Genomic DNA, 111,550 nt, shown 5'->3' with positions numbered 1-111,550 from the left:
TGACCAATATATCGATACGAAACAAAATTAAGCCGGACACGTTTACAGCTTCAAGATGCCAATCTTCGCCATCTGCGATGCTTTTTGCATAATTTTTTAATAGATTGCTGGCGCGAAGTACGGCCTCGACTTTGGCAGACTTTAAATCAGCTAGCTCAGTGCCTTCATTGTCTATTGAAGCGGAGCCATCATAAGCATTAAAAAAGTATCGCGGCACGTTTTCTCCCATTCATTCTGGGAGCGGTCCGTGACCTATTTTGTATCAACTCCTACACTCACAACATGCGCGTCTGAGAATTGTTCACTTGCATACAGTCCAATTCGGCTGGAGAGGCGGAACGCCGCAGACGATCGCAAGTGTCAACGATTTAATCGCCAATAAATGAGGCTTAACGCACAGCGCTTCGACATCTTCGGATCCATCCAGTTTTCGTTGTGTGAAGAGAGACAGGCGTACGCGTCTTATGGCCTGCTGTGCTGCCCTGCGGCTCTCGCTGATCGCCTATGCGGATGTCCCGGCCCTGACGCGCCCTACCTTCCTGATCTCGCAACGGAAGGAACGGCAGGAATGTCTTATTGGATCGAGTTCTATGAGCAGGGAAACAAGATCGGTGAGACGCCAGCGCCGGGCTCAGAGGATGAAGCCCGGGAGCATGCGAAACAGGGGCTCGTCACGCACAAGGCCGATTTTGCCCGCATAGTAGACGTAGATGCTGACGGTGCCGAAGTCTGGTCCGTTCATGCCGATACGGCCGAAGCTCGTATTCCCAAGCCCTGATCCCGACGCCGAAACCGCGTCTGCTGGGACGGGCGCCCCGCCCCAGTAGCCGCTGCAACTCGCTAGACGATCACAGCCAGGATCAGGTCGATCGCAATCGCGCCGGCCACTGCCATCCCGAGAAGGGTTGTGCTGCTAACCTGATCGACCTTGTCGATGGTGTTGCCGACCAGATGCTCGGGATTATTCGCGGCGCCGCCGCGCTGGGTCTGGTTAGGGTTTGACGTTATGGGGGCGTTCATGGGTCGGCTCCTGTGCAAGTGCAGAGGCGGCCCATTGGCGAACCTGAGCACCAGGGTGTCCTAGCCAAGGCCCTGAGACCGGACCCTGTTCCACCCAGCAGCGACGCAGGTTGCCCTCACCAACCGCGATCCCGCACCTGCCGGTCATCACTCCGCCGGCGCTTCATCCTTGCTGAGCGCAGCCATCAATTCATCGCCCGTCATCCAATGAACCCCAGCTGGCGAGTGTATGGCATGGGCAACCAGACCCATTCCGACCTTCGTCCGGGCAGCTTCGAGCGCCTTCTCAGAGCTTTCATGCTCCTCGTGGTTCCACTGGCCGCTCGCCTGGTTGGTGTTGTCGCCCCATTGCAAAATCCACATCGCGTGCTTCTCCGCTGAGGATTAATTCCGCGATCCCCCCGGCCGGTTCCGCGTACGGTATCGGACGGTGATGAGCGGTCAAACAGAGCGACCTTCGGCGCCTACCAGTTGCCCTTCAGGCTTGAAACCGATGCGTCCGAGCGAATAGCGCGGCCAGAATCGCGAGGCCGGCTGTGAGGCCAGCGGGCAAGATCAAGGCGAAGATACCAATTGAGCCGTAGACAGCGGCTCCCCCAATAGCTCCGATCAGTAGGGCCAACCAAACCGCGGCATCGCCAACCCACCCCAGAGGCGGCCCGGTCTTCGTAAAGGCAGCGGCGATCTTCTGGCCGAGGCTGAACAGCGCTCCAGTGACGAAGGTCGTTCCTGCTCGGAAGCCTTGCACCGAGCCGAGAACCGCGTTCTGCGCACCCATGGCGAGAGCCAGGAAGAATGACACAAGACCCAGATCAGGCAGTTGCAGCCCCAGGGCGAACGCTCCGAAGACCAGGATGGCCTCGTAGGTCAGAACGATCGTCGTCTTCCAGGGCGCGGGCGTGACGATCGACAAGCCACTGGCGATCGTCGAGCCGAGCAGGAACGTGGCGATCAAGACGGCCGGCCTTACGATACCGTCCACCGCACCGTGAGAGATGGACACCCCCATCTGCGTGGTGTTGCCGCTCATGAACGATGTGTAGAGCCCGGTCAGCTGGATGAATCCTATCGCGTCGACGTAGCCGGCCAGCCCGGTGAGCAGCAGGCCGAAGGTAAGTTGCGACGGTCGGTTCATGTTGCGGGCCTTAGCGGTAGCACAGGGGATCAGCTTCTCTCTACCACCTCGCTATCGCCGATCTCACAAGCCCTCATGCTTAGGACCCGCGGCCCATCCTAACCGTCGGGAACCCTGGGGCCTCCAACCCTATACGGGTGGTCGGGGCCCCCAATGTTCCTAGCGGTGAACTCTGAAAACCCGTGAACGGTGAACAGTGAACGCGCAGAGTGAACGCCCGCAGGCGGCCATGAACCAAGCCGAGTTCGCCCGGCACCGGGGCGTCTCGAAGGCGATCGTCACGAAGTGGAAGGGGCTCGGCCTCCTCAAGCTCACCGACGCCGGCCTCGTCGATGTCGACGCCACGGAATGGGAGCTCGACCAGCGCCCGGCCAAATACCGCGGAGGGGTCTCACACCGTCCGATCCGCGCCACCGTGCGGGACGAACCGGATCCGTGCGAGAAGCCGGAGCGTCCGAAACCGGCGCCGGCGTCCCGCGCCCCGGAGATCACTGCCGCCACCGACGATTCGCTCGACTTCGACCCAGACGATCCGAACCTCGACCTTCAAGAGGCGGTTCGGCGGAAGGAGAACTTTCTCGGCCTCCAGCGGAAGTAGGACTACGAGGTCAAGCAGGGCAGCCTGGTCAACCGGGAAGCCGCCGAGAAGCTCTTCTTCGATCTGGCCCGCGATTACCGCGATGCCTGGGAAGCGTGGCCATCCCGCATCGCAACGATCATGGCCGACCGATTGGGGGTCGATGCGCGCACACTCACCACGGTCCTGACCGCGCATGTCCTTGAACACCTCGAACAGCTCGGAAAGCCGGAAGCGACCCTACCTCAACCTTGAGAGCCTGCGCCGTAACTGGCGCGCCGGCGCGAAAGCGGCTCCTCAGGTCAATGTGGTTGAGTGGGCGGAGGAGTTTCGCAAGCTCAGCAAGGAATCGTCGAACGGCGGCAAGTTCATCACCTCGCGGGTCGAGGTGGCGCGCAGCCCGATGCTCTCGGCGACCGAGCCCGGCGTCAGCAAGATCACGCTGATGGCGTGTACCCAGCTGCTCAAGACCACCGTCATCGAGAATATCCTCGGCCGGTTCATCCACGTCGATCCGTGCCCCATCCTGGTCGTCCAGCCGAAGGACGACGCAGCCGAGACCTTCTCGAAGGACCGGCTGGCCCCCATGATCCGCGACTCGAAGGCGTTGCGCGAGTTGTTCGGAGACGCGAAGGCGAAGGACGCCGGCGCCACACTGACCCACAAGCAGTTTCCGGGCGATCACATCACGCTCGTTGGGTCGAACAGCCCGACCAACCTCGCGATGCGGCCGATCCGGCTGCTCTGCTGTGATGAGATCGACAAATATCCGCTGTCGGCCGGTGGCGAGGGTCCGCCCATCGACCTCGCCGAGGAACGCCAGGCTAAGCCGATGACAGCTTACGTTTGCGCGTCCTCATCATGGGCAGCGGTGCGGCCGGCACGGCTGCCTGCCAAGTAGTAGCCGATCTCGGCAAGGTGCCGATGATCATTGAGGAGCACCACGTCAGGGGCGGGCTGTTCTCCGGCGGCCTCGGCATCCCCGATTATGTCGGCGTCAGCGCCAACAGCGACACCCTTTGGGGCCGCGGCCGGGAGTTGTTCAAAAATACCATCACGAAGATTAAGGCGGACGGCTACATCGAGGGCACCAAGCCCACGGGACAGACGCCGGAAACTGCTGGCTACGGCAACCAGTACGGCGACCTCCCCGAGCGCTACACCCCAAGCAGCGCCGTCTACGCGCGCGACCTCGCCATCGGCAATGCCAAAACCCTCGTCGACATCGAGGTTGTCGGGGTAACCAATGATGGCGGGCAGGGCAAGGTCGTCACGCTTAGCAACGGCGACACGATCACCTGCCGGCAGATGATCAGCGCCAGCTACAGCGCCGAACTCGGCATGGCCGCAGGCGTTCCCTACGGCATCGGCCGGTCCGAGTCGCGCTTCACTTATGGCGAGCGGCAGGCCGGCTCGATGGTAACCGGCGGCAACCTGAAGGCCGACCGCATCCGCAACGCCAAGGGGGACATCTGGCGCGGCTTTCAGGGATACCCGCACCATCTGCCTGGGCAGGCGGACGAGGGCATCCAGGGATACGACTACCGCATGACGTGGTGCATCGACGATCCGAACGGGTTGCCAATCCAGCCGCCGGAGGGATACCTCGAAGAGGACTTCGCCGACTACATCCAGCGGGCGCAGGCCTACAGCAAATATCAGAACATGATCTCGGTCCAATTCATCGGCCCGAACATCCTGACCACGAACGGGAAAGATCAATACGGCCTGCCTCGCATCTATGGGCGGGCGAAGACGAAGGCTGAGCGGCTCCGGTTCAAGAAAGACCACTACTACGTGATGTGCGGGCACTTCTACACCGCCATCAACTCGTCGAAGGTGCCCTCCGCGTTCCGAACCGACATGCAGCGCGTGAAGCTGCCCTGGCGGGATAACGTCGACGAGTTCGCCTTCCAGCGCGGCTGATCGAGCATGATCTACGCTCGCGAAACCGTTCGCATGATGAGCCGGCGCATCCTGCTCTCACCCGAGATGGATATCGGCTACGCCAACGTGCGGAACAGCGTTTCGCGCGGCGGCTGCCATGCGGACAGCCACCTCGTGAACTGGTTGGTCAACCGTGGCGGCGGCTCGCGGCAGGACGGCGACATCGACATCGACAAGACCTATTTCGGCCTGCCGTGGGAGATCTTCCTCCCGCCGGCCGGCATCATCTCGAACCTCGTCGAGGTCGACAACCCGGCCATCACGCGGACGGTGTTCTGTTCATACCGGATGGAAACCACGATGAGCGGCCCCGCGCAGGCTGCGGCGGTGGCCTGTTGCCTCGCGATCGATGCCGGCATTCCCGTGAGCATGCTGCCGGTGTCGACCCTGCTCGCCAAGCTCGATCAGATGGGTGCGAAACGATGAGTGACGGATGGTTCCCCCCGTACAACACCGGCTCGGGCAGCTCCGGCGGCTCGACAGGCGGCAGCCTGTCCGTCGGCAGCGTCGGCCCGATGGTCCATCTCGGCGACGGCATCGTGGTCGCCCGGCCGCCCATCGCTGCCGGCATCGTTCGCATCGACGATCCGGACAACATCCAGGGCTCCCAGCGCTACCGGACCCTGCAGGTCGGCAGCATCCTCCTGACCGAGTACTACAAGTTCAACTGCGCCGTGGGCGACGAGATCGAGTCTGAACCGCTATGCGAGGAGGGCACGGACACCTTCATGTTCACCAAACTCGTGCTCTGGGGGGCAACGGAGGTGCCAGCCGCGCTGCGTCTCGACATCTACACGGAGACTGGAGGGAACGGTGTCGAGCTGCTTTCGCCGAATACGCCCCTGACGGACATCCTGAAGGATGACGGCGTAGACGAGGGCGCCAAGATCATCTAGATCCCACCGCAGGTTCGCAGGACGGGCTTCATCTACGCCAAGCCCTTCGTCGTTCAGAACCTGCGGATCAACATCAGTCTGTTCGGCCGGGTGCTGAGCCAATCCGAGCGGTACTGACGGGGCGGCACGCGCTCGAACTGGCCCCACGCCCGGCACGGTCGCAGGCCGTAGGGTTATGCCTTGAACCGATCGCGCAGGGCTTCGTTCGCCCGTGCCTGCCACCCCGGCCCGGTCGCCCGCATGGCGTCGATCACGTCGGCATCCACGCGCAGCGTCACCTGGCGCTTGGGGTTCTCAACCCGAGGACGGCCACGGCGACGGCGGGCCAGTTCCAGGCCGTTGCCGGGCGCTCCGCGCGCAATCATCTCGTCGGTGATCTCCGGCAGTTCGTCATACTCCTCCGGCTGAATCACATGCGCATCCATCTGGACCAGATCGGTCTGGCCGATCCCCTCAGCGGAGGAGGGGAGCGTATTTCTTTTGCTCTCGGTCATTGGCCTTCCTCATCGAAAAAACGTGCTGGTCGTCGCCGCGCGGGGTCCAACCGATGACGACCATCCGACCGGCCAGCAGGCCAATCGTGATGATGCGGGTCTCGCCGTAGTCGGCGCGGTTGTCCTCGAAGCTGAAGCAAGGGCCGGCGAACACAGCGGCGGCGGCAGCGAAATCCATGGCCCGCTCGGCCAGGGCCTTGTCTCGCTTCGCGGGGTGGAACGTGATCGCCATGCATTTTTCGTAGCTCTATTAAATGCGGCCGTCAACGATTAAATAGAGTTACATTTAATAATCCGAGCCGGCCGGTCGCCGCGCAGGGTCAGTTACCAGCCATTTGCCGGGTGGCACCGCCCCAAACACAACTGCGTCCAGTCCCGGTGCGTCGACGCCAATCAAAGACCCCGCACGGCGACGGTTCGCGAGATCGCACCATATGATATCCGCGACGCATGATAGCCTCTGCCGACGAATTTATCCGTCTTCGCAATAGCGAGATCCCCGAAGAGTATGAACGGGCGGCGTCAGAGCCCGCGCCACACGAGGTCTGGCTAGAGCTCGTTGCCAACCATCCCGAGATGCGCTTTTGGGTTGCTTACAATAAATCAGTCCCGATTAGCATTCTCGAAATTTTGGCAGATGACGCTGATGAAAGAGTTCGCTTTATGGTAGCGTCAAAGAGAAAGCTTAGTCCAGAGCTATTTCTAAAAATGTCATCTGACGTTGACTGTGGTGTTCGTGCGCGGATAGCATGCAATAAAAAGACACCGAGATTTATAATTGAACGATTATGTCTTGACAATGTTGAGCTCGTTGCAGAGGCAGCAAGAGGCCGTCTGATCGAGTTTCCAGACGGGACCAAGCAAATGAATTAAACCTGCTTTTCACAACAAGATTTCTGGTTTTATAAAAAACAATAGTATTTTGTCAGGCTAGCGACAACTTCTTGTATGATTTTCTCGCCGACTTCTTAAAGAAATGTCTCAGCATACGCTTTCATGCGACCATGAGCATCCCAAAAGCGCCGGCCGATAGATGAGCCAAGGAAAGTGACTATTTCAGTCAATTCTTCCTCGGTATAGTTGCGATCAACTAGTCGCTCGTATTGCTTCTGGTGAACATGCTTGTGTCTTTCATAATTTTCCATAAATATATCCCTGCGTTCTAATGGAGATATGGCGCTAATAAGCGCCGTTTTTCTTCGTCTACTTTAAGCCCGCTCCATGCTGGCGCACTAAAATTGAGGGATTAAATTACGGTATCACCAGTATCAATGTATAGTTGAAGCCCTATCGATTTCATATACTGCTTTATTAACTCAAATTTTGAGCTGGAAATTTCTTCTTCATCGAACATCTCTGAATTTTCCATTGATATGTTCCCGGCTAGATCTGCGGCTTGGTTCAACTAACTATCCCTCAATCTTCACAAAAATCCGGAGAATACAATGGCCGCGTCCGCCATCATGACGCCGCTTGGCCTTGCCGCGCTTAAATCGCGGGAAGGCGTGCGGCTGAAAGCCTACCTCGACAGCGTCGGCGTGCCGACGATCGGCTATGGCCACATCAAGGGTGTGAAACTCGGCCAGATCATCACGCAGGCGCAGGCCGATGCGTTCTTCCTCGAGGATCTGGCCTCGCACGCCCTGCCGATCCTGTCCTGCATCAAGGTGCCTGTCGCGGATCACGAGCGAGATGCACTGATCTCCATCGCCTCCAACATCGGCGTGGGCGGTTTCAAGGGATCGACGTTCCTGCGCCTGCTCAATGCTGGTGACCGGAAGGGCTGCGCCACCGCGATCATGTCGTGGACGAAGAACAAAGAGATGATCTCGCGCCGTACTGCAGAGCGCGACCAGTTCCTAACGCCCTACACCAAGGCGGCGCCGAAGGCTCGGAGCACGGATGCAAAGCCCGTCAGCGCGCCGCTTTCAACGCTGGTGCCGCTGGACATGCCGCCGTCCGACGGCCTCGGCATTCCTAACTATGTCGGACTGACGCCACCACCAGCACCGGCCCCGGCGCCCGCGCCGATCACCAAGCCGCTGCTCGAGCCCACGGCGGTGGCCCAGCCGAACATGCTGGCCCGCTTCCTGACCTGGCTGGATGACCGCTTCGGCTCGAAAGCCTGAAACCCTACGCTTTCCCGTAGCTCCACCCGAGCCAGCCGGGCCCGCCGCGCGCCCTCCCACATCGTGAGATCATCATGACCCGCAAGCTTCTGCTCGCGGCGCTGGCGTTCGCCTGTGTCGCCGTCTCCCTCATCCTGCCGCTCGCGGCCTTCGCGCAGGGCGCCACGCCCTCGACCACCGTCCTCCCGATCCAGTGGGGCGACATGGCCAACGCCCTGTTCAAGGTCGCGGTGGAGGCCCTGTATCCGGTCGTGCTGGCTGCCGTGGCCTACGCCGCCGGGAAGCTGCCCTGGTGGGTCTCCATGTGGCTAACAACGCAGCGGATCGACCGGGCGCTTCAGACTGGCGCCGACTATGCCCTGAACGCCGTCGCGGGCGCCACGGCCGGAAAGGCGCTCAATGTCGATGTCGGCTTCACCGTCCTGAAGGTCGCACTGGAACGCATCCTCGGCTCGACCCCGGAGTGGCTCATCAAGGAGATGGGCGGGCCGAAGGGCATCTCCGAGCGCCTGTTCCGCGTCTTTAAGTTCGATGAGACCGTGTCGGATAAGAACACCCTGACGCCGCTGGTCAACGCGCTGTCGACGCTGTCGTTCGTGAAGTAGGTGGGCAGATGCCGTACCGCCGCGCCTTCCTCCCGATGCACCCGGCCGGGCCGTACAGCACCTATCGGCTGTTCGAGTGGTGCATGGCCTCGATGATGGTGCTCATCGCCTTCACGCTCGCCATGCCTGGCGACACGATGGAGCGTAACGCCCTGCGCCCCATTGCCGAGATGGGCGCCAGCGAAGCCAACATGGCGATGGTCTTCGGTTGCGTCGGGGTCATCAGGGTGATGGCCCTGTTCCTCAACGGTTTCATCAACAACCAGGTCGTGGGTCCGAAGGGGGCCTACTTCCGAGCCTTCGGCGCGGCGGTGAGCTGCTTCATCATGGGGCAGTTCACGTTCGCGCTGATCTACAACGCCTTCACCGTCGCCCATTCCCCCAGCCTCAACATTCCCGTCTTCGGCACGCTCGCATGGTTCGAGGCGCTGTCGGTCTACATTGCCGTCCTGGACGGTGTCTCGCGCAAGAGCCGGCTTGGTGCGGCTCTCGACAAGCTCGAAAGGGTCGCCGGCTGATGGGGTGGCTGGAATTTCTGGGAAACACCATCGCCCGCCAAGAGGTGATGCAGATCTTCGTCGGCGGGTGCACGATGATCCGATCGGCTGGATGGTGACACGGGCTAGGGGCGATAAGGAGCACCTGCCGGCGCCGGCCCCCGCGACGCTGGCCGACGTTCCGCCCCCATTCCTGCAGGGGAGGCGTGAGGTCATCGATGTCATGAAGGAGCTTCGTGACCTCGCTCGCCGGCAGACCGAGGACACCGGCCGCATTGCAGAATGCGTGCGGATCATTCGGGAGGAGGCGAAGGCGCAGACGGGCCTGCTGGCCGCGATCGAGCGTGAGCAGGCCATCGAGAACCGGACGCATGGGCGCGACGCGCACGCCTGACGTGGCATGCCATATGCAACCGTACAGAAGAGCTGTCCTCCCATATGCTATTCTGAACGACTTGCCCGCCCGGCTCACGCCGCGGCGGGTTTTCTTTTGCGGGCCTTGGGATGCCGGTTATCGCGTGGTACCGGTCTATTCCTGGAACCTCGTCCATCAGTGCTTGCAGCCGATGACGCGGGGTGAAACGGTGGTCAGGTGCAATGTCGAAGGAGCGCCGTTTTTCAAGACATGCCGCGATAAATGAAACTTGTTGAACTATCAGACAAGTGAGTAAAATTTATTTATTCTCGAATAAATATAGAGATTAAACCGGCGATAATCATTCGTAAAGAATCAGTCAGGCAGCATATGAATATAATACTAAACCTGCTGACGGATTGACTACGGCAAAACCACCTAGAAAAACTCCAGTATAAAAATTAAGATTTTTAAAAACTGCGCCATTTCTAATTATCTACGAATTACTAAAAATGCATTGTCCAATTTCCTATGTTTAACGTTAGCAGGATTTTCCGCGATTGCTTGGATGCCGCACACGCGCGGTAAAAGCGCATGCTTACATAAGTTATTATTCGCTTAAAACCTTGTTGTGATGCTAAATAGGCACAATCAGCAGGTTGCAAGGTATTGTCAATACATGCAAGTTACAGCCCTTGTTCGATGTCGCGCTGCAGCATTACGCTAAGCGCACCGGCTTGCGACAGCGCGGAATGCCACAATGGAACAAAATATAGCTAAATTTTTTAAGCCTATAGCATTAGCAGCAATTTGCTTCGTTTCTTTGATTTACTTGACAAAATCTGTACCCATTGCTGTTGCGGTCAGTCTTGTTCCTTTATTATTGGGCTGGCTAGGTATTATGCAATCGTTTGCGTATGGCGTCGCCACCATCATATTCCTCGCCGCAGTCGCGTGGGCAGCAACTCCATCAGATATTAAAAATATAATCAAGACGCATAGTGACCGGGCGATGGCTGAAGTAAGTGCTGAGGTAAAATCAAAGCAATAATGGAAGATGCGATAGGGTTTTAGCGGCGCGCGATAGGGTTACACGATATTCGGCCTCTGCGATTGCACGACGGCAAGCCACGGAGTGCCCAACAAATGGGCGTGACGCTCACGCTACCCCAATCGGCTGAGCTGACAGCCCCCCGCACGCCGCGCAAGCTGGGTGTTCTAAATGCACGAAATGACCCCGCCCGATGAGAACCGGAGCGGGGTTTTTTGGCCGCGGGAACACGTTTCGACGGAACGGATTGACACGTCTCCCTAAAGATTAAGGACGTGCCATGATGCGCCTACCAATCCTCGCGAGCGCTTCAGCACTCGCAATGATGATGATCCTACCGGCTATGGCGCAGGGGGTGTTCCCACCCAACGGCGAGCGCGGCGTCGTCATTCAGAACCAACCGAACACCACCGGCAACAGCCGCGACACGGTCATATCTTATGGAGCGACTGGCGCAGACACGGTAACTACAAACTCTGCAGCCGGTGGAAACGCTAGTCGCCCAGAGCAGGCGTTTCCGAATGGAAGCGCGGGTGGCGGAACAGGCGGGCGATAGACATTTCAATCTCGGGTATACTCAGCAGCTTGCCCATCTCAGTCCCGCCCGGCTCACGCCGCGGCGGGTTTTTTGTTGAAGCCAAGCTTCAGCGGCCTACATGCATCCGTCCTACCCACAAGGAAGGATACCCGATGAAAGACCTGCGCTCCATCGCGCTCGCCGCTGCGCTCGTTTGTGCCGGCCTGACTTCAACTGTTCAGGCCGCGCCCTTAGCCGCCAACGCCACCTCGTTGGAGCAGCCCGCAGCAGCTGAAATGGTTCAGTACGGCTACCGGTCCGGCTATGGCCATTCCCGCCAGCATAATTATCGGAAGCACATTCGTCGGCAGATGCTCCACGATCGTCGCTATGGCGCACACCTGCGCCGCCAGGATCAAAACCACCGTCGCGCTCGCCGCTACGGATACTGAGCCAACTGCATCCGCCTAGGCATCCCCTAACGCTATCAACCCGCCCGGCTCACGCCGTGGCGGGTTTTCTTTCGCAGGTGCCCTTTGGTGCGACACAGCCTCGACGAAACTGAAGGAGGGGTCGAGACGTATCTCACGCGGGCGCGATTTCGCGGCCTGATGTGAGACTTCTGATGAACAAACTAATTCTTACCGCCATCGCTACGCTGATTGCCGCCCCCGCCTTTGCCCAGGAAACTCCTCCCCGTCAGCCGGGAACCAGCGGCACGGTGATCCAAAACGAGTCTAACACAACTGGCAATGGCCAGGACGTTGTGATCTCGCGTGGTGCCACCGGAGCAGATACCGTTACATCGAATTCGGCCGCTGGCGGCAATGCCAGCCGTCCCGAGCAGGCCATTCCCAACAGCAGTGCCGGTGGTAGCAGCCGCTGAGTCGTCACGACTGAGCAACTTGCAAACCCGCCCCGGCTCATGCCGCGGCGGGTTTTTTCGTTTGGGCCTCAATCACGCATGCGCAGTCGGCAGTTCCGTGACCTGTGTCGTGTAGCGGGGACTACGCATCTCGAACTTCGTCGACCACGTGCGCTTCTTCTCCAGGCCGGCTCGAGCAGGCACGACGGCACTACGTCCGAAGCGGCGATTGCACTCGTCCATCGCCGCCATTAGCGGAGCACTGCGCTCGCGATCGAGTTGGCCGTTCAGGGCTCGCTGTGTCTCCTCGAGCAGCTTCAGGTCGGTGGTAATGACGCCTGCCTTGCTGTAGCGCCACGGTCGGTCGCCCGGCGACTCGCGCCAGGTGCGCGCGACGCCCTCGCGCGCCGCCTTGATCAGCGCCAGCGTGTCATTCGTCGCCTCGGGTAGCGTGACCGTCGTCGAGACCGAGCGCATCGGGTCGCCGCGGTCATGCTCCGATGTATGGTAGAAGACTGAGACGTGGGACGTGCCAAGGCCACCCCGGCGCAGCTTCTCGCCGAGCCGGGTCGCATGCGTGGCCACCGCTTGCTCCAATGTCGCCCGGTCCTCGATCCGGCTGGAGAACGAGCGCGTCACGGCGCAGCCCTTCCGCTGCGCCGGCATCAGCTCGAGCGGCAGGCAGGCGACGCCGCGCAGTTCGTGGATGATGCGCTCGCCCACCACCGTCATCGCCTTGCGGACCGGACGCGGATCGAGGTCGCGCAGATCCGCTATGGAATCGACGCCCATAGCTTCTAACTTGGCAAGCGAAGCGCGGCCGATGCCCCATACCTCACCCACATGCATGCGACAGAGCCAGGCCGCCCGCTCATTCTCGTCCGACAGGTCGCAGACGCCATCGAGATCCGGGATCGTCTTGGCGATGTGGTTGGCGAGCTTGGCCAGCGTCTTCGTCGGCCCGATCCCGACGCAGGTCGGAATGCCGGTCCAGGCCCGAACCGTCGCGCGTAGGTCGCGGGCGAGCTCGACGCGCCGATCCTCGCGCACGTCCGATAGGTCGAGGAAGCTCTCGTCGATGGAGTAGATCTCCACCATTGGCGAGAAGTCGCGATAGACGGCGTTCGCCCGAGCGCTCATGTCGCCATAGAGGGTGTAGTTCGACGAGAACGCCCGTACGCCCTCCCGCTTGCACAGGTCGCGGATCTTGAACCAGGGCTCGCCCATCTTGATCCCGAGCGCCTTGGCCTCGGTAGTGCGGGCCACCGCACAGCCATCGTTATTGGACAGCACGATCACCGGGACGCGGGCGAGCTTCGGATCGAACACCCGCTCGCACGAGCAATAGAAGCTGTTGCCGTCGATCAACGCGATGGCACGGCTCATCGGACGAGGCCCGCCCGGGCAATGTGCCAGCGGATCGAGAACCGAACCACGCCCCAGATCTCGGCCTCGCCGGCCTCCTCGACAGCGAAGGCCGGCAGGTCCGGGTTCTCGAACGAGAGACGCGCGACGTTGCCATCGACGAGGAACCGCTTGATCGACATCTGTCCATCGATCGCCGCGACGACGACGCTGCCGTGCGAGGGCTTCAGGCTTCGGTCGACCACGGCAAGGTCGCGATCGAAGATACCGGCGGCCTGCATCGAATCGCCTGAGATGATCCAGGCGAAGGTGGCCGGCGGGTTCGGTGCGAGCCAGCGCGGCAGTTCGAGCGAGCCTTCGAGGAAATCGTCAGCAGGCGAGGGGAAGCCGGCACAGAGCGCCGGCCCCATGATGGGGATGTGGACAACGTCGGTACCATCCGGCGTCAGCTCGTCGATTCGATAGACGCCCATGGCCCTCTCCGTTAGAACGAAAAGAGAACAAACAGGCCAGCGGTTCCAGGTCAATCTTAACCGCAGGCGGCCTGTGCAAGCCTGTGGAGAGTTGTGGATGGCGCGTCGATCCTAGGCCAGTTCGGTGAGATCCCGGACGACTTCGCCGAGAGCCTCAAGACCGCCTGAAACGACAAGGCCGGGTCGGATCACTCCGTGCCGGGCTTTGCTGGGATGGGGGCGCTATCGTTCTGTCTGCAATCGCCTTCGTCAGAAGCTGCCACTCAGCGGCTGCGGCGCATCGCTTCCAGCTTCAGGAACCTTACGGGTGGGCTGCAGCATGTCGTCGAGCATAATCACAAGGTTCGACAGTTCGAGCTTCCCATCCTCCGACACACCGCCCTCACTCAACCTGCGCTGGATCGTACTCCTGACGTTCGACAAAGCCTCGTGGTAGCCCTCGGCGCGTTCGGTGCTCATGCTTATCTCGCTAGCGGTGATTGCGACGAGATAGGGCACGCCCCCAGATCGCCTACCTTTTCACCGCCCAGATCGGCACGGCCCCCTTCGGTCGGCCCGGCACATCCCGGAAGTACCGCGTCCGCTCGAACCGGATGAAGTCTGCCTCGACCTTCGACACCAAGTCGCCGCTAAAGACCATGGCCCCGCAGAAATCGGAGCGGATCACGCCGAGGTCGGGATGCACGCCGAAGAGCTGCAGCGTCGTCCAGCCCAGACGGCCGGCCTCGTCAGCGTACTTGTCGAGAAAGTCGAGGGTGGCGGTATGAACACCCTGCCAGCCGGCGGGCGTCAGTCCAGGGCACGGGACAACGTTCGGCTTCATGTCGAGGAATGCTTCGCGCCACGCCTGCGGGCTACCGGGCTCGATCTTGAAGGCTGGGGATGCTGACATGAGGCCCGACGGCTGTGATGGGCCGGACGGGATAGGGGAGGTGAGGCAGGTGCGCTATGCCCGGAGCGTCACAGGCAGCGGCTCAACGGCATCACCCGATAAGCCCAAATATGAACCCAAGAGCGATGGTCACCGCCATCGCGATGACGATTGCAACACCGAGTCCAGGATCGGGTCCGACATCCCTAAACCGCATGCCACGCGTCCCCTTGTCTCTTCCGTACTTCGGCCGTCGAGCAATGCCTTCGGTAAGGGGATCACGTCCCCGTTAAAGTACAAGCGCCTTTGCCCATCAGCGTAGACGCGAACGATTTTTAAGGGCGTGCGTTTACGGCCATGCTTGCGCCACCGCCGTTTCGAATGCCGCACTCACAGCCTGCCACTGCCGCCAGTCAATTCGAGGCTGCAGACGTGACGTTCGGGCTGAAGCTCGCCGGCGCCAAGGATCATCCTGCAGTTCGTGCATTAGGGCTAGCTAGCGAAATTGGAAGTTGGAAGTCGCTGCTAGCTCTGTCTGCTGGCACTTTGGCTTTGGGGATGCTGAAGCGCGACCGCCGCTTGGCTGAGGCAGGCCGACACATGCTCCAAGCCGGTATTGTGGCGAGCGTCGTGAAAACGAGCTTGAAGCGTACGGTGCATCGGACACGCCCAAACGTCCTAATGGACGAGGGGGTCTACGCGCGAGGGTGGCCCGGAACTAGCAATGGGCCGTGGCAATCCTTCCCCTCCGGGCACTCCGCGCTGAGTACTGCCGTCGCCTGCGCCGCCGTTCGTTCCTATCCAGATGTGAGAAGTGCCGCATATGTCGCCGCGGCTGGTGTCGTCGCAGCTCAGGTCCTGCGTGGGGCGCATTTCCCCGCGGACGTGCTCACGGGCGCCCTCATTGGTGTTGCTGCAGAGTCGGCGGTCAACAGGCTCACGGGCCACCACCGGAAGGCAGGTTCCTGATCGAAAGTCCGGGGACACGCGGCTCTCGCCCTCTTCCTCACCCACTTCTCAGCTAGTGCCGAAACGACGCGGTACAAACGCTAACCGTATCCTCTAGGCGCGCCTTAGCCTGCATAAGCTACAGCATTTTTTACAGCATGACGTAGTGAGCCCCCCACTTTCTCCTCTGAGGAGAGCTCCAATTCGTCCCATCCATCATCGGCGCAACCAAGAAACGGATATCGCTGGGTGTCACGGTGTCCGCATTAATAAGCAGCTCGGTTTCGACGAAGCGGCTTCTACCGCCCTTGCCCGGATCAGTGATCGTGCTTGCAATCGGGTCCATGCACATGAGCATGGCCGTGATCGGCAAGGTCCTTTGCGTGTCCGTGATCGTGCGCATGCGAATGATCGTGACCGTGGTCATGAGAGTGACCATGGCCATGGTCATGGCCGCACTGACTGTGGTCGTGGGCCTCGCGCTCGGGCTTGAAGGCCCGGGAAACCGGCGTCGCGGCGCAGCCCTGCCCACGGATCAGCTCGGCGTTGGCCGAGGTCGCCGGAACATAAAGGACGTCGGCACCGATCTCCGCCGGGACGTGGTTGCCGCCGAGCTGCCAGGCCAGCCGCAACAGGCGAGCCGGATTCTCCGCCCGTACTTCGAGCAGGGTTTCCGACGCCGCGCGAACCGTCACCAGGCGTCCATCCTCGAGACGAAACGCATCGCCGTCCTCGATGGAGGCAGCCTTCGCCAGCGCCAGAGTGAAGCTCAAACCTGCCGCCCCGGTGAGGATCGCGGCCGCTTCCTGGCGTCCCGCATGGTCGAGGGTCACGGTGTCCGCCACGGAATCGGGGCGAATGGCGGCTTTGCGGACGATGGCGGTGGCACGCAGCATGGCTTCCTCGAAACGGTCCTGGATTTCGTCCGGGCGTCCGGCGAGGGGCGCCCGAGGTGTCTGGCGTGCATCAGTAGAGGGTTTTCTGCCGGAACGGAAAGCGTGGCTGGAACCGTTTCCTCACCTTGTGCATTCCACGAACGGAATGGCTAAGCTACGTTGCGCAAGGTCACCACGGCGATAAGCCGGGCCACAAAACGCACAAGGGAGTCTCGGGACCATGAAGAAGCTCATTGCCGCTACCCTCGCCGGGGCTCTCGCCCTCTCCCTCGGCGCCTGCAATACGCCGCAGGATCGTGCTCTCGGTGGCGCCGGCCTCGGCGCTCTGGCCGGAGCAGCCATCGGCGGCGCTGCCACCGGTCGTGCGGGCGGCGCCCTGGCCGGTGCCGCCATCGGTGGAGCCAGCGGCGCGATCATCGGTGCCGGCACGGCTCCGCGCTGCCCCTACGGCACCTACCGCGACGCATACGGCGACGTTTACTGCCGCTGACATCGTTCTCCCGTTTGGGAGGAGTGAAGGGCCGGGGTGCATGCCTCGGCCCTTTTTCATGTGTCGGAGACAAGACGAACAGGTAGAAATTGCCGTATGCGGGGCTGACCCGGCGGATGGCCGGTCGACGATGCCCTGCGATGCCGATGCTGCCTCAAGACCTTTTCAATCCCCTTTTCGCAAACGCTGCTTTCGCTGACGATGGTGGCGCGGCGTGAGCGTCGGTATCTGGGGCAAGCTCGGGGGGGCGGGGATCGGCCTCGCCATCGGTGGGCCGATCGGCGGGTTGGTAGGCGGGGTCGCCGGTCACTTCCTGGTGGATCGGGAGGGGGCATTGTTCGGCGCGACACCGAAGGACGTGGTCTTTACCACCGGCCTCGTGGCTCTCGCCGCCAAGATGGCGAAATCCGACGGGGTGGTAACGCCCTCCGAGATCGAAGCCTTCGCCAAGGTGGTCCAGGTAAGCGAACGGGAGAGGCCCGGGGTCCAGCGCCTGTTCGACCTCGCCAAGGGCACCTCGGCAGGGTTCGAAGCCTATGCGCGACAGATGGCGACGGCGTTTCGCGACGAGCCGGCTCTGCTGGAGGACGTCCTCGACGGCCTGTTCCATATCGCCAAGGCCGATGGCGCGATTCACGAGGCGGAAGAACGCTACCTGCGTGCCGTCGCCGAAACCTTCGGGTTCGACGATGTCGCCTTCCGGCGCATCGCAGCCCGCCACGTGCGGCTCGCCGACGATCCCTACCTCGTCCTTGATCTCGACCACGGGGCGACCGATGCGGAAATAAAAGCCCGGCATCGGGCGCTGGTGATGGAGAACCACCCCGACCGGGCGATCGCCCGCGGCGTTCCGCCCGAGGCGGTGACGATCGCCACCGCGCGGCTCGCCGCGATCAACGCCGCCTACGACCGGATCGCCGCCGAGCGACGTCTGCGCTGACGCGCACGGGAGAGCAGCCGCATGAAGCCCACGCCAGAAAGTCCGGTGGCGACCAGCGTGATGCCGTCGCCTAATCACGGCGAGCGAAAAGGCGGTCCGCCGACCATGCTTCTCCTTCATTATACGGGAATGGAGAATGCGGCCGCCGCCCTGCAGCGCCTGGCGAATCCCATTTCCGAGGTCTCGACGCATTATGTCGTTCTGGAGGACGGACGGGTGATCCAGATGGTGCCGGAATCGCGTCGCGCTTGGCATGCCGGCGCCGGCGCATGGGGCCGCACCGCCTCCGGAAAGGAGCGAGACATCAACTCGCGCTCCATCGGGGTCGAGATCGTCAATGGCGGGCATGTCGGCGGCTTGCCGCCTTACCCGTCCGTACAGATCGACGCGGTGATCGCGCTCTCGCGGGACATCATCGCGCGCTGGGGCATCGCGCCGTGGCAGGTGCTGGCACATTCCGACGTGGCGCCGGACCGCAAGGAGGATCCCGGCGAGCATTTCCCCTGGGACCGACTGGCGGCAGCCGGGGTCGGACATCACGTCCCGGCTGCACCCATTCGCGATGGGCGCTTCTTCGCGGAGGGGGATGCCGGCCAGCCGATCGAGGCGCTCCAGGCGATGTTCGCGCTCTATGGCTACGACATTCCGGTCACCGGGATCTTCGACCCGCGAACGAGGGCCGTGGTCACCGCCTTCCAGCGCAGGTTCAGGCAGGAACGCGTGGACGGGGTCGCCGACGCGTCAACGATCACGACGTTGCGAGACCTACTGGCTGGATTGCCGTCACGCTGAGCGACGCCGTCATGCGGAGTTGCACAGCTAGGATGCGGAACCAGGAATGACGGGTCCATCCGCTCAGGCGCGTTGCGACACGCCCTCGGTACTTTCGTGCGTGGCAACGTCCCGCGTGCGCCACAGGCTGTAGGCGACGCCTCCGGCGAGGAGCACCAGAGTCACCGCCAGCGAAACCCACGGCGGTACGTGGACGAGGTCGAACGTGTCGGCGACCACAATCTTGGTGCCGATGAAGATGAGGATGAAAGCGAGGGCCGTCTTCAGGTAGGCGAAACGGTCGACCATCGCGGCGAGGGCGAAATACAACGCGCGCAGGCCGAGGATCGCAAAGATGTTCGAGGTGTAGACGACGAAGGTGTCCGTGGTGATGGCAAAGATCGCCGGGACGCTATCGACGGCGAAGATCACGTCGGCACCGTTCACGAGAATCAGACCGAGGGCGAGAGGAGTGAACCAAAGCACCGACTTCCCGGTCTTGGGATCCGGCTTACGGACGGCAAAGCGCTGGCCATGCATCTCGGGCGTGATGCGCATCACCTTGCGCAGCATCCGCACCATGGCGTTGTCCTGGATGTCGGCGGCCTCCTCTTCCTTTCCAAACAGCATCTTCAACCCGGCGAAGATCAGGAAGGCGGCAAAGATCGACAGCACCCAGGCCGCCTGATGCACGAGAGCGGCGCCGAGTCCGATCATCAGCCCGCGCAGGAGAACTGCGGCGAGGATGCCCCAGACCAGAACCCTGTGCTGAGCGGCGCGGGGAATGCCGAGGGAGGTGAGAATGACGGCGATGACGAAGACGTTGTCCATGGACAACGACTTCTCGACCACGAGGCCGGCGACATATTCTTGGGCCGGCTGAGCACCGAAATACCACCAGATCCAACCGCCGAAGGCGAGGCCGAGGCTGAAATAGAACGCCGTGAGGAGAAGGCTCTCCTTGACGCCGATCTCGTGGTCCTTGTCCCGGTGCAACAGGCCGAGATCGAAGGCGAGAAGACCCGCGACCAGGGCGTGGAAGCCGAGCCACATCCAGACAGGCTTGCCAAGCCATTCGATGAAGAGAAAGTCGACCATTTGGGACCGTCGATGCTTTGCAAGACGCAGGAAAGCATCGGCTCCGACATCACGGAAGGCGTGGACGCGCATCCGCCAGAGGGGCCCGCAGCCGATTGCCGTCAGTTGGGAACCGCCGGGGCTGGAATCAAGGGATGTCACCGCCACGTCACGATACCGTCCTTCCGACAGGAGGTTCTGGCAGGTGAATGATGTGGCTTGCCAGCCGCAGAACGGGGCAAACCATCCGCCAGCCTCGTCGCTTCCTTGTTTTGGTGAGCTACGACGCCCCACAATGGTGTCTGGTTGCTCCGGTGCGGAACCGGGCGGGCAAGGATGCAGCGCGTGATGATCGGGCGGCAGACCGAACGCATTGTGGGGGCGGCGAGCGCGGTGTTAGTCCTCGTCGGCGCGGCGCGGGCGGAGGCGGTACGTTCCATGGTGCCCGAATGCAGGAGCGGGCCGACCCGACAGGAGGCGCTTGCCGGGCTCGGGGTACGCGGCGAGTTGGTACTGGCATCGGGTGACCGCGCCGTCCTCGACGGGATCCGCTGGCCGGCAGAGGACGATGGGGAGGCGCGTGCCTGGATGCTCAACCATCGGGACAGAGCTCTGACCCTCGTGCCACGCGGCGAGATCGACCGTTGGGGGCGCGTGCATGTAGATGCGGCCGTCTCCGGCGAAGCCATCGATCTGGCCGGCGGTCTGATCGAAGCGGGGCTCGCTTATGCGGATGCGGGGGAGCGCGATACGCTCTGCCGGCCCGCGCTGCTGACCCTGGAATCTGGAGCCCGCTCGGCGACGCGCGGGCTGTGGCAGGCGGGTGTCCGCGACGGCCGGGACGGTGCCGCGTTGCGTGAGGCGACGGGGCATTTCATCGTGGCGCAGGGCCGCGTCGTGAATGTCGGCGAGCGCCCGGCGCGGACCTATCTCGACTTCGCCAGACGAGGCGAGGACGGCTTGACGGTCACGGTGTCGAAGCGCACTTGGCGGCGGTTGCGCGAACGTGGTCTGAGTGCGGCCACGCTGCGGGGACGCATCGTCCGGGTTCGCGGAATCGTGGAAGCGTGGCGCGGCCCCACCCTCGATATCGCGAGCGCAGACATGATCGAAGTTCTGGATGAGGAGCGGACGCTTCGGCGCTGAACGGCATGAGCGGGGGGCAGACACGACATCGCGGATATGGAGCGGTCCGAGGCGGGCTGCTGGTCTCGACGCTCATCCTGACAGGTTGCAGCTCCGACCAGAGCGGCATGGTCTTGCAGCCGGCGGCGATCAAGGTTCCCGTCGAAGCGCCCCGGACCACCGGCCGGGAGCGGACCGCGTCCGATGCCGACCATGCCAAGCTCGTGGCTTCGTTCGGAGGGGAGTACCGCTTGCCAGCAGCTCTACGCCTGCTCACCGAGGTGACCGACCGTTTGGTGAAGGCCACCGACCGTCCGGAAGAGACCTACGCGGTCACGCTGCTCGATTCGCCGGTCATCAATGCCTTCGCGCTGCCGAATGGCCGTCTTTACGTAACGCGGGGCTTGCTCGCTCTCGCCAGCGATACGTCGGAGATCGCAGCCGTCCTCGCCCATGAGATCGCTCATGTCACCCTGCGCCATGCTACGGCGCGCACCGAACTCGCCCTGCGCTCCCAATTGGTGAGCCGGGTGGTCGCCGACGTCCTCAACGATCCGGCCACCGGCGCGCAACTCCAGAACCAGTCGAAATTCGCCCTGGCCCGCTTCTCCCGCGATCAGGAACTCGAGGCCGACGGGATCGGCGTGCGGACGCTCGCCCGTGCGGGCTACGATCCGTTCGGCGCGGGGCGTTTCCTCAACTCCCTCAATCGCACCACCAACATGAAGACAGGGACGGGCATGGCCGGCGAGCCCGACATGCTCGCCACCCATCCCGGCACCAGCGAACGGATCAATCTCGTCACACGAGCCGCGCGCCTCATCGGTGCGCCGGGCCTCGGTGTCGATGAACGCGCCCGCTATCTCTCCGCCATCGACGGGATCGCCTATGGCGACAATCCGGGTGACGGCATCGTCAAGGGCCGTCGCTTCCTTCATCCGAGTCTCGGCATCGCCTTCGAGGTGCCGGAGGGGTTCACCATCGAGAACACGCGGAACGCCGTGCTCGGTGCCACGGGGGAGGGAAGCCGCCGGCTGCTCTTCGATCAGGTCGAGAGCCATGTGGGCCAGAGCCTGGAGGAGGTGTTGCGCGCCACCTGGAGCGACAGCATTGAAGCGACCTCGGTGGAGAATCGCATGATCGCCGGCAACTCGGCGGTGACGGCGATGTCGCGCGGCAAGGACTGGACCTTCCGCCTCGCAGCCGTCCGTGTGGGAGAGACCACCTTCCGCATGATCATGGCCGCCAAGGGCAGCACGGACCCCGACGGTGCGTTCCGGCGCTGGACCGAAAGTCTGTCCGGCGTCGGCCCCGACGAAGTGAAATCCCTGCGCCCATTGCGCATCCAGGTCGTGGCCGCTGGCCCGGCCGACACGGCCGACGAGATGGCACGCAGGATGGTGGTGCCCGATCGTCCCCTGGACCGGTTTCTCGTCCTCAACGAGCTGGAGCGGGGCGCCGTCATCCGGGCGGGACAAAGCTACAAGCTCGTCGTCGAGTAATGAAACACAAATGAGGCTGCGCGGGAGATCCGCCCGACTGAACGGTGATTGACGCCAACGGCTTTTCCCATACCCAATCCGGGGATGGGAAAAGCCGCTGAGTTTTTTCAAAAGCCGTGTCGAGCAGCTACCTTCAGCCGCGCGATCGAGGGCGGCGGGACACTTGCCGCCGACTGATCGGTCAGGCGGCGGCGAGTGCCATCGACATCGATTCCTTCTTCATCAACTCGCGATAGAAGCCGTCGAGATGCGTGAGCTTGTCCGGTGATCCGTCCTGGATGATGCGCCCGCCCTCCAGCACCACGATCCGGTCGAAATCCTTGAGCGTCGAGAGACGATGCGCGATGGCGATCACGGTGCGCCCCTTCATCAGGTTGGCCAGAGCATGCCGGATCGCCTCCTCTGAATCCGCATCAAGGGCCGAAGTCGCCTCGTCCAGCAGGAGAATCGGCGAATCTTTCAGGATTGCACGGGCGATAGCGATGCGTTGACGCTGACCGCCTGACAGCTTGACGCCCCGGTCGCCCACGATGGTGTCGAAGCCTTCCGGCAGCGCCTCGATAAAATCGGTGCAATGCGCTGCCGCGGCGGCCTTCCAGACATCCTCGTCCGACGCGTCCGGCCGGCCATAGCGGATGTTCTCGCGCAGCGTCCGGTGGAACATCGAGACATCCTGCGGCACCACCGTGATGGCCTCGCGCAGGGAATCCTGGGTCACCCGGTTGATGTCCTGACCATTGAGAAGGATTTTCCCACCCTGGACCTCGTAGAAGCGCTGGAGCAGCGAGAACAGGGTCGACTTACCGCCGCCCGACTTGCCCACGAGGCCGATGCGCTGGCCGGCCTCGATCTTCACGTTGAAGTCCGTGAACACGGCGCGGCCATCGGGATAGGAGAAGGCCACGTGATCGAAATCGATCTCGGCGCCCGTTCCCGACAGCGGCATGGCCTCCGGATGGTCGATCAGGTCATGGGGCTGGAGCAGGGTATGCAGGGCCTCCGACAGGCGGGCTGTATGCTGGGTGGCATCGACCAGGGCCACGGCGAGGTCCCGGGTGGCGGCGAGGATGCGGATGCCGAGTGTGCAGACGAGGACCACCTGTCCATTCGTCGCCTGACCGGCTTCCCACATGGTGATGGCCCAGTAGAGCAACCCGAGTACAGCAAACACGGTGAGGATCGCGTGAACGATCCGCAGTTTCTCCAGGTAGAGCAGTGAGGATCGGCGCGAGCGCATCTCGACGCCGATGGTGCCGTCGAACCGCTTGTATTCACGCTTGAACGCCGAAAAAGCCCGGACAAGCGGCATGTTGCCTACGAGGTCGACCATCTCACCATCAACGCTCGCGGCCTTGGCGGCAAAGTCGTGATGGAGCGGCTTTCCCGCAGCCGCCATCTTGAACATCAGGACGACCACGGCGGCAAAGATGCCGGCCAGAACGCCCGCCATGGTGAGGTTGACGGTGCCGATATAGACGATCGACAGGAAAGCCGCGACGCAGGGCGGCATCACGTTGAACACGAACATGTTCTCAACCGTGAAGATCGCGTTCGAGGTCGCCGTGATTCGCGAGGCCAGGGTACCGGGCTGCCGGTCGGCGAAGAAGGACGGCGAGTGGCCGGTCATGTGCCGGAACAGATCGCGGCGGATATCGCCCGTCACACCGACGAAGGTAAACGACCCGACAAGGCTCGCTACGCGCCAGAGCATGTTGTCGGCGGCGATGAAGGCGATGAGGATCCCCAGCGCACCCCAGATCAAGCCCGCCTCGGGCCCCTTGCTCAGGGCGTCGACGACACCCTTGAGTGCGTAATCCGTGCTCACCGAGAACCCGACGGCTCCGAGGACGGCGCAGAGGATCACAAGATGGGGCAGAGCCCGCCGCTTGAGATAGCGGGCGACGAACGCGAAGGGCCTGTCGGCGTAGACGCAGAGGTCTTCCATATGGGTGACCATCCCGGTGCTCATATTTAACTGTCAGATGCAGGCGCGATCCCGCAAGCAGGCCGCACGGAACCGTGAACTTATAGGTCGCAACGCCAATCTCGTCCAAGCGTTGCAGGCTGCCGTCAAGCTTGCCCGTTTGTAGAGAGGAAACTTGAACGGGTGTTGAGCGGCAAGCGAATTCGGTGCCGCGCCACCCCTCAGGCCACCTCAGACTGACGGGTTTCCGGCATGATCAGGGCAAGCAGCGCGAAGCCGGCCAGACCGACGATGGCGAGGCCCAGGAAGGCGCTGTGACTGCCGAGATGATCGGCCATGATTCCGGCCAGCGAAGTCGACAGGGCGGCGCCGATCCCCATGGCGGTCCCGACCGCGCCGAGGGCCAGGTTGAACCGTCCAGTGCCCCGCGTGACGTCAGATACCACAAGAGGAACCATGACGCCGAACACGGCCGCCGAGACGCCGTCGAAGACCTGAATCGCAACGAGGAGTTCCGGGCTGTCGGTATAGGCGAAGAGAAGGCCGCGGATCGGCAGGGCGGCAAAACCGATGAGGAGAAGCGGGCGGCGGCCCCATTTTTCGGCGGCCCGTCCGACGGCCGGCCCGGAAATCGCCAGGACGACCTGGGGCACCACGATGCAGGCGGCGATCAGTGCCGTGGCGGTCTCGCTGGCACGCAGGGTCAGCATGCTCCCCACCAGCGGCAGCATGGCGGCGTTGGCGAGGAAGAACAGGGTCATGCAGGCGGCAAAGCACAGCAGGGGGCGGTTGGTGACGATGGCCTTCAGCGCGCTTTCCCTGGGGGCCGCTTCCACTGTTTCGGATTGGCGGACCTGCAGTGGCGCTGCGCCTGGGCGAATGAACGAGAGCGCGATCAGGGTCGGGATCATGAGGAAGGCGGTGAGGTAGAACACCGCGTCGTTCGACAGGTAATAGCCGCAGGCCCCCATCAGTGCCGCCGCGACCGCGTTGCCGAGAGCAGAGAAGCTGGCATTGCGCCCGAGCCGCTCGCCGGCTCGCTTATGACCCACCAGCCCGATGCTGATGGCGGCGATGGCCGGTGTCAGGATGCAGCTCGCCGCCGAATGGGCCGCCATTGCGAGGAGAACGATGAGAAAGCTCGGCCACATGGCGAGAGCGAAGGCACTGAGCGAGATCGCCACCACCGAGAGCCCTGCCGCGAAGCGTCGCGAGCGGACGGCATCGACGAAGGCACCGCCCGGCACCTGACCGAGCAGGCTCACGAGGCTTCCGACGGTCAAGGCAAAACCGATGTCGGATTGCGTCCACTGCGCCTGCGTGAAGTACACGGCGAGAAACGGACCGAACCCGGTCTGGAGGTTCGCGACAAAGAACGCGAAAGCGTCGAGCCCCCGGCTGCTCCTCACCGAAACAGCCTGCATGTCGGTGGAAACCTCTCCGGGCTTCTCTGCATATGCGTCGCGCCGAACAGCTCCGCGCGGCCGAAATTCCGACCGCGGTAATTCACGGGGCTTGATGACGCGACGATTCTGCGAGCGGGATGCCGTCATTTGTCCGGCGTTCTCTCAGCCGGCTTGTCGGGCGCGGGAGAGGACGCAGCGCTCGGCGGCGTCGCCACCGGAGCTTGGACCGGCGCCGCGGGCTGGGCCACGGGCGCTTGAGCCGCCGGAACCTGGCTCGATGCGGTCGCTGGTGCCGGCTCGCCATCTGGCGGAACGCTGGGGCTAGCTGGGCCGAGGACCACGATGGGATCTCCCGGCTTGTATTCCGGCGAGACGCGCACTTGGTTTCGGCTCAACTGCAGGACCAGACGGCTCGGCTTGCCATCGGGCGAGAAACGCATGGAGCGCCAGTCCACGGCGATCTTGCGGGAGCCGACCCCGAGGAAGCCGCCGAAATCAATGATGGCGGCGCGTGGACGGCCATCCTTGTCGAGGATGATGTCGATGATCCGGCCCATATCCTCGCCGGTGGAACTGCGTACGCCTTTGCCGAGCACGCCCTCGTAATCCTGGGTGTCCAAGACTGTCGCCGGCGTACCTGTCGTTGGCGTACCCGCCGAGGGCAAGGGTGCGGTGGCCGCAGGCTGTGCGGGAGGAGCCGCAGGCAGCGGAGCAGTTGCGGGCGGCGGGACGGGAGGGGCAGCGGGAGCGACCGGAGCTGCGTCGCTCGCCTGGCCGTTGACCGGGGCGTTCCCCTCCGCTGCGGCGGCTGCGGCCCAAAGGGTGATCGACGCGGCGGCGACCATCCGGACAGTTCTGAACACGTGCGTTCCCCGAAGAAGCAGCTCGCCGGATCCCGCTCAAACTGGGCCGTTCCGATGAGTTCCCACCTGCCATGGGACGGACGGCGTATGAGGGCGGACCAAGGCGAAGTTGTGGATGAAGGCGGGTCGATCGGCGACGATGCGACCCACCGCGATGTGAAGTTGGCAAGAACCGGACCGTCGCGACCATGGTGGCGCGGAGCATGGAGGGTGTCCAGACGATCCGGTGGACGATCACCCCGATTTTTCCCTCACGTCGAGGGTGGAGGTGTGACAAACGCCCTGCGATCGTCTGGTTTTCGCCGTTTGTGCATCGTAGAGATGCGCGCAAGCGTGGCGGACCACCCGCGCGAACCAGGGTGGAATACTTTTTGAGGATCAAGTCGATGCGTATCTCATCGAACGCCTGCGCCGTGGCGCTCATCGCGGCGGCCCTGGGCGGATGTCAGGCGCTGTCCGGCAATTCCGGCGTCATGCCCGAGAGCGAAGTCGGACCTCCTCCGTCCATGCGCGGTTCGGTCCCGGGCGCCCAGCGCCCCCGGGCCGCCGAGGTGGACCCCGATGGCGTACCTCTGCAGACCGCGCCGACGCGGCGGCTCGACCTGCCGAAATCAGCAGGTGGTCAGACCCGCTCGCAGGCGGAGACGGAGCGGCGTATCCGCCGCGAGGATATCGAAGGCGACACGACCAGCCGCTCAAGCTCCGGTGGCCTCGCGCCACAGATGGGCTCTGGGGGCAGCGTCGGCCTCGGCGGCAAATTCTAGAATGCGGTCAGGATCTCCCGATCACCGCCGCCTCCCGCTTCCGGCGAGGCGGTGGTGATCGAGAGAGGCCCATTTCGATTCCGTACGGCGGGGACGCCGAATGCGGACCGCGCGATTGCGCGATCACGACGGTCAGATCAAGTCGACGCCAGATGTATCGGTTGCGCTCCGACTTTCGGCGGCCACGAGTCCGGCAAGACCAGCGAGGAACGCGCCGGAAGCGACGATGGCGAGGGCAACGACTGCGATGATCATGCTCGGAGTGTTCCCCATCGAGTTTAAGGGATCGTTGCATTGTCTGAATCGGGCGATGCTTCTGCGGCCTCGATGAGAACCAGGCGAAAAAAAATCCGTCCTCGCGCCTCGCGGTCAGGGTGGCCCCTTGATCCTCCGGCAAGACGGTAATGCCCGCGCGCTTCGCACCAAACTCACCGCTTTGACGGAGACGACCGTTCGGCGCCGCGAATGCCCCTCAACAGGGCTGGTATTCCCACAAGCTCTTGTTAGCGCGAAGCTTTTTCGGAGAACTTCGCGGTCACCCGCTGCAATGAGTCTTCGTCGGCCAGATACCACGCGTAGCTCCGATGGCGACCGCCCATGCCCTGGCAATCGTGTGTGATCGGTCACCGAAAGGGCTGCAGCGTCCCCGCTATCCCCGTCCCTTCTGTGGATGGGTGGTCGGACGATGTGTTTCCCTCTTGGAACGCTCTCAGCACCGCTTAGTTGTTGCAGCTATGCGCTCCGAGGCCCCTGGCCGTGGGCGTGACGGCGCTCAGAGCCACAATCCGGAGGAACTCATGGCAACCAAGACCACCACGAAGGCAGCCGACAAGCCAGCCGCCGCCAAGAAGACCGCTGCTCCGAAGGCCGAAGGCGCCGCCAAGCCCAACGCGCTGCAGCAGCCGCTGAAGCCCTCCGAGGAACTGGCAGCCGTGGTCGGTGCTGCAGCGCTTCCGCGTGGCGAGGTCGTCAGCAAGGTGTGGGAGTACATCAAGAAGCACAATCTCCAGAACCCGGAGAACAAGCGCGAGATCCTGGCCGACGACAAGCTGAAGAAGGTCTTCGGCAAAGACAAGTGCACTATGTTCGAGATGAATAAGCACCTCGCGGCCCATCTCAAATCGGCCTGATGCCGATGCGGCCCGGCGCTTCGACCGCGCCGGGCAGGCAATGGATGATGGTATTACGGGCGTCTGCGGTCCGGATGTCCGCTTTCAGGCGATGTGCCGGATGACCCCGCCATCCACACGCAGAGCGGCACCGCTGGTGGCGCTCGCGGCCGGGCTGCAGATATAGGCCACCATGCTGGCCACCTCCTCGACCGTCGCGAGGCGTTGGATCAGCGAGGTGGAGCGATGCTCTGCAACGAAGTCGCGACCCAGCTTGTCGAGGTCGACCTCGCCGGTATCCTTGGCCATCTTCGCCATGAAATCCGCGACCCCCTCCGAGAGAGTCGGACCAGGCAAAACGCTGTTCACTGTCACCCCGCTGCCGGCCACGGTTTCGGCGAGACCGCGTGACACGGCGAGTTGCGCGGTTTTGGTCATGCCGTAATGAACCATCTCAACCGGGATGTTCAGACCGGACTCGCTGGAGATGAACACGACCCGCCCCCATCCCGCCTTCACCATGGCCGGCGTGTAAGCGCGGGAGAGGCGAATTCCACTCATGACGTTGGTCTCGTAGAAGCGAAGCCAATCCTCGTCGGGTATCTCGAAGAAGGGCTTCGGCTCGAAGATACCTGTGTTGTTCACCAGGATGTCCACCGTCGGCAGTCCCTTCACCACCGCTTCCGCTCCGCTTGCCGTGGCGATGTCACCCGGCGCCGCGATGAAACAGGTCGTGCCGGTCTCCTCCGTCAGCCGCCCGATCGCCGCCCGGACCCGATCCGGTGTGCGGCCATTGATGGCGACGGTGGCGCCCATTCCGGCAAGGGCCTTGGCGATGCCATAGCCGATACCGCCGGTCGAGCCGGTCACCAGTGCGCGCCGACCCTTCAGATTCATGTCCATGCGTCTTGTCCTCCGTTGAGAGCCACCGAGGTCAACGCCTGAGACGGTGCCGGGCTGCGAATCGTCGCGACATCCGCCCTAACCGCCCGGCTGGCGTCGCATGACGCTGGAGACGGCACCCGCCGCCGCCATGGCGCAGGCGCACCACAGGGCGGTTCCTATGGAGACAGCCGTACCGCTGGCATGGGTGAGGCCGAAAATGACCGCGACGAGGGCCGCGCCAAGCGACTGCCCGGTCAGCCGCGCCGTCGATTGCATGCCGCTGGCTCCACCACTGCGAGAGCGCGGGGCGCTGGTGACGATCACCTTGTTGTTCGGCGACTGGAACAGACCGAAGCCGACACCGCAGAGAGTCAGTCTCCAAGCGATATCGACCAGCGTCGGAGCGGCGGGAAGCAGGGCCAGCGCCGCGATGCCGCCGGACATGAGGGCGAGGCCGATGCCGCCGAGGACTCCCGGCGCGTAGCGGTCGGCGAGGCGGCCTGAGATCGGCGCCGTGATCGCGATGGCGATAGGCCAGGGCGTCATCAGGAAACCGGTCTCGGTGGCAGAGAGGTGAAGCGCGTCCTGGAAATAGAAGGGCAGGGCGATATAGGCCATCATCTGTGCCCCGAACGAGGCGATGGACGTCTCCATCGACAGGGCGAAGGCAGGAATGCGGAGCAGGTCTACCGGCAGCAGGGGGGTCGTGAGCCGCGCCTGATACCGCACGAACACGGTACCGATCGCGAGACCGGCGGCGATCTCGGCCAAGGCGAGCCAGCGCCCGCCCGCCTCGCCGATTCCATCCAGGCCGATGATGAGGAGGCCGAAGGTGAGGGCGTTGAGGATCGCGCTCGGTATGTCGAACCGAGCGCCGCTCAGCGGCGTCAGCGGCAGGGTCCGCGCCGCGACCGCAAGGGCCACGAGGCCGACCGGCAGGTTGACCAGGAACAGCCACGGCCATGTCGCCACGGAGAGGATCGCAGCGGCCACGGTGGGGCCGGTGGCGGATGCCATGGCGACGATGAGGGCCACGTTGCCGACTCCCCGGCCGATCATCCTGTGCGGATAGATGAACCGCACCAGGGCGATGTTGACGCTCATGATGCCAGCGGCACCGAACCCCTGGGCGATCCGCGCGACGATGAGCCCGGTCAAGGATGTGGAGAGGGCGCAGGCGAGGGACGCTGCCACGAACAGGACGAGTCCGCCGAGATAGACCTTCCGGTAGCCGAGGATGTCACCAAGGGAGGCCAGCGGCAGCAGCGATGCGGTCACCGCGATCTGGAAACCGTTGACCACGAAGATCGCGGAGGCCGGGCTGACCCCGAGATCCTTCGCCATGGCCGGCAGGGCCACGTTGACGATGGCCCCGTCCAGCACCGCCATGGTCATGGCGAGCCCGATAGCGAGGAGCGCCAGCATGCGCTCGCGCACCGGCAGGCCGTCCATCGGTTTCATGGGACCGGGCTCGGCCTCGCCGCCGGTGGGGGGAATCGCCTCGTGCGTCATCGCACAGAGCCGTGGACGATCCCCCTTCGCTTCGGCAAGTGCCCTATGTCACCCCTCGATACGGGGAACAACATCGTCGCGCCCCACGGAGGAAAGACATGCGTCTGGCGACACTCCTGTTCGGCTGCCTGCTCGCCCTGTCACCCGCCGCCGTGCGAGCCGACGAGACCGGGCCGCTCGGGATCGGGCTCGAGGGGTTCGCCTATCCCTATCCCGTCTGGTTCCTCGACCTGACGCGGGACAACGAGGGCCAGCGCTTGGCCTATATGGACGTGGCGCCGACCGGAGCACCCAACGGCCGCACCGTCCTGCTGTTGCACGGCCGCAATTTCCCGTCGAGTTACTGGGATCCGGTGATCGGCGCGCTGGCCGGTGCGGGCTACCGCGTGGTCGTCCCGGACCAACTGGGCTTCGGCAAATCGTCGAAGCCGGTGGGGCCGTTCAGCTTCGACGTGATGGCGGCGGAAACGGTAGCGCTCCTCGATTCCCTGAGCCTTCCACGTGTCGACGTGGTCGCCCACTCCATGGGCGGGATGCTGGCCGCCCGTCTCGCCCGCAACGCACCGAACCGAGTGAACAGTCTCGTCCTCGAAGCACCGATCGGTCTCGAGGATTACCGTTTCACGGTCCCGCCCGTCTCCAACGACACGCTTCTGCGCATCGAGAGTGGTGTCACCGCGGACGTGTACCGGCGGCAGTTGGTGACGAACTACGCCCTGTCGCTTCCCTCATCGGCGATCGAGCCCTTCGTCGCGATCCGTGAGCGTGTGAAAGGCTCCGGCGAGTATCCGCGCTGGCTCCAATCCTTCGTCAATTCCTACCAGACCATCTGGGGTCAGCCGGTGGTGCACGAGATCCCGCTGATCCAAGTGCCGACCCTGTTCGTCATGGGCGGGAACGACCGCAACGCGCCGGGCAAGCCCTTCGCCCCGGAGAACCTGCGCGCCGCCATGGGCGACAATGCCGGCCATGCCAAAGCTCTGGCGGCACGGATGCCCGACGGCCGCGCCGTCGTCTTCGACGGCATCGGCCACCTCGTTCACATGGAAGCGACCGATCGCTTCAACGCCACGATGCTCGAATTCCTCAACGGCCATTGAGCCGGAACAAACGTGGGAGCGCTCAGATGGATGTCGGCGTGATCGGATTGGGCCGGATGGGCCGGGGCATGGTGCAGAGCCTCGTCCGGGGCGGACATCGGGTGAAAGTATGGAACCGGACGGCGTCCGCCGCCGACGGTCTCGTCGACGTGACGGTGGTGCCGAGTGCGGCCGACGCTTTTACCGGGGATGCAGCGATCACCATGCTCGCCGACGACGCGGCCCTGCGGTCGGTGATCGCCGAAGGCGGCCTTCTCGACTCCCGAGCGCGGCCCGGCCTGCATCTCAGCATGAGCACGATCTCAGTGGCGCTCGCGCGCGAACTGACCGCGATCCATGAGCGGGCCGGCGTGCCCTATATCGCCGCCCCCGTCTTCGGCAGACCGGACGTGGCACAGAACGGTGCCCTTAATATCGTCGTCGCCGGAGACCAGATCGAGATCCAGAAGGCTCAACCGCTGCTCGATGCCCTCGGCACGAAGACATGGCCCTTCGGAACCGAGCCGTATCGGGCAAATGCGGTGAAGCTTGCCGGCAACTTCATGCTGGTCGCGGCCATCGAAGCCATGGGCGAAGCCGCCGCTTTCGCAGAAGGCCATGGCGTCGCCGGCGCCGATCTCCTCGACCTCCTCACCAACACGCTGTTCGCCTCGCCGGTCTACAAGGGTTACGGCGCGTCCATCGCCTCCGGGCGCTACGAGCCGCCGGGCTTCGGTTTGAGGCTCGGGCTCAAGGATATCGGCCTCGCCCTTTCGGCGTCCGCCGACGTCGGCGTACCGATGCCCTTTGCAAGTGTGCTCCGCGACAACCTGATCGACGCCGTCAGCCACGGTGACGGCGACAAGGATCTCGCAGCCCTGGCGCTGGTCTCGGCGCGGCGTGGAGGGCGAAGGAAGTAGACCCGCTCCGATGCGGCACTACGAAACGAGAAAGTCGGATGCCGTCAGAAGACCGTAACTCCTGACCGTCGCAAACTGGACCGCCTGATCGGCGCCGCTGCCGTCGGAATCGTAGGAGAGGGCACCCGTGTAGTGATCGTAAAGGATACGGTCGTTCGCATCGAGCGTCCCCCAACGAATGTTCTTGAACGCAGTGCCGGACAAATCGCCTTCCGCCAGGCCTTTGAAGACGGCGTTCTCGAGCCTGATCGTATCGGTCCCGTGAAAGAAATCGGTGATGCTGTCGATGTTGTCTTTACCCAGCTTCGTATCGAACACGAACGTGTTCTTCCCGCCTTCGCCCGCCAGCACGTCCGCCCCCAACCCGCCATTGATGACGTTGTCGCCGTAGGTGCCAGCGATCGCGTTCGCGAGGTTGTTGCCGGTAAGGGCGATGTCGAGCATGGGCGCTTCACGGCTGCCGATCAGGAACTCGATGGATTGGTCCTTGGCCAGCGTGAAATCGGAACTGGCGTAGACCGTATCGGTACCGCGGTTCTTCGTCTCGATGACCTGGTCCCGTTTGCTGCTGACGTAGTAATCGTCGTCGCCGCCCAGCCCCTTCAGCACGTCGATTCCCGCGCCGCCATCGAGACGGTTGTCGCCCGCATTGCCGGTGATCGTGTTCGCGAGGGCGTTGCCGACGCCGCCGATATCGCTTTTGCCGGTGAGCGTCAGGTTCTCGACATGGGCCGAGAGCGTATGATTGATCGACGACAGCACGAGGTCCGTGCCCGCGCCGCGCTTCTCGATCACCACGTCGCCGAAATGATCAACGACGAACGTGTCGTTGCCGACGCCACCCTCCATCCGGTCGATACCTTTGCCGCCATCGAGAATGTCGTTGCCCGCTCCGCCGATGAGATGGTCGCTTCCGGCAAAGCCGTAGAGCTTGTCGTTGCCGCCGAGCCCGTCGATCCGGTCGTTCCTGGCGGACGCCATGGCCCCCTTGAGTAGGTCCGCGCCCGATGTCGCACCCTTCACCTGGAACGGGTCGGCGGTCGACACGGAATAGATCTGGACATCGGTGTCGCGGTCGGTCCTCCCGATCCCGGATTCAGAGCCCGACTTGACGAGAGCGAAGGTGCCGTTCTCCAACGCGACGATCCGGGGCTGCCCACCCCGATATCCGCTGCCGATCGTCTCGGAATAGAAATCGAAAGCTTGGCCGGTATAGGAACCGTCGGCGTCGTAGAGCAATCCACGCGCGCCGGTGAGGATCTTGCCATCCGCGATATCGGATGCGCCGACGACCAGTTCGAGCAGCTGGCCGTTCGACAAGGTCGTCAGGGAGAGGACGTACGCGTTGTCGAATGTGTGATCCTGGACGAGATCGACGGCTTTCTTGAAGCTCCCGCCCGGACCGGGCTTGTAGGTCGCCCCCCCGATATCGGTGAGAAGATCGGTCTGAACGCCGTCGGCCGCCTTCTTGACGTCCCGGCCCTCGAAGGCGACGGCAAAGCCTCCGTGATGGTCGGCGGTGATGGAATAGGTAACCTTGGTCTCGTACCCGCCGGCGAACTCCTTTACGTGGCCGAGATTGAACGCTTCGCCCGCCACCTTGCCGTCCGCGGTCACCACCCGTGCCATGAGGGTCGAGTTGACACGGCCCATATCGACCCAGGTTGCAAGATAGCGACCGTCCGACAGGGCGGTGACCTTGGTCGAATGGGTCTGGTCGTCGTTCACTGCACGGTCGACCACGGCGGTTGCGACGAACCGGTGGTTCGCGTCGATGATGTCGACCGTCCGAATCTTGCCGGTCGATCCCTGGGCGATATGAGCGAGAGCCATCGCGCCGTTCTCGGCGAAAGCGACACTGTTGTCGTAGGCGCTCAGGAACGGCTCGTCCGTATCGGACAGGGAGGTGATCTTCGTGGTGTAGAAGGGCGTGAAAGTCCCTTTCGCGTCCACGGTGCCGAGGGAGTATTTCGCCTTCTGAAACTGAGTCGAGAAGTCACCGAACTTGCCGTCGAAGTAAGTACCTTCATAGACCCCGATGACGGTCGATCCGTCAGCTTGGTAGGACAGGGCCTCCACCTGCCGATCACCGAGGGAAAGCGGGCCTTTCGACGGAACGCCGTTCGGTCCGAAGCTGGTCAGAGTGACGGGCTGCGTCCCGACTTCGCCGGACGGGCCCGGAACGTAGCGGCTGGTGAGCAGGGCGAACCCTGCTTTCCCCTTCGGCACGATCAGGTCGAGGCTGTCGGTGCCGACGACCGGCCCGAGGTCGATCGGCTCTCCATTCGCTACCAGCACCGCCGACATGTCCGCTCCCCATCAATGGATGCGGCAGGTGGTAAAGCGACGCTCATACAATCTCAATCGCGGAGTGAACGTCCATTCCGTCAGCCTGGATGCGTGCTGTTTCTGCAACCCGTCGCGTCGCCTACAGGGCACCTTCCCGCACGGCCCCCGGATCGGCAAGCATGTGCAACAACCTCGCGGCGGAATGGGCGAAGCGCAGGGTCACCGCCTTGCGGCGTGCGCCGCTGAGCACATGGTCGGCCGGGTCGCGCAGGATCGCGGCGCTGTAGCTGTCCGCGATGATCAGTCCGGCCTCATCAGGAGTCAGCCCTTCGGGCAGGGAGTCGGGAACGGCGAAATAGAAGCGGTCGCAATAGTCCCGGTAATCCGGCCACTTCTTGTCGGCGCGGAAGTCGGCGATGCTGGATTTGATCTCGACGATGGTCAGCCGACCCGCCGGGCACAGGGCGATGACATCCGCCCGCCTGCCATTGGCGAGGGAAAATTCCGGGATCGTCACATGGCCGAGATCGGCGAAGAGCCGCCGGACCCCGCGCTGGACCTGAAGCGCGGTTGCCGATTGCCGGCGGTCCGGCGGCAGGACGATATGGGCGAGGGCTGCTGACATGGCTTCGCTTGTGGAGAGGGCGGTCTCGAATCGACTGTCCCGTCAGGGAATCAGGTCGGGCCGCCCTTGTCACCTGCGGCAGCCTGCCCGGCCGCCAACGCGGCACGGATCGCATCGAAACCGTCGGTGAGCGCCGCCGGCCCGGGCTGGAGGATCAGTGGCGACTTGATCTCGTGGATACGCCCCGCCGCCACGGCGGGGATCGCGTCCCAGCCCGGCCGCTCGCGGATGCGCGATATGTTCACCCGCTTGCCGCACCAGGAGGCCAAGATGACGTCCGGCCGTGCGGCGATCACCTGTTCGGACGTGACGATCCTGTCCTTGGCCGCCGGCTGGCGGGCGAGGTCGGGAAAGGCGTCGTCGCCGCCGGCATAGCCGATGAGTTCGGAAACCCAGCCGATCCCTGAGATCATCGGCTCGTCCCATTCCTCGAAATAGACTGTCAGGCGGGGCGGTCCGGCATTGTCGAGGGCGGCGGCGCCGAGTCGGTGAGCGTAACCCTGGGCCAGGGCATCGGCCTTCTCGCTCGCGCCGACCAGGGCGCCCACGGTGCGGATCATGGCGAGGCAGCCAGCAACGTCGCGCTGATTGAAGAGATGGACCGAGATTCCGGCGCGGGCGAGGTCGGCGACGATCTCCGCCTGCATGTCGGAAAAGGCGAGGACGAGGTCCGGCTGCAATGCCAGAATCTTCGGCAGGTCGGCGCTGGTGAAGGCCGAGACGCGCGGCTTCTCCTTGCGCACGCGGGCGGGGCGCACCGCATAACCGGACACGCCGACGATCCTGTCCTCCTCTCCCAACAGATAGAGGGTTTCGACGGTTTCCTCGGTGAGGCAGACGATGCGTTCGGGCGGGAACCGGCGCATGGGGCGTTACGCGTTGAAGAAGCTGATGACGCCCGCGCCCGGCGCGAGCCAGACGAAGGCCCAGACGAAGGCCGAACTCCAATTGGCCAGCTGGAACGGCAGGCGCGCCACCTCGAACATCCCGGCGATGAGCGGCACCACCGCGCGGGCCGGTCCGATGAACCGGCCGATGACGATACCCCAGGCGCCGTAGCGCCGGCAGAAATCCTCGCCCTTGGCGACCATCCGCGGATAGCGGCTCATCGGCCAGATCGTCTTGGCGCCGTGCTGGAAGTAGCGGCCGATCTCGTAGGAGACCCAATCACCGAGCCCGGCACCGATGCCGCCGGCGATCACCATCGGCCAGAACGGGATGCCGCTGGCACCGATCAGCGCGCCGATGGCCACCAGCAGCACGGTGGCGGGGACCAGGATCGACAGGAAGGCCAGGGATTCGCAGAAGGCGAGCACCCCGACGATGAGGGGTGCCCAGTCCCTGTGCGTTTCCACGAAGGTCAGGATCGTAGTCTTCAGCGCTTCGAAATCCATACATGCCCCTGCGTTTCGCGCCCGATGTGCGGGAACGTCGCTTTCCCGGCAAGCGTCGATCTCGTCGCGTCGTCAGCCTCACGTCGGTTGTGAATGCACTGCGGGGCAAAACCGGCTACGACGCTGCCCGTCGCGCTCGCACCCGTCGCAGCAAGGCCGGATACGCCGATGAGAATCCTATCCATCCAGTCGCACGTCGCCTTCGGCCATGTGGGTAATGCCTCGGCGGTGTTTCCGATGCAGCGGCTCGGCGTCGAGGTCTGGCCGATCCATACTGTGCAGTTCTCCAACCATACCGGCTACGGCGCCTGGCGCGGCCGGGTGTTCGACGGGCCGATGATCGAGGACCTCGTGCTCGGCATCGCGGAGCGCGGCGTCCTCGGCCGATGCGACGGCGTCCTTTCCGGCTACATGGGCTCGGCCGATATCGGCACCGCCATCGTGCGGGCCGTGGCGGCGGTGCGGAGCGCCAACCCGAAGGCGCTGTATTGCTGCGACCCGGTGATGGGCGATACCGGCCGGGGGATCTATGTCCGCCCCGGTATCCCTGAATTCCTGCGCGACCAGGCACTGCCCGTCGCCGACATCGTCACCCCGAACCAGTTCGAGCTGAACTTCCTGTCGGGCCTGCCCACCGGCACACTCGGCGAGGCCAAAGCCGCCTTGGCGGCGATCCAGACCCTGGGGCCGCGCGTCGTGCTGGTGACGTCCCTGGTCACCGAGGATACCCCGTCCGGGTCCATCGACCTGATGGCGGGGGAGGGCGGCCAGTTCTGGCGCCTGCGCACCCCGCGCCTCGACCTCGACGTGAACGGCGCGGGCGACGCCATCGCTGCCCTCTTCCTCGTCCATTACGCCCGCACCGGCTCGGCGGCGCTGGCTTTGGGCATGGCCGGCGCCTCGGTCTACGGGCTCCTGCGCCGCACGGCGGAGGCGGGCTCGCGTGAGATACTCACCGTGGACGCGCAGGACGAGTTCGTGGCACCCAGCGCGACGTTCCCGGTAGAGCCGGTCTGATGGTCAGCGTGAAGGAAATGCCGATGAGTCGCCGCTTCGTCACCCTCGACGTCTTCACCGACACGCCCTTCGCCGGGAATCCGCTGGCCGTGGTGCTCGATGCCGAAGGGCTCGACGACGCGGCGATGCAGCGGATCGCAGGCGAGTTCAACCTGTCCGAGACGGTGTTCGTGCTCCCGCCGACGGAGGCGCGTCACAAGGCCCGCCTGCGCATCTTCACGCCGGCCCGGGAGCTGCCCTTCGCCGGCCACCCGACGCTCGGGGCGGCGATCCTGCTGGCCCTGCGCGATGCGAAATCCGGTCTCACCGACGCCACCGCCTTCGGTCTTGAGGAGACGATCGGCACGGTGGCCTGCGTCGTCGAGACGGGGGAGGGGAAGGGACGCGGACGCTTCAAGCTTCCCGTTCTGCCCCAATACGATGGCGAGGGACCGGAGGTGGCCCTCCTCGCGCAGATGGTCGGGCTGGAGACACAGGATATCGGCTTCGGGCGCCATGTGCCGAGCCGGCACACGGTCGGGCCGGCCTTCCTGTTCGTGCCGGTCAATACGCGGGCCAAGCTCGATGCGACCCGTGTAGACCTCGCCGCCTTCTCCACCATGGATCCTCAGACGGCGCTCTATCTCTATGCCGTCGACCCGGAAGGCCTCGGCCTCCGCTTTCAGACTCGGATGTTCGCGCCGCATCTCGGTGTGATGGAGGACCCGGCGACGGGATCGGCCGCCGCGGCCTTCGCCGGTGTGATGATGGAGTTCGAACCCCTCGGTGACGGCGAACACGATGTCCTGGTTCGCCAGGGGATCGCCATGGGCCGCCCGAGCGAAATCGAGCTCCAGCTGGTCATCGAATCGGGGGCCCTGCAATCCGTCGAAATCGGCGGCTCGGCCGTGGTGATGAGCGAGGGAACGCTGCTTGTCTGACGGCTTCACCCTCACGCGGATCGAGAGGGTGACGGCACGGCTGGTGCCGTTCGAATGGCAATGGGCGCGGGACAACGCGGTGCTCATCGCCGAAAACTGGAAGCGCCGATGCGCGGCACGGTCGGGGCTGTTCGACGGGCGAGTGCTCCTCGCCAGGGCGTGCCGGATCGACGGGACGCACTGTTCCGTCGACCTGTTCGAGACTTCCTATGCGAGTTTCATCACGCACAAGGATCTCGGCTCGCCCGACCGGAATGTCTCCAACGCCTTCGCCGCCATCGTCCCACACGGGTCGGACGGCACCGTGCTCCTCGGGGTGATGGGGGCTCACACCGCCAATGCCGGACAGGCGTACTTCCCCTGCGGCACGCCGGACCTCGACGACGTGCGGGGTGGCGACGCGGTCGATCTCGCCGGCAGCGCCGAGCGCGAATTCCTCGAAGAGACGGGAATGGCGCTTCCCCCCGATGCGTCGGAACGCTGGCTCCTGCTGCGGGGAGAGAGGCATCTCGCGTTCCTCCGGCCCGTGACCTTCCCCGAACCGGCAGAGGCGATACGGGAGGGGATGGAGCGCCATCGCCACGCCGAGATCGAGCCGGAACTGGCGGGTTTCGTCGCGGTCCGATCAGCGTCCGAGATCGACCCCCGATCCATGCCGGGTTTCGTGCAGGCCTACCTCCGGCATGCCTTCGCGCTTCCGGAAACGTCAGTAATCCGGGGCGGTTGACGTGACTGTGACGAAAGCGGGGCGCCCTATCGCGCTGGGCGCAGGACCAGCCGGTCGCCACGCACTTCGTAAGAACCAAGCCTGTCGAGGAAGCTCAGTCCGAGGAGGTTCCCCGACAAGGCGCCGCGCCGGCTCACCAGGGCCGAGACCCGGCGTTCGGTGATCGTACCGACGGTGAGGCTGTCGAGATAGACCGGAGCCGCCATCGCGACGCCGTTGGCGGTCGAGACCCGAACCGCATAGTCGGACTCCGCCGGTGAAATCCCGATGGCCGCGGCGTTCTCCGCCGTTAAGACGACGGAGCTCGCACCCGTATCGAACTGGAAGACCTGGGCGCGGCCGTTCACCTCCGCCCGGACGGTGAACTCGCCATCGGCCCTCCGGTTGATCGTGACGCTTCCGTCGCCCGATGTAACGGCGCTACCGGGCCGCAGCGTTCCGACAAGGCGATTACCGACATCTCCGGCTTCCTCCTTGTATGCATAGCCCGCCACCAGGACGACGGTGAGGGCGGCCCAGAACAGCAGCGCCTTCAGGTTGGCGCCGATCTGCTCGCGGAAGCGATGCCAGAACCCAGCGAGGAAGATCGTGAGGAGTGTTCCACTGAAGGCGAGCCGCGCGAGCTGGTCTTTCTCCAGCCCCGCGACGGTGCTCGATCCATCCGAAAGGACGAGGAACGCGACGATGCCGAGGAGAATGGCGAGGGCGGCGTAGATCATGGCTTTGCCGGGGCTTTTCCCTGCAGGGGATAGGCGGCGGCGAGGCGATGACCGAGGGTCGCCATGATGGCCTGCCGCTTCGGCTCCGGCATCGATCCCCACCGTCCGATCTCGTCGCGGGTGCGGCCGCAGCCCTCGCAAAGTCCGGTCACTGCATCGAGGATGCAGAGTTTCGTGCAGGGGCTGGAGGGTCTGGGGGCGGGTGGCTTATCCATCGCCACCTCCATGCCCTCAGGCACCGGCCGCGATCAAGTCCGATACCCGATGCTCAACGCGGGATCGTCGCGATGAGTCCGAGAAGTGCTGCGATCTCCGCCACCTGCTGGCAAGCCCCGATCACGTCGCCGGTCTGCCCTCCGATCTTGGCGCCGGCCAGGGCGGTGAGCATAAGGGACGCCGCCAGCGCCAGGGCGGGCATGAGCACCATACCGGCGAATGGCAGGCCGGCGATCCATCCGATGGCGACGAAGGCCAGGGCGACGAGGCCGACGATTCCGATGGTCCGGCGATCGGGTGTTCCCACCGATGCCCCCGCCCCGCCGGGCCGTGCAGGTCCGAGCAGCACCATCGGCGCCAGGGCGGCGCTGCGCGAGAGGGAGGCGGCCAGCATCAGGGCCAATGCGGCCAGCGCCCCGGTGCGATCGAGCAGGGTGGCGAGGGCTCCGATCCTCATGGCCAGCGTCAGGACGAGGGCGACGCCGCCATAGGCGCCGATCCGGCTGTCGCGCATGATCTCGATGCGGCGCTCTCGCGTCGAGCCGCCACCGAATCCGTCCGCCACATCCGCGAGACCGTCCTCGTGCAGCGCTCCCGTCACCAGCGTCCCCGCCGCCACGGCGAGGGTGGCCGCCAGGAACGGTCCGAGATCCAGCGCCCAGGCGACGAGCAGGATGAGGGCGGAGGGCAGGGCGAGGATGAGACCGGCCACGGGCAGCATGCGCGGCAGGGTGCGGAAGTCCGGCAGGCGATGCGGATCACCCTCGCCGGGCAGGCGCGGCACCGGCAGCCGCGAATAGAATCGCAGGCACGCGGCGAGATCGTAGGCCATGGGTGCGCCGGGAAACGCATCGTCCGGCTCCGGATCCCAGCCTTGCGTCATCGAGGACCCACCTTCACCGCCCGCACCCCGTTGGTTATAGCTCGCACCGGAGGCAGGCCGCCATACCGGACGCGCCGAGACCCAAGGCAAGTTTCGCGCGATGACTCAGACGCCCCCAAATCACGATCATTCCGACCAGACGCCGTTCTCCGACATCCGTCGACTGATCGAGTCGGTGCCGGGCGCGGATCGCGACGCCGTCACGATGGTGCGCGAGCGGGACGCGATGCTGACGAAGCCCGCAGGCGCGCTGGGCCGCCTCGAGAACCTCGTGGAGTGGCTCGCGGCCTGGCAGGGCAAGGGTCAACCGAGCCTCGACCGGCCCCTCGTCTGCGTCTTCGCCGGCAGCCACGGCGTCACCAAGCGCGGTGTCTCGGCATTTCCGGCGGAGGTGAACCGCCAGATGCTCGACAATTTCGCCGCCGGCGGCGCTGCGATCAATCAGCTCTGCGCCGCCTACGGCCTCGGCTTCAAGGTCTTCGATCTCGCCATCGATCTTCCCACCGGCGATATCTGCGAGGGGCCGGCCTTCACGGAAAAGGAATGCGTGGCCACCATGGCCTTCGGCATGGAGGCCATCGCCGCCGGGACCGACTGCCTCGGCCTCGGCGAGATGGGGATCGGCAACACCACCATCGCGGCGGCGATCTATGCGGCACTTTATGGCGGCGCGGCGGCGCATTGGGTCGGGCGCGGCACCGGAGTCGATGCGGGTGGGATCGAGCGCAAGATCGCGGCGGTGGACGCTGCCCTGGCGCATCATGCCGGTCACCTCGACGACCCGCTCCAAGTGCTGTCGCGCCTCGGAGGCCGCGAGATCGCGGCCATGGCCGGCGCGATCCTGGCGGCGCGAATGCAGCGCATTCCCGTGGTCATCGACGGATACGTCGCCACCTCGGCCGCGGCGATCCTCCATGCCATCAATCCGTCGATGCTCGACCATTGCCTCGCCGGCCACGTCTCGGCGGAAGGGGCCCATGCCGAGGTGCTGGAACGCCTCGGGCTGGTGCCGCTCCTGGCCTTGGGCATGCGCCTCGGCGAGGCATCCGGCGCCGCGCTTGCCATCGGCCTGCTGAAGGGCGCGCTCGCCTGCCATCGTGATATGGCGACATTCGCCCAGGCGGGGGTGTCGGGACGCAGCGAAGTCTGAAGCGGCCCCATCGGGGAGGCCGGGTCCGTGATGGCCCGGCGCCCAGGCGGTGACGGAATCGGGAAAGGTGGATGCGCCGATCAGGCCGCGCGCGCCGCGCTCCTCCTGCCGCCCATGGCCGTACTCGAACCTGCCTCGGCGGGCAGGTTCAAGGCGGGCAGCGTATCCATGACACGGCTCGCCGGGAAGATCACGACGACTTCCGTCCCTTCGCGGGGCTTCGACTTGAGGTGGAAATTGCCGCCGTGCAGGTCGACCAGACCCTTCACGATGGGCAGGCCGAGGCCCGAGCCCTGTTCGGCCGTCTTGATCGCCAGGGAGCCCCGGCCGAACGAGGACATCACCGTGCCGAGCTCGTCCTCCGGGATACCCGGCCCGCTGTCCTTGACGCTGACATACTGGCCACCCGAGGCCGTCCAGCCGACCTTGATCGTGATGTCGCCGCCCGGCGGCGTGAATTTCACGGCGTTCGAGAGGAGATTGAGCACGATCTGGCGCAGCGCCCGTTCGTCCGCCCAGATGCGGGGCAGAGCGGGATCGATGAACTCGTGGAAGGCTTGGCCTTTGCTGCGCGCGCGCAGGGCGACCATGTGCCGGCATTCGTCCACCGCGTGAGCGAGCTGGATCGCCTCCTCGTTCAACTCGTAGCGCCCGGCCTCGATGCGCGAGAGGTCGAGGATCTCGTTGATGAGGTTGAGGAGGTGCATCCCGCTATCGTGGATGTCGCCCGCGTATTCCTTGTAGGAGGGAGCGATGTGAGCGCCGAAGACCTCGTTCTTCATCACTTCCGAGAAGCCGAGGATGGCGTTCAGCGGCGTACGCAATTCGTGGCTCATGGTCGCGAGGAAGCGTGACTTGGCGAGATTGGCCTCCTCCGCCCGCCGCCGCGCCTCATCGGAATTGGCCTTGGCCTGTTCGAGCTCGATGAAGATGGCGTCCTTCTCGGCCTGCGATTTCAGCGCGCCGACGGCCGAGGCGTAGACGCGTCGGGCAAGGCCCATGAAGAAGATCTGAGAACCGACCACCATGGTCACGAGCATGATCGTGTCCATGTCCTGCGAGAACGCCAGAAGGGAGAGCGCCGCCAGGATCAGCGGCACAAGCGCGGCGGCTGCGGCGGCGGGCAGGGTCGCCGCCAGCATGGCGGCCACCGCGGCAGCGATGACGAGGCCGAACAGCACGAAGATGCGGGCGCTGGGCGCGGCCACGAGCACCATCAGCGCCCAGGACGCGCTCTGTACGATCTCGCTCAGCATGAAGGCGCTGCGCCAACGTTTGACCGATACGGCGTCCGCCGGCTGACGGAGGAAATGCTTGGTCAGTCCCATGGACAGGCCGACGCCGCAGAGCAGGCAGACCGCCCAGGACAGGGCGACAGGAACCGGCACCCAGAGCGATGCGGCCCCCGCAATGAGAAGCCCGAGCACGGCATGGGTCAGGCCGGCACCGACGCGGTACTCGGCATAGATCCGGATCAATTCGTAATCGAAGGCGCGCTCCAGACCGCTCGTCGAGGTCAGGCGCTCGCGCGCCGATCGGATGTCGCGGGCCACCTTGCGGCGGCGAGCAGATTCCGGTGCCGAAGGACCACGTCCACGCTGAACCATCTCCGCTGTCAGGTCGGCCATCACCGTCTTGAGGATCTTTAGGGGGAAAGTCGACGGTCGGAAGGACCGTGACCCGTCGGCGCTGCGACCAAGCGAATCTGCGCGCGATAGGTTAAGATCGGCCTGACCCGGTCGCGACACTTGTCTCCAAATCGCGCGGATCTGCGGGGTAAGAACCAATGCGAGGCCGACGCCGATCTCCGATCGATGTGTGAAGGCGCACATTTTCAGCGAGTGTGTAGTATTTAGAACGAGTCGATACTGAAGTCGGAGAGACGTCATGCTGAAACTGAATGTCGACGGCGTGTCGCATGACGTCGATGCCGATCCCGACATGCCGCTCCTGTGGGCGCTGCGCGATCATCTCGACAAGACCGGGACGAAATACGGCTGCGGTATCGCCCAATGCGGTGCCTGTACCGTGCATCTCGACGGGCAGCCCGTCCGCTCCTGCCAGACCCGCATCGGCGATGTGGGCGGGGCGAAGGTCACCACGATCCAGGGCGTGTCCGGGCGGGTGGCGGACGCGGTCCAGACCGCGTGGCGCAGCCTCGACGTGGTCCAGTGCGGGTATTGCCAGTCCGGCCAGATCATGTCCGCCATCGGCCTGCTCTCGACCACTCCGAAGCCGAGCGACGCCGAGATCGACGGCGCGATGGACGGCAACATCTGCCGCTGCGGCACCTACCAGCGCGTGCGCGCCGCGATCCACGAAGCCGCGCGCTCCCTCGCCTGATCCGACCCCGAGGTCGGCCCTGGGGCCGGCATCGTCCCGCCTGATACCGTGCGCGTCATCGTCGCCCTGGAGGAAGCCATGCTGAAGGTCCGTCAGACCCATCCCGAGGCGGCTGCTCCCCGTCCTTCGCGTCGCTCCTTCCTCGGCGGGGCCGGTGTCGCCGCCGGAGCCCTGGTGATCGGGTTTACCCTGGACCCCGCCAAGCAGGTACGCGCGGCGGCCGGTCCGGACCTGTCCTCGGCCCCCGCCCAGCCCAACGCCTTCGTGCGGATCGCGGCCGACGATACCGTCACGGTGCTGATCAAGCATCTCGACATGGGGCAGGGCAACACGACGGGCCTTGCCACTATCCTGGCCGACGAACTCGACGCCGATTGGTCCCGCGTGCGGGTAGCTTTCGCGCCGGCCGATGCGAAGCTCTACAACAACCTGCTGATGGGGCCGATCCAGGGGACCGGCGGTTCGACGGCGGTGGCCAATTCCTGGTTCCAGCTTCGGAAGGCGGGGGCGGCCGCCCGCGCCATGCTCGTGTCCGCCGCGGCCGAAAAATGGTCCGTTCCTGCCTCCGAGATCACAGTTTCGAATGGCACCGTCCGTCACCTCGCCTCGAAGCGCGAGGAGCGGTTCGGTGCACTGGCCGAAGCCGCGGCGGCGATCCCCGTGCCTCAGCAGCCGAAACTCAAGGATCCGAGCCAGTGGGTCCATATCGGCAAGAAGCTGCCGCGCCTCGATTCCGTGGCGAAGACCAATGGAACCGCGATCTACTCCATGGATATTCGCCGGCCGGGGCAGGTCACGGCCGTAGTGGCGCATGCCCCGCGTTTCGGCGGCACCGTATCGAAGGTCGACGATAAGGCCGCCCGCGCCGTTCCGGGCGTGATCGACGTGGTGACGATCCCCACCGGGGTCGCTGTCATCGCCAAGGATACATGGTCGGCGATGAAGGGCCGAGACGCCCTTTCGGTTACCTGGGACGAGCGCGCGGCTGAGAAGCGATCCTCAGACGCCATCCTCGCCGAGTATCGCGAGACGGCCAAGCGCCCCGGCATCGTCGCATCGGAGAAGGGCGATCCCGCCGCGGCGATAGCCGGATCGGCCAAGGTCATCGAGGCGGAGTTCACCTTTCCCTACCTGGCCCATGCGGCCATGGAGCCCCTCAACGCCACGATCGAGCGTGCCGCCGACGGTTCCTACGACATCTATGCCGGTCTGCAGTTCCAGACGATCGAACAGGCGGTCGCCGCAGCGACCCTCGGCGTCACCGCCGACAAGGTCAGGCTGCACACGCAATGGGCGGGCGGATCGTTCGGGCGCCGGGCGACGCCCACGGCGGATTACATCGCCGAGGCCGCGTCCATCATGAAGGCGACCGGCGGCAAGGCGCCGGTCCATCTGGTCTGGACCCGCGAGGACGACATGGCGGGCGGATACTATCGTCCGATGGTCCTGCACACCCTGAAGGCCGGTATCGACGCCAAGGGCGCCATCACCGGCTGGCAGCACAGGATGGTCGGTAAATCGATCATGATCGGCTCGCCGTTCGAAGCGATGCTGGTGAAGAACGGAGTCGATTCCACCACGGTGGAAGGCGCGTCGGATACGCCCTACGCCATCCCGTCCTACCGCTTCGAGGTGCACAATGCCCGTGAGGGCGTTCCGGTCCTGTGGTGGCGTTCGGTGGGGCACACCCATACGGCGCAGGCGATGGAGGTGTTCATCGACGAATTGGCCCATGCCGCCGGCGCGGATCCTCTGGCCTATCGCCTCGGCATGCTGACGGGCGCGCCGCGCCTGTCCGGTGTCCTGAAGCTCGCCGCCGAGAAGGCGGATTGGGCCAATCGCAGCGGCGGCAAGGGCCAGGGCCTCGGCATCTCGGCTCACGAATCCTTCGGATCCTACGTAGCGATGGTGGCCGACATCACGGCTGACGGCAGCCACGTGAAGGTCAACCGCATCGTCGCAGCGGTGGATGTGGGCGTCGCCGTCAACCCGGACGTGATCCGCGCCCAGGTGGAGGGATCGGTCGGCTTCGCGCTGTCATCGGTCCTGCGAAACAAGATTACGCTGACGGACGGGGTGGTCCAGGAGAAGAACTTCGACGCCTACGAGCCGACGCGCATGAGTGAAATGCCGGTGGTAGAGGTCCATATCGTCGCCTCCGATGCCGCCCCGACCGGCATTGGCGAGCCGGGCGTGCCCGTCATCGCCCCGGCGATCTCCAATGCGATCTTCGCCGCGACGGGGCAGAGACTGCGCTCGCTGCCCCTGGATCTCAGCGGCCTCAAGGGAGTCTGACCCCGGACCGATCGGCGTCAGCGCCTGAGAAAGTCGATCAGGTCCGTCGCCAATCGCTCGTGATGGGTAAACGGGATAGCGTGCGGGGCACCGTCGTAGATCTCGAACTCGGCGCTCGGCACGGCCGAAGCCGCGATCCGTGCCGTCACGTCGATGGGCACGGTCTGGTCGGCATCGCCGTGGATGATCAGGCAGGGCACGGTGACTTTCGCCATATCGGGCCGAAAGTCGGTCTCCGAGAAGGCCCGTACGCAGGCCATCGTGGCCTTGGGCGAGGCCAGCATGGCGACCTGTCCGGCCCAGGCGATCATCTCCGACGAAGCGGGTGAGCTGAACACTCCGGCGCCGAAGAAGCCCTTGTTGAATTTGGCGAGGAAGGAGGGTCGGTCCATCTTCAGCCCGTCAACGATCTCCTCGAAAACGCTGGCATCGACGCCGTCAGGATGGTCCGGTGTCTTCAGCATCATCGGCGTCACCGACGAGATCAGCACCGCCTGGGAGATCCGGGCGCTGCCGTGCCGCGACAGGTACCGCACGACTTCACCCCCACCCATGGAAAAGCCGACCAGGGTCACGTCGGTGAGATCGAGTTTGTCGAGCACCGCTTTCAGATCGTCGGCGAAGGTGTCGTAATCGTAGCCCTGCCATGGCTGGTCGGAGCGTCCGAAGCCCCGGCGGTCGTAGGCGACGGTACGAAAACCCGCCTCGGCGACGGGGACCATCTGGTACTCCCACATATCCGCGTCGAGTGGCCAACCGTGGAGGAAGACCACGGGCCGTCCGTTGCCCCAGTCCTTGTAATAGAGGCTCGTGCCATCCGGGGCGGTGATGAAGGCCATGGGGCTGCTCCCTGTATTCCTCGGTCGGGCGTGCTCGCGGATGAGCCCGGCAATGCCGGCTCCTCCGGCGATTCAAGCGCCAGGTGCGGCTTCTCGTTCCCGCTTCCGGCACTCCCAGGACGCTGTACCCACACTACCTGTCTGCGTGCATGACCCCGTTCGAATCGACCGCCGCCGCCTTGCGCGCCTGCCGCATCTGCCGCGATGCGCCCCGATATGGCGCGCCACTGCCGCAGGAGCCGAAGCCCATCGTGCAGGGTTCGATCTCGGCGCGTCTCGCCATCGCCAGTCAGGCTCCGGGGAACCGGGCGCACCAGAGCGGCATCCCGTTCATGGACCCGTCCGGCATCCGGCTGAGGTCGTGGCTCGGCCTCTCCGAACCGGACTTCTACGACGCCACGCGGCTCGCCATCGTCCCCATGGGCGCGTGTTTTCCGGGGCTCGACGCGAAGGGCGGAGACAAGCCGCCCCGGCGCGAATGCGCCGAGCACTGGCGCGAGACGCTCTTCGCCGGTCTGCCCGAGATGGATCTCATCCTGGTCATCGGCCAATACGCGCAAGCCTGGCATCTCGGCCGCGTCGAAGGGGGACTCACCGCCATGGTGCGGAACTGGCGCGCCATCCTCGAGGAGCCGCGTCGGCCTCGGGTGCTGCCGCTGCCGCACCCGTCCTGGCGCAACAACGGCTGGCTCAGGACGAACCCCTGGTTTGCCGACGAGTTGCTGCCGGTGCTGAAGGAGGAGGTTTCCCGGGTGATGACGCGCGGGTGACCCCGCCTCCGCGTTGACATGGGAAGCCCGGGCGGCGATCCGTCACCCGATCCTCCGGAGCCCGCCATGTCCCACGCCGCGTCACCAGCCGCCAGCGATCCGCGCGATCGCCTCATCGTCGCCCTCGACCTGCCGAGTGTCCACGAGGCCGAGGCCATGGTGGACCGGATCGGCGATGCCGCAACCTTCTACAAGATCGGCTACCGGCTCGCCTATTCCGGCGGCCTCGCCCTGGTTCAGCGTCTGTCCAGGGCCGGTTTCAAGGTGTTCATCGATCTGAAGCTGCACGACATCGGTAACACCGTGGAGGACGGCGTCCGGGCGCTGTCCGATCTCGGCGTGACCTTCCTCACGGTCCATGCCTACCCGCAGACCATGCGCGCCGCCGTCCGGGGCAGGGGCGACGACGGCCCGACGATCCTCGCCGTCACCGTGCTGACCTCCTACGACCAGGCCGATGCCGACGAGGCGGGCTACGCCATGCCCGTCGCGGACTTGGTGGCCCTGCGCGCGCGGCAGGCGGCGGAGGCCGGAATCGGCGGCATCGTCTGCAGTGCCGCCGAGGCGGCCTCCGTCCGCTCCGCCATCGGGCCGTCGCGGCTCATCGTGACCCCCGGCATTCGGCCGGCGGGCGACGATGTCGGCGACCAGAAACGCGTGTTGACGCCGGGGGCGGCGATGGAAGCGGGGATCGACCACATCGTCGTCGGCCGCCCCATCACCCAGAGCGCCGACCCTCGCTCCGCGGCGCTGGCGATCCTCGCGGAGATGGGCTGAGCCCCGATGGCAAACAGCGTTCGCTAGATCGACTCGGCCGGCTCTCTCGCCTTTGCAGCGGCGTCGTTCCTGGCGGGCTCGTGGAGCGCGCGCAGCAGGAAGGCGATCATCGCGTCGATGGGAGGAGCCGGTGCGTTGGGGTACTGGCTCACCAGGACCGGATGGCAGTAGCGTGTGATCGCCACATGCAGGCAAGCCGCGGTTATTGCGGGATCCTCGACCCGGAATTCACCGCTGCGAACCCCGTCCGTCACCACCCGTTCCAGGGCGGCGCCGATCCGGTCGATATGGTGCCGGCACACCCCCCAGCTCTCCGACATGGCGGCTTCCACCATCTCATGGATGCGGGGATTGTCCTTGCATCGCTCGATACAGTCGCGGTGGAGCTCTCGGATGATCTCGGCGACCCGCTGATCGGCACTGAGGCCGGGCGCCACGGCGATGCCGGCGATCAGCGCCTCGACCTCGCGGGTCACACGCTCGACCACCGCCTCGTTGATCGCCTTCTTCGAATCGAAGAACCGGTAGACATTGGCCGGGCTCATCCCGAGCGTCTTGGCGATGTCGGCCACGGTGGTCTTCTGGTAGCCGATCTCGCGAAAGAACCTCTCCGCCGTCGCCAAAATCCTGCATCGGGTCGTAGGTGCGGCAGCTTCCAGGCTCGCCTGCAACGGATCGACGGTGATTGTCATGGAACGACCCTAGGTCTCCTGCTCCCGGCCGTCAAAGACACGGCAATGAGGATGCAGCCGTCGCATAGAACGGATGAACGCCGCGGGAATGAAATCCGCACACCGATGCCGGCATCAGAGCCGGTCCGATTTTGGGGCGGAGTACGAGCTAGAGACGGGGTTTCAAATGACAGCGCCGGACGATGGACTGGTTAGCCAGGACTTGGCCATCTTAACGGCACGGCGATCCTGGCCGGGCGACACGTGCCCTCATGCGAGGTCTGGCGCCGGCAGCATTCCTATGTTCGCCGATCAGGGCCGGGGAAAAGCGGCCCAGCGCTTCGGCTGCGCCGCCGACGGCTTACGAGCCGAACTGGGAACCGAGCTGTTCCAGATACTCCGCGAGGTCGACGCCGCCGACGCGCTTACCGTAATCGAACCGCATGCCCTGCCGGATATCGACGCTGCTCTGCTTCGTCGTCAGGGTGAACGGCTTCACGCAAATCCAGGCGCCGTCGCGTCGATGCTCAAAGAAACTCAGGATTTCGTGCTTGGCCATCGTCGCCTCCGGTCGCTTTGCACGATCAACCGAGAAGCCGCGCCAGAGTTCAGCGATATCGTACTTATATTCGCACCTCGCCTAAGCTTGACCGTACAATCCAAGACATGTGCACTGCAGCATCGATGAAGCAGTGCACGTGTCGAAGAGGTTCAGGCGACGCCCTTCAGGGCGCCGATATTCGTGTGGAAATCAGGCCCGTTGAAGGTTCTCGCCACGTAGCCTGCACGGATCAGGAAATCGCCGAACCGCTCACCGGGAGTCTTACCCTGGGCATAGGCGCCGAAGAGCGGATCGAGGATCGTCCTGATCTCGGAGGCGGTCACGTCCTCCGCATAGAGCTTGCCGAGGCGTGAGCCATCGAAAGCCGCACCGAGATAGAGGTGGTAGCGCTCCGGGCCGCGACCGACGAAGCCGATCTCGGCGATGAAGGGACGGGCGCATCCATTGGGGCATCCCGTCATGCGGATCGTGATCTCGTCGTCCTGCAGACCGTGCGAGGCGAGGCTTTCCTCCAGTTCCGTCATCAGGTCCGGCAGGTAGCGCTCGCTCTCGGCCAGGGCCAAGCCGCAGGTGGGCAGGGCGACGCAGGCGATGGAGTTACGGCGCAGGGCACCTGCACCCTTCTGCATGCCGTACTCGTCCACCAGCGCTTCGATCTCGGCTCGCTTCTCGGCGGGCACGTTGGCGATGATGACGTTCTGGTTGCCGGTGAGGCGGAAATCTCCGTCGTGGATCTCCGCGATCCGGCGGAGGCCGGTGAGGAGCCGAGGGCCATCACCCTCTACATCCTTGATACGGCCGGACGGGACATAGAGCGTCAGGTGGTGACGGCCGTCGTCGCCTTCGGTCCAGCCAAAACGGTCGCCATTCCCGGTGAAGGCGAAGGGTTTGGGATCGGCGAGCTTCTTGCCGACGCGCTTCTCCACCTCGGCGCGGAAGGCGGCGAGGCCGTACCGCTCGATGGTGTACTTCAGGCGAGCGTTCTTGCGGTTCTTGCGGTTGCCCCAGTCGCGCTGGACCGTCATTACCGCCTCTGCCACCCGCACCGCTTCATCGGGCTTGCAGAACAGCATCACGTCGGCGGTGCGCGGGAAGGTGTCGGGCTCGCCATGGGTCATGCCCATGCCGCCGCCGACAGTGACGTTCCAGCCCGTCACCTCGTTCTTCTTGTCGAGGATAGCGATGAAGCCGAGATCATGCGCGAAGACGTCGACCTCGTTCGAGGGCGGTACGGCGATCACGATCTTGAACTTACGCGGCAGGTAAGTCCTGCCGTACACGGGCTCGAATTCCGGTTCGCCGCCGACGACCTTCTCGCCGTCGAGCCAGATCTCGCGCCAGGCATTGGTCTTCGGCAGGAGGCTGTCGGAGATCTCCTTGCCGAGTTCGTAGGCGGCCTTGTGCGCGCCGGACTGGGCCGGATTCGTCGAGGCCATCACGTTGCGGTTGACGTCGCCGCAGGCGGCGATGGTGTCGAGGAGGGCGCCGTCGATAGCGGCCATGGTCCGCTTGAGGTTCGACTTGATGACGCCGTGATACTGGAAAGTCTGGCGCGTCGTCGCCCGCAGGGTCCCGTTGGCGTAGGTGGTGGCGATGTTGTCGAGGACGAGCCACTGCTTCGGTGTCACCACTCCGCCGGCGATCCGCAGGCGGATCATGAAGCTATAGGCCTTGTCGAGCTTCTTCTTGGTCCGCTCGGGGCGCAAGTCGCGGTCGTCCTGCTGGTACATCCCGTGGAACTTAACGAGCTGGCCGTCATCCTCGGAGATCGCCCCGGTGGCGTGCTTGAGAAGACCGTCGGCCAGGGTCCCGCGCAGGAAGCCGCTGGCGATCTTGATGTGCTCGTTATGCGCAAGGCCCGCCTCGCGCGCCGCTTCCGCCTCGTCGATGGGACGGGCGGTCGGCGGGGTCTCGTAGGTGCGGGGAGGGGTCAGATCGTCCATTGTGCTGTTCCGGTCTCGTCAATACATCGTCAAGGCACCGCGTACGCATCCTGCCCCATGCGGGCGAGGGATGCGCGCTCGCCCTAGTAAACGTCCTGCTGGTAGCGGTGCGCCCGCTCCAGGGCCGCAACGGCGGCCTCGGCATCGGTTTCGCTCAGCGATTTGACCTCGGCATAGGCATGGACGACCGCGTTACGGACATCCTTGGCCATTCGGTTGGCGTCGCCGCAGACGTAGAAGCTGGCGCCGCCGTCGAGCCATTCCACCAACTCCCTGGCGTGGTGGCGGATACGGTCCTGCACGTAGATCTTCTCGGGCTGGTCGCGGGAGAAGGCCACGTCGATCTTCGTGAGCGAGCCGTCCTCCAGGGCCTCCTGCCATTCGAGCTGGTAGAGGAAGTCGTGGGTGAACTGACGGTCGCCGAAGAACAGCCAGGAGCGGCCGGCGGCCTCGATCGCGCGGCGCTCCTGCACGAAGGCACGGAAAGGAGCGACGCCGGTGCCGGGGCCGACCATGATGATGTCGGTGGCCGGGTCCTGTGGCAGGCGGAAATGCCGGTTCGGCTTCAGCTTCACGCGCAGCTTGCTGCCGTTCTTGATCCGGTCGGCGACCTGCACCGAGGTGACGCCCGAGCGTGACCGCCCATGCGTCTCGTAGCGCACGGCGGCGATGACGAGATGGACCTCGTCGCCGACTTCCTTGCGAGAGGAGGCGATGGAATAGGCGCGCGGGGGCAGGGGCCGGGTGATGGTGTTAAGGTGCTCGGCCGAGAGCGTGGCCGGAAAGGTCTCGATCAGATCGATGAGGTGGCGCCCTTCGATCCAGGCCCGTACCTCGCCGCTGTCGATGAGCTTCCGCGCCTCGGCATGGCTCGTCGCCTTGGCGAACCGCTCCACGGTGGTGGCCGAGAGCGTGGTGATGTCGCGCTCGGACAGCAAGGCCTTGCGCAGGGCCTCGTCGCCGGTGAGGTTCGTCGCCTTGAGGATGTCCTCGACGAGGGCCGGATCGTTCTCGGGGTAGATCTCGAGCGAATCGCCCGGCTCGTAGGCCGGAGCGCCGTCCTCGAATTCGAGGGCCAGATGGATCGTCTCCTTGTCGGAGAGCGACGAGTTGAGGTTGATGTGATCCACCACCTCCACCACCACCGGCTCTCGGCTCGGCTCGGCATCGTCGTCTTCGACGGCGGCACGGCCGGCGAAATCCACCGCGACGACGTTGTCGGCGCTCGGCACGGGCGCGAGAGCCTTCAGGGTATTCTCGATCCAGTCCGCGGCGGGCTTGTCGAAGTCGAGATCGAGATCGGCCCGCTCGGCCCCACGCTTGCCGCCCAGCGCTTCGAACCGCGCGTCGAGCGCCTTGCCGATGGCGCAGAACTCCACATAGGAGGTGTCGCCCAGCGCCAACACGCCGAAGGTCACGCCGTCGAGGCGGGGGGCACCGTCGCCCATCAATTCGTTGTAGGCACGGGTGGCGCGGGCCGGAGGCTCGCCCTCGCCCCAGGTCGCCGCGATGGCGATGAGGTTCTTGGCCCCCGCCAGCGTGGCGATGTCGAGGTCGGCGAAATCCACCACCTTCGGCTTGAAGCCGCCCTTCTTGGCGAGCTTGGCGACGGAACCGGCCAGGGCTTCGCAATTGCCGGATTCGCTGGCGTAGATGATGGTCAGTGGCTCGGCGGCCTTCGGCGGCCCGGCGGGAAGAGCGGCCGGCTGTCCCCCGGCCGCGTCGAGACCGGCGAGGAAGCCCGCGAGCCAGGCGCGCTGGATCGGTGTCGCCGCTCCGAGGACGGCGTCGAGGCTCGCGCGTTCGTTGTCGTCGAACGGGGCGGTGCGGGGGAGTATCGCTTGTCGTGCCATCGTTAAGCCATGTCGCGCTGCGGAGCCGAGTGTCAACGGGATGTCCGTTTTACAGAACGGCGTCATGAGAGAAGGAGCTGCCTATGATTGCAGCGCAAAACAGAATTTTATTCCCCAGCCACTACAGAGAGCGTCGGTATGAAACGCCCGTTCGGCGGCGCTGACGGAAGCGGAAGTGCCGTCGTCGACTTCACTTTTTCCATGGCGAATCGGGACGTCACGTTCTTCAGGGGCAAGGTCGCGATAAGTTGCTTATAGAAAGTGTCGTAAGCCTGCATATCGGCGACAACGACCCGCAACATGTAATCCACGTCGCCCGCCATGCGGTAAAATTCCAGCACCTCCGGCATGGCAGAGACGGTGGAGGCGAAGCGTTCGAGCCAGTCGCGCGAGTGGTCCGACGTCTCGATGGAGACGAAGACGGTGAGCCCGAGCCCCAGCTTGACCGGATCGAGGACGGCGACCCGCCGGTCGATGACGCCATCCGCTTCGAGACGCTGGATCCGCTTCCAGCAGGGCGTCTGCGACAGGCCTACCTTTTCGCCGATCGTTGCGATCGACAGGGTGGCATCGTTCTGAAGCAACGCCAGAATCTTGAGATCGATCGAGTCCACATTGACCTCGCATTGCGGTTCCGGTCAGCGGCGCCGAGGTGCGCTGGGGCGCAGGCGTCGACCATTCGGATTAAGAAGAATATTCCTTGGCGGGCAACCCATCGGGCATCCGCGCCGCAGCAAACCACGTTGACAGCAGCGGGGGAATGCCGCGGCGCGATACCCGCCATGCCTTGACAGCGTTCGTTATAGCGAACATTTCAGGTGCCAGACAAGCGGGCATCTGACAAGGTAGGCGCACGGAACACGCTCATGAGTACTTCCCTGGAACGAACGGCGCGGGACCTCGCGTCCAATCTGGCCGGCCTCGATCTCAAGGGGCGCATCCGTGCGATCGAGGCCGCCATCCCGGGCAGGCTGGTGTTCACCACCAGCCTCGGCATCGAGGATCAGGCGCTCACCCATGCCCTGGCCATGGCGAAGAGCCGTACCGAGACCGTCACCCTCGATACGGGTCGACTCTTCCCCGAGACCTACGACGTCTGGGCGGAGACCGAGTCGGCCTACGGCATCCGCATCCAGGCCTATGCGCCGGAGCGGCTCGCCGAAGAGGCGTTCGTCCGCGACGAGGGCATCAACGGCTTTCGCCATTCGGTCGCCGCCCGGCAAGCCTGTTGCGGCTTCCGCAAGGTCGAGCCGTTGCGCCGTGCCCTCGACGGCGCCGCAGGTTGGCTGACGGGCTTGCGGGCGGGCCAATCCGCAAATCGCTCGGACACGCCGCTCGCGGAGGCCGACGAGGCGCGCGGTCTGATCAAGATCAATCCGCTCGCGGATTGGACCCGCGCCGACATCGACCGTTTCGTCATCGACAATTACATCCCCTACAACGTCCTCCACGATCGCGGCTTTCCCTCGATCGGGTGCGCCCCGTGCACCCGCGCCATCAAGATCGGTGAATCCGAGCGTGCCGGCCGCTGGTGGTGGGAGCAGGAATCCAAAAAGGAGTGCGGCCTTCACGTGCATCAGCCCGACGCGAACGTTCAGCCGGGCCAGGAAGCCGCCGCATTCGAATCGACACCCCGCAACAGCAATCTGGAGATGGCCCGATGAGCGCCGCCACCGCCCTGGCCGCGACGCTGCCCGAGCGTCTGACTCACCTGCAGCGCCTCGAAGCCGAGAGCATCCACATCATGCGGGAGACGGTCGCCGAGACCGAGAATCCCGTGATGCTCTATTCGATCGGCAAGGATTCGTCGGTGCTGCTGCATCTGGCGCTGAAGGCCTTCGCGCCGGGACGCCTGCCGTTCCCGCTGATGCACATCGATACGACGTGGAAGTTCAAGGAGATGATCGCGTTCCGCGATCAGCGCGCCAAGGAGCTCGGCCTCGACCTCATCGTCCATACCAATCAGGAGGGCCTGGCCCGTGGCATCGGCCCGATCAGCCACGGCTCGGAAGTCCATACCGACGTGATGAAGACGCAGGGCCTGCGTCAGGCGCTCGACAAGCATAAGTTCGACGCGGCCTTCGGCGGCGCTCGCCGCGACGAGGAGGCTTCGCGCGCCAAGGAGCGGATCTTCTCCCTGCGGACGGCCCAGCATCGCTGGGATCCCAAGCGCCAGCGGGCCGAGCCCTGGCACCTGTACAACCTCAAGAAGAAGCGCGGCGAATCCCTGCGCGTCTTCCCGATCTCGAATTGGACCGAGCTCGATGTCTGGCTCTACATCGAGCAGGAGCAGATCCCGATCGTGCCGCTCTACTTCGCCAAGCCCCGCCCGGTGGTGGAGCGCGACGGCCAGCTGATCATGGTCGATGACGAGCGCCTGCCGCTGAATCCCGGCGAGACCCCGCAGAACCTGTCCGTGCGCTTCAGGACGCTGGGCGACTACCCGCTCACCGGCGCCGTCGAAAGCGAGGCCGCCACCCTACCCGAGATCATCGGCGAGACCCTGTCCGCCCGGACCTCGGAACGTCAGGGCCGGGTGATCGACAAGGACGGGTCGGGTGCCATGGAGCGCAAGAAGCAGGAGGGGTATTTCTAAGATGACGATCCACCAGTCACCCGAAGCCTTCGGCTACGACAGCTTCCTTGCCACCCACCAGAGCAAGGAGGTGCTGCGCTTCATCACCTGCGGCTCCGTCGACGACGGCAAGTCGACCCTGATCGGCCGGCTCCTGCACGACACAAAGCAGCTTTTCGACGATCAGGTGACGGCCCTGCAGCGCGATTCCCGCAAGCACGGCACGCAGGGCGCCGAGATCGATCTCGCCCTTCTCGTGGACGGTCTCCAGGCCGAGCGCGAACAGGGCATCACCATCGACGTCGCCTACCGGTTCTTCTCCACCGACAAGCGTTCCTTCATCGTCGCCGACACCCCCGGCCACGAGCAGTACACCCGCAACATGGCGACGGGCGCCTCCACGGCGGATGTCGCCGTGATTCTGGTGGACGCCCGCCAGGGTCTCACCCGTCAGACCCGGCGTCACGCGCTCCTGGTCTCGCTTCTGGGGATCAAACGCGTCGCCCTCGCCGTGAACAAGATGGATCTGGTGGGCTGGTCGCAGGACAAGTTCGAGGCCATCACGGCGGCGTTCCATGCGTTCGCGGAGCCGCTGGGCTTTACCGAGATCCGTCCCATCCCGCTTTCCGCCAAGAATGGCGACAACGTCGTCCTGCCCGGAGCCGCCGCGCCCTGGTACACGGGAATGCCGCTGCTCCAGTATCTGGAAGAGGTGCCGGTGCGGGTCGAGGAGCAGGCCGCGCCGTTCCGTCTTCCGGTTCAGTGGGTGAACCGCCCGAATTCTGATTTCCGCGGTTTCTCCGGCCTGATCGCCAGCGGCCGCATCGCCCCGGGCGATGCGATCATCGTCGAGCCCTCGGGCCGCACCTCCACGGTGGCCCGCATCTTCACGGCGGACGGCGACCTGCCGCATGCGGTGGAGGGACAGTCGGTGACCCTCGTCCTCGCCGACGAGATCGATGCCTCGCGCGGTTCGGTGATCGTGACGGCCGATGCGCCGATGCGGGTGACCGACCGTTTCGAGGCCCGCCTGTTCTGGGCGGCCGAAACGGAGCTGCTTCCCGGTTCGACGCTGCTCGCCAAGATCGGCACGGTGATCGTCAACGCCACCGTGACGGCCATCGGGAACCGCATCGATCCCGAGACCGGGAACCCGGCCGCCGCCGCCCGGCTCGTCGCCAACGACATCGCCGATGTGACCCTGAGCCTCGACCGGGCTGTCGCCGTCGACGCCTACGGCGCCAACCGCGACACCGGCGGCTTCATCCTCATCGACCGCGAGACCACCGACACGGCGGCCCTCGGTCTGATCCATGCGGACAAGACCGCCACGACCGTGAAGGACGAGCCGGAATCGACCCGCGCGGCGAAATCCGGCGGAGGGTTCCTGTCGAAGCTGCGCTGGGTCTTCGGCGGAATCTGACTTCCCGACGCGCCTCATCTCCCCTCGACTAAGCGGCCATTCCAGAGCGTCATCGCGCGGTGGGATGGCCGCTTTGTCATGTCCGGCAGCCTTGCCCGCCTGGGCCACCGGGACTAGGGTCCGCGCGCTTTTCAGAGGGCGCCCGTCGGCGCCCGTCAGACCCTATCGGAGCACGCCATCATGGGCTTTCTCGCCGACGCCCTGTCCAAGGTGAAGCCGTCCGCCACCATCGCGATGACGCAGAAGGCCCGCGAGCTGAAAGCCGGCGGGATGGACGTGATCAGCCTGTCGGTGGGTGAGCCCGATTTCGACACGCCGGACCATATCAAGGACGCGGCCATCGACGCGATCCGGCGCGGCGAGACCAAGTACACCCCGGTCTCCGGCATCGTGCCCCTGCGCGAAGCAATCGTGAAGAAGTTCAAGCGCGAGAACGGCCTCGACTACAAGGCAAGCCAGACCATCGTCGGCACCGGCGGCAAGCACGTCATCTACAATGCTCTCCTCGCCACCCTGAATCCTGGCGACGAAGTGGTGATCCCACGCCCCTACTGGGTCTCCTATCCGGAGATGGTGGTCCTGTGCGGCGGCACGCCGGTCTTCGCCGAGACCGATATGGAGCATGATTTCAAGCTCCAGCCGGAAGAGCTGGAGCGGGTGATCACGCCGAAGACCAAGTGGATCATCCTCAACTCGCCGTCGAACCCCTCCGGCGCGGCCTATGCCCGCGAGGAGTTGAAGAAGATCACCGATGTGCTGATGCGGCACCCCCATGTCTGGGTGCTCACCGACGACATGTACGAGCACCTGTGCTACGGCGATTTCGAGTTCGTGACCCCGGCCCAGGTGGAGCCCGGCCTCTACGACCGCACGCTGACCATGAACGGCGTCTCGAAGGCCTATGCCATGACCGGCTGGCGCATCGGCTATGCCGCCGGCCCCGAACACCTGATCAAGGCGATGGATTTCGTCCAGGGACAGCAGACCTCCGGCGCCTCCTCGATCTCGCAATGGGCGGCGGTGGCGGCCCTCGATGGCACGCAGGAACATCTCGCCCGTTTCCGCGCCGCCTTCCACGAGCGCCGCGACCTCGTGGTCTCCATGCTGAACCAGACCAAGGGCCTGAAATGCCCGACGCCGGAAGGCGCCTTCTACGTCTATCCGTCCTGCGCCGAGACGATCGGGCGCAAGACCCCGTCCGGCAAGGTCATCGAGACGGACGAGGATTTCGTGGTGGAACTGCTGCAGGCGGAGGGCGTCGCCGCCGTCCATGGTTCCGCCTTCGGCCTCGGTCCGAACCTGCGCATCTCCTACGCCACCTCGAACACGGCGCTGGAAGAAGCCTGCACCCGCATCCAGCGCTTCTGCGGCTCGCTGAGCTGAGCCTCCGAGGGACGATCGCGCCTTGACGACTCGCGTCTGACGCGAGTCAGATGCGAGTAGGGTGGTTCTGTTCGGAGGAGACGTTCATGGCGACGATTGCCGTCATCGCACCCGGCGCCATGGGCAGCGCGATCGCAGCCCGCATGCACGGGAACGGCGCTCGCATCCTCACCGTTTTGGCCGGGCGCAGCGCCGCCACCATCGCGCGGGCCAGGGAATCCGGCATGGAAGGCGTGGACGAGGCGGCCCTCGCCGAGGCCGACCTCATCCTCTCCATCGTCCCACCCGCGGAAGCGACGAGCCTGGCCCTCCGCTTGGTTCCTACGCTCACCGCGGCAGGGCGCAAGCCGGTCTATGTCGATTGCAACGCCCTCAATGTCGTGACGAAACGTAACGTGGCTGCACTGATCGACAAAGCCGGCGCGATCTTCATCGATGCCGCCATCATCGGAGCGCCGCCCAAGGCCGGCGACGAAGGGCCACGGTTCTACGTCTCCGGGGACGATCTCGCGGCGTCCGTGGCGTTGCGCGAACTGGGCCTGGACGTCCGCCCCGTGGATGGCGGCGTCGGTGCGGCCTCCGCGCTCAAGATGTCCTATGCCGGCATCAACAAGGGGCTGACCGCGCTCGCCGCCGTGATGGTTCTCGCGGCGGGCCGTGCCGGTGCGGCGGAAGCCCTGCATGCCGAACTCGCCGAAAGCGAGCCGGAACTGCTTGCTCGCTTCTCCCGCGTCCTGCCCGACATGGTGCCGAAGGCCTATCGCTGGGTCGCCGAGATGGACCAGATCGCGAGTTTTCTCGGAAATGACGATGGCGGCCGACGGATGTTCGATGGCGCGGGGCGCGTCTACGAACGGCTCGCCGCCGAGGAGGGCGACGGCAACGAGATCGAGAGGCTGAGGGCCTTCGCCGCTGCGGCGGAAAGGCCCTGACGCTGCGGGGTCGGTTGCCGGGTCGGGTCGGGATGACTACACCGGCCATCCCTGCAGCCGATGCGTCCGATGGTTTCGCGAACCCTCTCGGACTGGCGTGGTCGCAGGGCTTGTCGTGACGGGGCGGTGCGGACCAGTTCTCTTCGCCGATCCTGTGAGGCCTCGTGGGCCGGGTCGCGGCAGGTGTGTCACGGGCGCGGGGAACAGGAACCGTCGTCGTGGCTGATGGCCCACGCTCATCGGCTCACCGAAGCGGGGCGCGCCATTTCAGGACAGGCTCCGGACAGGGTCGTGAGCCAAATGGTTTACCGACTTCACGCACAAGTGAGACGGGCCGGGGAACCGGTCGCGTTCCTCCGCGTAGTCTCGGGCTTTCCAGCATGCGACGCCTTCTCACCGGTGGCATCAAGGCGATTGTCGCCATTGCCGCGCTTTCCACTGCCGCCCATTGGGCCATGCGCGTGCAGCGCACGCCCATCGCCGTGCCGGCACCCGTCGCAGTGGTGAAGGACCCGGTCGCCACCGGTTCGATCCCCACGCGCAACGCAGAATCTCCAGTTGGGGACCGGGTCGCCATTGTCACCCAAGGTCTCGACCAGAAACGCCTCGGCGAATTGTTTTCGGGCGCCACCGGGAACAAGCCGAAGGTCGAGAAGGCCGCAGCCAGGCACTGAGGGCGGACGCGACCACCGTCACGCGATGGTCAAGAGGGCGTGGTTCGGTGCGGCCAACCCGTCGCAACAGGCTGCCGCATGATCGACCGTTCCGCTTTCACCCGCCGCGAAACCCTGGCAGGTGCCGCCGCCCTCGCCCTGGCGCCTTCGGCGGCGCGGTCGTCGGAGCGCGCGACGGGTTCCGTCTATGAAGTAGTTCCGGGGGGGCGGGAAGGCATCGCGGACATCGCCGTCTCGAACGGTCGCGACGTGGTCCGCACCGACGGCCAGGGCCGCTACGCGCTCGACGTCTCGGACGGCGACATCGTCTTCGTGGTGAAGCCCGCTGGCTTCGCGCTGCCGCGCGACGAGAACAACATTCCGCGTTTCAGCTACATCCACCAGCCGCAGGGCACTCCGCCCGATCTACGCCTGCGCTATCGCGGCATCGATCCGACCGGGCCGCTTCCCGCCTCCATCGATTTCGCACTGACCCGCGAACCCGAACCCGATGCGTTCGACGTCATCCTGTTCACCGATCCGCAGCCGGAAAGCCCGGTTGAGCTCAGCCATGTCCGCGACACGGCGGTGACGCGGGTCCTGGGCACGAAGGCCGCCTTCGGCATGACGACAGGCGACATCCTGTTCGACGACCTCTCGTTCTACGGTCGCTCGAACCGCATCATGGGGCGCATCGGAATCCCCTGGTTCCATATCGGCGGCAACCACGATCTCAACTTCGAGGCGCCCGACGCCCGGTACAGCCGCGAGACCTACAAGCGGGTCTACGGCGCGCCCTACTATGCCTTCCACCACGGCAAGACCCTCTTCCTGATGCTCGACACCGTGCATTACCTTGGCGCCGCATCGGGCAACGGCGACGGGGTCGGCCGCTACGAGGGGCGCATCGGCGAACGGCAACTCACATTCATCGCCAATATGCTGGCTCTGACGCCGAAGGAGAACCTCGTCGTCATCGCCATGCATATCCCGCTCTATACCGATCTCGACCCGGCCGATCCGCGTCAGAACGTGACGGACCGAGAGCGCCTGCTCGACCTCCTCGGCGACAGACCCGTGCTCAGCCTCGCCGGCCATACCCACACAACGGAGCATCACTACCCCCGCGCAGGCGGGACCGGGAGCCACCACCACCACGTCCTCACCGCCGTCTCCGGCTCGTGGTGGAGCGGCCCCGCCACTCGCACCGGCATTCCCTCGGCCGACAGCCGCGACGGGACGCCCAACGGCTTCCACGTCCTGTCCATCGACGGCGCCGGTTACACCACCCGCTACCGCCCGGCTCAGGGCGAGCCCGATGAGAGAATGAGGATCGTGCTCGAGAGTCAGTATCGCGGAGGAGCCGGCGAGGTCCTGCGCGATTACCGGCCGATGCAGACCCTGCGTTCGCCGGTGCCGCGCGAGAGCGTCGGGGCGACCAATCTGGTGGTGAACGTCTTCGATGGCGGTCCGCGCACCCGCGTCCAGTACCGGATCGACGACGGCCCCGCCGTCGAGATGATGCTCACGCGGCGGCCGGACCCTTTCGTCGCCGAGGTCTTCCTGCGGTATCCGGAGGCGAAGAAGCCGTGGGTGAAGGCCGAGCCGTCGAGCCACATCTGGGTCGCGCGCCTCGGCGGCGACATTCCGGCCGGTAGCCATCGCATCACCGTCGAGGTCCGGGACGAGTACGGGCGCCCGTTCTCGTCCGGCATGGTCCTCGAGGTGACGAGCGAGGACGGCCCTTCACGGGGCTGAGATTGCCGCTCGCCCGGAACGGGCGGCTGCCAGGGTCGGCGGCGTCAGGCTGCCAGGCGGCGAGCGCCGTGGTTGCCCTCCTCGATCTCCTCGATGATCTTGGCGCAGAAGGCGTCGAGATCGCCGGGATTGCGGCTCGTGACGATGCCCTTGTCGGTCACCACCGCCTCGTCCCGCCATTGGCCACCGGCATTGATGACATCGGTCCTGATCGACGAGAACGACGTCAGGTTCAGGCCCTTCACGGCCCCCACCTCGATCAGCAGCCAAGGCGCGTGGCAGATCGCGGCCACCACCTTGCCGGAGATGAGGAACGCCTTGATCACGTCGAGGGCCTTCGGCTCGAGCCGGAGCTTGTCCGGGTTGATCTGGCCGCCCGGCAGCACGAGGGCGTCGTAATCCGCCGGGTCGATGTCTTCGAGATCCTTGTCCACCGCGACGTTCTTGCCCCAATCCGTCTTGTCCCAGGCACGAATGGATTCCCGCGATTCGCGCGATTTCGGCGAGGCGACGACGACGCCCGCCCCGGCGCTCTTGAGCGTCTGAAGCGGAACCGTGAGCTCCGTTTCCTCAAAACCGTCAGTGGCGAGGATGAGAACTTTCGATTGCTTGATGTCGGACATGATTGATCTCCGCACGTGTCTCGAATGATGGTGGAAGAACCAGTAGCGGATAGGGCGGGTTCCTGGCTCCGGGGAGATGCAATGCAGCCTCGGTGCCAGCGCAAGGGTCACAGGATGGCTCTCGAATCGGCGTCCAGCTGGAACTGGCGACTGCCGGGGCGGGTTTCTCCAGCACACCGACCGATCCACCGCAAAGCGAAGGAGACGCTGCATGGCCAATCCAGGCCTACCGATCCCCGAGCCGCTCCCGGGGGGAATTCCCGGCGACCTGCCGCCCCCGCCGCTGCCGCCCGACGAAGCTCCGGATATCGGGCCGACCGGTCCGCGGACCCCCTATCCCGTCGATGATCCCGGCATCGACGAGCCGGCAGGACCGGGCTCCGAGCCCGATTATCTGCCCGGCGGTCCGACGGACCCTGGCGTGCGGATGTGATCGTCCGGTCAGTGATCCCCGTGTGACGCGCGAACGTCACGGGGGGCGTTGAGAATTTCGGAGAGGCTCGTCGCCACGTGACGGGCCTCTTCGTCCGTCAGGCGCAGCTGGAAAGGCGGAAGCGGCCCCGCCTGGAGTGCCACGACGGCTTGCCCCTTCTCGTCGGTTCCCACCTCGATGGCGGAGGACGTGACTTCGAGCATGGCGATATCCTCGTCGTTGAGGTCGTCCGGCGGATCGACCTCGTCCGGCTCGTCGATCGCAGTCAGCAGATGTCCCACCGCGCGTACGAGGGCGCGGGCGGCCCGCGCATCCATCACGACTGCCGTGGCCTGATCGTCCTTCTGGAACGAGAGCTGGATGTTCGCGCCTTCGAGGGAAACCGAGATGCCCGCCATGAACCGCCTGATTGCGTCGCCTAACTGCCTGGAACCGAACTCATATATGCACGTCGCGGACCGAAAAACACGGGGTTCGCGACAAGGCGCTCATCAGTCCGGCATGAAAGGGCGGTGCGTCGATGCGGCCGGCAAGATCCGGCCAGGTGCCTTGTTGCCGCCGCACAATGCGCCTACATGGAGGTCAGCGGGCATCAGTGAGCCGAACGCAACGTGCATCGCACGTCTCACGACCTGCTGATCCCGTCAAATGTAAAAGAGGACCGGCGCCGGGTGTCTCGAGCAGACGCGCGTGTTTGGTCAACGAACGATACGAGGTTCTATTCGTGAATACCGGCACTGTTAAGTGGTTCAACGAAACCAAAGGCTACGGCTTCATTCAGCCCGATGACGGCGGCAAGGACGTGTTTGTTCACATCTCCGCCGTCGAGCGCGCGGGAATGCGCAACCTCATTGAAGGTCAGAAGGTCTCCTACGAGATCCAAACCGACAAGCGCAGCGGCAAGGATTCGGCTGGTAACCTCCAGGCGGCCTGACGCACCCGGCGCCAGCCCTCAAGGCTGGCGTCACCACCGGCGTCAAGCGCCGGCTTCGCTGGCATCCCGACGTGCTCCTCTGGGGAGACGAGTTCGGTTCAGGGATGGCTCATCCGCAACCCCAAAATCTTTTGACTCACGGAACGAGAGGCAAAGCTCGTCGTTTCGCACACCAAGAAAAATCTGAAAGATCACAAGAAAACATGTTGTTCGAATATACCCGGCGCCGCGGCGTCCGTTCGCCCATCACCGATGCGGCGACCTTCAAGGTAGGAAAGCTGAAGCAGACGACGTCGCGTGATGCGCAGGACATCGATCTCAGCCACCTCATCGACACCTCTTACAACTACCATTCGCCCCGTGAGTTGCGCTGGCATCTGGCCGAGCGGCTGGGCGTGGCTCCCGACGTGGTCGCGGTTCGCGAACACGCCTGATCGGGGCATCTCCGAGCCAGGGACATCCGCCTTGCGCTCGATGACGTTTCACGCCGAGTTCCTCACCGGGCTCGGCGTTTGCGTGTCCGGAGCCCGTCTCCCCATGACCCGATCCGGCTCATGGGGAGACGCGGCCAGACGACATCATCCCCGAGCCAGCGCCGCGACGACATCGTCGCGCAGACCGTCCGACATCGCGATGAGGGCACCGTGGACGGGGTCCGGGCGGTTATAGGTCGTGCGGGTTCCCTTCAGGTCGCTTACCGACCCACCGGCCTCTCGCAGGAGCAGGTCCGCCCCGGCGAGATCCCAGTCACGCGCGTCGGACGAGACCAGACCGACATCGATCGATCCCTCGGCGACCCGTGCCACCCGCAAGGCGAGGGACGGCACGCGCGGGACGATGTGGACGTCGACGGCTTCCCGGTTCGTCGAGCCGCCACGGGCGAGCTTGTCGATCATTGGCTTCGGCCCGGTCACCTTGGCCCCCGCAAGACCGGCCTGGGTCGAAACGGACAGCGGCACGCCGTTGCAGGTCGCCCCGCCTCCCGCCACGGCCTCGTAGAACCGGTCGCTTACCGGTGCATGGACAAAGCCGAGGATCGGTTGTCCGCCCGCGAGCAGCGCCACCGAGATCGACCAGTCCGGATGGCCGGTCAGAAAGGCTCGCGTCCCGTCGATGGGATCGACGATCCAGACGAGGTCCGAGCCGAGCCGGATGGCATCGTCGCTGGTTTCCTCCGAAAGCCAGGCCGCCGCCGGCAGGAGCGCGCTGAGGCGGATCTTCAGGAACGTATCCACCGCGACGTCGGCTTCCGTCACCGGCGAGCCGCCGGCTTTCGACCATGTCCGCGCGGTCGTCTGCGCCCCCGACCTGAAGAAGGGGAGGGCCAGGGACGCCGCCTCACGGATCGCCTCCCTCAGGGCGGGAAGCAGGGCCTGGGCGGCTTTGGTCGACATCGTGTCGGACATGCGTCTCCGGTCGTCGGGGTTCTATCGGTGGCGGCGGCGAATCGGTCTTCCCCGCGCAGAGCGGCGCAAGGGATCGAATTCTTTGTAGGGTGCCCCTTCGACACTCACAAGGATCGCGCGCAGGCGATGCCCCCGGATCCTGACGAATGCGGCAAGGAAGTGTTGAGCATTCCAGACGCTTCCCTGCCATCCACCATCGCTTAACTCTGGCTATTAAGGTGGTCTGAGGAGGTTAGACGCAAATCTGCTTGTCATAAGAGACGGCCCTGAAGAGGCCGATCACACCAACAGGGCGTCGATCCAATGAACACTTTCTCAAACATGAATCAGACCGAGACACATGTCGGCATCGTCGTGGATACATGCCGTCAGGACGGTGTCGCGCTGCCCACCATGGCGTTCTTTCGGTCGCCGCTTCCGATTACCGGCCGTATCTCCGGCGGTACCGAGGCCGTCGGCGTCGCCCTGGCCTTCGCCTCCGAGGATAGCGATGCGTGCGACGAAGACCGTTTCGCGCTCCTCCTGGTGGACGGCGCCGGCACCACCCTCGGCCGTCTCGGTCCTTATGGGGACGACGACGTCGTGGCGGTCTGGCGCGATTGCTCGGCCCGGACGGGTCTGCCGCGGATGATCGTGCGGGAAGACGGTACCCTCGCCGTCGTATCGCGCCAGCTCGGCCGCGTCGCCCTCGGGACCACCCGCGCCCGTCGCCGCCACGGCCTCCTCAACGGCCGGCGCCCGCGCTTCCTCGTCCGCCGCAAGACAGGCGTACTGCCGGTGCGTCCGTTGATCTATCGCGGCGAGAACGAGATCGTCGGCGGCGCCCTGTCCTGAGGCCGGATCGGGCTCAGGACAGAGCCTGCCAGACGGTATCCGCCGCCAGCCCGGCAAAGAGGATCAGCCCGGCATCGCGGTTGGAGCGGAAGAGCGTCAGCGCCCCACGCCCGTCGCCTGGTTTCAGGCGAACGACCTGCCATCCGAGGTGGAGGGCGAAGAGTGTGACGCCGAGGGCGCCCACGGGACCGGCCCCCGCCAAGGCCGATGCGGCAGCGATGGCCACGACCGAAACGGCGTAGCAGAGGCCGATGGCCGGTCGTAAACCGCGGCCGAACAGGCGAGCCGAGGAGCGGATGCCAGCGATCTCGTCATCCTCGATGTCCTGCACCGCATAGATCGTATCGTAGCCGACGACCCACGCCACCGTGCCTGCGTAGAGCAGCAGCGCCGGTCCACCGAGATCGCCGAAGGCGGCGACCCAACCCATCAGCCCCCCCCACGAGAAGGCGAGGCCGAGCACCGCCTGGGGCATCGACATCACCCGTTTCATGAAAGGATAGATCGCCACCGGCAGGAGCGACGCCATCCCGACGAGGATGGCGGTCCGATTGAATTGCAGCAGTACCGCCAGCCCCACCAGCGCCTGCAACACCAGGAAGATCGCGGCGGAACGTGTCCGCACCTGCCCGGAGGGGAGGGGACGCGAACGCGTGCGCTCCACCTGGGCGTCGAGGTCGCGGTCGGCGATGTCGTTGTAGGTCGAGCCCGCCCCCCTCATGGCGATGGCGCCAATGAGGAACAGGACGAGATGCGCCGGGTCCGGAAACGGTTTGTGACCGGCGATCGCGGCGAGGGCGGCCGACCACCAGCACGGCAGCAGCAGCAGCCACCATCCGATCGGCCGGTCGATCCGGGCCAGTCTCAGATAGGGGCGCAGGCCGCGCGGGGCGAGACGATCGACCCAGTGCCCGGCGACCGCATCCGCGACCCTGCCATCCGCGCCGGGCCGCGAGGTCACGCCCGCCATACGCAAGCGAGGCCGTGGAGCGGCGATTCAGCCAAGGCTCAGAGCGCGCCCTGCGGCATCTTCAGGCTTCCCGTGAGGCCGGGGCCGCCGAGCATGCCGCCGCCGCCGCCGCCGCCACCGTTCTGGGCCTGGGCCCGTGCCTGGGCTTCCATCTTCGAGGCCTGGGCGGCGACGCCGCAGATCTTGGTGCGAATGCCGGCGACCTTGAGGTGGTCGGCCTTGAAGCCTTCGGCGAAGGAATCAGGGATCGAGCACCATTCCTTGTTGGCGGCGATCCACTTGACGCCCTCGTTGCCGTTGGCCTGCAGCTTACCGAACAGGGCGCAGGCTTCGGCCGGCGTCATCTTCTTCTTCGAGTTCGAGGCGGCATTCGCCTTGGCCACGAGATCCTTGCGCGACTGGAGCGTCTTCTGGATATCGCCGCATTCCGCGTTTTGCGCGAAAGCAGGGCCGGCGAGAAGGGCGGAACCGAGAAGGGCTCCGGCGACCGCCGCGATGGTCTTCGATGACATTAGCTAGGCTTCCCTCTCCCCCAATCCCTACCAGTGCCTGATCGTGGCCACCGGAGCGATTGCCTATCCTGCAAGACGTCTCGCCATAGGAATGTGGCGTCTTTCGAGACGTAAACGGGCGGTAGTACATGCGCTTGGGGAAACGCTACATATTCTGACCCTGTTGCCCTTCCGCATCACCCTGGCTTCCGCTCTGCGTTGACAGGTGTGGTGCCGCGAGCGACCACCCCGATCCATGGCACATTACGACTTCACCGCCCCGCGCCTCTTCGTCGAGCCCGACCTCCGCGAGGGGACGGTACTCCCGTTGGAACGCGCACAGGCGAACTACCTGCTGAACGTCCTGCGACGCGGCCCGGACGACCCAGTCCTCGTATTCAACGGGCGCGACGGCGAGTGGCGCACCCGCATCGCCCAGAATGGCCGCAAGAGCGCGGAACTGATCGTCGTCAAGCTCCAACGCCCGCAGCCCGGGAGGGCCGACCTGCACTACCTCTTCGCGCCGTTGAAGACCGCAAGGCTGGATTACCTGGCCCAGAAGGCGGTGGAGATGGGCGCCGGCACCATCCGCCCCGTCTTCACCCGCTACACCCAGGGCGAGCGGATCAACCGGGACCGCCTGCGCGCCAACGCCATCGAGGCGGCCGAGCAATGCGGCATCCTGGCGATTCCCGATCTTCCCGAGGCGGTCCGGCTCCCCGTCGCCCTCGCCGAGCTCGACCCCGCCCGCCTCCTCGTCTTCTGCGACGAGGAGGCCCCCGTCACCGACCCGGTGGCCGCCCTGCGCGAGGCGGCGGATCCGACGGCGCCACCGCCGCTCGCCGTGCTGATCGGGCCGGAGGGCGGGTTCTCGCCCGAGGAGAGGGACATGATCGCTGCCCGGCCGAACACCGTGGCCCTTTCGCTCGGGCCGCGCATCCTGCGGGCGGACACGGCCGCCGTGGTTGCGTTGGCATTGGTGCAGTCTGTGCTCGGCGACACACGCTGAGCGGGCGTGGCCTGGCCTACGTTGTTCATGCCTCGCCGCTGGACTAAGGAGTCGCCATCTCTTCAGGGGGCTCCTCCGCTGCGGTCCGGCGCGCCTCTCACCACAAACGACCTTCACCACGAGGCAGCGCATGGCGCGCGATACGTCCGACACCACACCGCTGACCAAGCGGGACGAACTGATCGCGTGGTTCGCCGAGGGCGAGAAACCGCGCGAAAGCTTCGCCGTCGGCACCGAGCACGAGAAGGTTCCGTTCTACCGGGACGGCAATACCCCCGTCCCCTACGAGGGCGAGACCGGCATCCGCGCCCTGCTCGAGGGCGTCGCGCGCGAGACCGGCTGGGAGGCGATCGAGGATGCGGGCCACCTCATCGGCCTTGCCGGCGCGGATGGCGGCGCGATCTCCCTGGAGCCCGGCGGGCAGTTCGAACTGTCCGGCGCGCCGCTTCCGGACGTCCACGCGACCGAGCGTGAGCTGCGCATTCATCTCGAAGCCACCGCGCGGGCGGCCGATCCCCTGGGCATCGGCTTCCTCGACCTCGGCATGAGCCCGAAATGGACCCGCGAGGGCACGCCGGTCATGCCCAAGAGCCGCTACAAGATCATGGCGGGCTACATGCCGAAGGTCGGAACCCTCGGCCTCGACATGATGCTGCGCACTGCCACCGTCCAGGTGAATCTCGACTTCTCCTCCGAGGCCGACATGGCGGCAAAGATGCGGGTCGCCCTGGCGCTGCAGCCGGTGGCGACGGCGCTGTTCGCCAACTCCCCCTTCACCGACGGCCGCCCCAACGGCTTCCTCTCGCGCCGCTCCGAGATCTGGCGCGACACCGACGCCGACCGGACCGGCATGCTGCCCCGCGCCTTCGAGGCCGGGTTCGGCTACGAGGCCTATGTCGACTGGCTGCTCGATATGCCGATGTATTTCGTCAAGCGCGGCGAGACCTATCACGACGTCAGCGGCGCCTCGTTCCGCGACCTCATGGACGGGCGCCTCGCGGCCCTTCCCGGCGAGCGGGCGACGATGTCCGACTGGGCGAACCACGCCTCCACCGCTTTCCCCGAGGTGAGGCTGAAGCGCTACATCGAGATGCGCGGTTCGGATGTGGGCGGCGCGGACATGATCGTCGCGCAGGCGGCCTTCTGGGTCGGCCTTCTCTACGATGAGGCCGGGCTCGCGGCCGCCTGGGACATCGCCAAGGCCTGGAGCGCCTCCGAGCGGGAATGCCTGCGCGCCATGGTCCCACGCCTCGGCCTCGCCACGCCGATCGCGGGCCGCAGTCTCGGAACCGTGGCGGCGGAAGCCTTGGCCATCGCCCGCAAGGGTCTCGAAGCACGCGGGCGCCGCGATGAGCAGGGGCGCGACGAGACGCATCATCTGCAACCGCTCGAAGCCATCGTCGCCAGTGGTCGCTCGCGGGCGGAGGACAGGCTCACCGATTACGAGGGTTCCTGGCGCCGATCGGTGGAGCCGGCCTTCACCGAATGCGTGTTCTGAAGAGACGCTATTGACTATGAAACCATGTCCTCCCGTCACGACAATTGTGCCGGGGCACACGTCCGGTCGATAGTGCCTCGTCTGTTCCGGAACGGTTCATCGGAGATGGTGTTTTTACGGATCAGGTTCACTCGATTTAGGAGATCGCACGCATGTCGCGCATCATGTCCCTGGTCCTTGCCGGTTCGACCGCCGTCGGTCTGGCGGCAGCTCCTCTCTCCGGCGCACAGGCCGCCCCGATGCCCGCGCTGACCTCGGCGCAGGTCGCCGGCAGCGGTTCGGCGGTGGAGACCGTGCGTTACGGTCGTTACTACGGCGGCGGCTACGGCTATCGCCGCGGCTATTACGGCGGCGGCTATCGCCGTGGTCCCGGTATCGGTGGAGCGCTCGCGGCAGGCGCCGCTCTGGGCATCATCGGCGGCGCCATCGCGGCGAGCCAGGCTCCCCGTTACGGCTATTACGACGGCGGCTACGCACCCGCCTACGGGTATGCCCCAGCCTATGGCTACGCACCCGCCTATGGTTACGCCCCGGCCTACGGCTATCCCGCCTACGGTTACTGACATCATCCACAGAGCCTCGTCTCCGGCTCAGGCCCCGCCCCAGGCTCCAGCCTCGGGCGGGGCTTTTCGTATCGCGGGGCAGACATGAAAGACGCGCCTCCCGTCCTCGATCTCAGCGGCCTGAAATGCCCCCTGCCGGTGCTGCGCACCCGCAAGGCCATGCGCGGCCTGGAACCGGGGGCGCTGCTGACCGTCCTCTGCACCGATCCGGTCTCGGTGATCGACATCCCCCACCTCGTCACCCAGGAGGGTGATCGCCTCGTCGGTCAGGGCCGGGACGACGGCGTCTTCAGCTTCACCATCGAGAAGGGCAGCGCCTGAAAACTCGTTCATTCCGCACCGTCTTCGCCTCATTGATGCGGCAACTCGCGGTTAGGTGATCCCGAAGAAGGCCGCGCGACCGCCCGCGGCCGGAAGACGGGAACGAATCGATGGCGCCGGTGATCCGTGGCACCCGCATCCTGCACGATGGCTGGAGCCGCTTTCTCGTGGCCGAGGTCACGATGCCGGACGGCACGCGCCTGACCCGTGAGATCGAGGATCACGGCCGTGCGGTCGGGGTGCTGCCCTACGACCCCGAGCGCCGCGTGGCCCTTTTGGTGGAGCAGTTCCGGCCGCCCACCTTCTTTGCCGCAGGCACCCTGTCGCTCCTAGAAGTCCCGGCCGGGCTCCTCGACGAATCCGAGCCCGAGGACGGCGCCCGCCGCGAGGCGTTCGAGGAGACCGGCGTCCGCCTCGGCCCCCTCGAACGTCTGACGACCGGGTGGTCCATGCCCGGCATCTCCACCGAACAGATGGACCTGTTCCTCGGGTCCTATACCGCCGCCGACCGTTCCGGCCCCGGCGGCGGGCTCGCCGACGAGCATGAGGCCATCACCGTTCACGAGATCCCCCTCGCCACCCTCGCCGCCATGAGTGACCGGGGCGAGATCACCGACATGAAGACCCTGGTGCTCGTCTTCGCGTTGCGGCTGCGCCGGCCGGAGTTGTTTGCGGGGGCGTAGGGGAGCGCTTGTGAGGGGTGGGCAAAGGTCTTCATTGATTCAACTTGCATGAGCGACGTGACTTCTGTCGGCCATGCGAACCGTACCTCGCTGCAGCACTGGCCACGAGGCGGTGATCAGGATGCGATCGCCGGAAGGTCGATATCGAGGCGCGTGCCTGGATCACCAGCGGCGTTCGTCCGGAAGCCGTTTTCGTACAGATCGCCTGGGACAAGACCCAGCCGCATCACCCGGCCGCCTCCGTCAACCGCCTGACGCAGGGCCTCCTCGACCCTATCTCGCATCAGAGCAGCCTGAAGCTCCACCTCTGCCGCGTCACGACGGAGCGCTGTGCGATGCCGTCTGGCCTGCGGCCGGTTTGGTGGTCATCTGGTAGGCCTGTCCCCCTGAAAACCGGCCCTTCGCCAAGTTTGCCGAAGCAGGGTCACGGCATCAAACGGTCCGTCGCTCTCTTCGCCTGGGCCGGCTTTGCAAGCAGCCCCGGCTCCGACTGATGCGTCTTGCCGGTCGGCGCGCACGTCGTCGAGGCGCCACCGAAGCGGCAAACCCAGCGGAGTGGTGGCGGCCTTTGCGTTTACGGTGCGCTCATTTTATGATGCAATAAGGTGGTTGAACTAACCGTGCCGGAGCGTCGTGAGCTGATGCCCTCGTCCATCGAGGTCGGATTGAGCCGACCCTGGCATCGCCTTCGCCTGCCGCACAACCTGGAAGCTCAATACCATGCCGAGGACGTGCCTCCGCGTGGTCTGTACATGCAGTCGTGGCTGCTGGTCTTTGTCCTTTTCAATATCATCTCGTTGAAGATCGACCTCGATCTGTTCGGACGCGATGCGATCGCGGTGCCTGCCGGGTTGACGGTGGGTGTCTTCATTCCCCTCACGCTGGGTTGGATCATGGCCCTGCGCGGGCGGCCCTCCCTGCGGCGGCAGGGGGCGGCCGCGACGATCACGTCCCTCGCGGACATGGCGATCGTCCTCAACAGCGCCAGAATCGTGCCGCAGGAGCACGCCGACACCTACCTCATCCTCGCCGCCATCGTTCCCCTCGTCGTGGGGATGATCTCTCCCCTGTCGTTCCGGTTCAGCCTGTGGTTCTGCGGATCGGCATTTCTGCTTTATGTCGGCTTCGTCTTCATGTCCGGGTTCGGACCGGAAGGGCATACGGGCGTGCCCCTCCTCGTGGCGGCGCTCATCCTGGTACCGATCAAGCTCGCCTATTCGCGCGAATGGGACCGGAAGAAGAGCTTCCTCCTCGGTCTGCGGGAGAGGGAACAGGCGGACGAACTGGCCCGGGCCTGCGCCCGCCTCACGATCCTTTCGGAGACCGACCCCCTCACGGGTGCCGCGAACCGCCGGCTCTTCACCGAGCAACTGGACGAACAGTGGGAGCTTGCCGCGACCCGACACGAATGGTTCGGCGTGCTCCTCGTCGATATCGACCATTTTAAGCGTCTCAACGACACGGCCGGCCATGCGGAGGGCGATGGCTGCCTGGTGAGCGTCGCCGAAACCCTGAAACGGGATCTCGCCCGATGGGGCGGCTTGGTCTGCCGCTACGGCGGCGAGGAATTCGCCGCCTTCGTTCCTAGAGCCACGGCCGAGACGATCTTCGATGTGGGGGAAAGCCTGCGGCTGGCGGTGATGGACCTCGCGATTCCCCATCCCGGCCTGCCGGATGGCGGTGTCGTCACCGTGAGCATCGGCGTGACCGCAGCCCACGGCGCCACACGGCATGTGGGCCTCACCGCGCCGCAACTGCTCCGTGCCGCCGACGCGGCGCTCTATGCCGCGAAGAAGACGGGCCGGAACCGGGTGGAAGCCCAAGCCGTGATCCCGCTGGTGAGTTCGCGCCGGATGACCGAGCACGCGGCATGACCGGCGTGGGCGACGTCAGGCCGTACCCGGATCGCCCGTCCGTGGCCTGAGCTTTCGCATACTCTGGCGGGTCACCATCAGATCGGCACGCCAGATGACATTGCCACGATTCGGCACGAACCGTTTGGCCGGCCTCTGACCGTCACGCATCATACACACGAAGACTGAATATCTGCTTTGCACACACGAGCCGGATCAGGATCATTCGCTTGTGCTACCTGTTCCTCGACGCCCCCAACGAGACGCCACTCAAGGTCTCAGCCTGGGTATTCGGCGACAATCTCGAACCCACGGATATCCGCGGGCGGCCGACCTGATTGCCGATCGTCAACATTACCACGGGGTCGGGAGGAAGATCGAGACCGACGGGCGCCTCAAAACCTCATCGGGGCCCTGCGCACCTTCTCGGCCACCAGGGCATCCGGCCAGTATCCGGCCCATTCGATAATTCCGATGACGAGGGCGAAGGCAATGACCGACAAGGCGATAATGGTTTCCGTCCGCGTCCAGCGACGGCGGGTCCACCGACTGAGAAGGAGCGTCAGTCTTAGCAATTGATCCATCGATCTCCTCGGGGCTCCCGATGCAGCCGGTCTTGAGCCTCGGATCGAACGATGCCCGCGGCGCTACCATGTCCGAGTATGGGGCGCGGTGTCGTTGACGGCCGGTGACCGGCTACCGACCAGCGGGGTTCCGTCGATGGCGCCCGAGTCACGGATCCCCTCCGATGAGCGCCCCACTGCCTTGACGCCCCTAGTCGGCGAGGTGGCCGGTCATTCAAGAGGCACCACCTTCAGCTGCAAGAACTGAACGTTCCGGAAGTCCGCCGGCAAGACTGCGATCTCGTCGTGCTTCCCGCCGCCCTTGGGACGGCAAAACAGAATGCCTCCCAACATTTTGACTTTGAAGAAACTCCCTTTCTTCAAAGTCAGTTTGCCGCCGCGTGGGTTGATGGCCTCGATATCGCCGACAATGACGACATCGTCCTGCGGTCTGAGATCCGCATTGAACAACTCTGGATCGACGCCGGCTTTCCAGTCTTCCATGACGATTACGATGCTCTCCAACTAAGGGGCAAGGCGGGCTCGATGAACGCCTTATCATGCGTCCCGACCTACGTCGTCGCTTGCTCCTCGACCCACTCGACCAGTCCATGGCCGGCGATGCCGACCTCAACGAAAGGCAAGGTCTGTGAGGAGGGAGAAGGGACCAAAATTCCAGTATCGAACCGCCTGGGCGCCTGCGATCTTCGTCTCGGATCCACGAGGCCAAACCGGCGACTCAAGAGGATCTGGTGCCGCAAGAGGGATTCGAACCCCCGACCCCCTCATTACGAAAAGCGTGGCATGTGGCATCATGCGCATCCACAACGTCAATAAGTTGTTGAAAGGGCTTGAATTTCTCAGGTACCACCTCATCTGAAGCATCAGGAAGGATCGTAAGGGTGCTTTGCCTTGCACCCCCACTGCACCCCTGAAGCAGCAATGAGGGCATCATGCCGCGCCGTGCAGACACCGAAAACGTAGTGAAGCTCACCAAGGGGTTGCTCGCGACCCTGATCATCGACGCCGGCAAGACGGAGCGAATCGTTTGGGACTCCGAGGTGCGAGGCTTCGGCATCCGCCTCCGATCCACCGGCAACCGCACATGGGTTATCCGGCCACCTCGCTTGGGCGGGGCGTCCAAGCTCCACTCCATAGGATCGGCCACCGCAATCGATCTGATCAACGCCAGGCGCATCGCTCAGGAGAAGCTTGCAGAGGCAGCACTTGGCGGTGATCCAACGAAGGCTCGTCGGGAAGCTCGCGCTCAGGCGGCGATCACACTCGGAGGCCTCATCAACACCTACGTCGAGGACAAGGAGAAGAAGGGCCGGCGGTCTTCGACCATCGGCAACATGAAGAACCACCTCTGCAACCACTGGAAGCCGCTACACGACAGACCCTTGGGCGCAATCACGCGCTCCGAGATCGCAACCCGGCACAGGCAGCTTACGGCTGAATGTGGCCCCCACGCCGCCGACCGTGCCCGCTCGATCCTCTCCACGTTCTTCGTATGGGCGATTCGAGAAGGGCTGGTGGACTTCAACCCCGTTGCGAACACCAACACGGCTACGGTGCCGACGAGACGCGAGACAGTCCTCAAGGACGACGAACTCGCTGCGGTGTGGAGAGCTTGCCGAGACGACGACTTCGGTCGCATCGTCCGGCTGCTGATCCTCACGGGCCAACGGAGAACCGAAGTCGCGTGCATGACGTGGGACGAGGTGGACCTACAGGGAGCGCTCTGGACGATTCCGGCTGGCCGGATGAAGAACAAGCGCCCCCACGAAGTACCCCTCTCCCAAGAGGCAATTGCCATCCTAGCCTCGGCACCGGTGAGACAGGGGAGGGCTCTGGTCTTCGGAGACGGTGAAGGAGGCTTCTCGGGCTTCGGCCGTGCCAAGAAGTCCATGGACGAACGAGTCGGGGACGCGGCTGGTGATTGGAACCTGCACGACCTCAGGCGGACGGCCTCAACGGGCATGAACACCATCGGCGTACTGCCTCACATCGTCGAGGCTGTCCTGAGCCACGTATCGGGGCACAGAGCCGGTGTTGCGGGCATCTACAACCGAGCGAGCTACAGGGCCGAGAAGCGCGATGCACTGGATCGATGGGGTGCCTTCGTTCTGTCGTTGCAGAACGGAGCAACTGGGCGTGCGTTTGAACAGGTAGCTAGTGACGGCGCTGCCGACGATTCGAGGGCTGCGGCATGAGCGTCCCGGCGAGCTGGATCCCTGATCACGCTGGACGGGCTGTCCTTACCACGAAGGAGACGGCTGCATTCCTCAGCTTGTCAGTGGCGACCCTGCGCAGATTGATGGATCGGGATGAGATACCTGCCCCCCTCAAGCTGACCACGCGTAGAATCGCTTGGCGCATCAACGACCTTGGGGCGTGGCTCGATTGCCGCGAGGCAGGCCGGGAATGGCAGGACTGCAAGAAGGCGAACGCAGCCTGAGCAGAGATGTGTCGGGGCCAGCGAATAAGGCCCCGACACAGTGTTCCGGCGGTTACGATACCCTCTTCGGATTCAGGGCTACCGCTTCCCTCAGCACTTCCACGAGGCGGCGTCCCGGCACGCGGTAGTGCTCTGGGAGAGATGCTTCATGTCGAGAGCGACCATCGTAGACGACCAGCGTTCGCTCAATCGCTTCGAACCTCGCGACCCTGCTGCCTTCCCTGCTCTGGCACCACAGTGCGACGTTCCTCACGTTTTCAACGGTGAAGAATTCTGCCGCCGAACGCAGCCGTTCCAGCTGCTCCTCGATACGATTGAGCACACCTTGGAGTGCGACGAACGCCAGATTGATGCCTCGGGTTGTCGTCCTCGTTTCGGCCAGCACGTTGACCGCAGCGTTCATATCTACTGCGATGTTGTGCATGGACCTCGCGACCGTATCACCCGCAGTGAAGAGCGAATCGCCCCCTAGGCGACAACCCAACTCGTCGATCTCCTTGAAGATCGGCATCATGCCGCCAAGACCTTTTGCTTTCTTCAGACGTGTGCGAAGCGGCTCCGGCTGCTCTTCGACGCGCCGCTGTTCGGCGTCGTAGTCGCGGACCGATCTTATGCTTCGAAGGATACCGTCGCCGGATCGAACGAGGCGAGACAACTCGTTCCACTTCACCGTCTCGATGGCCCCGGCGAGATTTGCGCGAACGGTATCGAAGGCTTTGATTGCGGGATCGGCCCGCATTTCCTCCATCAGGGCAAATATTTCGCGCCGGAGTTGGAAGAACTGTTTCTGCCGCCTCAACGCTCCCTGACGGTCGACGGCCTCGTCGTAAGCGATCAGCAATGCCTCGTAGACCACGCCGTACTTGCTGAGGGCGCAATCTCGCCCGACGAGGTAGCGACTACCAGCCTCGTCTCGGACGACGACGCCGTGGAAGTGGTTGTACCGCTTGCAGTGCACGCACCGGACCTTGCCTTCGGTCCGGCCACTCACATCGTAACCGAGTTCGACATACACGCCTTCCTCCGGCGGAACGTCGCAACTGATTCCATCCAGGGCTTCCGGATCGGTTGTGGTGAGGTTGAGTTCAAGGAGTTCCTTGTCGGTGCGATCCGCCCAGAAATTGCGGCTGCCTGACTGTTCGAAGAGTTCGTTGATTCTCGCCAACTGCTCACTCCGTGGCCTCGAAAACTGCGTCGTTGCAGATTCAAGGACTTGACGGAGAAATTAGTGTCAGAGCCCGCCGACCCATACCAGATCTTGATTACCATTCGGCTGAGATTGCCTGTGGATAGCGCTGAACTCACACTCGCCAGCCGAGACCGCGATCTCGCGAAGCGGTACGCGCGAGCGAATCACGAACGGCAACGCTTTCGATTTTTGCGGTTGTGTCGAAAGCCTCACGGTACCGATGGGGATGGCCGTAGAAATGAAGAAGGGCGCAGCGGCTTCCCTGTTGCGCCCCTCGTCGTCGGCGTGGGTGTCCTACGCGGCCCAACGGGCGAGGGCGGCTTCTGCCTCCACTCGGTTGTCGCGGATACGGTAGACGGTCTGGCGTGTGATCCCGATGGCCTTGGCGACGGCCTGGACGGTCTCGCCCGCGTTGAGCATCGCGACGACGGCATCGAACTGCGTCCGGTCATAGGACGGCTTCCGGCCGAGGTAGGCGTCGTCGCGGCCCTTGGCGTGCGCGATGCCGGCCTTCTGAGCTTCCTTGGTGGCCTCGGCCTGGGCTTGTGACATCGCGGCCATGAAGCCGATGAGAGCGTCCCGAACCGCCTGCAACATCGGATCGTCGGTGGCACCGTCGAACACCATGCCGTTGATGACCGTACGCACGATCACGCCACGGCGCATCATCTCCCGGATGGTCTCAGTCACGTCGCCGTAGTCTCGGCCGAGCCGGTCAACCCAACGCACCACCAGCACGTCGCCACGGCGCAGCATGTCGAACAACCGGCGACCCTGCGGACGATCTGCGAGACGAGTGGTCACGCCAGACACACCGTCGTCGGACACGACTTCATCGATCTTGAAACCAGCGGCCTCGGCTTGGGTGCGCTGGTGCGCGGCGGTTTGGTCGGCGGTGGAGACTCGGGCGTAGAGAATGGTGGTCATCGGCTCGATTTCCGTCCGCTGGGGTTATGTCCGTAGATAATCATGTCCGTAGATTGAAAGCAACCCTTACGGACAAACGTTCAGCGTCCTTCTCAATGTCCGCAGGGGCATACCCAAGCGGACAAGCATAATTTCCAGGAATAGGAAAAATGTCACCAGCGGATCAATGGGGGCCATTCGCCCTCGACCTCGACCCGTGCGAGTACCGGGCACGTCTTCGAACCCTGAGGACCATCGCCAGCATGCGGCTTGGCCCGCGCGGGACCGGCCTCACCAAGATCCTCCACGCCTGCGAGATCGAACCGGATCTTCTCGACATCGCCGTGGATGTCCTCAACCGCCTGCCGTCGCTCGACCGTCGCGGAGTCCTGGCCAGCTACCTGAAGATCAGCATGGAGAAGGACGCCACGCCCTTCTGATGACCTCGACCACAGCGGGGGCGTGCCTTAGCTTGGGAGCATGTGCCGCAACAGTCTGTCCGTCGCCGTCGTCGTCGCCACCCTTGCCGCCTCGCTGGCGTCTGGTGCTGTGGCGCAGAGCTATGACCAGACGAGGCTCACGAACGCGCTGCGAGACCGGGCGCGCGCTGAAGCGCGGCAAGCCCAGTCTCTGGAGAAGATGGAGCGTCTGGACCGGGACCGTGCGAGATCTCAGGACCGTGCCAGACACAATGCAGAGGTGACCAGTAGGTCAGCCCGCCGCTTCGACTGACTGAGCCGCACGCCAGAGCACACCGTCTGCGTCGAGTGTGGCAAGGGCATCGTCAGCAAGTCGGTCGCACAACGCAGCGGCTGTGTCGTCGCCTGTCGCACGGTAGTAGTTGGCTTCGCGCAGGAAGTTGCCTGCGAGGTGATCGATGTAGTCGCGAGCTTCATTGGTAAGCATGTGAGTTCCTTTGCTGGGAACGCCTTCTCTCACACAGTATGACTGAGAGCAAGAAAAGCTTTGCGTCATTTCTCCTCTTGCATACTTCTTCGAATGCAAACCGCGGTGAGGACAGCAAGACATTGATACTACTGGCCTTTTTATTTGCACTGACCATTGACTTGCAAGAATGCAAGGTCAAAGTTTTTATTGCAAACAGGGTGGGTAGGGTGGGTAGCTCGACAAGATTAGCCACACCTAAAAGGCCCCTTTTTCTTGCGTGAGGGGGTGGCCTTCAGAGCAGGCCGGCACCTTTCATCCGGTCTACTCATGCGAAATCAGCAAAAGACCCTTTTAATCTCAAGAGTCGGATCACACCGGCCAAGGACAACCCATGTCAGAAGAACGAGTTCAACTCGTCGTCAGTGCAAGAGACGAAGCCTCCCCGATCATTCGAGGGCTGATGTCCCAACTCAAGCAGCTTTCGGCGATGTCGGCGAAGATCAACGCCAACATCACCAAGAGCGCCACCATCGGCGCCGGCAACAAGTCCGGCAAGCCTGACCGCAACGACTTTGCCAAGGTGCAGAACGACGCCATCAAGAGCCTGAGCAAGCGCATCAGCTTTGAGGGTCGCATGACACGCCAGCGGGTAGCAGGCGAGCGAGCCCTTGCGGTGGAGCAGTCCCGCACCAGCCGCGCGGCCGAGAGCGATGTCGTCCGGCTGTTCCGTGTACGCATGCGCAGCACCCGCGATGCCGCCCGCATGAACGCCATGGTCGAACGTGAGGCCGAGAGATCCCGCGCCCGCACCGTCGCCGCAGAGGAGCGGAGCCACGCCACCGCCATCCGCCGACAGATCTCAGGCCACCGCTACCTCTTCAGCATGCGCGAGCGCATGGATCGAGAGGAGCGTCGATCTGGAGAACGACAGGCCAGCGCCGACGACCGACGACGAGCTGGTCTGCGACGAGATGCCGGGAGCCGTGGCCGTGATGCCATGGACTACGGGCGGGACGCCTACCGGGGCGTGACACGGGCACCGGCCGTTGCCGCTGTGGCTGGCATCGCTGGCACCGCCTCCATAGCCAAGCGTGCCTTGACCGTAGAGCAGGGCGTGGACGCGGCCGAGATCAACACCAGGATCTACGGCGGGCTCTCGAAAGATGCCGCCCGACAGCTTCGTGACGGATGGGCCGCGCCGTTGGCCGAGTCCCTCGGCTCCAGCACCGAAAAGCTTCTCAACAGCTACACGGAGGCCCTGAAGACCGGCATCCCCAACGAGGGCGCGAAGGCGTTCTCCGCTCTGGCGACGCAGACGAGTGAGGTGTGGTCCGTCCCATTCGAGAAGGTTGTCGACTCCTTTGGTCTCGTGAACACCCTGCTCACCAGCGACGGCAGCGCCTTCGACGGCGACAGGATCAAGAGCGTCGCCAACTCCCTCCAGCACCTCGCAGCGAAGCAGGCCACGACCCCTGAGAAGCTTCTGAGCTTCATGGCCCGTGGTGCCGGTGCGTCCCAGATCCTCGGCATGAGCCAAGAGGCAGGCTTGGCCTTCGGCTCGGCATCGACATCGCTGGGGAACCAGGCAGGCCAGTCCGGCCGAATGATGGACTACACGGCCTCGCGCATCGTGGAGATGCCGCGCCTCACCAAGAAGAAGGGCGATGAGGGACGGCAGGCACGGGATCTGATGCAGTCGCTGGGCTACGGCACAGCGGAGAACATGGACCGCCAGCGCCGCGCCGATCCTGACGCCTTCCTCCCGGACTTCGTCGAGCGCTTCAAGAAGATCCAGAACCCGAAAAAGCAGGAACAGGCCATTCGGTTCTTCACCGGGCGGGAGTGGTTCGGCGAGTTCGGCCGCATGGTCAAAGGCTTCGACACGTACAAGGAAGCCGACAGGCTCCGAAAGGAAGCAAAGGGCCTCGACGCCATCGGTGGAGTGTGGGATCTACACAAGCTCAAACTGAAGTTCGTCTTTCAACAGTTCAAGGCAGGCTTCAGCAACATTTTGGGAGAGGCCGGAAAGGTACTGTCCCCGCTCGCCCGACAGGTGGGTGACTACTTCCTCGGATGGACCGAAAAGCTCCGCAACGGCGGTCTCGCCGACAGGGTGAAGGCGTCCATCGAGGGCTTCATCGAAGGGCTCGGCTTCAAGGATCTCCCCGACCTCCTGAAGGGCATCTTCGGTGAACCAGGGCAGGGTGACGCCGGGTCTGTCGATAAGTGGCGGGACACGGCGCGGGAGTTCTCCGCTGGCATCCGCGATGTCATCGGCGGCATCACCAGCGTCATCAAAGCCTTCTCCGGCGGTGATCCTGGAGCCGTTGCACGCTGGACCGGTCGCATTCTCACGGCCACCGTTGTCCTGATGATGCTGGCACCCGTCGCGGGCGTCTTGGGCGGTCTGGCCTCTGCCGTGATGGCCCTCGGGTTCGCTGGTGCAGCTGCATGGAAGCTCCTGAAGCTCGCAGGCGTCGTCGGTACCGCTGGTAAGGTTGCAGGTGCGGCAGCTGGTGCGGCTGGAACGGCAGGTGCTGGAGCAGCTGGAGCGGCGGCAGGCGCAGCAGCGAAGGGCGGCAAGCTGGCCCTTCTGGGAAGAGCCCTTGGCGTCGTCGGTCTCGCCGACCTCGCTCAGGAGTTCGGCGTCCTGAAGGCTCCCACTACGGAGAAGAGCACCGGCCGCAACATCCTGGACGCCCTCGACCCCGGCCTCGCAAGTCGCGTCTACGGCGACGACAAGCGGACCACCGACACGCCCAAGAAGGACGGCGACCAGAAGGACGTGAAGCCCCGCGTGTGGATCGATCCACCAGCCAAGAAGGTGGACGGCCCGAAGTCGATCCCGGAGCAGATCCAGGAGAAGCTACCGATCTCGAAAACCTCCTACACCGGCAACTCCGGCGACCTGTCGGAGTCGATGGACCGCCTACGCGAGAGCGTCGACAAGCTCACAGTGGGATGGGAGGGCGTGGGATCGCGTCTGAAGTTGGATGCGATCACGAAACCGGCGACCGTGACCAAGGCCAGCTTCTCCACCGGTTCGGAGAGCAGCACCGTCGCGGCATCCACCAGGGCGTTCGACCCGGCTCGGCAGTTCGGGAAGAACTTCTTCACCCCCGATGCGAAGGTGCCCTCTTGGTACGGGAAGGGCGGCTCAAACGGGAACAAGCCAGATCCTGGCACCGGGGCGGGCGTCGGACCCTACAAGCCGATCCTGGACCACATCGCGAAGTCCGAAGGCACGGCAGGCCGTGGCGACTACAACGCCTCTTTCGGCTACGGCAAATTCCTCCCCGGTGGGAAGGAAACGAACCTCACGGGCAAGACGCTCGACGAGGTGCTGGCCCTTGGTGACCACATGCGTCGTCAGCCGGGCAACCCGAACTCGTCCGCGCTCGGCAGGTACCAGATCGTCGGGCAGACCATGCGCGGCCTGATGAGGAAGTTCAGCCTCTCTGGGAAGGAGAAGTTCGATGAGGCGATGCAGGACCGCATGGGCGCGGAGCTTGTTCGCCAGCGTGGGGCCAGCGCGTCGGGTCTCGGAAACGAGTGGGCGTCCCTCCGGGGCCAGAAGCTCGCAACCGCCGTCGATCTCGCCGGCAAGGTCGGACAGACGCCAACCGAGAGCGTGGTTGCCAACCTCAACGGCCTTCGGGTCAAGGGTTCGCAGGCGACGGGCGGCGGTGGTCACGTCGAGGCGTTGACCACCCTCGCGAAGGATCTCCAGGACAACGGCATCGCCGGGGGCTTCAAGCAGGTCACGGCCTTCAACGACCACTTCCACCAGGGGCGTCGGTCGAAGCACAACGAGGGTCTGGCCTCCGACGTCACCATCAACGACCCCTCGCAGTCGGCGGTGGCGGCAGAGCAGATCCGCAACCGTCTACGGGCGGCGGGCCTGCCAGACAGCGCCTTCAAGGTGATTGACGAGTACCGGAACCCCTCCGGCCACTCGACGGGCGGGCACCTCCACACGCAGTTCAACAGCAAGGAGGCGGCGGCGCAGTTCAAGACGTTCGCGGAGAAGGCGACGGCGGCGATCACTCCCAAGATCGCAGGAACTAAGGAAAACCCCGTCCCCGTTGATGGTCCTGCCGGTGGTAAGCCCGCCGTCAACAACTGGCACAAGGTTCCCGACGCACAGCCAAACAGGTCCGAAGCTATGACTTCCGGTGTTCCCGCAAGGCGGACGCCAGAGCAGATGATTGAGCGCGTGCCTGAAGGCCAGCGAAGCGTTGGAATGCAGAGGGCAAGCATGGGTGTTGGTGGTGGCAACACCACGAACATCACTCAGAACATCCACGGCGGTGTGAACAACCCTCAGCAGATCGCGAACCTCGCTCAGAGGAAAATCACGGAAGATTGGAACCACAGATCACACGATCTGGAGCCAGAACTGTCGTGATTGACGGTTGAAAAAGCAGAGGTGCTTATAGCACCTCTGCTCAGCCAAAACAGGCGGCTTCGGGTCCAAAACCGAATGGGGGAGAACCGCTCGTCCGACGGCTGCCGGTCATCATTTTTTCGATGGACTGATCGCACCTTTCAGGATCTATCCGTTGGATAACGAAGACACCGAGGGAGAGATCGTGGCCGTCGATCTTCAGGACCTAACGCGACGCCTTTTCATGGCAGCCGACCAGCTTTGGGCGAACAGCACTCTACGACCTGATCAGTATGCCCAGCCGGTCTTGGCGCTCATCGCGTTGCGCCAGATGGAGGCAAAGTTCGAGAAGGTCCACACCGACCTGGCCCCGAAGTTCACCGGCCGTCTGAAGGCTACCCCAGCCGACTACCAGGCTCGTGGCGCGATCTACCTGCCCGAGGTTGCCCGCTATTCCTACCTCCTGGCCCTGCCGGAGAGTGCAAACCTCGCTGAAGCGCTCAACACGGCGATGAAGAGCATCGTCGACAACAACCCTGACCTTGCTGGCGTGCTGCCCCAGGCATACGGGGCGTTGCCTGATGCTGTCTTACGCGAATTGATGCGCCTCCTGGCACCGCTGCAGATCGATGGCGACGCCTACGGCCTCATCTTCGAATATTTCATGGGCGCGTTTGCAGCGGCGTTCATGCAGAAGGGAGGCGAATATTTTACCCCCTCGTCGATCGTGAAGCTGATCGTTGAGGTGATCGAGCCGTATCGCGGGAAGATTTTTGATCCGGCGTGTGGGTCGGGCGGCATGTTCGTCCACTCCGCCGAGTTCGTCCGCCGACACCATGCTGCTCCTGAGCGTGACATCAGCATCTACGGCGTCGAGAAGATGTCGGACACCCAACGCCTATGCCGCCTGAACCTGGCCGTCCACGGGCTATCCGGCGACATCAAGGAGGCGAGCAGCTATTACGACGACCCACATCGCCTGGTCGGCAAGTTCGACTTCGTCATGGCGAACCCCCCCTTTAACCAATCTGAGGTCGATAAGGCCCGACTGGTCAGTGAGACTGGCGTAGTGGACGCGCGGTTCCCCTTAGGGATGCCAAGCACCAACAACGCCAACTACCTCTGGATCGGACTGTTCTACGCCGCGCTGAATGAGAAGGGCCGCGCCGGGTTCGTAATGGCCAACTCGGCCAGCGACACGGGTAGCTCCGATCGAACCATGCGACAGAAGCTGGTCAGCAGCGGCGCAGTCGACTGTATCATCGCCACCTCGCCCAACATGTTCTTCACCGTCACCCTACCGGTGACCCTGTGGTTCCTTGATCGCGGAAAGGCCAAGGGCCCACGCCGTGACCAGGTACTGTTTATTGATGCTCGCCACATCTTCAGACAAGACAGCCGGGCCCACAGGTCCTTCACGGCCGAGCACATCGAGTTTCTTGGCAACATTGTCCGCTTATGGCGGGGCGAGGCCGCAGAGGCTGAGCAAGGCAGCAAGGAGCGCATGGAGCAAGCGTTCGGGGGCGGGCGCTACCAGGACGTCCTCGGCCTCTGCAAAGTGGCCAGCCGCGCTGAGATCGCCGCGCAGGACTGGAGCTTGAATCCTGGACGCTACGTTGGCGTGAAGCCCGGAGAAGCACAAGATGACGAGGACTTAAAGCTCAAGCTGGAGAGGATGCAGGAGGAACTGGAGCTGCTCAATGCCGAGGCCGCGCGATTGCAGACGGTGGTGGCCCAGAACGTAGCGGAGCTTCTGTCGTGACTTATCCTCGTTTCCGAGTTGCAGATCTAATAAAAGTCCAAAAGCGTAAGTCAAAATTTAAGACCAACGAATACCTCGATAGTGGATCGATTTCCATCATTGATCAAGGGACTAGCGCCATTGCTGGGTACACTAACGAACTGGAGCGAGCTTATGACGGCGACCTCCCAGTTGTTATTTTCGGCGATCACACCTGCTCCCTAAAATACGTAGATTTCAAATTTGCGATCGGTGCTGATGGTACTCAGATCCTCCGACCAATTGAATCGCTTGATACGCGCTACATGTACTATGCGCTTCACACCACCGAGCTTCAACAGTACGGGTACCAGAGGCACTTTAAACTACTGAAGGAGTGTGAAATTGCTGTGCCTCCAATCGAGGATCAGCGCCGCATCGCATCGATCCTCGCAGCCTATGACGACTTGATCCAGGTTAACCGACGGCGGGCGGTGTTGCTGGAGGACATGGCGCGCAGCCTGTTCGAGGAGTGGTTCGTCCGGTTCCGCATTCAAGGGCACGAAAACGTGGCGATGGTCGACACGCCAGATGGGCTAGTGCCGGAGGGATGGAATACGCTTAAGGTAGGTTCGGTGCTCCGCAAGTTCCGCCGAGCCGAGAGAGTTCAGCGACAAGACTACATTCCTGGTGGCGCGATACCCTGCATTGATCAAGGAGCAGAGTTTATTGGCGGATACACGGACAATAACGATGCGTTAATCGATGATCCTTTGCCATTATGTGTCTTCGGGGACCATACGCGTATTTTAAAGTTTGTCACATTCCCATTTGCAAGCGGTGCTGACGGGACACAGCTGCTTTATCCTATAGACGGGATTAGTCCAGAGTATCTGTACCATTCTATCTGCAGAATCGATTTATCAAACCAACACTACGCACGCCATTTCAAGTTCCTTAAAGAGAAGTGCATAGTTGTTCCGCCGGCTCATTTGATTGACCGTTTCACTCGCGCGGCAAAGCCCTTGATGGAGCAGGTGCAAAACTTCCGGTTTCAAAATCGTGCACTCGCTGCTTCTCGTGACCTCCTGCTCCCTCGCCTGATCTCCGGCCAACTTTCGGTGGCTGAAGCCGAGCGTCAGCTCCGGGAAGCCGCTTGAGATGGCCCTATCGCTGACCGGCCACATCGCCTCTGAGGTCGGCTCGGTTGAGCAGCCTGCGCTTGAGCTGCTGGAAGAACTGGGCTGGCAGCGCGTCAACCTGCAGGCCGAGCAGCCGGGACCCGACAACCCAACCGGCCGCACCAGCTTCCGTCAGACCTACTTACCTGCACGGTTGCAATCAGCACTGGCAAGGCTCAACCCGCACATGCCCGCCGAGGCGCTTGTGCTGGCCGAGGAGCGCCTCACAGAGGATCGGTCCGCCATGCTGCCGGTGGCAGCCAACCGAGCCCTTTTGGGCCTCCTGGTCGACGGGGTATCTGTTGAAGTTCGGCGCGGCGATGGCAGCTTCAGGATCATTAGCGTCCGTGTGATCGATTGGATCGACCCGACCAACAACGACTTCCTTGTCGCGAGCCAGGTCTGGATCGAAGGTCCACTTCACAAGCGCCGGCCCGACACCATCGGGTTCGTCAACGGACTGCCGCTGATGCTTGCAGAGTGGAAGGGCCTCACCAAGCCGCTTGCGGATGCCTACGATGACAACTTACGCGACTACCGCGACGCCATCCCGCGCCTGTTCGACGCCAACGGCTTCGTCATCCTGTCGAACGGGCTGGAGGCGGTTATGGGGGCGAGCCACGCGCTCTTCGAGTTCTTCGCGCCGTGGAAGCGCCTGGAGGAGGGCGGGCCGGAGAGTGGCGACCTGGAGATGCTGCTGCGGGCAACCTGCGAGCCGCGCCGTTTTCTTGATTTGATCGAAAACTTCATCCTGTTCGAGGAGGGCCGCGAAGGCCTACGCAAGATTGTCGGCAAGTACCACCAGGTCCTCGGCGTCAACCGCGCAATTAAGGCTGTGGGAGAGCTTGAGAATGATCGGAGGAAGCTGGGCGTATTCTGGCATACGCAGGGCTCCGGCAAATCTTTCTCTATGGTGATGTTCGCCGAGAAGGTCCTGCGGAGATTGGGCGGCAACTTCACATTTTTGATTGTTACCGATCGCAACGAACTAGATGACCAGATCGCAGAGACTTTTGCGGCCACGGGAGCACTTACCAAGAATGTCGACCATGCCCAGGCAAGTAGTCGGGTCCATCTTCAGGAGCTACTGGCGGGCAATGAGCGGTATGTGTTCACGCTCATCCAAAAGTTCAGCACCTCAAACCAAGAACCTATGCCGGTTCTGTCTGCTCGATCTGATCTTATCGTCATCACCGACGAGGCGCATCGCAGCCAGTACGCGCAGTTCGCTGCTAATATGAGGGCAGCTCTGCCAAATGCAGCGTTCCTTGGCTTCACTGGTACGCCGCTGATTCAAGGCGAGGAAAGCCGTACCCGCGATATGTTCGGGGACTACGTGTCGATCTACGACTTTGCCCAGTCGGTGAAGGATGGTGCAACTGTTCCTTTGTTCTACGAAGCTCGCAAGCCCGAGCTACAGATGAATGCCAACGAGCTACGCGAGGACATGGAGGCTTTGCTGGAAGACGCGGCGCTAGACGAGGCCCAGGAAGAGCGGCTGAACCGCGAGTTCGCTCGCCAGTATCAGCTCATCACCCGCGACGACCGACTCGACAAGGTTGCAGAAGACTTGGCTTTGCACTTCGCGACTCGTGGATACCGTGGCAAGGCGATGTTCGTGGCGATCGATAAGGCCACCGCCGTTCGCATGCACGACAAAACGAAGCTGGCCATTTCTCGGCTGATCGCGGCGGACGAAGAGAAGCTGAAAAGAGCGCACGAGGCCGAAGGAGCCGCCATATTTGAACGGCTGGCCTGGATGCGCTCGCTTGATACAGCCGTGGTCGTCAGTCAGTCGCAGAACGAGATCGGCGACATGAGGGCCAAGGGGCTCGACATCCTGCCCCATCGGACCCGGATGCAACAGGAGGACCTGGAGGCCAAGTTCAAAAACGGCGACGATCCGCTGCGCCTGGTGTTCGTTTGCGCAATGTGGATCACCGGGTTCGACGTGCCTTCGATCAGCACCGTCTACCTGGACAAGCCGATGCGGAACCACACTCTCATGCAAACGATTGCTCGGGCAAACCGGCGGGCGAGGGGCAAGACTTCGGGTGTGATTGTCGACTATGTCGGCGTGTTCCAGAACCTCCAGAAGGCCCTGGCAGTCTATGCCGGCGCGGCGACAGGGCGCGGATCCGCCAGCGGCGCGAGTCCGATCGAGGACAAGCAGGCGCTGGTTCAGACACTGGAGGCCGAGTTGGTCACGGTGACGGGCTTCATCGATCCTCTTGGGGTAAGCACTGACGCAATCCTGGTGGCCAGGGGATTTGCTCGGAACGCGCTGATCGCGAATGGCGTGGAGGTGTTGGTCGCCCCTGATGAGCGCCGCCGTGAGTTCTTGCGGCTCTCCGGCAATGTTGTGAAGGCCTACAAGGCCTTGTTGCCCGACGAACGCGCTGCGCCCTACCTCGGGCCGGTTGCTGCGATCCACACTCTGTCAGACGCCGTGAAGGCCAAGCTGGGACCGGTCGACATCTCGGCAGTCTCAGCCCTGATCGCCGCACTTTTGGACGAAAGGATCGAAGGCGTCGGCATCCTCACACCGATTGTCGAAGGCGATCGGGCAGAGGGCCGTGTAAACCTATCGGACATCGACTTCGACAAGCTTGCCAGCCTGTTCGCCACGACGCCCAAGACCGCCGCAGCTCAGCTCCGCGAGGCGACCGAAGAGAAGGTCGCCAGGATGGCCGAGCAAAACCCAACACGCCAGGGATTGGTCGAGCGGTTGGAGGAACTCGTTGCTACCTACAATGCCGGGTCGGTCGACGTAGAAGCGTTCTTCGACGCTCTTCGGGCTTTCGTAAGTCAGTTGGACGAGGAGGAGACCAGGGGAGCCCGCGAGGGACTGAGCGAGGAAGAGCTGGCGATCTTCGATCTGCTCACCAAGCCCGCACCTACGCTTACGCAGGCTCAGGAAATTGAGGTCAAACGAGTGGCTCGCGAGCTACTTGAGAAACTCCGTGTGCTTGTATCCGGGGTCGACTGGCTACGGGGTACTCAGAGCCGAGCGGCGGTTCTTTCTGAGATAAGGCTCAAACTTAACGAACTGCCCGAGGAGCCTTATCCGGACTTGCTGTTCCACTCCAAGATCGAGCAAGTTTGGGGATTTGTACTTCAGCGTTACGCCGGGTAGCGTATCCTGCTCTCCTTCAAGCGCCCCTTTTTTAAACTATTTCAGCAGCGCCTTGCGCCACGTAGCTGATCCAGGGCGGCGTTGAATGATATTGTCGGAACCAACAGGCTCTTGGGCTCTGCTTGCCGCTGGTCGGGCTGTGTGGGGATTTAGGTGGGAAGTGGAAGGTTCAAGCGCCCCCACTCTTACCACCTATAAAAGCAACCGGCAAAACATTGCAAAATAGGGACGCTGCCGGAAATGTTATTCTTGTCAGCGACTTAGCCGTCCGCTTTTCCGAGGAAATACGGATCTTGCTCGACGGAAATAGGGAAAATGGGGCGTCTGGCTCTGAGCTTGACAATCAAGCTCCAGCATGTTAGGGCAGGTCGTTTCAACACAAAAAGGCCGCACGATCCATCACAGATCCTGCAGCCCAGAGAACCACGAGATCCTCGATGCACACAACTACCACGACCACCGCAGAGTTCAACCCACCGACCAAAGAAAAGTCAGCCGCCCAACGCCTTCTCTCAGACCGCAGTCTGGACTGTGCGTCGAGGATGATGGCCTTGGCCGCAATGAGCATGGCCGACCCGGTGACGGGAAGGTTCACGGCTGAGATTGAGGAAATCGCCGACGAAATGGGCTCCAGCGTCTCCACGGTGATCCGCGCGACGAAGATCCTGGAAGAGGCCGGACTGCTCCAGGTCGCCAGATCCCACCGCAAGCCGAACACCTACGCTCTCCACGTCGAATGAGCCCATCACAGCCAGAGACCGGCGAAGACCGGCACGGCATCAACCAGTCAACAAAAAGCCCTCACATCCGCATTCAACCTGCCAGGGGAGAACGGACACAAGGGCTTGGAAGAGGAAACTCAATTGTCATTGTCAGATAGCACGTCCGAGCAAGAACAGCAAGCACTAAACTATTCTCACAACGAAGAAACTACCGATTCCGGTGTCGGTATGGATGATGTGCCGGCAGCGCCTCTGGACGCCCAACCAGTTGGTGAAATGAAGCGTACGCTTCAGATCCCTGCCGATATCGCAAGCAAGCACCGGTGGATGGAGAGAGTGTTTGCCGATCCAGAGATCTCGCACTTTGCCGGCAAGGTCGCCGCACGCCTCATGACCTTCCACAACAATGCATCCGGCCAATGCAATCCGAAGCAGGAGACGTTGGCAAAAGCCGTGAACTCCAACCGTTTCATGGTGAATGCTGCGATCCAGGAGTTGGTTGACAAGGGATACGTAACTGCAACGCGCACGAGAGGCCCGAAGCTCTACCGACTGGAGGTCGATAAGACAGACTCCATCCAGCCTTTGGATAAGCTGAAACGCACCCCGCGACGTGCGGCTAAGACATCGACTGCCGAGGAATCCGCCGTCTCAGATGTGCCCCCAGCTGAACACCAGATGTGCTCCGGGGAACACATCAGATGTGCGTCGGAGGATACATCTAGATGTGCGTCAGAGGGCACACAGAATGGTGAAGCTCAATCGCTAGAAAGAATGGCTAACCAACCAAAGAGCGTTCCGGTTGATCGTCCAACGACGGTGATGGCAGGTCCAGAGATCATGCCGGATAAGGATGCAATGCCGAAGACGCACCGGTTTGGTGAGTTCGTAGTTCCCGATGATGTCTACCAAGAATGGCAGCGGAGCTTCACGCACATCAAAGTTGATCGAACCCTGACGGACAAAGCCGGATGGGTAGTGACAACCGTGACGGGTGATCGCGTCAAAGCAATGACGACCATCCTCAGAAAGGCGGATGAACGGCGCGAATTGGAGATGCGTCGAATTGCCGAGTACTCGAAGGCGGGCAAGGATGCCGGAGATCTCGATCAGCGCATGCCGGAAGCCTACTCCGGATGGACGAAGCAGCACCTGCCAGACATTAGGGTGATGCCAGACAACTTCACTTTAAGCAGCCCGGTCAGCAGGGAAAACCGACCGCGCGACCCCTTCGATGAAAAAGGTGACATCTCCTTGCACGAGTTTCTCAGCAAGACCGCGATGCTCAGAGCGAAGGACGCCAGGGAGGTCTTTGAACAGTTTCGTGAGGAGGTAGCAGTCAACCGAATTAAATCGAACAACTGGATCAAGGAAGCGGAAGGCTACTTCAAGCACTACCGCAAACTCCACCCACCACGAAACCCCGTGCTTGGATCTGGATCAACGCGGGGCAGTGCCCCAGCAATTTGACGCAGCTAGTTCGGGCACGCGGGACCATTTCAGCCGGTCCCGCGCGTTCTCCGCCTTACACCTCGCCAAGGGTCCGAGAGATCCACGAGGATCGCCACACACGGCGTTTGTCGACGTCGATGTACTTGGGTGGCTCTTGAGCGATGGAGGCAGCTGGCGGGGCCTTTGAGGCGATATTCTTAGAGGGCGCGCCGGAAATGGCCACTCCAACCGCCCGACGTTCACTGCGAGCCCACACAATCACCTGGATGTCAACCCCAAAAGCTTGACTTTTGCACAAAAGTGTGCGCAGGATGTGGATGCGAGAGATCGCTGCGAAACGAGGGACAACCCTCCGGGAACGGAAGAACAGGTCCGGCGACCCGAAAATCTGAATAAGTACGCTGAAGCCTTCACAAAGCTCCTGTTCCTGGCAACGAGATCCCCAGCCCGTCCTTCAAGATGGGTGCGCAACTCCACATGGCAGTAAATGCGGGACCGATCCGTCGAACAACTACATCGTGTTCGCACGTCGATTTTTCCCGTCTCCACCCATCAGAGGACTACAGCCATGCAAGCAAAAAAGCTTGACCTGCGCATCAATCTCGGCCTTGGGAACACACTCAACAAGGCCCTGGAAGACGCTACGCGCTACAACCACACCAACAAGACCGCCTTCATTAGGAACTGCATTGTGAATGAGCTTCGAAAGAGCGGGTTTCTTCAGGAAAACAAGAAGGACACCGCTCAATGAGCGGCGAGATCGAACAGACCGACCAGAGGCCACACATCACCCTCGCACCGCAGATCCGAGCCTACGCAAAGGCGAACGGTCTCGACATGAAGGCCGACGACATACGGTTCGTTGAAGGCGCTCTCAACAGCGCCGCCATCATCGAGAACGGCGAAGTCAGCTTTGGCCTGGGTAACCACCAGACCGGCACCGTCGAACAAGCCCTTCACGGCCTCACGGTCGGAATCCCTCGCTCCACCAGATCGCCAGAGCAGCCTCGAATTCCAGTCGGCGGAAACGCCACCGCCCGTGCCGTCGCCATCAACGCCGCTCTCAAAGCAAACCGCTCTGAGGCCAAGGCCGCTGAAGCCGTCGCCCTTGTCGAGAAGTTCGGGAACCCCTGGAAGACCGGGAATCACATGCACAAGGCAATCGTGAAGAACACCAACCCAACCCTCGCAGCACGCCTCAGCGCCCAAGTCGGAATGAACCCATGACCAACACAAATGCCACTTCCCTCACCACAATGGGGGAATACCGGAGGCGTCAGCAGGCAGCCAAGGTTCGCGGCGAGAGGTTCAACGTTGACCCTGATGTCCGTGCAGCCCGTGCCGCCGTCCTCGAAAGGAGAGAGGCGGAAATGGTGGCTGGTATCGAGGAAGCGAACCAGAAGGCCACACGGCCTGCCGAACTGTACCGGACAACCCTCGACCTCGTGTCCGACGAGATGCTTCACGAGTTGCAACGGAGCCTACCGAACCTCTCTACCCGGCAGATGGGCGACATCATCGGGGACGTGCTGACAGGGCGGCGTCGAAGACGCCACGCAGCCGACATCGCGCCACCGCCCGAAGTCGTTGTAACGGCCACCAGGAGCCGCCGGCCTGCATCGGCTACGCCAGACGCCGCGTAGGGCGCGACGGGATGCAAGTCCGTAAGGGGTGGATCGGCTGGTAGGGGAAGGGGCGATTCGTCCGCCCGATGGATCGTTTGCACACCCTTTGCACCCCTTGGCGAAAGTCTGGGGTGCAGCTTTCTCACGAGATGGGGCTAAGTGCTTGAAATGATTGGTGCCGCAAGAGGGATTCGAACCCCCGACCCCCTCATTACGAATGAGGTGCTCTACCAGCTGAGCTATTGCGGCGAGATCCATGGCGTGACGCTGAGTGGCGCGTCGGATCGTTGCGGGTTCATATCCGTCCGATCGACCGATGGCAAGGCGGTCCGCGTCGTCTTCCTGATGCAACTGTGCCACGCAGGCCGCATCCCGGTCCCGCGGCCATCCGTGCCGCCTTGACGCCGGGCGGCGCGGCTTCGAAGGGTCGCGACGTCTGTCAGGAACCGCCATGTCCCTCATCGCCCGCTTGCGTGCCTATGCCGCCGACGCGTTCGGCCTGTCCGCGAGCCCGGAGGAGGCGGAGGCAGCCGACGAGCGTCTGGCGGCCGTCGCCCTGCTCGTCCATGTGGCGCGGGTGGACGGCGTCCTCGATGGGGCCGAGTCGGAGCGGCTGTGCCGCCTCGTCGAGGGGCGCTATGCCGGAAACCGCGAGCAGGCCGAGGCGCTCATCGCCCGCGCGGCCAGTGTCGATTCGCAGACCCGCGACATGGCGCTGCTGGTGGAAATGATGGGGCACGAATTCGGTGAGTCGGAGCGGGCGCGGCTGCTGTCGATGGCTTGGTCCGTGGCGGGGGCCGATGGCACCGTTCATGAGTTCGAGGAGGCGCTGGTCTGGCGGCTCGGCCGCCTGCTCCGGTTCGACGACACGGCGATCCGCCTCGCGCGCGCCGGTGCCGAGACGGAATCGGCCTCGTAGGCGGTACTTCATGCGCGACCCCCGGTTATCGGCAGGTCGCATCATGGTGGACGGGAGGATCGTGGCGCGATGATCGTCAGCTTGACGCTGATCCTCCTGGCTCAGCTCGTCGGTGAGGCGCTGGCACGGGGAGCGGCCCTTCCGGTGCCCGGCCCCGTCATCGGGATGGCGCTCCTCCTTCTCTTCATGGTGGTCCGGGACCGTTGGCGCGGCCAAGCCGCCCGCATCCTCGCCGCGCCCCTCGTGGACGGCACCCTGGAGCGCTCCGGAAAGGGGCTGCTCGCCCATCTCTCGCTGATGTTCATCCCGGCGGGGGCCGGCATCGTCGGACGGCTCGACGTGCTCGAAGCCCATGGCGTGGCCCTCGCCTGCGTGGTCGTCGTCTCGACGCTGGCGACCCTGACGGCGACGGCGCTCACCTTCGTGGCCGTCAAGCGCTGGGTCGCCCCGGGGGACCGGCCATGACCGGCGACTTCGCCCTGTGGGTCTATCTCTCGCGCACGCCTCTGCTGTGGCTGACCGTGACCCTGATGGTCTACGCGGTGGCCGACCGCATCGCCACGGCGACGAACCGGCATCCCCTCGCAAATCCCGTCGTCGTCGCCATCGTCCTGATGGCCTGCGTGCTCAAGCTCACGGGGACGCCCTACCCGACCTATTTCGAGGGCGCGCAATTCGTCCACTTCCTGCTCGGGCCGGCGACCGTGGCCCTGGCGATCCCGCTCTACGAATACCGCGCGACGGTGCTGCGCTCGCTGGCACCGATGCTGGCGGCCCTCCTCGTCGGCTCCGTGGTGGCGCTGATCTCGGCGACCACCCTCGGGACCGCCTTCGGCATCCCGCACGACGTGATCGTCGCCTCGGTGCCGAAATCGGTGACCACCGGCGTCGCCATGGGAATCGCCCAGAATCTCGGCGGCGATCCGACCCTGGCGGCGGTGCTGGTGATGCTGACCGGCATGACCGGCGGCATCCTGGTCACCCCGCTCATGAACCTGCTTCGCATCAAGGACATGCGCGCGCGCGGCTTCGCGGCGGGGCTCGCCGCCCACGGCGTCGGTACGGCGAGGGCGTTCCAGGTAAACGAGGTGGCCGGCGCCTTCGCCGGCATCGCTCTCGGCCTCAACGCCCTCATCACCGCGATCCTGGCGCCCCTCGCCGTGACGTTCCTGCGCTGACGCCGCCCTATCTGACGGCCGTGCCCTCGGAGAGCATCGTCGGCGTGAAGCGCCCGTCCGGGCCCGGCTTCATGTCGATGCGCGTGTCGTGGAGGGCATGCAGCGTCGAACGATGGCCGATGGAGACGATCGTCGTCCCCGGCAGGCGCTCGCGCAGCATGCGGTAGATGCCGGCCTCGCTCGGTTCGTCGAGGGCGGCGGTGGATTCGTCGAGGAAGAGCCAGGCCGGCTTCGCCAGGACGGCGCGGGCGATGGCCAAACGCTGCTGCTCGCCGCCGGAGAGGCGCTGGTCCCAGGCATCGACCTCGTCGAGACGGTCGGCGAGTTGCGGAAGCTGCGCGGCGATGAGCGCCTCGCGGATCGCCTCGTCGGAGAACTGATCGGTGGTGCTCGGATAGACCACGGCGCCCCGCAGGGTCCCGAGCGGGATGTAAGGCCGCTGCGGCAGCACCAGCGCGGACTGGCCTTCCGGCACGTCGACCCGGCCCTTCCCGAACGGCCAGATTCCGGCGATCGCCCGGAACAGGGTCGACTTGCCGGAGCCGGACGGGCCGGTGAGCAGCGTCGACGCCCCCTTGTCGAGGGTGAACGAGCCGGCGGTGACGATCTCGCGGCCGTCGGGCAGGGCGAGGGTCAGGCCGGAGGCGGTGACGTTCGGGCCGGTCCCATTGCCCTGGACGAGGCCGTATCCGGCGCCGGACAGGGCCTCCGCCTTGGTCATCGCCCGCTTGAACGACGTCAGGCGGTTGGTGTTGGCGCGGTACGACGCGATGGTGGTGTAGGAATCGATGAAGAAGGACAGGGAACCCTGGACGCTGCTGAAGGCGTTCGCCGTCTGCTGGAACTGGCCGAGGGTGATCTTTTTGAGGAAATAGGACGGGGCGGCGAGGATGTAGGGAAACACCACACTGATCTGGTTGTACGACAGGGTGAAGCTGCCGATCTTGATCCGCCGGTAGATGATGGCGAGGTAGTTTCCGATGATCTCTTGGAAGAGTTCGCGCAGGCGCACGGTCTCCGAACGCTCGCCGCGCAGCAGGGCGATCTGCTCGGAATAGATCCGCGTCCGCGCAAGGGAGAAGCGGAAATCGGCCTCGACCTTCTCTTGCCGGAAATCGAGCCCGATGAGCGGACGGCCGATGAGATGGGTCAACCATGTCCCGACCACCGCGTAGACGATGACCAGCCAGACGAGGAACCCGGGCACCACCGTATCGGTGAAGGGGAGTACGAAGTCCCGCGACAGGCCCCAGAGAATGACCATGAACGAGACCAGGGTCGCGGCCTGCGACAGGAGCCGGATCGACAGGCTTGTCGTTTGCTGGATGAAGAGGTTGACGTCGCTCTGGATGCGCTGATCCGGGTTATCGGCCGGCTCGTCGGTAAAGGGGATCCGGTAATGCGTGCCGCCATCGAGCCAGCGGCTGTAGAGGCTGCGGGCCAGCCAGGTGCGCCAGCGGATGTGGAGCGATGCATCGACGAAGGTGTCGAACATGCCGATGACGACCCAGACCGCCGCCAGGGGCACGAAGATCCAGACGAGCTGATACCAGAACGCGTCGGCGTTATACTCCTGCAGCGCGTTGAAGAGGTCGCGGTACCAGAAGTTCAGGCGCAGCTGAAGCGCGACCTGGGCAAAGGTGATGAAGATGGAGAGCGCCACGAGACGTCGTGCGACCCGACCTTCGGTGCTGCCGAAGAAGTGGAACGGCCGGATTTCCCGGTTCGGCTCCTCGCGTGCGGCGAAGAACGGGTCGGCGATGCGGGTGATCGCGCGGATCGGCTCGAGATGGGAGATTCCGAACACGATGCCGGCGAAGACCACCGCGCCCGTGGCAGCAAAGGCCGGTGGCAGCAGAGCCGCCAGCGTCTCCGGCAGGAGGCCCGACGCCGCCAGTTGCTTCGCACCGGCCAGGAACAGGTAGCCGATGCCATAGACTGATACGAACACCTTCAGGTAATCGGAAAGCTTAGCGGAGGCGAGGAGGATCACCACCATCGCAAAGCCGCTGAAGCTGACGTAGAGCGGCGTCGCAGTGCCCGGCAGGATCAGAAGTACGAGGGCGAAGAGCGCCGTTATGGCGGCCTGCAGGCCGAGGCCTGTCCTGAGTACGGCCACGCGCGTCTCCTCAAGTCGATGATTCAAATAGGCGACGACGACTTCGCCCGCCGGATTGGCACCGGATCGTGACGGCGGCAGTGACGGCCGGTCGTGGCGAGATCGTGGCGGGGGTGGTCGCCGCCGGATGCGTCAGATCGGATCAGGGCCAGTCCCAATCGCCGTAATCCGGCTCGCGACATCGGTAGCCGACCGGGCATTCCAGATTGTCGCGGGTGGGCACGAAGCGGAGTTCGGCGATTTCCGACATCCCGCACAGGCTCCGGTCGCTGACGAAGCGTTCCGTCCGCCCCGGCTGTTCCGCCCTGCCTGGTTTCTCCGCCTTGCCCGCCGGCCATGAAAGGACCGCCGACCCGTCCCGCTTCACGAGCGCCATCGCATCCGCGCAGGCCATCCGCATGGTGGAGGGCGGTGCTTGAGCACTGGCCGGGGCTGCGATGGTGACGCAGACGGCAAAGGCGAGGCGTCTCGTCACGATGGCACGGATAACTGACTGGTTTCTCACAAGCTTGAGCATGGCAGTTTTCATGAGGGACGGGAAGGGCTTGCCGTTTGCCCGCCCTATTCGCGGAGTCTATCCACCGCTATCGATGGCGCCGGGACAGAAGAGCGACAGGCCTGTCTTGTCCAAAGCCGACTTCACGGGCTCGCCAGAGTCCGGTTGTCGAACGGGGCCGGGGTTGCTCAAGTCGCGAACCAGTGAAGCGGCCGCCGCCGCTGCGAGACCGGCTCCGCCCCAGGGGGAGCCTTACGGGAGACGACGATGACCGCGGGCATCGAAGCTGAGGATACGGGGAGGATCGACGAGGGAGCGTCGCCGCCAGCCGTGGCGGAGCCCTCGGGCAGGTCGGCCCGCGCCCTTGTGCTTCCCGTCTCCCTCGCCATGGGCTGGGGCGCGCTCCTCGGCTACAGCACCGTTCTGCTGACCCACGACCCGCCGGCGCGCCCGGAGATCGGCACGATCCAGGCGGCGTTCAACGAGCCCGGTCCGTTCGAGACTCATGCAGGCGGGTCGCGGCCGGGTCGTGGCAGCGCTCCCTGGTCCGATGTGGGTAGCGGGTCCGGTCCGTCGGGCCGGGACGCCACGGTCGTCCCACCGGTCCAGCCGGGAATTCGATCCGTCGCTCTCAGGCAGGATCCCGAAGTGGCGCCCCGTGCCGACGTGACCACGGCCGCGTCGCCTCCCATCGAGCCGGCGGCCTATGTCGGTCTCTGGGGGCCCAACGAGACCGCATGCCGCCGCGGGGCGCGGCGGCGGGGATACATCCCGGCGCGGATCACCGAGAGCGGGGCTCGCGCGGGCAGCACCGTGTGCACCTTCCGCAACGGACGGCGCATCGGTACGAACTGGAGCGTGTCGGCCTCCTGCAGCGATGGCGGCCGGCGCTGGTCGTCCCAGGTGAAGCTGCTGGTCGACGGCAACCGCCTGACCTGGTCGAGCGCCAAGGGCGACGCCTCCTATGTCCGATGCCATCGCCGCGCGGGATAGGCGCGAGCGGGGTCGTGGTGAGAGAGGATCTGCGGCACGGGCACGGAGCGCTGCCCGGTTCCCGCTGCGGGCTACAGGATTTACGCATTTCGCGGGATGCTCGAACCTGCCCTCCTCCCCCTAGTGGGGAGGAGTTGGAGGTGGGGGTGGTTGGGCGACCCTAATGCGACGGAGCCTGGCGGAACCACCCCCACTCCTAACCTCTCCCCACAAGGGGGAGAGGGACGCGCTCTGCCTGAAAGATAAGAAATGTGAATCTAGTAGCCCGCATCTGGGCAGAGCGGACAGTCGATATACCCGCCCACAACGAGAAAGGGCCGTCTTGCGACGACCCTTTCCGCCCTCGCGACGACCGCCGCGAGAGCATCCGTTTCGAACTGAGAGCCTGGACTTCTTAGAAGTCCATGCCGCCCATGCCGCCGCCGCCCGGCATCTGGGGAGCGCCGCTGTCCTTCTTGGGAGCGTCGGCGATCATGGCCTCGGTGGTGACGAGGAGACCGGCGATGGAGGAGGCGTCCTGCAGCGCGGTGCGCACGACCTTGGCCGGGTCGACGATGCCGGCCTGGATCATGTCGACATACTCTTCGGTCTGGGCGTTGAAGCCGAAGGTGATCGAGTCGGTGTTGTCGGTGATCTTGCCGACCACGATCGAGCCTTCGACGCCGGAATTGGCGGCGATCTGGCGGATCGGGGCTTCAAGGGCCTTCAGCACGATCTTGATACCGGCCTGGACGTCCGGGTTGTCGCTCTTGAGGGCGCGGACGGCCTCGCGGGCACGGAGGAGTGCGGTACCGCCGCCGGGGACGATGCCCTCTTCCACCGCAGCGCGGGTGGCGTTGAGCGCGTCGTCGACGCGGTCCTTCTTCTCCTTGACCTCGACCTCGGTCGCGCCGCCGACGCGGATGACCGCGACGCCGCCGGCGAGCTTGGCCAGGCGCTCCTGGAGCTTCTCACGGTCGTAGTCCGAGGTGGTCTCCTCGATCTGCGCCTTGATCTGGCTCACGCGGGCTTCGATGTCCGCCTTCTCGCCGAGACCGTCGATGATCGTGGTGGTCTCCTTCTCGATGCGGATGCGCTTGGCGCGGCCGAGCATCGGCAGGGTGACGTTCTCGAGCTTGATGCCGAGATCCTCGGCGATCATCTGACCCTGGGTCAGGATCGCGATGTCCTCGAGCATGGCCTTGCGGCGATCGCCGAAGCCCGGAGCCTTGACGGCGGCGACCTTCAGACCACCGCGCAGCTTGTTCACGACGAGCGTGGCGAGAGCCTCACCCTCGATGTCCTCGGCGATGATGACGAGCGGCTTGCCGGTCTGCACCACGGCCTCGAGAACCGGCAGCATCGCCTGGAGCGAGGACAGCTTCTTCTCGTGGATGAGGATGTAGGGGTCCTCGAGCTCGGCAACCATCTTCTCCGCGTTCGTGATGAAGTACGGGGAGAGGTAGCCGCGGTCGAACTGCATGCCCTCGACGACGTCGAGCTCGGTCTCGGCGGTCTTGGCTTCCTCGACGGTGATGACACCCTCGTTGCCGACCTTCTGCATGGCATGGGCGATCATCTCGCCGATTTCGGTGTCGCCGTTGGCCGAGATGGTGCCGACCTGGGCGACTTCCTCGGACGAGGCGACCTTCTTGGCGCGGGCGATGATGTCCTTCACGGCGGCCGTGGTGGCCAGATCGATGCCGCGCTTCAGGTCCATCGGGTTCATGCCGGCGGCGACGTACTTGGCGCCTTCACGGACGATGGCCTGGGCCAGGACGGTGGCGGTGGTGGTGCCGTCGCCAGCGATGTCGTTGGTCTTCGAGGCCACTTCGCGCACCATCTGGGCGCCCATGTTCTCGAACTTGTCGGCGAGCTCGATCTCCTTGGCGACGGTGACGCCGTCCTTGGTGATGCGGGGAGCGCCGAAGCTCTTCTCGATGACCACGTTGCGGCCCTTGGGGCCGAGCGTCACCTTCACTGCATCGGCGAGAATGTCGACGCCGCGGAGCATCTTCTCGCGGGCATCGGAGCCGAAGCGTACTTCTTTCGCTGCCATGTTCAAATCCTCATGAGGTGCGAAGCCCTGAGGCGCTCATCGAAGTGCGCGCTCGAAGGGCTCGGATGGGAAGAAGGAAGAGGGGGCGTCGCTTGAATTAAGCGACGACGCCCATGATGTCGGATTCCTTCATGATCAGGAGGTCCTGACCGTCGATCTTGACTTCGGTGCCGGACCACTTGCCGAACAGCACGCGGTCGCCGGCCTTCACGTCGAGGGGGTTCACGCGGCCGGCCTCGTCACGGGCGCCCGGGCCGACGGCAACGATCTCGCCCTCTTGCGGCTTCTCCTTGGCGGTGTCGGGGATGATGATGCCCCCCTTGGTCTTCTCTTCGCCTTCGATACGGCGGACGACAACACGGTCGTGCAGCGGACGGAACTTCATGAGCTGCCCTCTTGCTTCGAATTGATGGATGGCGTTGATGCGGCCGAAGAGCTCGCCCAACCCAGGCCGTTAGCACTCCCAAGCGATGAGTGCCAAAGCAAGGGCGGAGGTAGGCTCAAGCCCCTTGCGAGTCAAGACGCGGACGACGCGTCATGCCGCGTTCGCGAAGCATGTTCTGCTCTCCGGTCGCTGACAGACGGATGACAATCACCCCATGATCAGCCTCCAGGGACCGCAGGGCGCGGTCGAGCATTCCGGCGCAGCCAATGGCGGCGGCGTGCCAAGCCACGCGATATGGATCGATCTCAACGATCCGAGCACCGAGGAGGCGGAGCATATCGAGGCCGCCACCGGGCTGCGCGTACCATCGCGAAAAGCTCTGAGCGAAGTCGAGAATTCCAGCCGGCTGCGGCGGCTCAAGAACGGGCTCTCGCTCTCAACCCCGATGATCACCTTCGACAAGGTGGATTCGCAGCTGACCCCGCTCGGCTTCGTCCTGACCCGGGACCGGCTGATCACCGTCAGATTCAACGAGCTGCGCGCCTTCGAGGAGGTCAAGAAGCGCATCGGCGACGGCGACGGGGATTGCCAGACCGGCACCGAGATCTTCCTGCTCCTGGTGGAAGAGCTGGTGGACAGTCTCGCCGACGCCCTGGAGGAGATGGGCGCCGACCTCGACGCGCTCTCCACCCGGATCTTCGATTTCGACGTGAGGGCAGGGGGCGTCGCCGGGGATTCCGGCAAGACACCGCGCCGGCGCGATCTGGCCCTTCGCCGCATCCTCCGCAGCGTCGGCCGGCGGGGCAAGGCGCTGGGCAAGATCCGCTCGAGCCTACTCGGCCTCGAGCGCATCCTCCCCTTCGTCGCCGGCGAATGCGAACACCTCCTCGGTGCCACCGAGATGCCGCGCTTCGAGACCCTGCGCCGGGACATCGCCTCCCTCGACGAGTTCGAGATCCGCCTGTCGGAGAACGTGCAGTTCCTCCTCGACGCCACCCTCGGCCTCATCAACATCGAGCAGAACAACACCTTCCGCGTGCTGACCGTGGTCTCGGTCGTGGGCGTTCCGCCGACCCTCATCGCCTCGATGTACGGCATGAACTTCAAGCACATGCCGGAACTCGACTGGGTCTACGGCTATCCCTATGGTCTGTCGCTGATCGTCATCAGCGCGATCATCCCCGTCGTCTTCTTCAAGCTGCGCGGCTGGTTCTGACGCTGGGCCGACCGGGCAGGCTCGGGATTTAGGGAATTCTTTTCGGGCCGGCGCGCAAGGATCGGGAGCAGAGCCGGGCACCCGGCGACCAGAGTCGACCGCATGGCCGTGATCGCCGCCTTCATCCTGAATGCCGGGCTCAATTTCTGCCTCGGCCTGCTCCTCGCCAAGCTGATGGGGCCGGCGGATTTCGGCCTGTTCGGCCTCGCCACCACGGGCGCCGTGGTTCTCAACACCCTGGTCTTCGAGTGGCTGCGGCTGTCGGCCACCCGGTTCTATTCCAACCGTGTCCGGCAGGAGGAACCCTGGATCCGCCATGGGCTGGACCGCGCCTATGCCGTCCTCGCCCTCGTCCTGCTCGTCGCCTCCGCCCTGTGCGCGGTGGTCGGCGCGACGGTGGAGATGGATGCGCAAGGCCGTTTCGCCATCGCAGCGGGGGCCGGGCTCGCCGCTTTCGGCATCGGATTGTTCGATTATCACGCGGCCCTGACGCGGGCGCGCTTCGATGGCGGCCTCTACCTGAAGTTGACCATCGTCAAGAACGGCCTCGCCTTCCTGCTCATGGCGGGGGCGGCCTGGCTGTTTCCCCAGCCGGTCTGGGTGCTCCTGGCCTGCGGGCTCAGCCAGTTCCTGCCTGTCCTCGTGCTGCGCAGGCCCCTGCTCGATCCGAAGGTGCCCATCGTCTGTGTGCGCGTGGGCGAGACCTGGCGGCTGTTCCGCGCCTACGGGCTACCGCTCATCGCCGCTAACGCGATCTACCAGATCACGCCGTTCCTCAACCGCAGCGCCATCGCCATGTGGTTCGGACTGGCGGAGGCCGGCTATTTCGCCCTTGCCGCCGATGTCGCCACCCGCAGCCTCAGCATGATCGGCACGGCCCTCGACCTCATCCTGTTCCAGCTCGCCGTGCGGGTGGACGAGCACGAGGGCCATGTGGCGGCCGAGGCCCAGATCGGCCGCAACGCCGGCATCGTGGTGGCGCTGATGGTGCCCTGCGCCGGCGGGCTCTGGGCCGTGCTTCCGGCGATCCAGGGACTCATCGTGCCGGAGGCATATCGCGGGCCCTTCGCCCTCTACGCGCTGATCCTCATCCCCGGCCTGCTCTGCGGCACGCTGCTCAATTTCGGCCTCAACCCGATCTTCCAGATCCGGCGCAAGACGGTGCCGGTGATCGCCGCCGCCATCGTCGGCCTCGCCGTGAACGCTGCCTGCCTGTTCGTCCTGCCCGCGCATTTCGGGGCGCCGGGCATCGCCATGGCGCAGAGCGCCGGCCTCGTCGCCTCGACCCTGTGGCTGGCCGTCCGGGCTCTCACCGGACCGCAACGCCTGCGGATCGACTGGTGGGACGTCTTCGCCGCCTGCACCTCCACCCTGGCGATGATGGCCTGCCTCGCGCCGTTCCGGCACACGGACCCGGCCGTAGCCCTCGCCATCTGCCTGCCCCTCGGTGTGCTGGTCTACGCCCTGCTCGTGGCGCTGTTCGACATCGCCGGCCTGCGCGGCCTCGCCGCCGCCTATCTCCGGCAGCGCGCCGTCACCCCGACGGCCTGAGACGCTCGCGTCGCTTGAAAGAGGGGCGTGCCTTCCCGCATATGGTTCGCCAAAGGATGCCGGCGAGCATCACAACGGGCGGGAAACGATGCGGACATACGAGCCTCAGGACGAGGGCGAGGCGCAAGCCATCGTCGCCGATGCCGCCGATCGCTCCGAGCCGATGCGTCTCGTCGGCGGAGGCACCAAGGCCGCCATCGGTCGCCCGGCGCAGGACGAATCGACCTTCTCCTCCCTGAAACTCTCCGGCATCACGCTCTACGAACCAGCCGAGATGGTTGTCGCCGCCCGCGCCGGCACCCCCCTCGCACAGGTGCAGGCCCTGCTCGCGGAACGCGGCCAGATGCTGCCCTTCGAGCCGATGGACCATCGCATCCTCATGGGCTCGGGCGGCGAGCCGACCTTCGGCGCGGTGGCGGCCACGAACAATGCGGGACCGCGCCGGATCAATGCGGGCGCGGCCCGCGACAGCCTGATCGGCGTCCGCTTCGTCAACGGGCGCGGCGAGGCCATCAAGTCCGGCGGCCGGGTGATGAAGAACGTCACCGGCCTCGACCTCGTCAAGCTCATGGCCGGCTCGTGGGGCACCCTCGGCCTTCTCACCGAGGTGACCTTCAAGGTCCTGCCGGTCCAGGAACGGACGGCGACCCTGACCTTTACCGGCCTCGACGACGCCACGGCGGTCGCCGCCCTCGGTGCCGCCCTCGGCTCGCCGTTCGAACTCACCGGGGCCGCTCACCTGCCGAGCGGCCTCGATGGGCCGAGCCCCCGGACCCTGATGCGCCTGGAGGGCTTTTCGGACTCCCTCGATTACCGCCTCGGCGAATTGCGCAAGCTCCTGCGGCGCTTCGGCGAGCCGGAGATCATCGAGGACGGGATCGGCGCCGTCCTTTGGGCCGCGATTCGCGACGTGATCCCGCTGACGGAACCGCGCGATGCCGCCGTGTGGCGGATTTCCACCGCGCCGACCAAAGGCCCAGCCGTCACCGCCGCCATCGCGGCGCAGCGCCAGGCACGCTGGTTCTACGATTGGGGCGGCGGCCTCGTCTGGCTCGCCACCTCGGCCGAAGGCGATGCCGGTGCCGAGACCATCCGCGCCGTCCTCCGCACCACCGGCGGGCACGCCACCCTGGTGCGGGCGCCGGACGCGGTACGCGCGGCCACCGCCGTGTTCGAGCCCCTGTCCGATCCGCTGCTGCGGATGACGGCCGGGATCAAGGCGGCCCACGATCCGAAGGGGGTTTTCAATCCCGGCCGGATGTATGCGGGAATTTGACTGGTGCGCGGCGAGCGCTCGTGGGAAGGGCTTTCGCCGGTCTGCGACGGCCGCGCCATCGGGGTGCGGCAGGCTGCCGCTTAGAGCCGTTCCAAGCCTCGGCTTCCGTCCAAATTCCCTCTAAGCTGCGGGAAACAGCGCCGGGCGGCGGAAGATCGCCGGGCGGGCTGACGTATCGGGACCCCGAGGAAACGCCGTGCAGACCAATTTCAGCCTGACGCAGCTCGCCGACCCGGCGATGGCGGCGTCCGAGAAGATCCTGCGGACCTGTGTGCATTGCGGGTTCTGCACCGCCACCTGCCCGACCTATCTCCTCCTCGGCGACGAACTCGATTCCCCGCGCGGCCGCATCTACCTCATCAAGGACATGCTGGAGGGCGGCAAACCGGCGACACCCGAGGTGGTCAAGCACGTGGACCGCTGCCTCTCCTGCCTGTCCTGCATGACGACCTGTCCGTCCGGCGTGCATTACATGCACCTCGTGGATCACGCCCGCACGCATATCGAGGAGACCTATCGCCGGCCGTTGAGCGACAGACTCCTGCGCAGCGTGCTCGCCTTCGTGCTGCCCTATCCGAACCGCTTCCGACTGGCGCTTCTCGCCGCCAAGATCGGCTCGCCGTTCCGGCCCCTCGTCGCCCAGCTGCCCCGCATCGGCAACCGCCTCGCGGCGATGCTCGACCTCGCGCCCGCGCTCCTGCCGAACCGCACCGCCTCCGACCGGCCCGGCACCTTCCCCGCCGACAACCGCGCGCGGGAAGCCAGCGCCCTGCTTCAAGGCGAGGCCGCCCCGGCCCGCGCGGGCAGGGTCGCCCTCCTGCGCGGTTGTGCTCAGAGCGTGTTGCGGCCGGATTTCAACGAGGCGGCGGTCCGGCTTCTCACCCGCCACGGCGTCGAGGTGGTGCAGGCGAAGGGGGAGGGGTGCTGCGGCGCGCTCACCCATCACATGGGCAAGTCCGAGACCTCCCACGCACAGGCCAAGCGCACCATCGACGCCTGGATCGCCGAGATGGACGGCGGCGGCCTCGACGCGATCATCGTCACGGCCTCGGGCTGCGGCACGACGATCAAGGATTACGGCTTCATGTTCCGCGACGACCCGGCCTATGCCGACAAGGCGGCGCGGGTTTCAGCACTGGCCAAGGACGTCACCGAATACGTGGCCAGCCTCGGCCTGATGCCGCCGCTGTTCGAGAGCGATCTCGTCGTCGCCTACCATTCCGCCTGTTCGATGCAGCACGGCCAGGGCATCCGCACCGAGCCGAAGAACCTGCTCAAGAAGGCCGGCTTCACCGTGAAGGACGTGCCCGAGGGCCATATCTGCTGCGGCTCGGCCGGCACCTACAACATCCTCCAGCCGGAGATCGCCGGGCGGCTCCGCGATCGGAAGGTGGACAATATCGAGCGCATGCGCCCCGACCTCATCGCCACCGGCAATATCGGCTGCGCCACGCAGATCGGGAACGGCACGCGCATCCCTATCGTGCACACGGTGGAACTGCTGGATTGGGCGACGGGCGGGCCGAAGCCGGCGGTGCTTGAGGGCCTCGGCGGAACGCGGGTGCTGGAGGCGGCGGAGTAGCGCTCAGGCCCGGCGTACGGCGTTCAGGACGAACACCCGGATCGCCGACGACAGGTTCTGCGCCCCCCGCGCCTCGTCGATCTCGCCGATCAGCACCTGGACCGACTGTTCACGGGCGGCGGCGATCTCGCGCAGCGCCTCCCAGAACGGCGTCTCCAACGACACGCTGGTGCGGTGACCGGCGATCATCACCGAGCGTTTGGTGGTGCCGGTGGTCATCGGGCGCGCAACCCTCCCCCCACGGACCTCGGGCTTGCCCGAGATCCGTCTTTGGCTGGCCAAGTCGGGCAGGCCCGACGTGGTGCGGGGGAGGGTGCCTGCGGAGCAGGCGGGAGAGGGGGCGACCTCTCCGGATACGGCGCTCCCCTCTCCCGACCCTCGCTGACGCGAGGGCCACCCTCCCCCGCAGAGGGGGGAGGGGAGACTTGCGAGCGCATTAGGGTCGTCACCTGTCCGGATCCGGCCCCACGAGCTTGTGACCCTCGTGGCGCGAGAACTCGATGGCCTTCTTGGCCTCGGCCAGGGTCTTGGCCTTCTTCGGCCGGCCGAAGGCGATGCGGTTGTCCTCCGCCTTCGCCTCCTTCTCGGCCCGCGCCTTGCCCTTGCGGACCGAGCGCAGGTTGATGATCTCGGCCATGAGCTTCCCCGTCATTCGACGCTTCGTTTAATCGACGCTTGGCGCCAGCATGGTCTCGGGGCGGACGACGCGGTCGAACTCCTCCTCCGTGACGTAGCCGAGACGCAGGGCCTCTTCCTTCAGGGTGGTGCCGCGCTTGTGCGCGGTCTTGGCGATCTCGGCGGCCTTGTCGTAGCCGATGGAGGGGGCGAGCGCCGTCACCAGCATGAGCGAGCGGCTCATCAGGTCGGCGATCTTGTCCTCGTTGGCCTTGATCCCGACGACGCAATTGTCGGCGAAGCTCACGGCCGCATCGGCGAGGATGCGGATCGATTGCAGCACCGCGTTGGCGATGACGGGCTTGAACACGTTGAGCTCGAAATTGCCCTGCGAGCCGGCGAAGCTCACGGTGGTGCCGTTGCCGATCACCTGGGCGCAGACCATGGTCAGGGCCTCGCACTGCGTCGGGTTGACCTTGCCCGGCATGATCGACGAGCCCGGCTCGTTCTCCGGCAGGGAGAGTTCACCGAGGCCCGAGCGCGGGCCGGAGCCGAGGAAGCGGATGTCCTGGGCGATCTTGAACAGGCCCGCCGCCAGGGCGGACAGCGCGCCTTGCGTGAAGACGAGGGCGTCGTGGGTGGCCAGGGCCTCGAACTTGTTGGCGGCCGAGGTGAAGGGCAGGCCGGTCAGCTCGGCGACCTTGGCCGCGAACTTTTCGGCGAATTCCGGATGGGCGTTGAGGCCGGTGCCGACCGCCGTACCACCCTGGGCCAGCGCCAGCACGCCCGGAAGCGTCGCCTTCACCCGCTCGGTGCCCAGCGCCACCTGCGCGACGTAGCCGGAAAATTCCTGGCCGAGGGAGACGGGCGTCGCGTCCTGCAGGTGGGTGCGGCCAATCTTGACGATGGACGAGAACGCCTCGGACTTGGCCTGGAGCGCGTCGTGCAGGTGCTTCAGAGAGGGGAGCAGACGGTCGTTGATCTCGCGCGAGACCGCGATGTGCATCGCAGTGGGGAACACGTCGTTGGAGGATTGGCCGCGATTGACGTGGTCGTTGGGATGGACCGGCGACTTGCCGCCGCGCTTGCCCCCGAGCAGCTCGTTGGCCAGACTCGCGATGACCTCGTTGGCGTTCATGTTCGACTGGGTGCCCGAGCCCGTCTGCCACACCACGAGGGGGAATTCCTGGTCGTGCTCGCCGGACACCACCTCGGCAGCGGACGCGGCCACGGCCTGGGCCACCTTCGGGTCGAGGGCGCCGAGATCCTGGTTCACCAGGGCGGCGGCCTGCTTCACCATGCCCAGCGCATGGACGAGGGGGGCCGGCATCTTCTCGGTGCCGATCTTGAAATTCTGGATCGAGCGCTGGGTCTGCGCGCCCCAGTAGCGATGGGCCGGAACCTCGATGGGGCCGAACGTGTCGGACTCGGTCCGGGTAGCGGACGTTTCGGTGGGGCTTTCGAGCGGCGACATCGTGGCCTCTTAGATGGCGGGGTCTGCGGCCCTACTTAAACGGTGCGGCTGAAAACCGCGATGGTGCTTTCTTTCAAAGGCGTCACAGGTCCGTGCCGGAGTCAGGCACCGTCCGGGACGAAGCGAGGACGATTG

The 111,550-nt window shown here is 64.6% G+C and carries 117 protein-coding genes and 1 tRNA gene (1 of these 118 running past the window's edge); 69 read left to right on the top strand and 49 right to left on the bottom strand.

Annotated features, from left to right (window positions below; translation table 11 throughout):
* Positions 1–229, bottom strand: the 5' portion of a protein-coding gene (locus tag K368_RS26405; protein WP_245259652.1) for a hypothetical protein. It extends 44 nt beyond the left edge of the window; only the first 229 of its 273 coding nucleotides appear in the window; its start codon is at positions 227–229; its stop codon lies off the left edge, out of view.
* 339 nt (positions 230–568) lie between these two features.
* On the opposite strand from K368_RS26405, the gene K368_RS26940 reads away from it, so the two are divergent.
* A complete protein-coding gene (locus tag K368_RS26940; RefSeq protein WP_155935300.1) occupies positions 569–778 on the top strand; it encodes a hypothetical protein in 210 nt (69 codons plus the stop codon).
* Between the two features lie 62 nt (positions 779–840).
* On the opposite strand, the gene K368_RS25410 is transcribed toward K368_RS26940, so the two are convergent.
* The 3 genes from K368_RS25410 to K368_RS0123510 form a co-directional block, all read right to left on the bottom strand.
* Positions 841–1,020: a hypothetical protein gene (locus tag K368_RS25410; protein WP_036266628.1), complete on the bottom strand. Its 180-nt coding sequence runs from the start codon at positions 1,018–1,020 to the stop codon at positions 841–843.
* Positions 1,021–1,167: 147 nt separating this feature from the next.
* Positions 1,168–1,383 (bottom strand): hypothetical protein, encoded by a 216-nt coding sequence (locus tag K368_RS0123515; RefSeq protein ID WP_027174497.1) that lies wholly within the window; start codon positions 1,381–1,383, stop codon positions 1,168–1,170.
* 115 nt (positions 1,384–1,498) lie between these two features.
* A complete protein-coding gene (locus K368_RS0123510; protein ID WP_027174496.1) occupies positions 1,499–2,155 on the bottom strand; it encodes a YoaK family protein in 657 nt (218 codons plus the stop codon).
* Positions 2,156–2,351: 196 nt separating this feature from the next.
* Between K368_RS0123510 and K368_RS27535 the strand changes: the two genes are divergently transcribed.
* The 5 genes from K368_RS27535 to K368_RS0123485 all read left to right on the top strand — a co-directional run bounded on the left by K368_RS27535 (position 2,352) and on the right by K368_RS0123485 (position 5,575).
* Positions 2,352–2,753, top strand: a complete 402-nt coding sequence (locus tag K368_RS27535) for a hypothetical protein (RefSeq protein ID WP_245259651.1) — start codon at positions 2,352–2,354, stop codon at positions 2,751–2,753.
* Between the two features lie 175 nt (positions 2,754–2,928).
* On the top strand, positions 2,929–3,633 hold the full coding sequence (locus K368_RS0123500) for a phage terminase large subunit family protein (protein WP_245259650.1): 705 nt from the start codon (positions 2,929–2,931) through the stop codon (positions 3,631–3,633).
* Positions 3,579–4,658 carry an FAD-dependent oxidoreductase gene (locus K368_RS0123495; protein WP_155935298.1) on the top strand — a complete coding sequence of 360 codons (1,080 nt, stop codon included), beginning with the start codon at positions 3,579–3,581 and terminating at the stop codon, positions 4,656–4,658. The genes K368_RS0123500 and K368_RS0123495 overlap by 55 nt, the downstream gene beginning before the upstream one ends.
* A gap of 6 nt (positions 4,659–4,664) precedes the next feature.
* A complete protein-coding gene (locus tag K368_RS0123490; RefSeq protein WP_027174493.1) occupies positions 4,665–5,105 on the top strand; it encodes an FAD-dependent oxidoreductase in 441 nt (146 codons plus the stop codon).
* Entirely contained in the window at positions 5,102–5,575 is a 474-nt protein-coding gene (locus K368_RS0123485; RefSeq protein WP_027174492.1) for a hypothetical protein, read from the top strand. Before K368_RS0123490 ends, K368_RS0123485 begins: the two co-directional genes overlap by 4 nt.
* A 173-nt stretch (positions 5,576–5,748) precedes the next feature.
* Here K368_RS0123485 and K368_RS0123480 read toward each other — a convergent pair whose 3' ends face one another.
* Positions 5,749–6,000: a BrnA antitoxin family protein gene (locus K368_RS0123480; RefSeq protein ID WP_051439981.1), complete on the bottom strand. Its 252-nt coding sequence runs from the start codon at positions 5,998–6,000 to the stop codon at positions 5,749–5,751.
* 28 nt (positions 6,001–6,028) lie between these two features.
* The gene (locus K368_RS0123475) at positions 6,029–6,301 is read right to left on the bottom strand and encodes a BrnT family toxin (RefSeq protein WP_027174490.1); all 273 of its coding nucleotides are present in this window, start codon (positions 6,299–6,301) and stop codon (positions 6,029–6,031) included.
* A gap of 218 nt (positions 6,302–6,519) precedes the next feature.
* Here K368_RS0123475 and K368_RS26400 point away from each other — a divergent pair, with 218 nt between their 5' ends.
* The 9 genes from K368_RS26400 (at position 6,520) to K368_RS26380 (ending at position 12,109) form a co-directional block, all read left to right on the top strand.
* The gene (locus tag K368_RS26400) at positions 6,520–6,942 is read left to right on the top strand and encodes a hypothetical protein (RefSeq protein WP_081739659.1); all 423 of its coding nucleotides are present in this window, start codon (positions 6,520–6,522) and stop codon (positions 6,940–6,942) included.
* Positions 6,943–7,514: 572 nt separating this feature from the next.
* The gene (locus K368_RS25400) at positions 7,515–8,198 is read left to right on the top strand and encodes a lysozyme (protein ID WP_051439980.1); all 684 of its coding nucleotides are present in this window, start codon (positions 7,515–7,517) and stop codon (positions 8,196–8,198) included.
* Positions 8,199–8,272: 74 nt separating this feature from the next.
* Positions 8,273–8,803 carry a hypothetical protein gene (locus tag K368_RS0123465; RefSeq protein ID WP_027174489.1) on the top strand — a complete coding sequence of 177 codons (531 nt, stop codon included), beginning with the start codon at positions 8,273–8,275 and terminating at the stop codon, positions 8,801–8,803.
* Between the two features lie 8 nt (positions 8,804–8,811).
* A complete protein-coding gene (locus tag K368_RS0123460; RefSeq protein ID WP_027174488.1) occupies positions 8,812–9,321 on the top strand; it encodes a hypothetical protein in 510 nt (169 codons plus the stop codon).
* Between the two features lie 91 nt (positions 9,322–9,412).
* Complete coding sequence (locus K368_RS0123450) at positions 9,413–9,694, top strand: hypothetical protein (protein WP_027174487.1); 282 nt, start codon at positions 9,413–9,415, stop codon at positions 9,692–9,694.
* Between the two features lie 721 nt (positions 9,695–10,415).
* The gene (locus tag K368_RS26395) at positions 10,416–10,706 is read left to right on the top strand and encodes a hypothetical protein (RefSeq protein ID WP_081739658.1); all 291 of its coding nucleotides are present in this window, start codon (positions 10,416–10,418) and stop codon (positions 10,704–10,706) included.
* 322 nt (positions 10,707–11,028) lie between these two features.
* Positions 11,029–11,262 carry a hypothetical protein gene (locus K368_RS27700; RefSeq protein ID WP_348625551.1) on the top strand — a complete coding sequence of 78 codons (234 nt, stop codon included), beginning with the start codon at positions 11,029–11,031 and terminating at the stop codon, positions 11,260–11,262.
* 134 nt (positions 11,263–11,396) lie between these two features.
* On the top strand, positions 11,397–11,675 hold the full coding sequence (locus tag K368_RS26385; RefSeq protein WP_081739656.1) for a hypothetical protein: 279 nt from the start codon (positions 11,397–11,399) through the stop codon (positions 11,673–11,675).
* Between the two features lie 173 nt (positions 11,676–11,848).
* Positions 11,849–12,109, top strand: coding sequence for a hypothetical protein (locus K368_RS26380; protein WP_081739655.1), 261 nt, complete (start codon positions 11,849–11,851; stop codon positions 12,107–12,109).
* A gap of 72 nt (positions 12,110–12,181) precedes the next feature.
* Here the strand turns inward: K368_RS26380 and K368_RS0123445 are convergent, their stop codons facing one another.
* From K368_RS0123445 to K368_RS0123430, 4 genes are all read right to left on the bottom strand, one after another.
* The gene (locus K368_RS0123445; protein WP_027174486.1) at positions 12,182–13,474 is read right to left on the bottom strand and encodes a Y-family DNA polymerase; all 1,293 of its coding nucleotides are present in this window, start codon (positions 13,472–13,474) and stop codon (positions 12,182–12,184) included.
* Positions 13,471–13,926: a S24 family peptidase gene (locus K368_RS0123440; RefSeq protein ID WP_027174485.1), complete on the bottom strand. Its 456-nt coding sequence runs from the start codon at positions 13,924–13,926 to the stop codon at positions 13,471–13,473. Before K368_RS0123440 ends, K368_RS0123445 begins: the two co-directional genes overlap by 4 nt.
* A gap of 249 nt (positions 13,927–14,175) precedes the next feature.
* The gene (locus tag K368_RS0123435) at positions 14,176–14,385 is read right to left on the bottom strand and encodes a hypothetical protein (protein ID WP_027174484.1); all 210 of its coding nucleotides are present in this window, start codon (positions 14,383–14,385) and stop codon (positions 14,176–14,178) included.
* A 52-nt stretch (positions 14,386–14,437) separates the two neighbouring features.
* Positions 14,438–14,818, bottom strand: a complete 381-nt coding sequence (locus tag K368_RS0123430; RefSeq protein ID WP_051439979.1) for a hypothetical protein — start codon at positions 14,816–14,818, stop codon at positions 14,438–14,440.
* A gap of 336 nt (positions 14,819–15,154) precedes the next feature.
* Here K368_RS0123430 and K368_RS27695 point away from each other — a divergent pair, with 336 nt between their 5' ends.
* Positions 15,155–15,766 carry a phosphatase PAP2 family protein gene (locus tag K368_RS27695; protein WP_081739654.1) on the top strand — a complete coding sequence of 204 codons (612 nt, stop codon included), beginning with the start codon at positions 15,155–15,157 and terminating at the stop codon, positions 15,764–15,766.
* 296 nt (positions 15,767–16,062) lie between these two features.
* Here K368_RS27695 and K368_RS0123425 read toward each other — a convergent pair whose 3' ends face one another.
* Positions 16,063–16,641, bottom strand: coding sequence for a hypothetical protein (locus K368_RS0123425; RefSeq protein ID WP_027174482.1), 579 nt, complete (start codon positions 16,639–16,641; stop codon positions 16,063–16,065).
* Positions 16,642–16,861: 220 nt separating this feature from the next.
* On the opposite strand from K368_RS0123425, the gene K368_RS0123420 reads away from it, so the two are divergent.
* The 3 genes from K368_RS0123420 (at position 16,862) to K368_RS0123410 (ending at position 18,863) form a co-directional block, all read left to right on the top strand.
* Positions 16,862–17,131, top strand: a complete 270-nt coding sequence (locus K368_RS0123420) for a hypothetical protein (protein ID WP_018042474.1) — start codon at positions 16,862–16,864, stop codon at positions 17,129–17,131.
* Between the two features lie 214 nt (positions 17,132–17,345).
* Positions 17,346–18,071, top strand: coding sequence for a TerB family tellurite resistance protein (locus K368_RS0123415; protein WP_027174481.1), 726 nt, complete (start codon positions 17,346–17,348; stop codon positions 18,069–18,071).
* Positions 18,072–18,092: 21 nt separating this feature from the next.
* Entirely contained in the window at positions 18,093–18,863 is a 771-nt protein-coding gene (locus tag K368_RS0123410; RefSeq protein WP_027174480.1) for an N-acetylmuramoyl-L-alanine amidase, read from the top strand.
* A 63-nt stretch (positions 18,864–18,926) separates the two neighbouring features.
* On the opposite strand, the gene K368_RS0123405 is transcribed toward K368_RS0123410, so the two are convergent.
* A complete protein-coding gene (locus K368_RS0123405; protein WP_027174479.1) occupies positions 18,927–19,940 on the bottom strand; it encodes a TerC family protein in 1,014 nt (337 codons plus the stop codon).
* Positions 19,941–20,267: 327 nt separating this feature from the next.
* Between K368_RS0123405 and K368_RS0123400 the strand changes: the two genes are divergently transcribed.
* Positions 20,268–21,065: a DNA-binding protein gene (locus K368_RS0123400; RefSeq protein ID WP_027174478.1), complete on the top strand. Its 798-nt coding sequence runs from the start codon at positions 20,268–20,270 to the stop codon at positions 21,063–21,065.
* A gap of 107 nt (positions 21,066–21,172) precedes the next feature.
* Positions 21,173–22,546, top strand: coding sequence for a M48 family metalloprotease (locus K368_RS0123395; RefSeq protein WP_051439977.1), 1,374 nt, complete (start codon positions 21,173–21,175; stop codon positions 22,544–22,546).
* Positions 22,547–22,727: 181 nt separating this feature from the next.
* Here the strand turns inward: K368_RS0123395 and K368_RS0123390 are convergent, their stop codons facing one another.
* The 3 genes from K368_RS0123390 to K368_RS0123380 all read right to left on the bottom strand — a co-directional run bounded on the left by K368_RS0123390 (position 22,728) and on the right by K368_RS0123380 (position 26,496).
* Positions 22,728–24,491: an ABC transporter ATP-binding protein gene (locus K368_RS0123390; RefSeq protein WP_027174476.1), complete on the bottom strand. Its 1,764-nt coding sequence runs from the start codon at positions 24,489–24,491 to the stop codon at positions 22,728–22,730.
* 200 nt (positions 24,492–24,691) lie between these two features.
* Positions 24,692–25,894: an MFS transporter gene (locus K368_RS0123385; protein WP_245259649.1), complete on the bottom strand. Its 1,203-nt coding sequence runs from the start codon at positions 25,892–25,894 to the stop codon at positions 24,692–24,694.
* Between the two features lie 125 nt (positions 25,895–26,019).
* Positions 26,020–26,496, bottom strand: a complete 477-nt coding sequence (locus K368_RS0123380; RefSeq protein ID WP_348625542.1) for a PRC-barrel domain-containing protein — start codon at positions 26,494–26,496, stop codon at positions 26,020–26,022.
* Positions 26,497–27,125: 629 nt separating this feature from the next.
* Here K368_RS0123380 and K368_RS0123375 point away from each other — a divergent pair.
* Positions 27,126–27,503 (top strand): hypothetical protein, encoded by a 378-nt coding sequence (locus K368_RS0123375; protein WP_027174473.1) that lies wholly within the window; start codon positions 27,126–27,128, stop codon positions 27,501–27,503.
* 132 nt (positions 27,504–27,635) lie between these two features.
* Here the strand turns inward: K368_RS0123375 and K368_RS27650 are convergent, their stop codons facing one another.
* A complete protein-coding gene (locus K368_RS27650) occupies positions 27,636–27,758 on the bottom strand; it encodes a hypothetical protein (RefSeq protein ID WP_280940251.1) in 123 nt (40 codons plus the stop codon).
* A 542-nt stretch (positions 27,759–28,300) separates the two neighbouring features.
* Here K368_RS27650 and K368_RS0123365 point away from each other — a divergent pair.
* Complete coding sequence (locus K368_RS0123365) at positions 28,301–28,633, top strand: SWIB/MDM2 domain-containing protein (RefSeq protein WP_027174472.1); 333 nt, start codon at positions 28,301–28,303, stop codon at positions 28,631–28,633.
* A gap of 84 nt (positions 28,634–28,717) precedes the next feature.
* Here the strand turns inward: K368_RS0123365 and K368_RS0123360 are convergent, their stop codons facing one another.
* Both K368_RS0123360 and K368_RS0123355 read right to left on the bottom strand, forming a co-directional pair.
* A complete protein-coding gene (locus tag K368_RS0123360) occupies positions 28,718–29,515 on the bottom strand; it encodes an SDR family NAD(P)-dependent oxidoreductase (protein WP_027174471.1) in 798 nt (265 codons plus the stop codon).
* Between the two features lie 78 nt (positions 29,516–29,593).
* Positions 29,594–30,949, bottom strand: coding sequence for an MFS transporter (locus K368_RS0123355; protein ID WP_081739716.1), 1,356 nt, complete (start codon positions 30,947–30,949; stop codon positions 29,594–29,596).
* 158 nt (positions 30,950–31,107) lie between these two features.
* On the opposite strand from K368_RS0123355, the gene K368_RS0123350 reads away from it, so the two are divergent.
* The gene (locus K368_RS0123350; protein ID WP_027174469.1) at positions 31,108–32,109 is read left to right on the top strand and encodes an alpha/beta hydrolase; all 1,002 of its coding nucleotides are present in this window, start codon (positions 31,108–31,110) and stop codon (positions 32,107–32,109) included.
* A gap of 26 nt (positions 32,110–32,135) precedes the next feature.
* Positions 32,136–33,008 carry an NAD(P)-dependent oxidoreductase gene (locus K368_RS0123345; RefSeq protein ID WP_027174468.1) on the top strand — a complete coding sequence of 291 codons (873 nt, stop codon included), beginning with the start codon at positions 32,136–32,138 and terminating at the stop codon, positions 33,006–33,008.
* A gap of 18 nt (positions 33,009–33,026) precedes the next feature.
* Here K368_RS0123345 and K368_RS27645 read toward each other — a convergent pair whose 3' ends face one another.
* The 4 genes from K368_RS27645 to K368_RS0123325 all read right to left on the bottom strand — a co-directional run bounded on the left by K368_RS27645 (position 33,027) and on the right by K368_RS0123325 (position 37,316).
* Positions 33,027–35,315 carry a calcium-binding protein gene (locus tag K368_RS27645; protein ID WP_051439976.1) on the bottom strand — a complete coding sequence of 763 codons (2,289 nt, stop codon included), beginning with the start codon at positions 35,313–35,315 and terminating at the stop codon, positions 33,027–33,029.
* A gap of 121 nt (positions 35,316–35,436) precedes the next feature.
* On the bottom strand, positions 35,437–35,922 hold the full coding sequence (locus tag K368_RS0123335) for an MmcB family DNA repair protein (protein ID WP_027174467.1): 486 nt from the start codon (positions 35,920–35,922) through the stop codon (positions 35,437–35,439).
* Positions 35,923–35,972: 50 nt separating this feature from the next.
* Positions 35,973–36,788 carry a cobalamin-binding protein gene (locus K368_RS0123330; protein WP_027174466.1) on the bottom strand — a complete coding sequence of 272 codons (816 nt, stop codon included), beginning with the start codon at positions 36,786–36,788 and terminating at the stop codon, positions 35,973–35,975.
* Between the two features lie 6 nt (positions 36,789–36,794).
* A complete protein-coding gene (locus K368_RS0123325) occupies positions 36,795–37,316 on the bottom strand; it encodes a DedA family protein (RefSeq protein WP_027174465.1) in 522 nt (173 codons plus the stop codon).
* Positions 37,317–37,484: 168 nt separating this feature from the next.
* Between K368_RS0123325 and pdxY the strand changes: the two genes are divergently transcribed.
* From pdxY to K368_RS0123310, 3 genes are read left to right on the top strand one after another with little or no spacing between them, the layout of a single operon-like run.
* Entirely contained in the window at positions 37,485–38,333 is an 849-nt protein-coding gene (gene pdxY, locus K368_RS0123320) for a pyridoxal kinase PdxY (protein WP_027174464.1), read from the top strand.
* A gap of 17 nt (positions 38,334–38,350) precedes the next feature.
* Complete coding sequence (locus tag K368_RS0123315; RefSeq protein WP_027174463.1) at positions 38,351–39,253, top strand: PhzF family phenazine biosynthesis protein; 903 nt, start codon at positions 38,351–38,353, stop codon at positions 39,251–39,253.
* The gene (locus K368_RS0123310) at positions 39,246–39,980 is read left to right on the top strand and encodes a hypothetical protein (RefSeq protein ID WP_027174462.1); all 735 of its coding nucleotides are present in this window, start codon (positions 39,246–39,248) and stop codon (positions 39,978–39,980) included. Before K368_RS0123315 ends, K368_RS0123310 begins: the two co-directional genes overlap by 8 nt.
* A gap of 26 nt (positions 39,981–40,006) precedes the next feature.
* Here the strand turns inward: K368_RS0123310 and K368_RS0123305 are convergent, their stop codons facing one another.
* Genes K368_RS0123305 through cobS form a run of 3 tightly spaced genes read right to left on the bottom strand, consistent with a single transcriptional unit; the run spans position 40,007 to position 41,798 of the window.
* On the bottom strand, positions 40,007–40,699 hold the full coding sequence (locus tag K368_RS0123305; protein WP_027174461.1) for a TIGR02281 family clan AA aspartic protease: 693 nt from the start codon (positions 40,697–40,699) through the stop codon (positions 40,007–40,009).
* On the bottom strand, positions 40,696–40,914 hold the full coding sequence (locus tag K368_RS0123300; protein WP_027174460.1) for a DUF1289 domain-containing protein: 219 nt from the start codon (positions 40,912–40,914) through the stop codon (positions 40,696–40,698). The genes K368_RS0123305 and K368_RS0123300 overlap by 4 nt, the downstream gene beginning before the upstream one ends.
* 53 nt (positions 40,915–40,967) lie before the next feature.
* Positions 40,968–41,798: an adenosylcobinamide-GDP ribazoletransferase gene (gene cobS / locus K368_RS0123295; protein ID WP_027174459.1), complete on the bottom strand. Its 831-nt coding sequence runs from the start codon at positions 41,796–41,798 to the stop codon at positions 40,968–40,970.
* Positions 41,799–41,898: 100 nt separating this feature from the next.
* Between cobS and cobT the strand changes: the two genes are divergently transcribed.
* Positions 41,899–42,948 (top strand): nicotinate-nucleotide--dimethylbenzimidazole phosphoribosyltransferase, encoded by a 1,050-nt coding sequence (gene cobT, locus K368_RS0123290; protein ID WP_027174458.1) that lies wholly within the window; start codon positions 41,899–41,901, stop codon positions 42,946–42,948.
* Between the two features lie 80 nt (positions 42,949–43,028).
* Here cobT and K368_RS0123285 read toward each other — a convergent pair whose 3' ends face one another.
* The gene (locus tag K368_RS0123285) at positions 43,029–44,576 is read right to left on the bottom strand and encodes a HAMP domain-containing sensor histidine kinase (RefSeq protein ID WP_027174457.1); all 1,548 of its coding nucleotides are present in this window, start codon (positions 44,574–44,576) and stop codon (positions 43,029–43,031) included.
* A gap of 259 nt (positions 44,577–44,835) precedes the next feature.
* Here K368_RS0123285 and K368_RS0123280 point away from each other — a divergent pair, with 259 nt between their 5' ends.
* A complete protein-coding gene (locus tag K368_RS0123280; RefSeq protein ID WP_027174456.1) occupies positions 44,836–45,291 on the top strand; it encodes a (2Fe-2S)-binding protein in 456 nt (151 codons plus the stop codon).
* 78 nt (positions 45,292–45,369) lie between these two features.
* Complete coding sequence (locus K368_RS0123275) at positions 45,370–47,586, top strand: xanthine dehydrogenase family protein molybdopterin-binding subunit (RefSeq protein WP_027174455.1); 2,217 nt, start codon at positions 45,370–45,372, stop codon at positions 47,584–47,586.
* 17 nt (positions 47,587–47,603) lie between these two features.
* Here K368_RS0123275 and K368_RS0123270 read toward each other — a convergent pair whose 3' ends face one another.
* Positions 47,604–48,425: an alpha/beta hydrolase gene (locus K368_RS0123270; RefSeq protein ID WP_027174454.1), complete on the bottom strand. Its 822-nt coding sequence runs from the start codon at positions 48,423–48,425 to the stop codon at positions 47,604–47,606.
* Between the two features lie 149 nt (positions 48,426–48,574).
* On the opposite strand from K368_RS0123270, the gene K368_RS0123265 reads away from it, so the two are divergent.
* Positions 48,575–49,195, top strand: a complete 621-nt coding sequence (locus K368_RS0123265; protein WP_027174453.1) for a uracil-DNA glycosylase family protein — start codon at positions 48,575–48,577, stop codon at positions 49,193–49,195.
* A gap of 66 nt (positions 49,196–49,261) precedes the next feature.
* Entirely contained in the window at positions 49,262–49,972 is a 711-nt protein-coding gene (gene pyrF / locus K368_RS0123260) for an orotidine-5'-phosphate decarboxylase (protein WP_027174452.1), read from the top strand.
* 23 nt (positions 49,973–49,995) lie between these two features.
* Here pyrF and K368_RS25390 read toward each other — a convergent pair whose 3' ends face one another.
* The 5 genes from K368_RS25390 to K368_RS0123235 form a co-directional block, all read right to left on the bottom strand.
* Entirely contained in the window at positions 49,996–50,664 is a 669-nt protein-coding gene (locus tag K368_RS25390; protein WP_051439975.1) for a TetR/AcrR family transcriptional regulator, read from the bottom strand.
* Between the two features lie 340 nt (positions 50,665–51,004).
* A complete protein-coding gene (locus tag K368_RS0123250; RefSeq protein WP_018042507.1) occupies positions 51,005–51,202 on the bottom strand; it encodes a hypothetical protein in 198 nt (65 codons plus the stop codon).
* Between the two features lie 152 nt (positions 51,203–51,354).
* Positions 51,355–53,148, bottom strand: coding sequence for an NADPH-dependent assimilatory sulfite reductase hemoprotein subunit (locus K368_RS0123245; protein ID WP_027174451.1), 1,794 nt, complete (start codon positions 53,146–53,148; stop codon positions 51,355–51,357).
* Between the two features lie 83 nt (positions 53,149–53,231).
* Positions 53,232–55,001, bottom strand: coding sequence for a flavodoxin domain-containing protein (locus K368_RS0123240; RefSeq protein WP_027174450.1), 1,770 nt, complete (start codon positions 54,999–55,001; stop codon positions 53,232–53,234).
* A 107-nt stretch (positions 55,002–55,108) separates the two neighbouring features.
* On the bottom strand, positions 55,109–55,615 hold the full coding sequence (locus K368_RS0123235) for an Lrp/AsnC family transcriptional regulator (protein WP_027174449.1): 507 nt from the start codon (positions 55,613–55,615) through the stop codon (positions 55,109–55,111).
* A 252-nt stretch (positions 55,616–55,867) separates the two neighbouring features.
* Here K368_RS0123235 and K368_RS0123230 point away from each other — a divergent pair, with 252 nt between their 5' ends.
* From K368_RS0123230 to K368_RS0123200, 7 genes are all read left to right on the top strand, one after another.
* Complete coding sequence (locus K368_RS0123230; RefSeq protein WP_027174448.1) at positions 55,868–56,665, top strand: phosphoadenylyl-sulfate reductase; 798 nt, start codon at positions 55,868–55,870, stop codon at positions 56,663–56,665.
* A complete protein-coding gene (gene cysD / locus K368_RS0123225; protein ID WP_027174447.1) occupies positions 56,662–57,597 on the top strand; it encodes a sulfate adenylyltransferase subunit CysD in 936 nt (311 codons plus the stop codon). The genes K368_RS0123230 and cysD overlap by 4 nt, the downstream gene beginning before the upstream one ends.
* Before the next feature lies 1 nt (position 57,598).
* Positions 57,599–58,999 (top strand): sulfate adenylyltransferase subunit CysN, encoded by a 1,401-nt coding sequence (gene cysN, locus K368_RS0123220; protein WP_027174446.1) that lies wholly within the window; start codon positions 57,599–57,601, stop codon positions 58,997–58,999.
* A 180-nt stretch (positions 59,000–59,179) separates the two neighbouring features.
* Positions 59,180–60,382 carry a pyridoxal phosphate-dependent aminotransferase gene (locus K368_RS0123215; RefSeq protein ID WP_027174445.1) on the top strand — a complete coding sequence of 401 codons (1,203 nt, stop codon included), beginning with the start codon at positions 59,180–59,182 and terminating at the stop codon, positions 60,380–60,382.
* An 86-nt stretch (positions 60,383–60,468) separates the two neighbouring features.
* On the top strand, positions 60,469–61,314 hold the full coding sequence (locus tag K368_RS0123210) for an NAD(P)-dependent oxidoreductase (protein ID WP_027174444.1): 846 nt from the start codon (positions 60,469–60,471) through the stop codon (positions 61,312–61,314).
* Between the two features lie 380 nt (positions 61,315–61,694).
* Positions 61,695–61,988: a hypothetical protein gene (locus tag K368_RS0123205; RefSeq protein ID WP_027174443.1), complete on the top strand. Its 294-nt coding sequence runs from the start codon at positions 61,695–61,697 to the stop codon at positions 61,986–61,988.
* A gap of 78 nt (positions 61,989–62,066) precedes the next feature.
* Positions 62,067–63,725 carry a calcineurin-like phosphoesterase family protein gene (locus tag K368_RS0123200; RefSeq protein ID WP_027174442.1) on the top strand — a complete coding sequence of 553 codons (1,659 nt, stop codon included), beginning with the start codon at positions 62,067–62,069 and terminating at the stop codon, positions 63,723–63,725.
* 44 nt (positions 63,726–63,769) lie between these two features.
* Here the strand turns inward: K368_RS0123200 and K368_RS0123195 are convergent, their stop codons facing one another.
* Positions 63,770–64,348: a type 1 glutamine amidotransferase domain-containing protein gene (locus tag K368_RS0123195; protein WP_027174441.1), complete on the bottom strand. Its 579-nt coding sequence runs from the start codon at positions 64,346–64,348 to the stop codon at positions 63,770–63,772.
* A gap of 211 nt (positions 64,349–64,559) precedes the next feature.
* Between K368_RS0123195 and K368_RS0123190 the strand changes: the two genes are divergently transcribed.
* Complete coding sequence (locus K368_RS0123190) at positions 64,560–64,781, top strand: hypothetical protein (RefSeq protein WP_018042520.1); 222 nt, start codon at positions 64,560–64,562, stop codon at positions 64,779–64,781.
* An 8-nt stretch (positions 64,782–64,789) separates the two neighbouring features.
* Here the strand turns inward: K368_RS0123190 and K368_RS0123185 are convergent, their stop codons facing one another.
* Complete coding sequence (locus tag K368_RS0123185) at positions 64,790–65,179, bottom strand: hypothetical protein (protein ID WP_027174440.1); 390 nt, start codon at positions 65,177–65,179, stop codon at positions 64,790–64,792.
* Between the two features lie 326 nt (positions 65,180–65,505).
* On the opposite strand from K368_RS0123185, the gene K368_RS0123180 reads away from it, so the two are divergent.
* Both K368_RS0123180 and K368_RS0123175 read left to right on the top strand, forming a co-directional pair.
* Positions 65,506–65,715 (top strand): cold-shock protein, encoded by a 210-nt coding sequence (locus tag K368_RS0123180; protein ID WP_026175704.1) that lies wholly within the window; start codon positions 65,506–65,508, stop codon positions 65,713–65,715.
* 203 nt (positions 65,716–65,918) lie between these two features.
* A complete protein-coding gene (locus K368_RS0123175; protein ID WP_027174439.1) occupies positions 65,919–66,149 on the top strand; it encodes a hypothetical protein in 231 nt (76 codons plus the stop codon).
* Positions 66,150–66,293: 144 nt separating this feature from the next.
* Here the strand turns inward: K368_RS0123175 and K368_RS0123170 are convergent, their stop codons facing one another.
* On the bottom strand, positions 66,294–67,121 hold the full coding sequence (locus tag K368_RS0123170) for a 3'(2'),5'-bisphosphate nucleotidase CysQ (RefSeq protein ID WP_027174438.1): 828 nt from the start codon (positions 67,119–67,121) through the stop codon (positions 66,294–66,296).
* A gap of 321 nt (positions 67,122–67,442) precedes the next feature.
* On the opposite strand from K368_RS0123170, the gene K368_RS0123165 reads away from it, so the two are divergent.
* A complete protein-coding gene (locus tag K368_RS0123165; protein ID WP_081739653.1) occupies positions 67,443–67,955 on the top strand; it encodes a DUF6101 family protein in 513 nt (170 codons plus the stop codon).
* 13 nt (positions 67,956–67,968) lie between these two features.
* On the opposite strand, the gene ubiA is transcribed toward K368_RS0123165, so the two are convergent.
* Both ubiA and K368_RS0123155 read right to left on the bottom strand, forming a co-directional pair.
* Positions 67,969–68,925, bottom strand: a complete 957-nt coding sequence (gene ubiA, locus K368_RS0123160) for a 4-hydroxybenzoate octaprenyltransferase (RefSeq protein ID WP_027174436.1) — start codon at positions 68,923–68,925, stop codon at positions 67,969–67,971.
* 38 nt (positions 68,926–68,963) lie between these two features.
* Entirely contained in the window at positions 68,964–69,437 is a 474-nt protein-coding gene (locus tag K368_RS0123155) for a hypothetical protein (protein ID WP_027174435.1), read from the bottom strand.
* 235 nt (positions 69,438–69,672) lie between these two features.
* Here K368_RS0123155 and K368_RS0123150 point away from each other — a divergent pair, with 235 nt between their 5' ends.
* From K368_RS0123150 to K368_RS0123120, 6 genes are all read left to right on the top strand, one after another.
* Positions 69,673–70,425 (top strand): 16S rRNA (uracil(1498)-N(3))-methyltransferase, encoded by a 753-nt coding sequence (locus K368_RS0123150; protein WP_027174434.1) that lies wholly within the window; start codon positions 69,673–69,675, stop codon positions 70,423–70,425.
* 130 nt (positions 70,426–70,555) lie between these two features.
* Complete coding sequence (locus K368_RS0123145) at positions 70,556–71,923, top strand: glutamate--cysteine ligase (protein ID WP_027174433.1); 1,368 nt, start codon at positions 70,556–70,558, stop codon at positions 71,921–71,923.
* Between the two features lie 152 nt (positions 71,924–72,075).
* Complete coding sequence (locus K368_RS0123140) at positions 72,076–72,486, top strand: hypothetical protein (protein ID WP_027174432.1); 411 nt, start codon at positions 72,076–72,078, stop codon at positions 72,484–72,486.
* Between the two features lie 84 nt (positions 72,487–72,570).
* On the top strand, positions 72,571–72,807 hold the full coding sequence (locus K368_RS0123135; RefSeq protein ID WP_027174431.1) for a sulfurtransferase TusA family protein: 237 nt from the start codon (positions 72,571–72,573) through the stop codon (positions 72,805–72,807).
* A 110-nt stretch (positions 72,808–72,917) separates the two neighbouring features.
* On the top strand, positions 72,918–73,490 hold the full coding sequence (locus tag K368_RS0123130; protein ID WP_027174430.1) for an NUDIX hydrolase: 573 nt from the start codon (positions 72,918–72,920) through the stop codon (positions 73,488–73,490).
* Positions 73,491–74,131: 641 nt separating this feature from the next.
* Positions 74,132–75,364, top strand: a complete 1,233-nt coding sequence (locus K368_RS0123120; RefSeq protein WP_036266623.1) for a diguanylate cyclase — start codon at positions 74,132–74,134, stop codon at positions 75,362–75,364.
* Positions 75,365–76,137: 773 nt separating this feature from the next.
* Here the strand turns inward: K368_RS0123120 and K368_RS0123105 are convergent.
* Positions 76,138–76,410 carry a hypothetical protein gene (locus K368_RS0123105; RefSeq protein WP_155935296.1) on the bottom strand — a complete coding sequence of 91 codons (273 nt, stop codon included), beginning with the start codon at positions 76,408–76,410 and terminating at the stop codon, positions 76,138–76,140.
* A gap of 449 nt (positions 76,411–76,859) precedes the next feature.
* Here K368_RS0123105 and K368_RS25385 point away from each other — a divergent pair, with 449 nt between their 5' ends.
* On the top strand, positions 76,860–78,122 hold the full coding sequence (locus K368_RS25385; protein WP_081739652.1) for a site-specific integrase: 1,263 nt from the start codon (positions 76,860–76,862) through the stop codon (positions 78,120–78,122).
* Between the two features lie 297 nt (positions 78,123–78,419).
* Here K368_RS25385 and K368_RS0123090 read toward each other — a convergent pair whose 3' ends face one another.
* Together K368_RS0123090 and K368_RS0123085 are read right to left on the bottom strand one after the other, a co-directional pair.
* On the bottom strand, positions 78,420–79,532 hold the full coding sequence (locus K368_RS0123090) for a hypothetical protein (protein WP_027174426.1): 1,113 nt from the start codon (positions 79,530–79,532) through the stop codon (positions 78,420–78,422).
* Between the two features lie 318 nt (positions 79,533–79,850).
* Positions 79,851–80,483, bottom strand: coding sequence for a recombinase family protein (locus K368_RS0123085; RefSeq protein ID WP_027174425.1), 633 nt, complete (start codon positions 80,481–80,483; stop codon positions 79,851–79,853).
* A gap of 149 nt (positions 80,484–80,632) precedes the next feature.
* Here K368_RS0123085 and K368_RS26935 point away from each other — a divergent pair, with 149 nt between their 5' ends.
* Positions 80,633–80,902, top strand: coding sequence for a hypothetical protein (locus tag K368_RS26935; RefSeq protein ID WP_155935294.1), 270 nt, complete (start codon positions 80,633–80,635; stop codon positions 80,900–80,902).
* Positions 80,903–81,173: 271 nt separating this feature from the next.
* Here the strand turns inward: K368_RS26935 and K368_RS26365 are convergent, their stop codons facing one another.
* Positions 81,174–81,368, bottom strand: coding sequence for a hypothetical protein (locus K368_RS26365; RefSeq protein ID WP_081739651.1), 195 nt, complete (start codon positions 81,366–81,368; stop codon positions 81,174–81,176).
* 442 nt (positions 81,369–81,810) lie between these two features.
* Here K368_RS26365 and K368_RS25715 point away from each other — a divergent pair, with 442 nt between their 5' ends.
* The 9 genes from K368_RS25715 (at position 81,811) to K368_RS0123030 (ending at position 95,591) form a co-directional block, all read left to right on the top strand.
* The gene (locus tag K368_RS25715) at positions 81,811–85,758 is read left to right on the top strand and encodes a phage tail tape measure protein (RefSeq protein WP_027174423.1); all 3,948 of its coding nucleotides are present in this window, start codon (positions 81,811–81,813) and stop codon (positions 85,756–85,758) included.
* Between the two features lie 154 nt (positions 85,759–85,912).
* Complete coding sequence (locus K368_RS0123065; RefSeq protein ID WP_245259648.1) at positions 85,913–87,499, top strand: class I SAM-dependent DNA methyltransferase; 1,587 nt, start codon at positions 85,913–85,915, stop codon at positions 87,497–87,499.
* Positions 87,496–88,617: a restriction endonuclease subunit S gene (locus K368_RS0123060; protein ID WP_197031053.1), complete on the top strand. Its 1,122-nt coding sequence runs from the start codon at positions 87,496–87,498 to the stop codon at positions 88,615–88,617. Before K368_RS0123065 ends, K368_RS0123060 begins: the two co-directional genes overlap by 4 nt.
* A gap of 1 nt (position 88,618) precedes the next feature.
* Positions 88,619–91,774 (top strand): type I restriction endonuclease subunit R, encoded by a 3,156-nt coding sequence (locus K368_RS25370; protein ID WP_036266620.1) that lies wholly within the window; start codon positions 88,619–88,621, stop codon positions 91,772–91,774.
* A 560-nt stretch (positions 91,775–92,334) separates the two neighbouring features.
* Complete coding sequence (locus tag K368_RS26930; RefSeq protein WP_348625550.1) at positions 92,335–92,514, top strand: helix-turn-helix domain-containing protein; 180 nt, start codon at positions 92,335–92,337, stop codon at positions 92,512–92,514.
* A gap of 105 nt (positions 92,515–92,619) precedes the next feature.
* Positions 92,620–93,966, top strand: coding sequence for a helix-turn-helix domain-containing protein (locus K368_RS26925; RefSeq protein ID WP_155935290.1), 1,347 nt, complete (start codon positions 92,620–92,622; stop codon positions 93,964–93,966).
* 550 nt (positions 93,967–94,516) lie between these two features.
* Complete coding sequence (locus K368_RS0123040) at positions 94,517–94,699, top strand: hypothetical protein (protein ID WP_027174418.1); 183 nt, start codon at positions 94,517–94,519, stop codon at positions 94,697–94,699.
* A complete protein-coding gene (locus K368_RS0123035) occupies positions 94,696–95,175 on the top strand; it encodes a hypothetical protein (RefSeq protein ID WP_027174417.1) in 480 nt (159 codons plus the stop codon). Before K368_RS0123040 ends, K368_RS0123035 begins: the two co-directional genes overlap by 4 nt.
* A complete protein-coding gene (locus K368_RS0123030) occupies positions 95,172–95,591 on the top strand; it encodes a hypothetical protein (protein ID WP_027174416.1) in 420 nt (139 codons plus the stop codon). The genes K368_RS0123035 and K368_RS0123030 overlap by 4 nt, the downstream gene beginning before the upstream one ends.
* 155 nt (positions 95,592–95,746) lie before the next feature.
* Here the strand turns inward: K368_RS0123030 and K368_RS0123025 are convergent.
* Positions 95,747–95,822, bottom strand: a tRNA-Thr gene (locus K368_RS0123025).
* 202 nt (positions 95,823–96,024) lie between these two features.
* Here K368_RS0123025 and K368_RS0123015 point away from each other — a divergent pair.
* The 3 genes from K368_RS0123015 to K368_RS0123005 all read left to right on the top strand — a co-directional run bounded on the left by K368_RS0123015 (position 96,025) and on the right by K368_RS0123005 (position 97,670).
* Positions 96,025–96,492, top strand: a complete 468-nt coding sequence (locus K368_RS0123015) for a TerB family tellurite resistance protein (protein ID WP_027174414.1) — start codon at positions 96,025–96,027, stop codon at positions 96,490–96,492.
* A gap of 69 nt (positions 96,493–96,561) precedes the next feature.
* Positions 96,562–96,957, top strand: a complete 396-nt coding sequence (locus tag K368_RS0123010) for a CidA/LrgA family protein (RefSeq protein WP_027174413.1) — start codon at positions 96,562–96,564, stop codon at positions 96,955–96,957.
* Positions 96,954–97,670, top strand: a complete 717-nt coding sequence (locus K368_RS0123005; protein WP_027174412.1) for an LrgB family protein — start codon at positions 96,954–96,956, stop codon at positions 97,668–97,670. Before K368_RS0123010 ends, K368_RS0123005 begins: the two co-directional genes overlap by 4 nt.
* A gap of 7 nt (positions 97,671–97,677) precedes the next feature.
* Here K368_RS0123005 and K368_RS0123000 read toward each other — a convergent pair whose 3' ends face one another.
* Both K368_RS0123000 and K368_RS0122995 read right to left on the bottom strand, forming a co-directional pair.
* Positions 97,678–99,789 (bottom strand): ABC transporter ATP-binding protein/permease, encoded by a 2,112-nt coding sequence (locus K368_RS0123000; protein ID WP_027174411.1) that lies wholly within the window; start codon positions 99,787–99,789, stop codon positions 97,678–97,680.
* Positions 99,790–99,931: 142 nt separating this feature from the next.
* Complete coding sequence (locus tag K368_RS0122995; protein WP_245259647.1) at positions 99,932–100,264, bottom strand: hypothetical protein; 333 nt, start codon at positions 100,262–100,264, stop codon at positions 99,932–99,934.
* Between the two features lie 288 nt (positions 100,265–100,552).
* Between K368_RS0122995 and K368_RS0122990 the strand changes: the two genes are divergently transcribed.
* Positions 100,553–101,278 (top strand): hypothetical protein, encoded by a 726-nt coding sequence (locus tag K368_RS0122990; RefSeq protein WP_027174409.1) that lies wholly within the window; start codon positions 100,553–100,555, stop codon positions 101,276–101,278.
* A 394-nt stretch (positions 101,279–101,672) separates the two neighbouring features.
* Here the strand turns inward: K368_RS0122990 and groL are convergent, their stop codons facing one another.
* Together groL and groES are read right to left on the bottom strand one after the other, a co-directional pair.
* Positions 101,673–103,316: a chaperonin GroEL gene (groL, locus tag K368_RS0122985; RefSeq protein ID WP_027174408.1), complete on the bottom strand. Its 1,644-nt coding sequence runs from the start codon at positions 103,314–103,316 to the stop codon at positions 101,673–101,675.
* 97 nt (positions 103,317–103,413) lie between these two features.
* Positions 103,414–103,701: a co-chaperone GroES gene (gene groES / locus K368_RS0122980; protein WP_018042554.1), complete on the bottom strand. Its 288-nt coding sequence runs from the start codon at positions 103,699–103,701 to the stop codon at positions 103,414–103,416.
* A gap of 214 nt (positions 103,702–103,915) precedes the next feature.
* On the opposite strand from groES, the gene K368_RS0122975 reads away from it, so the two are divergent.
* From K368_RS0122975 to K368_RS0122960, 4 genes are all read left to right on the top strand, one after another.
* Entirely contained in the window at positions 103,916–104,917 is a 1,002-nt protein-coding gene (locus tag K368_RS0122975) for a magnesium transporter CorA family protein (RefSeq protein ID WP_018042555.1), read from the top strand.
* A gap of 102 nt (positions 104,918–105,019) precedes the next feature.
* Complete coding sequence (locus K368_RS0122970) at positions 105,020–106,468, top strand: polysaccharide biosynthesis C-terminal domain-containing protein (protein WP_027174407.1); 1,449 nt, start codon at positions 105,020–105,022, stop codon at positions 106,466–106,468.
* Positions 106,469–106,556: 88 nt separating this feature from the next.
* Complete coding sequence (locus K368_RS0122965; RefSeq protein WP_027174406.1) at positions 106,557–107,744, top strand: FAD-binding protein; 1,188 nt, start codon at positions 106,557–106,559, stop codon at positions 107,742–107,744.
* Positions 107,745–107,940: 196 nt separating this feature from the next.
* Complete coding sequence (locus tag K368_RS0122960) at positions 107,941–109,326, top strand: heterodisulfide reductase-related iron-sulfur binding cluster (protein WP_027174405.1); 1,386 nt, start codon at positions 107,941–107,943, stop codon at positions 109,324–109,326.
* Positions 109,327–109,329: 3 nt separating this feature from the next.
* Here K368_RS0122960 and K368_RS0122955 read toward each other — a convergent pair whose 3' ends face one another.
* The 3 genes from K368_RS0122955 to fumC form a co-directional block, all read right to left on the bottom strand.
* Positions 109,330–109,545 (bottom strand): ribbon-helix-helix domain-containing protein, encoded by a 216-nt coding sequence (locus K368_RS0122955; protein WP_027174404.1) that lies wholly within the window; start codon positions 109,543–109,545, stop codon positions 109,330–109,332.
* Positions 109,546–109,771: 226 nt separating this feature from the next.
* Positions 109,772–109,963, bottom strand: coding sequence for a DUF4169 family protein (locus K368_RS0122950; RefSeq protein ID WP_027174403.1), 192 nt, complete (start codon positions 109,961–109,963; stop codon positions 109,772–109,774).
* Positions 109,964–109,990: 27 nt separating this feature from the next.
* Positions 109,991–111,415: a class II fumarate hydratase gene (gene fumC / locus K368_RS0122945; RefSeq protein ID WP_027174402.1), complete on the bottom strand. Its 1,425-nt coding sequence runs from the start codon at positions 111,413–111,415 to the stop codon at positions 109,991–109,993.
* Positions 111,416–111,550: the final 135 nt, after the last annotated feature.

Source organism: Methylobacterium sp. 10 (assembly GCF_000519085.1).
Lineage (GTDB): Bacteria > Pseudomonadota > Alphaproteobacteria > Rhizobiales > Beijerinckiaceae > Methylobacterium.
The sequence above is the reverse complement of the archived record's forward strand: the minus strand, read 5'-3'. Positions and strand labels throughout refer to the sequence as shown.

Coding starts and splice junctions, on each gene's coding strand:
- K368_RS26940 (WP_155935300.1), top strand. CDS start 569: ATGTCTTATTGGATCGAGTTCTATGAGCAGGGAAACAAGATCGGTGAG.
- K368_RS25410 (WP_036266628.1), bottom strand. CDS start 1,020: ATGAACGCCCCCATAACGTCAAACCCTAACCAGACCCAGCGCGGCGGC.
- K368_RS0123515 (WP_027174497.1), bottom strand. CDS start 1,383: ATGTGGATTTTGCAATGGGGCGACAACACCAACCAGGCGAGCGGCCAG.
- K368_RS0123510 (WP_027174496.1), bottom strand. CDS start 2,155: ATGAACCGACCGTCGCAACTTACCTTCGGCCTGCTGCTCACCGGGCTG.
- K368_RS0123500 (WP_245259650.1), top strand. CDS start 2,929: ATGTCCTTGAACACCTCGAACAGCTCGGAAAGCCGGAAGCGACCCTAC.
- K368_RS0123490 (WP_027174493.1), top strand. CDS start 4,665: ATGATCTACGCTCGCGAAACCGTTCGCATGATGAGCCGGCGCATCCTG.
- K368_RS0123485 (WP_027174492.1), top strand. CDS start 5,102: ATGAGTGACGGATGGTTCCCCCCGTACAACACCGGCTCGGGCAGCTCC.
- K368_RS0123480 (WP_051439981.1), bottom strand. CDS start 6,000: ATGGATGCGCATGTGATTCAGCCGGAGGAGTATGACGAACTGCCGGAG.
- K368_RS0123475 (WP_027174490.1), bottom strand. CDS start 6,301: ATGGCGATCACGTTCCACCCCGCGAAGCGAGACAAGGCCCTGGCCGAG.
- K368_RS26400 (WP_081739659.1), top strand. CDS start 6,520: ATGATAGCCTCTGCCGACGAATTTATCCGTCTTCGCAATAGCGAGATC.
- K368_RS25400 (WP_051439980.1), top strand. CDS start 7,515: ATGGCCGCGTCCGCCATCATGACGCCGCTTGGCCTTGCCGCGCTTAAA.
- K368_RS0123465 (WP_027174489.1), top strand. CDS start 8,273: ATGACCCGCAAGCTTCTGCTCGCGGCGCTGGCGTTCGCCTGTGTCGCC.
- K368_RS0123460 (WP_027174488.1), top strand. CDS start 8,812: ATGCCGTACCGCCGCGCCTTCCTCCCGATGCACCCGGCCGGGCCGTAC.
- K368_RS0123450 (WP_027174487.1), top strand. CDS start 9,413: ATGGTGACACGGGCTAGGGGCGATAAGGAGCACCTGCCGGCGCCGGCC.
- K368_RS26395 (WP_081739658.1), top strand. CDS start 10,416: ATGGAACAAAATATAGCTAAATTTTTTAAGCCTATAGCATTAGCAGCA.
- K368_RS27700 (WP_348625551.1), top strand. CDS start 11,029: ATGATGATGATCCTACCGGCTATGGCGCAGGGGGTGTTCCCACCCAAC.
- K368_RS26385 (WP_081739656.1), top strand. CDS start 11,397: ATGAAAGACCTGCGCTCCATCGCGCTCGCCGCTGCGCTCGTTTGTGCC.
- K368_RS26380 (WP_081739655.1), top strand. CDS start 11,849: ATGAACAAACTAATTCTTACCGCCATCGCTACGCTGATTGCCGCCCCC.
- K368_RS0123445 (WP_027174486.1), bottom strand. CDS start 13,474: ATGAGCCGTGCCATCGCGTTGATCGACGGCAACAGCTTCTATTGCTCG.
- K368_RS0123440 (WP_027174485.1), bottom strand. CDS start 13,926: ATGGGCGTCTATCGAATCGACGAGCTGACGCCGGATGGTACCGACGTT.
- K368_RS0123435 (WP_027174484.1), bottom strand. CDS start 14,385: ATGAGCACCGAACGCGCCGAGGGCTACCACGAGGCTTTGTCGAACGTC.
- K368_RS0123430 (WP_051439979.1), bottom strand. CDS start 14,818: ATGTCAGCATCCCCAGCCTTCAAGATCGAGCCCGGTAGCCCGCAGGCG.
- K368_RS27695 (WP_081739654.1), top strand. CDS start 15,155: ATGCTTGCGCCACCGCCGTTTCGAATGCCGCACTCACAGCCTGCCACT.
- K368_RS0123425 (WP_027174482.1), bottom strand. CDS start 16,641: ATGCTGCGTGCCACCGCCATCGTCCGCAAAGCCGCCATTCGCCCCGAT.
- K368_RS0123420 (WP_018042474.1), top strand. CDS start 16,862: ATGAAGAAGCTCATTGCCGCTACCCTCGCCGGGGCTCTCGCCCTCTCC.
- K368_RS0123410 (WP_027174480.1), top strand. CDS start 18,093: ATGAAGCCCACGCCAGAAAGTCCGGTGGCGACCAGCGTGATGCCGTCG.
- K368_RS0123405 (WP_027174479.1), bottom strand. CDS start 19,940: ATGGTCGACTTTCTCTTCATCGAATGGCTTGGCAAGCCTGTCTGGATG.
- K368_RS0123400 (WP_027174478.1), top strand. CDS start 20,268: ATGATCGGGCGGCAGACCGAACGCATTGTGGGGGCGGCGAGCGCGGTG.
- K368_RS0123395 (WP_051439977.1), top strand. CDS start 21,173: ATGGTCTTGCAGCCGGCGGCGATCAAGGTTCCCGTCGAAGCGCCCCGG.
- K368_RS0123390 (WP_027174476.1), bottom strand. CDS start 24,491: ATGGAAGACCTCTGCGTCTACGCCGACAGGCCCTTCGCGTTCGTCGCC.
- K368_RS0123385 (WP_245259649.1), bottom strand. CDS start 25,894: ATGCAGGCTGTTTCGGTGAGGAGCAGCCGGGGGCTCGACGCTTTCGCG.
- K368_RS0123375 (WP_027174473.1), top strand. CDS start 27,126: ATGCGTATCTCATCGAACGCCTGCGCCGTGGCGCTCATCGCGGCGGCC.
- K368_RS27650 (WP_280940251.1), bottom strand. CDS start 27,758: ATGATCATCGCAGTCGTTGCCCTCGCCATCGTCGCTTCCGGCGCGTTC.
- K368_RS0123365 (WP_027174472.1), top strand. CDS start 28,301: ATGGCAACCAAGACCACCACGAAGGCAGCCGACAAGCCAGCCGCCGCC.
- K368_RS0123360 (WP_027174471.1), bottom strand. CDS start 29,515: ATGGACATGAATCTGAAGGGTCGGCGCGCACTGGTGACCGGCTCGACC.
- K368_RS0123355 (WP_081739716.1), bottom strand. CDS start 30,949: ATGGACGGCCTGCCGGTGCGCGAGCGCATGCTGGCGCTCCTCGCTATC.
- K368_RS0123350 (WP_027174469.1), top strand. CDS start 31,108: ATGCGTCTGGCGACACTCCTGTTCGGCTGCCTGCTCGCCCTGTCACCC.
- K368_RS0123345 (WP_027174468.1), top strand. CDS start 32,136: ATGGATGTCGGCGTGATCGGATTGGGCCGGATGGGCCGGGGCATGGTG.
- K368_RS27645 (WP_051439976.1), bottom strand. CDS start 35,315: ATGTCGGCGGTGCTGGTAGCGAATGGAGAGCCGATCGACCTCGGGCCG.
- K368_RS0123335 (WP_027174467.1), bottom strand. CDS start 35,922: ATGTCAGCAGCCCTCGCCCATATCGTCCTGCCGCCGGACCGCCGGCAA.
- K368_RS0123330 (WP_027174466.1), bottom strand. CDS start 36,788: ATGCGCCGGTTCCCGCCCGAACGCATCGTCTGCCTCACCGAGGAAACC.
- K368_RS0123325 (WP_027174465.1), bottom strand. CDS start 37,316: ATGGATTTCGAAGCGCTGAAGACTACGATCCTGACCTTCGTGGAAACG.
- pdxY (WP_027174464.1), top strand. CDS start 37,485: ATGAGAATCCTATCCATCCAGTCGCACGTCGCCTTCGGCCATGTGGGT.
- K368_RS0123315 (WP_027174463.1), top strand. CDS start 38,351: ATGCCGATGAGTCGCCGCTTCGTCACCCTCGACGTCTTCACCGACACG.
- K368_RS0123305 (WP_027174461.1), bottom strand. CDS start 40,699: ATGATCTACGCCGCCCTCGCCATTCTCCTCGGCATCGTCGCGTTCCTC.
- K368_RS0123300 (WP_027174460.1), bottom strand. CDS start 40,914: ATGGATAAGCCACCCGCCCCCAGACCCTCCAGCCCCTGCACGAAACTC.
- cobS (WP_027174459.1), bottom strand. CDS start 41,798: ATGACGCAAGGCTGGGATCCGGAGCCGGACGATGCGTTTCCCGGCGCA.
- cobT (WP_027174458.1), top strand. CDS start 41,899: ATGACTCAGACGCCCCCAAATCACGATCATTCCGACCAGACGCCGTTC.
- K368_RS0123285 (WP_027174457.1), bottom strand. CDS start 44,576: ATGGCCGACCTGACAGCGGAGATGGTTCAGCGTGGACGTGGTCCTTCG.
- K368_RS0123280 (WP_027174456.1), top strand. CDS start 44,836: ATGCTGAAACTGAATGTCGACGGCGTGTCGCATGACGTCGATGCCGAT.
- K368_RS0123275 (WP_027174455.1), top strand. CDS start 45,370: ATGCTGAAGGTCCGTCAGACCCATCCCGAGGCGGCTGCTCCCCGTCCT.
- K368_RS0123270 (WP_027174454.1), bottom strand. CDS start 48,425: ATGGCCTTCATCACCGCCCCGGATGGCACGAGCCTCTATTACAAGGAC.
- K368_RS0123265 (WP_027174453.1), top strand. CDS start 48,575: ATGACCCCGTTCGAATCGACCGCCGCCGCCTTGCGCGCCTGCCGCATC.
- pyrF (WP_027174452.1), top strand. CDS start 49,262: ATGTCCCACGCCGCGTCACCAGCCGCCAGCGATCCGCGCGATCGCCTC.
- K368_RS25390 (WP_051439975.1), bottom strand. CDS start 50,664: ATGACAATCACCGTCGATCCGTTGCAGGCGAGCCTGGAAGCTGCCGCA.
- K368_RS0123250 (WP_018042507.1), bottom strand. CDS start 51,202: ATGGCCAAGCACGAAATCCTGAGTTTCTTTGAGCATCGACGCGACGGC.
- K368_RS0123245 (WP_027174451.1), bottom strand. CDS start 53,148: ATGGACGATCTGACCCCTCCCCGCACCTACGAGACCCCGCCGACCGCC.
- K368_RS0123240 (WP_027174450.1), bottom strand. CDS start 55,001: ATGGCACGACAAGCGATACTCCCCCGCACCGCCCCGTTCGACGACAAC.
- K368_RS0123230 (WP_027174448.1), top strand. CDS start 55,868: ATGAGTACTTCCCTGGAACGAACGGCGCGGGACCTCGCGTCCAATCTG.
- cysD (WP_027174447.1), top strand. CDS start 56,662: ATGAGCGCCGCCACCGCCCTGGCCGCGACGCTGCCCGAGCGTCTGACT.
- cysN (WP_027174446.1), top strand. CDS start 57,599: ATGACGATCCACCAGTCACCCGAAGCCTTCGGCTACGACAGCTTCCTT.
- K368_RS0123215 (WP_027174445.1), top strand. CDS start 59,180: ATGGGCTTTCTCGCCGACGCCCTGTCCAAGGTGAAGCCGTCCGCCACC.
- K368_RS0123210 (WP_027174444.1), top strand. CDS start 60,469: ATGGCGACGATTGCCGTCATCGCACCCGGCGCCATGGGCAGCGCGATC.
- K368_RS0123205 (WP_027174443.1), top strand. CDS start 61,695: ATGCGACGCCTTCTCACCGGTGGCATCAAGGCGATTGTCGCCATTGCC.
- K368_RS0123200 (WP_027174442.1), top strand. CDS start 62,067: ATGATCGACCGTTCCGCTTTCACCCGCCGCGAAACCCTGGCAGGTGCC.
- K368_RS0123195 (WP_027174441.1), bottom strand. CDS start 64,348: ATGTCCGACATCAAGCAATCGAAAGTTCTCATCCTCGCCACTGACGGT.
- K368_RS0123190 (WP_018042520.1), top strand. CDS start 64,560: ATGGCCAATCCAGGCCTACCGATCCCCGAGCCGCTCCCGGGGGGAATT.
- K368_RS0123185 (WP_027174440.1), bottom strand. CDS start 65,179: ATGGCGGGCATCTCGGTTTCCCTCGAAGGCGCGAACATCCAGCTCTCG.
- K368_RS0123175 (WP_027174439.1), top strand. CDS start 65,919: ATGTTGTTCGAATATACCCGGCGCCGCGGCGTCCGTTCGCCCATCACC.
- K368_RS0123170 (WP_027174438.1), bottom strand. CDS start 67,121: ATGTCCGACACGATGTCGACCAAAGCCGCCCAGGCCCTGCTTCCCGCC.
- K368_RS0123165 (WP_081739653.1), top strand. CDS start 67,443: ATGAATCAGACCGAGACACATGTCGGCATCGTCGTGGATACATGCCGT.
- ubiA (WP_027174436.1), bottom strand. CDS start 68,925: ATGGCGGGCGTGACCTCGCGGCCCGGCGCGGATGGCAGGGTCGCGGAT.
- K368_RS0123155 (WP_027174435.1), bottom strand. CDS start 69,437: ATGTCATCGAAGACCATCGCGGCGGTCGCCGGAGCCCTTCTCGGTTCC.
- K368_RS0123150 (WP_027174434.1), top strand. CDS start 69,673: ATGGCACATTACGACTTCACCGCCCCGCGCCTCTTCGTCGAGCCCGAC.
- K368_RS0123145 (WP_027174433.1), top strand. CDS start 70,556: ATGGCGCGCGATACGTCCGACACCACACCGCTGACCAAGCGGGACGAA.
- K368_RS0123140 (WP_027174432.1), top strand. CDS start 72,076: ATGTCGCGCATCATGTCCCTGGTCCTTGCCGGTTCGACCGCCGTCGGT.
- K368_RS0123135 (WP_027174431.1), top strand. CDS start 72,571: ATGAAAGACGCGCCTCCCGTCCTCGATCTCAGCGGCCTGAAATGCCCC.
- K368_RS0123130 (WP_027174430.1), top strand. CDS start 72,918: ATGGCGCCGGTGATCCGTGGCACCCGCATCCTGCACGATGGCTGGAGC.
- K368_RS0123120 (WP_036266623.1), top strand. CDS start 74,132: ATGCCCTCGTCCATCGAGGTCGGATTGAGCCGACCCTGGCATCGCCTT.
- K368_RS0123105 (WP_155935296.1), bottom strand. CDS start 76,410: ATGGAAGACTGGAAAGCCGGCGTCGATCCAGAGTTGTTCAATGCGGAT.
- K368_RS25385 (WP_081739652.1), top strand. CDS start 76,860: ATGCCGCGCCGTGCAGACACCGAAAACGTAGTGAAGCTCACCAAGGGG.
- K368_RS0123085 (WP_027174425.1), bottom strand. CDS start 80,483: ATGACCACCATTCTCTACGCCCGAGTCTCCACCGCCGACCAAACCGCC.
- K368_RS26935 (WP_155935294.1), top strand. CDS start 80,633: ATGTCACCAGCGGATCAATGGGGGCCATTCGCCCTCGACCTCGACCCG.
- K368_RS26365 (WP_081739651.1), bottom strand. CDS start 81,368: ATGCTTACCAATGAAGCTCGCGACTACATCGATCACCTCGCAGGCAAC.
- K368_RS25715 (WP_027174423.1), top strand. CDS start 81,811: ATGTCCCAACTCAAGCAGCTTTCGGCGATGTCGGCGAAGATCAACGCC.
- K368_RS25370 (WP_036266620.1), top strand. CDS start 88,619: ATGGCCCTATCGCTGACCGGCCACATCGCCTCTGAGGTCGGCTCGGTT.
- K368_RS26930 (WP_348625550.1), top strand. CDS start 92,335: ATGAGCATGGCCGACCCGGTGACGGGAAGGTTCACGGCTGAGATTGAG.
- K368_RS0123040 (WP_027174418.1), top strand. CDS start 94,517: ATGCAAGCAAAAAAGCTTGACCTGCGCATCAATCTCGGCCTTGGGAAC.
- K368_RS0123035 (WP_027174417.1), top strand. CDS start 94,696: ATGAGCGGCGAGATCGAACAGACCGACCAGAGGCCACACATCACCCTC.
- K368_RS0123030 (WP_027174416.1), top strand. CDS start 95,172: ATGACCAACACAAATGCCACTTCCCTCACCACAATGGGGGAATACCGG.
- K368_RS0123015 (WP_027174414.1), top strand. CDS start 96,025: ATGTCCCTCATCGCCCGCTTGCGTGCCTATGCCGCCGACGCGTTCGGC.
- K368_RS0123010 (WP_027174413.1), top strand. CDS start 96,562: ATGATCGTCAGCTTGACGCTGATCCTCCTGGCTCAGCTCGTCGGTGAG.
- K368_RS0123005 (WP_027174412.1), top strand. CDS start 96,954: ATGACCGGCGACTTCGCCCTGTGGGTCTATCTCTCGCGCACGCCTCTG.
- K368_RS0122990 (WP_027174409.1), top strand. CDS start 100,553: ATGACCGCGGGCATCGAAGCTGAGGATACGGGGAGGATCGACGAGGGA.
- groL (WP_027174408.1), bottom strand. CDS start 103,316: ATGGCAGCGAAAGAAGTACGCTTCGGCTCCGATGCCCGCGAGAAGATG.
- groES (WP_018042554.1), bottom strand. CDS start 103,701: ATGAAGTTCCGTCCGCTGCACGACCGTGTTGTCGTCCGCCGTATCGAA.
- K368_RS0122975 (WP_018042555.1), top strand. CDS start 103,916: ATGATCAGCCTCCAGGGACCGCAGGGCGCGGTCGAGCATTCCGGCGCA.
- K368_RS0122970 (WP_027174407.1), top strand. CDS start 105,020: ATGGCCGTGATCGCCGCCTTCATCCTGAATGCCGGGCTCAATTTCTGC.
- K368_RS0122965 (WP_027174406.1), top strand. CDS start 106,557: ATGCGGACATACGAGCCTCAGGACGAGGGCGAGGCGCAAGCCATCGTC.
- K368_RS0122955 (WP_027174404.1), bottom strand. CDS start 109,545: ATGACCACCGGCACCACCAAACGCTCGGTGATGATCGCCGGTCACCGC.
- K368_RS0122950 (WP_027174403.1), bottom strand. CDS start 109,963: ATGGCCGAGATCATCAACCTGCGCTCGGTCCGCAAGGGCAAGGCGCGG.
- fumC (WP_027174402.1), bottom strand. CDS start 111,415: ATGTCGCCGCTCGAAAGCCCCACCGAAACGTCCGCTACCCGGACCGAG.